Here is a 115,343-nt window from a genome sequence, read left to right as displayed (position 1 = left end):
GTCATCACCGTGCCCACACCCGAAGGCGTGCTGCTGGAAGTGGGCGGCGTGGCTACGCTGCCCGATGGACGCATCGCGTTGAGCACCCGTCGCGGAGATGTGTGGATCATTGAAAATGCCGATGGTTCTGCCCCGCAGTATACTTTGTTTGCCTCCGGTCTTCACGAGCCGCTCGGTCTGCTCTATCACCAGGGCGCCCTCTATGCCGCCCAACGCGGCGAGCTCACAAAGCTGATCGACAAAGACGGCGACGACAAAGCCGACGTCTATGAAACCGTATACGCCTGGCCGCTCTCCGGCCATTACCACGAATATTCCTTCGGTCCCAAGCTGGCTCCCGACGGAAACTTCTTTGTGACCGGCAATGTGGCCTTTGGCGACGAAGAATGGTGGCGTGGCGAAAGCCGTGTACCCTATCGCGGCTGGACCATGAAGATCCATACCGATGGCACGTTGGAACCCTGGGCCACCGGCATGCGCTCGCCCTGCGGCATTGGCATGATCAATGGCGAATTGTTCTATGACGACAACCAGGGCGACTGGCAAGGCACCGGCTCTATCTATCACCTCACCAAAGGAAGCTTCACCGGTCACCCCGCCGGCCTGCGCTGGACCAGCCTGCCCGATTCACCCGTGAAACTGACTACGGCCCAGCTATACGCAAAATTTGATCCACGCCAGGTTAAGCGCGAAGGACAATACGTGAAACCCGAGAACGTGGTAAACGAAACACCCGCGTTTCTTTACCAGGTGAAAAAAGAATTCCCCGAAACCAGACTCCCCGCCATCATGCTGCCGCACGGCGTGCTGGGCATCTCCAATTCGGAGATCATCACCGACGACACCAATGGAAAGTTCGGCCCTTTTGCCGGACAGATCTTTGTCGGCGATCAAGGTCAAAGCAAGATCATGCGCGTGGTCATGGAAAAAGTGAAAGGCGAATATCAAGGCGTGGCGTTTGATTTTAAAAGCAGCTTTCAATCGGGAGTGTTGCGGATGAACTGGGGACACGATGGTTCCCTGTTCGTGGGCGAGACCAACCGCGGTTGGGGATCGGCCGGCACCACCACATCCGGTTTGCAACGCCTGGTCTGGACCGGAAAAGCACCGCTGGAAATGTATACTGTCCACGCCATGCCCGATGGGTTTGAAATCGAGTTCACACAACCGGTGGATAAGAAACTGGCCGAAGACCTGTCGTCTTATAACGGCCGGAGCTTCATCTACAAATACCACGCTGTGTATGGTAGCCCTACCGTTAACGAAGAGAAACTCAACATCAAAGGCGTCAAAGTTTCCGACGACGGCAAGAAAGTCCGGCTAGTGATCGACAACCTGCGGCAATACTATTTGCACGAAATCATAGTGGGCGGGATCCGCACGCAAAACGGACTGGCCGTATTGCACCCCACCGCCTATTATACCCTTAACAATATACCCGAAGGCGCAGCCCTGCCGGCAAGCGAATGGAGCACGAAACGTTCTATTCCATTGGCGAAACCTGTGGTGGCAAAAACAGCTGCCGCTACCAAGCCCGCCGCAGCATCGGTGAAAGCTCCGACGTATGCAGAGATTGAACCGCTGCTCGTTAAAAATACTTGTACAGCCTGCCATCAAGCTAGCAAACGCCAGGTGGGCCCTGCCTTTGCCGATGTGGCCAAGCGCAAGTACAGCAACGAGCGCATTGTGCAATTGATCTATAACCCCGAACCCAAGAACTGGCCCGAGCATGAAACACCCATGGCGCCTATGCCGCAAGTGCCAAAAGCCGAAGCCCTTAAAATTGCAGCCTGGATCAATTCCCTTCGCCCGGATAAGGATTAAATGATCCCTTCCGGTCTAAAAAAAGCCCCGGGCATAAAGCGCCGGGGCTTTTTTTGTATTAATGGCTTGAAAATGTGCAGAAAACAGGGCGTGTGCCCTAGAAGTTTTCTCCACAAATTACGAGATGTCATTTTCTACGTCAAAAAAGAAGCTCACGTTCCTTCTCGCCGAAGACGACCGCATGGTGCGGGAAGGCTTCAAGGCCTTGCTTGAACAGGAACCCATGGTTGCCTCTGTTGTAGAGGCTGGCAGCGGCGATGAAGTACTGGCTATCTTGGCCATTCAATCCATCGACATCATTTTGCTGGATGCAAAAATGCCGGGCATACCCAGCATGAACGTGGTGAAGCAAGTGGTGAGCGAATACACCGACACCAAGATCATTGTCGTGTCGGGCCTGAGCGGCACAGCGCTTCAATTCAATTTGCTGCGCGCCGGCATCCACGGATTTGTGCAGAAGCTGAACGGCTTCGACGAAGTGCGCAAAGCCATCGACGCCGTCATCCATTCGAACCAATATTTTCCACCGGCTATTCTCAAGTTGCTCCAGGAAAATTTCAGAGTTCAATTCGCCGCCACCCATTCAGCTCACCGACAAGGAATTTCGTTTGCTGCGCGCCATCGTTGACGGTCTTCCCACCAAGCGCATTGCCGAAAGGCTCAACATCGCCATGAGCACCTGTGAAACAAACCGCAGCCGGTTACTAAAAAAAACGGGAACACAAAACACGGCCGAACTGATTGCCTTTGCCTACAACAACGGCTTGATCTGAAAAGGATAGATCAGCGTGACGATCGTGCCCTTGGCACCCTGACGAAAATTTATCGAGGCATCGAGCATACTCAGGCGCATGCGCAGGGGAAAGAAGAGCGAACGGGTTTTGTTCAGGGTGTCGCGGAGTTCGTGAAAGGCCTGGCCGTCGTCTTCAATGATGATGTATAATTCATCGATTGTGAATTTAAGATGCACCAGGATGTGCCACGCGATGGTGTGTTTCAGGATGTTGTTCACCAACTCCTCCGTGACGCGCAGCAGGTGTTGCCGGTGTGCGGGGATCAGCTCGCATTCTTTTCCCTCGCTGCTGAACTCAATAAAGGCCACGCCAGGCACTTCGATTCTCCGGCACAGTTCGCGCATCAGGCCTCCAAAGGAATTGATCTCATCGTCGGGCAAAAGGTGGCGCGAGATCTTGCGGATAGAAGCCACGATCTGCTGGAAATCTTTTTTCATTTGTGACGTGATCATGTGTACGGTCATCAGGCTATCGGCCAATTCCAGTTTGTCGACGTAGAGCCGGTAGACCGTCAGCTTTTGGATGAGCTCGTCGTGAAGTTCGGCACCCATTTTTTGAAGCTCATGTTCATATTGGTCGATGAGCTCGTGCACAAATTCTTTTTGATAGTCATTTGACTTTACGGATTCCGCACGAGCCTGAAGCTTTTGTATTTCCGCGTCGCAGTTCAACCGGTGGATCAGCTGGTGAACATGGACCAGCAACGAGGTGGCTATGAGTACGAGCAAGACGTAAATCATCATGATGCATGGGGATGGGAGGCCCACATGCGATTTACATCAGGCCACTGCAACCAGATTGCAGTGGCCAAGAATAATTTAAAAATTGGAGATCGCCCGGTCGTGAGAGAAAGCCATTTTAGTTGATGGCCACCTTATCGGGGATGATGATGGCGGTGGGAAACCGTTTTTTTACTTCCGTGAAATCTTTCTGGGCATCCAGGCGGCTGATATACTTGCCCACCTTCACCCGGAAGTTGGGTTGAGCATACTGCACATCGGCGTCCAGATCGGGCAACGCGGAGGTCAGGGTTTTCTTGGCATTGAGGGCCTCCTCCCGTTTCAATCCGGAATAGATCTGGATGGTGAAGCCGTCAACGGCGTTGCCTTGCAGGTTATAGCGGTCGATGCTGTCGAGCACTACGTCAACTTTTTTGTTGACGGCATATTTGGGCTCCACATAGGCCGTAGGCTTGCGGGTATCCGGGGTTTGAGTGGTCGTTGTGCCGGTGGTGGTCGTGGTGGGGACCTGGTCCGGCTTTGGCCGGTAGATCGACAGATCCTCCGTGTATTTTCCACCCCCGGTCGAAGCCGTGGAAGTTTTCCTCTGGGTGGCGCATCCGAAGACGAAAAGCCCCAAACCCAGGATGTAGACCGAATAACGCAATGATGCCATAAGCTTTAGTCGATTATGATACAGCGATTGTGGAGAATATCGTCCTCAACCTTTTTGTATTTAACGTCGCGCAACACTTTTCCGTCGGGGTACTGAACGCTCACTTTGTCGTTTCGACCGGCAAGTTTCTCCGATTTAACGGGCATCACTTTCTCCTGCGGGGGGCGGTTGGGTTGTTGTTGCTGCTGCGATCCTTCGCCGCCGCCACCACCACCGCTCAGCAATGAGCGTGACTCTTCTTTCTGTTCGTTCAGCTTCACCTTGGTGCGGGGTGCTCTGGCTTCCTGCACGTCGTTGGATTGCTGCACGGGAATGTCGGCTTTCAACAGGAAGGAGATCGTGTCTTCATTCACTTTAGCGATGAAGCGCTTGAACAATTCGAAGCCTTCGAATTTATAGATCAGCAAAGGATCCTTTTGTTCGTAGACGGCATTCTGAACGGATTGCTTCAAGTCGTCCATCTCGCGCAAGTGTTCTTTCCAAAGCTGGTCGATGATGGCCAGGGCGATCATCTTTTCCATGGATTTGATCAGCTCGGCATTTTCTGTTTGCAGGGTCTTTGCCAGGTTGGCCACCACACCGATCTGCTTTTGGCCATCGGAGAAGGGCACCATGATGTTGTCGACCGTTGCGCCGCGGGCCTTGAACAGGTCGCGGAAAATGGGCAATGCTTTTTCGGCTACCATCTTATTCTTGCGATGATAGTGTTCCAGGGCTTTGTGGTAGAGATCGTCGGTCAGTTTCTGCTGATCCATTTTGTCGAATGTCTCCCGTGATATTTCATAGTCCAGGCCCAATGTGCTGAGCGCATTCAGGCGTAGGCTTTCGTAGTCGGTGGCGTTCTTGGCGTTGATCACCATGTCTTCGCAAGTGTCGTACAGCATGGTGAGGATGTCCAACTCCAGGCGTTCGCCAAACAAGGCGTTGCGGCGGCGTTTATAGATCACTTCGCGCTGTGAGTTCATCACGTTGTCGTACTCCAGCAAGCGCTTGCGGATACCAAAGTTGTTTTCCTCCACTTTTTTCTGTGCCCGCTCGATGGAGCTGGTCACCATGGAGTGTTGGATCACTTCGCCTTCTTTCAGACCGAGACGGTCCATGTACTTGGCGATGCGCTCGGGCATGAACATGCGCATGAGGTTGTCTTCCAGCGAAACATAGAACTGCGATGTTCCCGGGTCGCCCTGGCGTCCGGAACGACCGCGCAACTGGCGGTCTACACGGCGTGATTCGTGGCGCTCTGTACCAATGATGGCCAAACCACCGGCGGCACGCGATTCGGGGGTCAGCTTGATGTCCGTTCCCCGGCCGGCCATGTTGGTGGCGATGGTCACGGTGCCCGGCTTACCGGCTTCGGCAACAATTTCTGCTTCGCGCTGGTGTTGTTTGGCGTTCAACACCTGGTGTTTGATCTTTCGCAATTGCAACAGGCGGCTCACCAATTCCGAGATTTCCACCGAAGTGGTACCCACCAACACAGGTCTGCCTTCCTGGGTAAGCTTCACGATCTCTTCGATCACGGCGTTGAATTTCTCGCGCGTGGTCTTGTAGACCAGGTCGTCGTAGTCTTTGCGCACAGCCTGCCGGTTGGTAGGGATGGTTACCACGTCCAGCTTGTAAATGTCCCAGAGTTCACCGGCTTCCGTTTCAGCTGTTCCGGTCATACCGGCCAGCTTGTGATACATGCGGAAATAGTTTTGCAGGGTGATGGTGGCGTAGGTTTGCGTAGCATCCTCCACCTTCACATTTTCTTTCGCTTCAATGGCCTGGTGCAAGCCGTCGGAGTAGCGACGGCCTTCCATGACGCGGCCCGTCTGCTCGTCGACGATCTTCACTTTGCCGTCTACGATGATGTATTCCGTATCTTTTTCGAAAAGCGTGTAGGCCTTCAACAACTGGTTCACGCTGTGGATGCGCTGTGATTTTATCTGGTAGTCGCGGATCACCTCTTCCTTCTTCTGGAAACGGGCGGCCTCGTCGAGCGATGCATCTTTTTCGATGTGGCTCAATTCGGTTCCGATCTCGGGGAGGATAAAGAATTTTGGATCTTCGCCTTCGCCGGTGATCAGGTCGATGCCTTTTTCGGTGAGGTCTACGCTGTTGTCTTTTTCATCGATAATAAAATACAGAGGCTTGTCGGCCTCCGGCATGTTGCGCTTATTATCCTGAAGGTAATAGTTCTCTGTTTTTTGCAGGAGTGTCTTCGTACCCGTTTCGCTCAGGTATTTGATGAGGGGCTTGTGCTTGGGCATGGCGCGGAAGGCGCGGAAGAGCGGGAGGCCGCCTTCTTTTTCGTTGCCTTCGGTGATGAGCTTGCGGGCCGAGTTCAAATATTCGTTCACCAGCTTCTTCTGTGCTTCCACCAGCTTGTAGATGCGGGGCTTCAGATCGGCGAACTCGTGCTCGTCGCCACGCGGAATGGGACCGGAGATGATCAACGGCGTACGCGCTTCGTCAATCAACACAGAGTCTACTTCATCCACCATCGCGAAATGGTGTGAGCGTTGCACGAGGTCTTGTGGCTCGCGGGCCATGTTGTCGCGCAGGTAGTCGAAGCCAAATTCGTTGTTGGTTCCGTAGATGATGTCGGCCTGGTAGGCCTTGCGGCGGGCTTCCGAGTTGGGCTCGTGTTTATCGATACAGTCGATGGTGATACCATGGAATTGGAAGATCGGCGCCATCCACTCGCTGTCGCGCACGGCCAGGTAATTGTTCACCGTTACGAGGTGAACGCCGCGGCGTGAAAGGGCATTGAGAAATGCGGGGAATGTAGCGACCAGCGTCTTACCTTCACCCGTGGCCATCTCGGCGATCTTGCCTTCATGCAACACGATGCCCCCGATGATCTGCACCTCGTAGTGCACCATGTCCCAGGTGATGAGGTTTCCGGCGGCCATCCACTGGTTGGCCCAGATCGCTTTGTCGCCTTCGATCTTGATGTTGGCTTGCGTGGCGGCAAATTGACGGTCGTAGTCAAGAGCGGTCACTTCCAGCGACGTGTTTTCCTTGAAGCGGCGAGCGGTTTCGCGAACAATGGCGAAGGCACGGGGCAACACTTTGAGAAGCACCTTTTCCAGTTCTTTGTTGCGTTCGCCTTCCAGTTTATCGATCTCGGCAAAGACACCTTCCTTGTCGTTGATGTCCATGTCGGGAGTGTCGGCAATTTTTTTATGCAGCCCGGCCAGTTTGTCGTCGATCGACTGCAAATCGGCATTGATCTCGGCTTGTATGAGTTGGGTTTCGTTCCGGAGTTCGTCGTTGCTGAGGGTTGTCAGCCTTTCTCCCGCCTTTTTGGTTTCCTCCACCAGAGGCATGATGCGCTTGATGTCCTTCTCTGATTTCGTCCCAAAGATCTTGGCAATGAATTTTAGCATACTTCAGTCATTAGTCGGTTTAAGGTTAGCCTTGAACGGGTTCATCGGGGAGGTAAAACGATAAGAAATCCGCAAAAAGGTTAACTGCCCAAATGGGGCTTAAAGTTAATTTGTTTTTTGAGATTCAGGATGAACAATTACAGTTCCAAACTGCCTTCGAAGACCATTTTGGCAGGCCCGATCAGGAAAATTTCTTCAAATGTGCCGGAGTGGCTGGATTTGAATTCCACCAGGAGGTTGCCCCCCCGGGTTTGGATGCTCACCGGCGACGGGTAGCCCAGGAAAGAAGCTGCCAGGGCGGCAGCTGTGACACCCGTGCCACACGATAAGGTTTCGTTTTCCACACCCCGCTCATAGGTGCGTACTTTCAGGGCCTGGTTGGGCAGGCGTTCCACGAAATTGACATTGGCGCCACCGGGTTTGAAGGCGTCGCTGTACCGTATTCTGCGGCCCTCTTCAAATACGGGATAGGCATCCACGTCGTCAACAAACCGAATGAGATGGGGCGAGCCGGTATTCAAAAAATAGTCATCACCAATTTTTCGGGTCTCGCCGACGGGACTCATTTTCAGACGGATGATGCCGGAAGGAAGTAATTCGGCCACGTGCTCACCGTCATAGGCGTTGAAGGATGCTTTGCCGTTGACCATTCCGAGCCGGGCGGCAAATTGAACGGCCGCGCGGCTGCCATTGCCACAAAGGCTTTGGGATCCGTCGCTGTTATAGTATTCAAGGTTGAAATGCAGGGTGGGATGTTTTTCGATAAGCATCAAACCATCGGCGCCCACGCCAAATTTGCGGTCGCAGAGGGCCTCGATCTGTTGGCGCGTGAGCGAAAGACCGGCTTCCCGGTTGTCGATCACCACAAAGTCGTTGCCCGTGGCTTGATATTTATAGAAATGAATTTTCACAGGAGTTTCGCTTGTTGCGTGGGAGAAGGTTGCGTGGAGGAGGATTATTTTATTTCCTCGTAGTCGATGTACTCGCCGGCCTTGTTATTGCCCTTCGTTTTCTTGTCTTTTTTCACGTCTTCGTTCGCGTCGAAATGGCGGCGTTGCTGCTGTTGCTGGTTGCGAAATTGTTGAGAAGCCGCTCCCGCCCGGAAGAACAATCCGCCGATCTTATAGATCACATACGATACAAGAAATACGGTGAGGAGGAATTTGAAAACCATAAGCGTTATGCTTTAAACCGGTAAACCGGAAAACAAAGGTATAGGTTCAGTTTTAAACGGACAATTCTTAACTAAAATCTTAGCGGTCAGCGTGTTTGCGATGATTTTGTCACCGCAAACACGCCGCCCTGAAAGTTAGCGGCTCAAATAGAGGTTGCGCTCAGAATAAATCTTCATGAAATAATCGTCCATCAGGTCGTCGATGAAGTAGATCGACTCGCCGGTGGATTTCATTTCGGGGCCCAGTTCCTTGTTCACGTCGGGGAATTTGTGGAAGGAGAACACGGGTTCTTTGATGGCGTAGCCTTTCTTGGTGGGGTTGAAGGTGAAGTCTTTCACTTTCTTTTCGCCCAGCATCACCTTGGTGGCGTAGTTCACATACGGTTCATCATAGGCCTTGCAAATGAACGGCACCGTGCGCGATGCACGCGGGTTGGCCTCGATGATGTATACCTTGTCGTTCTTGATGGCAAACTGGATGTTGATCAGACCTACGGTCTCCAGTGCCAGTGCGATCTTGTGCGTATAATGCTCGATCTGCTTGATCACAAAGTCGCCGAGGTTGTAGGGCGGCAGCACGGCGTATGAATCACCCGAGTGAATACCGGCCGGCTCGATGTGTTGCATGATGCCGATGATGTACACGTCGGTGCCGTCGCAAATGGCGTCGGCCTCGGCTTCGATGGCACCGTCGAGGAAGTGATCCAGCAACACTTTGTTTTCGGGAAGATGTTTCCAGATGTCGAGGATGTGATCTTCCAACTCTTGTTCGTTGATCACGATCTTCATGCTTTGTCCCCCCAACACATACGAAGGGCGCACGAGCAACGGGAAGCCTATGGTTTTCGATACCTCGATGGCTTCGTCTGCATTTTGAGCTACGCCGAATTCGGGATAAGGAATGGCCAGCTCTTTCAAAAGCGTGGAGAACCGTCCGCGGTCCTCGGCAAGGTCAAGGGCATTGTAGGAGGTGCCGATGATCTTGATGCCGTACTTGTGTAGTTTCTCGGCCAGTTTCAAAGCGGTTTGTCCACCCAATTGCACGATCACGCCAACGGGTTTTTCGTGCTGGATGATGTCATAGAGATGTTCCCAGAACACGGGTTCGAAGTACAGCTTGTCGGCAATGTCGAAGTCTGTGGAAACCGTCTCGGGGTTGCAGTTGATCATGATGGTCTCATAGCCACATTCTTTTGCGGCCAACACACCGTGCACGCACGAGTAGTCAAACTCAATGCCTTGTCCGATGCGGTTCGGTCCTGAACCCAACACCACGATCTTTTTCCTGTCGGAAACGATCGACTCGTTTTCGGTATCGAACGTCGAATAATAATACGGCGTCTTCGCTTCAAATTCGGCAGCGCAGGTATCCACCAGTTTGAACACGCGCTTGATGCCCATGTCGATGCGCTTGTTGTGAACGTCGCTTTCGTAGCAATCCAGCAGGTGAGCGATCTGGCGGTCGGCGTAGCCTTTTTCTTTGGCTTTGCGCATCAACTCCGCGGGGATCGTGTGAAGTTCGTATTTGGAGATCTCTTTTTCTACTTCAATGAGTTCTTCAATTTGCTTGAGGAACCAACGGTCGATGCGCGTCAGCTTTTGGACCGTCTTCAACGGTATGCCTAGCTTCAGGGCGTCGTAAATATGGAATATGCGGTTCCAGCTGGGGTGTTCCAGGCTGTAGAGCAGTTCGTCTTGTTTGGTGAGTTCTTTTCCGTCCGCGCCCAACCCATTCCTGCGGATCTCCAGCGATTGACACGCCTTCTGGAGAGCTTCCTGGAAATTGCGGCCGATGCCCATGGCTTCGCCCACGGACTTCATTTGCAGACCCAATTGGCGGTTGGCGCCGTGGAATTTATCAAAGTTCCAACGGGGCACTTTCACGATCACGTAGTCGATGGCCGGCTCGAAGTAGGCCGTTGTAGTACCCGTGATGGCGTTCGAGAGCTCGTCCAGGTTATAGCCGATGGCCAGTTTGGCGGCGATCTTGGCGATGGGATATCCGGTGGCCTTCGAGGCGAGAGCCGAGGAACGCGACACGCGAGGGTTGATCTCGATGCCGACGATCTGGTTGTCGTCGTCGGGATTGAGCGAGAATTGTACGTTACAGCCTCCCGCAAACATGCCGATGCCGTTCATCATCTTGATGGCCAGGTCGCGCATGTGCTGATAGACGGTATCGGGCAGGGTCATGGCCGGAGCCACGGTGATGGAGTCGCCGGTGTGGATGCCCATGGGGTCGAAGTTTTCGATGGAGCAGATAATGATCACGTTGCCGATGTTGTCGCGCAACAGCTCCAATTCGTATTCTTTCCAGCCCATAATGCTTTGTTCTACCAGCACTTCGTGGATGGGAGAAGCGTGGAGGCCGTTGTTGAGGGCGTCGTCAAAGTCTTCGGGGTTGTTCACGAACGCGCCGCCGGTGCCGCCTAAGGTATAGGATGGGCGAATAACGAGGGGAAAGCCGATTTCCTGCGCGATCTCCTTGCCGCCCAGGAACGAGGTGGCGGTGCCGCCTTTGCAGACCATCACGCCCAGCTCGATCATTTTGAGACGGAATTTCTCCCGGTCCTCGGTGGTCTCGATGGCTTTTATGTCTACGCCGATGATGCGCACTCCAAAGTGCTGCCAAATGCCGGCTTTGTCGCAATCAATGCACAGGTTCAACGCCGTTTGCCCACCCATGGTGGGGAGCACCGCATCGATATGATGCTTTTCCAGAATTTCGCGGATGGATTTTTTCGTGAGCGGTTTCAGATACACGTGATCTGCCGTCACTTTGTCAGTCATGATGGTGGCAGGGTTCGAGTTGATCAGCACCACTTCTATACCTTCTTCGCGCAGCGAACGTGACGCCTGCGAGCCGGCGTAATCAAATTCACATGCTTGACCGATAATAATGGGACCGCTACCGATGATGAGTACTGAGCGAATACTTCTGTCTCTTGGCATTGTTTTATGATGGGAATGGGGTGAACAAAATTGCGCAAAAATAAAACACAGATCGGAATGATTTCAAAAATGCGGATATTAATTATTGGCGGGTTTTAAGCGGTCACGCTACCGTTTGAAACTTTCCTTTCCAAAGTATTGGGGATTTTTCCAACTTTTAACGTCATAAGAAAAACGGGATGAATCTGAACGGAAAAACAAAAGCGGCCAATACATACGACGCCATCGTGGTGGGGTCGGGTATTAGCGGTGGATGGGCCGCCAAAGAGCTTTGTGAAAAAGGATTGAAAGTGCTGCTGCTGGAACGCGGCAAACCCCTGGAACATCCCACCTATCCGACCTCCACAAAAGACCCGTGGCAACTGGATCACCGGGGCAAGCTCACCGCCGAGGACCGGAAAAACAGCCACATCCAGGCCCGCCACTACAGCTTCCGCGGCGACAACAAAGCCTTCTATATTAATGATCTTGAAAATCCCTATACCGAAGTAAAGCGATTCGACTGGGTTCGCGGCGACATTGTCGGGGGAAGATCCGTGCTCTGGGGCAGGTTGTGCTACCGCTGGAGCGACCTCGACTTCGAAGCCAACGTCCGCGACGGCCACGGCGTGGATTGGCCCATCCGCTACAAGGACCTGGCGCCCTGGTACGACTATGCCGAGCGCTTTATCGGCGTGAGTGGCAACCGCGAAAACATTCCCCACCTGCCGGACGGCATCTTTCAGCCGGGGATGGAAATGAATTGCGTGGAGAAGGATTTTAAACAACGTATGGCCAAAAAATATCCCGAGGTGGCCATCACCATCTCGCGCGCGGCCAACCTGACGGAGCCCGTGAAGGGAAGAGGCCAATGCCAATACCGCAACCTCTGCCACCGCGGCTGCCCCTATGGCGCCTATTTCAGCACCAACGCCAGCACCTTGCCCGCCGCCTTTGCCACGGGCAACCTGACACTGCGCCCGCATGCATTGGTCAACCGCGTTTTATACGATGCGGAAAAAGGACGGGCTTCCGGGGTGGAGATCATCGACACGGAATCCAACGAGGTAGTTGAATACTATGCCCGCATCGTGTTTTTGAATGCGGCCACACTGGCTACGGCCCATATTCTGTTGAATTCTACATCCGATCGCTTCCCCAATGGTTTAGGGAATGGCAGCGACCAGGTGGGGCGCAACATTATGGATCATCATAAAGGAGCGGGCGCCAGCGCGTCGGTGGAGGGATTTGAAGACGCTTATTATTTCGGGCGAAGACCTACCGGGATCTATATTCCCCGGTTTAGAAACCTGAAAGACAAACACAAAGATTTTATCCGCGGCTATGGCTACCAGGGCGATGCTTCCCGCGGCGGATGGTCGTCGTATACCAACAGCACACACTTAGGGGTCGAATTGAAAGAAGCGGTTCAGCAACCGATGGACTGGTCCATCAGTTTTGGTGCCTATGGCGAATGTTTGCCCTATGCGGAAAATCGCGCTACGCTTAACTCCTCCGTGAGGGACAAATGGGGACGGCCCACGTTGAACATCGACGCCGAATTCAAAGAGAACGAAAAAGCGATGCAGCGCGACATGGCCTCGACCATGGGCGAAATGCTGGAGAGCATCGGCTATAAAAATGTGAAGACGCAAATGAACACGTCGTTTCCCGGCAATGCCAATCACGAAATGGGAACGGCGCGCATGGGGCGCGATCCCAAAACGTCGGTGCTCAATGCGTTCAATCAAATGCACGAAGTAAAAAATGTTTTCATCACCGACGGCTCGGCCATGACGTCGTCGGCGTGTGTGAATCCTTCGCTTACCTACATGGCGTTGACCGCCCGGGCCTGCGACCATGCCGTGAAGGAAATCAATCGTCTGAATCTTTAGTCATCGAAAAATATTTATAAACGCCTAACCTCAAAACCAAGACAGTATGCGTAGTACACGAAGAGAATTCATCAAACGGTCCACCGCCATTTCCATGGGGGCGCTGGCGTTCAGTGCAAAAAGTTATGCCAACATCATCGGCGCCAACGACCGCGTGCGGGTGGGGGTAGTGGGTTTTTCCGACCGGTTCAGGGGAGCGCTGTTGCCCTCGTTCATGAACCACTACAAAGAACTCAACTTCGACATCGTGGCGGTTTCTGACATTTGGAAATATCGCCGTGAGGAAGGACAAGCTTATCTCAAAGAAAAATTTGGCCACGACATCAAGGCCTGTGTGAACAACGATGAATTGTATAAGACCAAAGACATCGACGCCGTGATCATTAGCACGGCGGATTTTCAGCACGCGCTCCACACCATCGAAGCGGTGAAAGCGGGTTGCGACACGTATACGGAGAAACCCTTTGCCGAAACCATGGAGGACAATCGCGCGGCGCTGAAGGCTGTTCGTGAATCCAAAAAGATCGTGCAGATCGGATCGCAACGCCGCAGCGGTAAAAACTATCATGCGGCCAACGACTTTATTAAAAGCGGCAAGTTTGGCAACATCACCATGGTGGAACTGACTTGGAATGTTAACCAGCCCGGCCGTTGGCGCAGACCCGAGATGGTGGCAAAACTCCGCGAGGCAGACACCGACTGGAAACGCTTTTTGATGAACCGCCCCGTGGAAGCATTCGATCCCCGGAAGTACCTGGAGTTCCGTTTGTTCTGGCCCTATTCGTCGGGTATGCCCGGTCAGTGGATGAGTCACCAGATCGACACGGTGCATTGGTTCAGTGGCTTGAAACATCCGCGCAGCGCCGTATCCAATGGCGGCATCTACCAATGGAAAGACGGCCGCAAGAATTGGGACACCACCACCGTGGTCTTCGACTATGGACCGGAAACCGACCCGACCTCGGGCTTCCAGGTGATCTTCACGTCGCGTATGCACAACGGCGATGAAAATCCAGCAGAGATCTATTACGCCAACGGCGGTGAATTGAATCTGAACACCAACAAAGTATCCAACAAAGGAGGCCTTTCCGAAAAAATGGCCAGTGCCATGGGCATGCATGCGAACCTTTTGCCTGACCTCGACCTCACCGCATCCGCCGAAAAAGTCGTAGCCTCCGCCAACACGGGTGGCGACTCACTTACCTCGGCCCACATGCGCAACTGGATGGAATGCGTGCGCAGCCGCCAGGAGCCCAACGCGCCCGTCGAGGCCGGCTATTCACACGCCATTGCCAGCATCATGTCTACCGCCGCCGCCCACACCGGCTCCCGCGCCACCTTCGACGAGAAGACGCAGGAAGTGATAGCCAACGGCAAGCCGTTTAAATATTGATAGATCGATCTTGTTAATACCTGCATTCCTGTCGAAAAAAATCAACGACAGGAATGCGGGAAATTTTGAACCTCCCTATGAAAAAAATATTCCTCTTCTTCTTCCTGTTGATGCAGCTTCCCCTGATCGCGCAAAAGAAAACGGACGACGGTTTTCACCTCGTCGATCAAATGGATAAAAAGCAAATCGACGTACTCTACAACGGCAAGCTGCTCACCTCCTATTATTACGCCGACTCGGCGATGAAGCCCATTCTTTATCCCATCAACTCCCTGGGAGGCATTACCGTGACGCGCGGATGGCCCATGGCGCCACGCCCGGGTGAGCGGGTAGATCACCCGCACCACTTAGGGATGTGGTTGAACTATGAATATGTGAACGGCCTCGACTTTTGGAACAATTCTACCGCCATCCCTTTCAAGGACCGTCCGCACTATGGGAGCATCGTGCATCAGTCGGTGATGCAAAGTTCGCCCGGCAAGGACAAGGCGAAACTAGAGGTCACGGCGAATTGGGTGGATCACTATGGCAAGATCCTGTTGAAGGAAAAGACGCTGTATACATTCCAGGTCGAAGACAACAATTTTATCATCGATCGCGTCACCCAGCTCACGGCAGTGGCGCCCACTGTTCAGTTCAATGATGTGAAGGATGGATTTCTGGGGATACGCGTGGCCAGGCAGCTGGAACATCCTTCCGACGAGGCGCAGATCTTTGTGGACAATCAAGGCAACTATACTTCGGTGCCGGCCATCAGCAACGAAGGCGTTACCGGTGAATACCTGAGCAGCGAAGGGAAGAAAGGCAACGACGTGTGGGGCACCCGTGGCACCTGGGTGAGTTTGCACGGAAAGATCAACCGTCAGCCGGTTTCCATCACCATCATCGATCATCCAAAAAATGCCGGATATCCTACCTACTGGCACGCTCGCGGCTATGGTTTGTTTGCCGCCAACCCGTTGGGTCAAGAAGTGTTTAGCAAGGGTACGGAGAAACTATACCTGGCACTAAAAAAAGATGAATCCACGACATTCCGCTATCGCGTGGTGGTGCGGTCGGGAAGCGAGTTGCCGGTGGAGGAGATCGGCAAACTCGCCAAATCGTTTGCAAAAGTAAAGTAGCCCTAGCGCAGGATCACGATCTTCATCGTTCGGGATGCGCCCGTGGCCGTGGTCACGGTCAGGGTATAGACACCGTTGGCCAGCCGGCTTAGGTTGAGGGGATAGTCATTCAGTTTGCCCGTCGTATAATCGTCCAGCACGTGTTGTCCCTGCGCGTTGAAGAGCGTGAGCGTGGCGTTTTCCCTTCCCGGATAATTTATTTGCACCACGGCCGTGTTCACCGGGTTGGGATGGGCCGTGAGCTGATTTCCAATGCCATGTTCAGCGTTTGTAATGATGTCGATGGGTTGCGTCGAAGTGCTCTGGCAATAGTTAGACGCCGTCACGATAAGAGAAACGGTGTAAGTGCCCAAAGCGTCATACACGTGCATAGGGCTTTCGTCATTGCTTTCCGCGCCATCGCCAAACTCCCAAAACCATTCGGCATCGGGTGTGTGGTCGGGAGTGAATTGAACGGGCGTGCCGGGCGTAAGATCGTCCGACATGGTGAATGCGGCGGAGGGCACAGGTTTCACGGTCACGGTGATGGCGTCGGGGGAAGTACAATTCAGCGCATTGTCACGCACCACCACGTTGTAGGTGCCCGCCGTGCTCACCTCGATGCTTTGCGTTTTCTCGCCTGTGTTCCAGGTATATTCATCGGCAGCATTTACGGAGAGCGTAACCGATTCGCCTTCGCATAAAATGGGGCTGCGCGAAGCGGTGATGGTGGGATTGGACTTCACAAACACATGCGCCGGCGTGCGCAGGCTTTCATAGGACTTGTTGGCGTTTGAAACGTACAGCACCGTGTCGTTAAATAGGCCCGGGGTGGAGAGGTCAGATCCGGTGTGCACGGGCTCGCCTCCGGTAAAATCTTTGTACCAGTTGAACTTGGTTGCTCCCGTGGCGTGCAACAGGGCACTGGACCCATAGCAGACTTCCACATCGGCAACGGTGGGCACAGGCGCTTTCAATGTATAGTTGTAAACCGAGTCGGCATACTTGGCGCTGGTGATCGCATCGGCCGTGTTGCCCGCGGCGTGCAGGGCGAAAGCGATCGTGATCGCCTGGCCGGCATTGATGGTGTAGGGCCCCGAGGCCACGGCGTGGCTCACATCATTGCCCGTGGTGGGATCGCCCGCCTGGGTCTTGGTGAGGCCACTGGAAATGGAGAGAAATTTTTCGGCGTCGGTGTAGCCGTCATAGACACCGAAAGGATTTCCGACAATGCTCTGGTCGTTGTCGATGGCATAATACTGGGGCTTGGTGCTCAGCATCTGGATGCCTACTGTGGGCGAGGTGGAGGGCAGGGCGGGATAGATGTAGCCCAGGCGCGTGCCGGCATCCCACGAGGCGCGGTCGCCCGCGCCGCTGTTCTCTACATCCCAGTCGGCATAAAGACCCATGTAAAAACCATTGAACGCCGTGGCTGCCGTGTTTTTGATCGTGTATTCCAGGATGACAAAATTTTGATACGGCACATTTTTCCAAACCAGGCTGCGATACGAAATGAGCAAGGATGCTGACGCCGCATCCGGAGCGTTTTGAAAGGCGCCACTCACTTCAGAATATGACCGCGTGCCGGGTGTCGACTTCATGATCTTGGTTGCCGGTGTAAAGTCCTGGTCATACTGACCGCTCAGCGCCCGCACATTGTTGAACAGCACCGACGACGATGTTCCCATGATCACCCCCATTTCATACAACAGCGACCGGTCGTTATAAATAAATCCCGAGCCATTGGTTTGAGATTCGGGATTGGAAAACCCAATGCGGCCCGCAGAGCTCAGCGTGGTGGTAATGTTGTTTTCATTGATATCGATAAAAGACGGCACGACAAAGTTTAACAATTGAAAATCCTCATAGGCACCGTCTTTGAACGTGAGCAGGATTTCGATCGGTTGATCGATGGGGGCGGTTGGCGAGAGCGAGAGCTTGAAGGGTGTGTTGGTGTTGTGCACTTTGCCATTCTCCGGAATGCTTCCCAGGTTAAGGACGTCTTGTGTGATGGTGATGAACGTCGACGATGATGAAAGCGTAACGGTCAGGCCACTGGACGAAGCTTTCAGATAGTTGGTAAAATCAAAATACAAATTGGCGTCGTCGCCCCGGTCCGGGGGTGTGCCGTCGTCTTTCACCAGCAGTTGTTTGCTGGCGCGAATGGAAGGACTCTGAAAGGTGAGCGCGTTGGCAATGTCCAGGCGACCCTTGCCCAACTTGTTGAGGTAGCCGGGGTTTTTATCATAGAGGGTGGCATCAGAAGAGATTCTCAACTGCTCCGCTACTTGCAAAGGTGTCAGAGAGGGATTTACGGCCCACAACAGCGCCGCTGCGCCGGAGACGATGGGTGCCGAAAAAGAGGTGCCACCGTCAATGCCATAACTGTTGTCGAAGATGGTGGTGTAGATGTTGGAGCCAGGTGCCGTGATGTCTACCGTGCCACCGAAGTTTGAGAACGTAGAGCGGACATCGTTCTCATCGGAGGCTGCCACGGACAACACGTTGTCGTAGGCGGCCGGGTACAACGGGGTCTCTACGTTGCTGTTGCCGGCGGCGGCGACCACTAAGCACCCCAGGTCAAGGGTCACGTGGTTGATGAGGTCTTGGGCGATGCTGCTGGCGTTGCTTCCACCCCACGAGCAGTTGATGATCTTTGCGCCGTGTGTGGCGACATACAACATGCCGAAATACGTGTTGGAAGAATAGGAGGAGGCGTTGTCGGGCTGATCGTCGGAGTAATGCTTGGTGAACAGCAGTTTACTTTTGAAGCCCACACCGGCAATGCCGATGCTGTTGTTCGTTGCCGCGCCCGCGCAGCCCGCCACCATGGTGCCGTGGCCAAATAGATTTCCCTTCGGTACGGAAGGATCGTTGTCGCCAATAAAACCCGGTGTGCCCACGAGCGAAGCTTTGGCGCCGGAGAAATCCCAGCCGCGGTTGTTGTCGATGTAGCCGTCGCCGTTATTGTCCAGGCCATCGAGAGGCTCGGCTGGGTCAATATAAAGTTGGCTTTGCAGGTCGGGGTGATCCAGGTCGCCGCCGCTGTCGACAATGCCGATCACGATCGATTCGTCACCCTGCGTAACATCCCAGGCTTCGTAGGCACGAATAACTTGCAGATAATATTGCTGACCAATGGAGGCATCGTTCGGGGTCATCAGTGACGACACCGTGTATTCGGGCTCCACAGTCTCAAAATAACCCGTGGCATAAAGCTCCTCGATGTAGTCATCCATCGACCGGCTTTTGTCGAAGGCGAGTTGATAATACAGGGAAATGTCGACGTTCAGTTTTCGGGGTCCGAGACGCCCCTGCGATCTTTGCTGCACGGCCTGCGACACGAAAGGTTGGGCTTGCGCCGACCGGACCGCCGCGGGCATTCGTGCCGTGGCGGATTTGGATTCAAAAATGCCTTTGTATTGAGGCTTAAGTTTTACCCACACCGAACCAGCGACATAGCTGGCGGGGTCCAGGTGCTGTGGCGGCACTTTACCCGTCTGGCCTTGCGCGCAAAGGAACAGGAGAACCCCCAGAAAAGTTGTCGCCAGCCGAGCCTGCATGCCTGCCAAAATTTTTAAGCCAATACTGAATACACCGGACGATATTAAAGGTAAGAAGGGATCGACAAAGAAACGCTCGAAAACCCGAGAATTAATGTTTCCTTAAATCATGCCCCGGGCTTTCAGTTCCAGGTATTTATTGATGGTGTTCACGGTCAGGTGCTCCGGTGCGGTGAGCAGGGCCTGGATGCCGTGTTGGTTCAGCTCTTTGGCGATGAGTTTTTTGTCGTAGCTGAATTTCTCGGCGATGGCTTTGTAGTAGACCTCCTTCAGGCTGTTGGCCGGCGTTTCGAGGAAGCTTTTCATTTCCGTGTTCTCAAAAAAGATCACCACCAATAAATGCTGCTGCGCCAATCGTTTCAAATACGGCAGTTGGCGGTGGAGGCTGTAGATGGATTCGAAGTTGGTGAAAAGCAACAGCAAGCTGCGTTGGGTCACTTTGCGCCGCACGTGCGCAAACAGGGCGGAATAGTCCGTTTCGCGATAGGCCGTTTTCTGGTTGTAGAGCACCTCCAGGATCTGGAACATCTGGTTGTTCTGGCGACTCGCCGGCAGCATCGTGCCGATCCGATCTTGAAAAGTGATGAGCCCGGCTTTGTCCGATTTTTTCAGGGCCACATTGGAGATGACCAGGCTGGCATTGATGGCATAGTCGAGCAAACTCAGCCCATTGAAGGGCATTTGCATGACGCGCCCCTTATCGATGAGACTGTAGACCTGCTGCGAGCGCTCGTCCTGGTAGTGGTTCACCATGAAATGATTTTTCCGTGCCGTGGCCTTCCAGTTGATGGTGCGGAAGTCGTCGCCGTTCACATATTCCTTGATGGACTCGAACTCCATGTTCTGGCCGATGCGACGGATTTTTTTGATACCGTATTCGGTGAGACGGTTGGAGATGGCCAGCAACTCGTACTTGCGCATCTGGATATAGGATGGATAAACCGGCACCAGCGCATCGCCCGAGAAGCGAAACCGTCGCAAGAAAAATCCGATGGGCGAACGCACAAAGACATTCACAGCACCAAACGAATACTCGCCCCGTTTCGTAGGACGCAGAAAATATTTGATGACCTTCTTTTCTCCCGCAGGAATTTCCACCGGGAACGTGAGGTCGCGCCGCTGGAACTGGTGAGGTATCTCATCGACCACTTGCAACACCACCTTGAACAGGTAGGAGTTTTCGAGGTGGATGCGGATCTCGTTGTCGTCGCCGTTGGAGAGTTTTTCCGGTGTGAAGCGATAGCCGTGCAGGCCGCGCCGCGTGCGGAAAAGCAGGAGGATGTCCGTGACCATCATGGCCAGCACCAGGTAGAACAGGCCCTTGGGCACGATGGTCCAGGCATCGGCAATGAAGGTGACGATGAATGCGACCACCACCACGCCGAGGGCGATGAAGAGGCGGTTGTTGAGGTATAGAGCGCGGAGCAGTTTCACCTAGCGGGGCACTTCAATTTTGTCCACGATCTGTTTCACCACGTCATCGGTGGTCACGCCCTCCATTTCTTTGTCGGGGGTGAGGATCACGCGGTGGCGCAACACGGGGAGGGCGATCACTTTCACGTCTTCGGGCGTCACAAAGTCGCGGCCGTGCAAGGCGGCATAGGCTTTGGTGGCGTTCAGGATGGCCACCGAGGCGCGCGGTGAAGCTCCCAGGAACAACGCGGGGCTGTTGCGGGTCTCGTGGATGATCTGGGCGATGTAGCGCAGCACGTTGTCTTCCACATGGATCTGGCGGACCACTTCGCGGTAGCTGCGGATCTCTTCGGCCGAGAGCACGGCCGTGACGCCTGTCAGCGGTTGCGTGTTTTTGCGTTCGTGATGCCCGGCGAGAATAGAAACCTCTTGCTCGAACGAGGGATAGGTCACTTGGATCTTGAACAGGAAACGATCCAATTGCGCCTCGGGCAAACGATAGGTGCCTTCGTGTTCGATGGGGTTTTGCGTGGCCACCACGATGTAGGGCGGCGCCATCGCATAGGTTGTGCCGTCCACGGTGACTTGCCGTTCCTCCATCACCTCGAAAAGGGCGGCCTGTGTCTTGGCGGGAGCGCGGTTGATCTCGTCGATGAGCACGATGTTGGAGAAGATCGGCCCCGCCTTGAATTCAAACGCGGAGTTCTTCACGTTGTAGACGGACGTACCCAGCACATCTGAAGGCATGAGGTCGGGCGTGAATTGGATGCGGCTGAACTTTACGGAGATCACTTTCGACACGAGCTTTGCCGTCAACGTCTTCGCCACGCCGGGAACACCTTCGATGAGCACGTGGCCGTCGGCCAGAATGGCGGTGATGATGAGGTCCACCATTTGCTCCTGTCCCACGAGCACCCTGCCCACTTCTTCTCTTATTTTTTTGATGCTTTCGTTTAGGGCGCGCAGGTCGAGCCGGCTTTCAAATACATTTTCTTCCATGATGTGTTTTTTTTCTTTGAGGTGGTGGCCGTCGTTCGCAACGTCAGCGATTGAATTTTTCCAGTCGTTCGTCAAACTCGATCAATATGTCGGCCAAAATAGTTTTGTTCTTTTGAATATAAGCGATGATGTTCACCAGTGCGCGAACCTCCTCTTCCGGCTTCCCCGATTTTTGTGTCAGCGTCTGGACGAAATTTTCGTCGAACACGATGTGGGTCAACCAATAGCGGGTGCGAAGCTGGTCCGCAAAATAGTGAATTCTTTTCTCGGCAATGTTCTTGTGTTCGGCGCGCTGGTAGTACAGGTTGCCGATCGTGTGCACGAAGTCCAGCGTGGTGTTGGCCAGGGGTTTGATGATGGGGATGATGCGTTGCTTGCGCTTCATCTCAAAGACCATGAACACCAGCAGTGCCACGAGGGTGATGTAATATGCCCATCGCAGCGGTTCGGTGGTGAGGATGAAACGCAGCGGCGTGGAGATCTCCCGGCGGCCCAGCTGGTAATATTCCGTCCACCAGAGCGGAGTGGGGGGCAGATAGGAGAGTGTGTTGGAAAGGAAACGGTGGTTTTGCCGGTCCAGCAGGTGGATGTTGGTGAACGCCATGGGAGTGGTGTTCAAAATAAAACTGCCCTGGCCCCATTTCACGCGGAGGGTGATCGGCTGGTTCAATTCATTGCGGGCGATCACGGTGGTGCGCGTGGTGTCGAACCGGGTGAAATAGTTGTGGATGTCGTTCGTCCGGAACGCGTAGTGTTGCGCGGTATCCATTGCCGGGGCGGCAAACTTCAGGTAGCTGCTGTCCTGGTTGAAGAGGTCGTTGTTGCCTGAAAATAAAAAGTCGGACGTGTTCAGGCTTAAGGTGTCGCCAAAGTGGCCATAGAAATATTGCGTGGAGATAAACACGAAACCACCTTTGTTCACATGATCCAACAAAACGTCGGTATCTTCCTTCGAGCCGGAGAAGTTGGAGGCCACAATCAATACATTGGCGGCCTTTGGCAGGGAGTCTTTGAGTTCGTAAACGGTTTTATAGGTGTGATGAATGCCCTGTGGAAACAGCCCGGGCAACACGGCATTGAAGACGTAAGCGCCATAGGGATTCTGGTCCTCCTGTGCAAAAGTAACCGTCCAGTCATGCTGCTTCGGACTGAGGAGTTTCAGCAACAGGAAGAATCCGAAGGCCGCGCTGATATAGAGTATGTATTTCCAATCTTTCATAAACGGCCTACGCTAGCTTGCTCCTCCAGGTGCTGAACGTCTTCTGTACGGTCGAAAACATGGTGGCATTGATGTTGAAATTGCCATACCAGGCATATTCGAAATAATAGTTCAGTTCGTGAAAGCCGTCGTGGAGCTCGGCATTTTTTAATTCGGCAAGATAATCGTGATTGGTTTTGCCTTGCTCCCAATGCACGAAGCCTTTATCGGAAAGTATTTTCAGGGCATACAGAAAAATGAGCCGTACGCCGGCGCGATGATCGTTCCGGGCGGCGGCTTCACGGATCAGTTTCTCAAAATCCATTTCATGAATGTTCTCGTCCAATGCGCCGTAGCGGATGATGCTGGCACCTTCGCCGGCATAGAAGATGCGGAAGGCATTGATCCGCAAGATGGTAAGGATAATAACAATGACGACTCCAAAGCCCACCAGGAAAGTGATCACGCGGCCCCAATTGGTGCCCACGGCGTTGCGAAACAGCGAAGAGAAGAATTCGGCCAAATAGCTCATGAGACGGTCCCAAAGACTTTCTCCTACCGTGGCCGGTTTCTGGTACTGAAATGCAGGATCGTTTTTTAATTCCTCGATCCGTTCGGCATCAAAACTCCGCGCGGTGACGGCGGTGGAATCCGGTGGCGCGTTAAAAACCTTATCATCGTCTTCATCGTCCTCTTCGTTCGAAAAAATATTTTGATCGTGCTGAAAAACGGAGTCACTGCCGCCCGAGTTAGTGGAGTCTGTGTTCACGTCCACGGAATCTTCCTGGGCGCTGGCAAGGGATGTAAACGACAAAAAAAGAATGACTAGGCCCGCGATCCGTTTCACGTTCTTCCGCTGTTATTAAGGACTGTTGTTAGTATTGTTCTTCGTGTGAAGGAGCTGGTCCCTCGTTGCCCAGGTTGTCGATGTGCTTCATCAGACCGGGAGCCTCTTTACGTTCGACCAGGTTAAAATACTGGAACGCGATGCCGAGGTTCGGTAGTGTACTCAACATGACTTGTATCAGGTAAGACACTGAAAAGAAGGCTATCGACAGGATGTTCATGCTCGACGACGGCGCCTCAAATGCGTCGGTCGAGGTGCTGTGCAGGGCATTCACGAAAGTAAGGGCATAGTAAGGAATAGAGACGATGTAAGAAATGACGGTCCCGATGATGCTCAGCACGAAAAGAAGACCGAAGGTGCTCCACCATTTGCCCCGAATCAGCATGAAGGACCGGCCGATCGCTTCAAAAAACTCCTTTTTTTCATAGGTGCGTATAATGAAGGTGAGGGAGGCCGCGAGTGCCGCATAGATGAAAAAGAAGAATATGGCAAAACCGGCCAACACGACCAGGGCCGTCGAGATCTTGGCCAACACGATCACGAAAATGACAATGACCACATAGACGGCAATGAGCAACAGGAAAAAGAAGAACACCGTGCCGAAATACATCCAGAATGTGCTGCGTACGCGTTCCCAAACGTCGCTGAACTCAATTTTATTGGTCTTCTTTTCATCGTAAAGAACAACGTAATTGTTGATGGTCGACAGGGCCATCACCGAACTCACCACCGAGAAGACGATCATCAAAAAGATCTGAAGCCAAAAGACGGGGCTCATAAAGGAGTCCGAGATCGTGTCGGGCGAGCCGAAACGCGCCATGCTACGGGTGAGGGTTTGCAGATCCGTCATGAACGAGCCCAACATCAGACCGGTTACGACAACAGGCGGTCCCGCGATGAACAGCAGACTTTTGCCGAGACCTTTGAAGTTCTGTCGAATAAACTCGAACGTAACATTCACCTTGTTGCTGAAGTCGCGTGTGCGATGAAATTCAATTGCTTTAAAATTTTCCATGGCGTTTGAGGCGTAGGGGGTAGATGACAAAATAATAAACCATAAGCAGCGCTGAAAGGGATATGATAAAAGTTTTCAGGCTCCAATGCATAAAAGCGTAGCGGGTGATAAAAGACTCGATGAATCCGGCCAGGATAAAGAAGGGAACCAATCCCATCACGATCTTCAGCCCCTTCAAGCCTCCCATTTTGAACGAAGCTAACCGCGAATAGGTGCCGGGAAACAGCAGGCTGTTCCCCATCACAAATCCTGCCGCTCCGGCTATCACGATCGACGTCAATTCGATAGTGCCGTGCAGCATGATCACAGGCAGGGCTTGCCCTAATTGTTGCTCCAGGGAAAAGAACATGACGAAGGCACCCACCATCAAGCCGTTGTTGAATAAATCGTATCCAGTTCCCAGAGATGCAAAAATCCCGAACACGAATACCCGGAAGGAAACGTAGATGTTGTTGATGGTGATCATGAAAAACATCATCACCGGCCCGGAGTCGCCATACACGGCAGTGGGATTGCCGTTCTTGATATTTTCCAGCGTCATGTTCACATAGCCGTCGCCCAGGATGAGCCGCACAAACGTGTCGTCGTAGCGCGCGGAGACCGCGCCGATGAGGGCTGCCACGATAAAGATGATAAAGGAGTACAACAAGGGCTTTTGCGTGTTGTACATCACCTCGGGCAATTCGTATTTCCAGAAGGTGATAAAACGGTTGCGCTCTTCTTTTTTGTTTTTATAGATCTCCAGGTGAACCTTGCTGGCGAGCGCGTTCAGATAATTTGTGGTGCGGCTGTTGGGGTATTGCGTGCGGGCAAACGAAAGATCGTCGGTCACCTGGATGAACAGTTCCGCCAGCCGGTCCGGCGGCGCCTGCTGCTGATTTTTGACAACGTGCTCAAACTCCTCCCAACGGGATTTGTTCTGTTTTATAAAAGCCGCCTCCTTCATTGTTCCACCTCTTGGATAACTTGTTTCATTGCCCGCCTCGCCGGCGAAGCTACTTCATATTTTTTTTTATGGCCTACTTCACAGACGCCGACGCCTGTGAAGCGGCGATCACTTCATTCCACACCCGGAAAACATTTTTGGAGCAGATCTTTTCAATGTCTTCAGGCGAATAGCCGCGTTTCAATAACACATAGAATAAATTCGGATACTCGGACACGTCCTTCAGTCCCAGCGGCAGGCTGTCGCCCACGCCGTCGAAGTCGGAACCGATGCCCACGTGGTCGATGCCGATAAGCTTCACCACATGGTCGATATGATCGGCCACGCGCTCCACATCCGAATACAGTGCCACATGACTTTTTGAATACTGGTCGATGACCGGCTGCGCGGCCGAGTCGCGTGAGCTAAGGCCTTGCGCCTTCAATTTTTTCTCCAAGGTATCCAGCAGGGCGGCGTTCGTACGCGCCAGCGAATCCAGGAAGGAAGCGCCGAAATTGATCTGGATCACACCGCCATTTTTGCCGAGCGCTTTGATCATGTCGTCCGACATGTTGCGCTGAAAACCCGGTGTAAAAAACCGGCACGACGAATGCGAGGCGATGAGCGGTGCTTTGGCGATGCGGATCACGTCAAAGAATGTGCTGTCGGTAACGTGTGAAATGTCTACCATGATGCCGGTGCGCTGCATTTCGGCCACTACTTTTTCGCCAAAAGGGCTGAGTCCGTTCCACAAGGCCGCGCTGTCATAAGACGAGTCGCAGATCTGGTTGTTCTTGGCGTGTGTGAGCGTGATGTAGCGGATCCCGCGGTCATAGAAGTACTTCACGTTTTCAAGTTTGTTCCCCAGGGGCGCACCGTTCTCCATGCCCATGGGCAGGGAAATTTTGCCGGCCTTGGTGTTGGCTTCAATGTCTTGCGGCGTTTTGGCCAGGGCATATTTGTCGGGAAGAGCAGTGGCAATGCCTTCGATCAGGTTGATGAGGGAATCGGCCAGCCCCTTGCCGTTGTCGGCAATTTTTTGATAGCGCGAGGGGATGTAGATGGACATGAAAGGTGCGTCGAGGCCCCCCTTGCGGGCGCGCTCAAAATCGAAGTCGCCTCTCTCATCGTTTACGGGGATGCCCAGATTTTCGGGTGCCAACTGGAAATGAATCTCCTGGAGCCGTTCGGGAAAGTCGACGTGTGTGTCGACGAGAATAAATTTTTGGGCCAACTCCCGGGCCTGGTTGCGGAGCGCCTCATCGGAAGCGGCTTCCGTCTTCTTTTCCTGGCAGGCAATAAGGGCAATAGCGGTTATTCCCAGCAGGACAGAAGTAAATTTCATGGTTAATGCTTTAATTTGAAATTTGCACAAAAATAGAAGGCGATGCAAACCATTCGAGTACGCACCACACAAAATGTTTTTATTGACTATCCGTTGGCCAGCATCGGCGACCGCATCGTGGCCTATCTGATCGACCGGCTCATCCTTTTTCTCTATTTCATGTTGGTTATAGCCCTTATGGTGGGCATGAAAGCATTCGAAAATGAGGCCCTCATGATCAGCCTGGGTCTGATCTTCCTGGTGTTCCCGTTTATGTTCTACGGTCTGTTTTTTGAGATTTTCATGAACGGTCAAACCCCCGGCAAGCACGCCATGAAAATACAGGTGATCCGTCTCGACGGCACACCCGCCTCTGTAGGCGGCTACATTTTCCGGTGGCTGTTCGCCATCGTGGATTTTGGCTTCTTTGGTGGGGCAGTGGCGGTGATCATCATCGCCGTCGGCGGGAAGGGCCAACGGCTCGGCGACATCGTTGCCGGAACAACCGTGGTGAAACTGGCCCAACATAAGGAGATCAACTCCAGCGACGTGTTCATCGTGCCCGAGACAACCTATGTTCCAACATTTGAGCAGGTGGTCCAACTGAGCACGCGCGACATCGAGGTGATCCAGCGCGCCCTCGACGCCAACCGCGACCATGGAACATACCAACCCCTGGAGATCATCACCGAAAAGATCAAAGGCATGCTGGGCATACAATCCGATTTGCCGCCCTCCGAATTTCTGTATACCATCGTGAAGGACTACAACAGCCTAACGGCTGGAAGGTGAAATGGACAATCTCCCTGAGTACACACGCGCTTACCTGGCCCTGCGCAACGGGCAGGACAAGCCCGAAGTGTGGGTCGCCTACAACGGACTGATCTACGATGTCACACGCTCGCGTCTCTGGCTGCGAGGAAAACATTACGAACACTGGGCCGGCCAGGACCTCACCGACGAACTGAAGGACGCTCCACACACCGAAAATGTGTTCGACCGCTTCACGGTCATCGGCAAGTTGAAACACTGATCGAAAAAATCTGTTCGCACACGAACACATTGTCCACTTCTGTTTTTTCTGTTAAATACAAATTTTAGCTTTGCGATGATTTTACGTTAACGATGTAGTATAACTCAGTCCCACGAAATACACTTACCTTTAGCAAATGATTCTTATAGCAGATAGCGGAGGCTCCAAGACCGACTGGAGACTCCTGGAAGCCGATGGCACCATCGATCAGGCCGGCACCCCGGGCTTCAACCCCTATTATCAGCCCATCGAAGACTTGAAGAAAAACGTACACGAGGTGCTGCTGCCCCGCATCAAGCACCCGGTGACAAAAATATTTTTCTATGGCGCCGGCGTATCGTCAATGAAAAATCAACTCACCATCAAGAGCGCATTCCTGGAATTTTTTCCCGAAGCCCACATCGAGATCGGATGGGACCTGTTGGCAGCGGCGCGCGCGTTGTGCGGCCACGAACCCGGCATCGCCTGCATCATGGGTACCGGCTCCAACTCCTGTTTGTATGACGGCCAGAACATCGTCGGCAACGTAGCTAATTTGGGATGGATCCTTGCCGATGAAGGCTCGGGCGCCAATATCGGGCGGAAATTTTTGGTAGACTACCTGCGCGAAATAATGCCCGAAGGACTGCGCAAGCAATTTCACGAGCGCTTCCCGCTCACCCGCGAAGAGTTTTTGGAGAAAGTGTACCAGCAAGAGCGCCCCAGCGCTTTCCTGGCCAGCTTCACCAAATTTATTTTCCAACACCTCAAAGAACCGTATTGCTACGAACTCGTCTATAACAGCTTCTCGGAATTCTACGAGAACAACGTGATGAAGTACGAGAACTATAAAAACCTGAAGGTGCACTTCACCGGCTCCATCTCGTTCTACTTCAGCGACATTCTTCGCCAGGTGGCCAACGACAAAGGCATCACGGTCAAGAATATCCTGGAAGGTCCCATTGCCGGCCTCACCCTGTTCCATAAGAAAGATCTGAACTGAGCCATGGCTACCACCGAGGGCGCATCGCACTACGACCACCTGGAGCACATGAGCGTGCACGACCTGCTGGCCAACATCAACCGCGAAGACAAGAGCGTGCCCCTGGCCATCGAAAAGGCGATCCCCCAGATCGAAGCCCTGGTCAACGCCATCGTCGACCGCATGCAGCACGGCGGCCGGCTGTTCTATATCGGCGCCGGCACCAGCGGCAGGCTTGGGGTGGTCGATGCTTCGGAGATACCGCCGACCTACGGCGTGCCCCACGGCCGGGTGATCGGCATCATCGCCGGCGGCGACGGCGCCATCCGCAAGGCCGTGGAAAATGCAGAAGACAATCCCACGCAAGCGTGGAAAGACCTGGAAGAACATTCCATCAACCGACAAGATGTGCTCATCGGCATCGCCGCGTCCGGCCGCACGCCCTACGTGATCGGCGGTCTGAAAGAAGCTCGTGCCAACGGGGTGGCCACGGGCTGCATCGTGTGCAACAGCAACTCCGCTGTGGCCGCGCAGGCCGACTTCCCCGTGGAGGTGATCACCGGTCCTGAATTTGTTACCGGCAGCACGCGCATGAAAGCCGGCACCGCCCAAAAGCTCGCGCTCAACATGGTGTCCACCACCGTCATGATCAAGTTGGGCCACGTACGGGGCAACAAAATGGTGGACATGCAACTGACCAACGAAAAGCTGGTGGACCGCGGCGTGAAAATGGTGATGGATGAACTGAAAATTCCCTATGCCGAGGCCGAACAATTGTTGCATCAACACGGTTCTGTGAGGAAGGCTGTAGACAGCCGTCGCCATGCATGACATCGAACCTTACTACAACTGGCTGAAATACTACGATCCCGCCGACGACGAACGCTCGCCCTTTCACGGCAAGCAATATAACCACGACGTCTACTCCGAAACGATCTACGGCTACTACATCGACCCCGCCTGGGATTCCATCGGCTCGGAAACGCTCTATGTAAAAATTCTCTACGCCGACTACCTCCAGGGATTTGCCGTCATCGAATTCATTGGCGAATGGAATGACACGCTCCACAACGACATCATGACGCTAAAGCGAAACCTGCTGGAGGTGATGATCAACGAAGGCATCAACAAATTCATCCTCATCGGCGAAAACATCTTCAACTTCCACGGCTCCGACGACAGCTATTATGAAGAGTGGTTCGAGGACGTAGAAGACGGCTGGATTGCCGCCGTTTCGTTTCCCGACTTTATCCTGGAAGAATTCAGAAAATACCACATCGACAGCTACATCAACATGGGAGGCACCCTGCAGATCCCGCAGTGGCGTACGCTGCAACCGTTGAATTTTTTTGACCTGGTGAACAGCCTCGTTCAAAGAAGGCTCAACTGAACGTTGGTGACCAGCGCATCCACCGGCACCAGGTAATCGCGTTTAGACTTCAATTCCTTGCAAAGCACACGGGTGCGCCGCAGCTTGCCCTTGATAAAAAACTTCCCCTGCAATTGAAAAATGCTGCCCTCCGGAATGTCCGACAGCACGGCCATGGACTGGGCATTTTTATCAAATCTGCGGAAGGCTGCCGTTAGTTCGGTGTCGGCAAAAGAGCTGGCCTTGGGGTTAATCATGTGACGGCGGAGTTCATGTAAGATTTCCTCCGGAAAAACACTTTCCCAGAGTAAAGGAACCGTCAAATCGGTGAAAGTGGTCTTCCATTTCTCGCCGTGGGGGTCAACCCTGGCCCCATGGGCGAGGTACACACGGAGGTGGGCTACTTCGTGCACATAGGTCAACAGGAAGAGATAGGGATTGAGATCGTTGTTCAGCGTGATGCGGGGGTGGGCCTTGGTGTGCTTGCTGGTGAAGTCGCCCACTTTGGTCTGGCGGCTCTTGGTGAGCTTGAGCTCGAAGGGGCTTTGCTTCCACAAGTTGAAACAGTATTCAACCGCGGAGGGTGGAACATGCGTTTGCAGGATAGCGAAAACCTTGTCGGCCGTCATAACGGGTGTAAAATAAAAAAGGCTTTAGAAATCTAAAGCCTTTTCGCCTCAATCTTGGAGATTGATTACTGAGCCTTCGTAGTGTCAGCTTTAGTAGTGTCAGCTGCAGCAGCAGCAGAATCTACTGCAGGAGCAGCAGCTTCAACAGCGGCAGAGTCTACGTTGCTTTCAGCAGTTTCAGCTTTCTTGCCACAAGCAGCAAAAGCCAAAGCGAAGCCACATACGGCCACAAATGCGATCAATTTTTTCATAGTTTACAGGTTTTAAAAAATTCACCGCAAATATAACAGTTATCGCCCACACGGGGCCTCGGGGGTAATAAAATTTATTTTTTTCTAAAGATTAACCGTATGGGTACACCCTCAAAATCGAACTGTGCACGCATTTTATTTTCCAGGAAACGCTCGTACGAAGGTTGAATGTACTGGGGCAGGTTACAGAAGAAAACAAACGATGGAAACCGGGCATTTACCTGCGTTATGTACTTTATGTTGATGTGCTTCCCCTTGATGGACGGGGGTGGCTGACGCTCGATTTCGGGCAAAATGGCATCATTTAGCTTCGAGGTGGGTATTTTTTTGGTCTTATTCTCGAAAACTTGCACCGTTTTCTCGATCACCTGGAAAATGCGCTGTTTGGTCAAAACCGACGCAAAAATGATGGGAATGTAGTCGATGGGGGCAATTTTCTCTTCGATCTCCTTCTTGAACTTGTCCGATGTCTTCGAGTCTTTCTCGATCAGGTCCCACTTGTTCACCATGATCACCATACCCTTGCCCTGCCGTTCGGCGAGGCTGATGAGGTTCACATCCTGTGCTTCCAATCCACGCTCGGCGTCGATCACAATAATCACGACATCGCTATCCTCCAACGCACGCAGTGAACGCAGCACCGAATAGAACTCAATATCTTCCTTCACTTTTCCCTTCTTCCGGACACCCGCCGTATCGATCAGGATAAAGTTCTTGCCATACATCTTATAATATGAGTGAATGGCATCACGCGTAGTACCGGCCTCATCGGTAACAATGCTGCGCTCCGTACCCAACAAGGCATTGAGGAACGAAGACTTGCCCACGTTGGGCCTACCCACGATGGTGATCTTGGGAATGCCTTCATCGGGATCTTCCACGCCTTCGGAAACGAAGGTCTTCACCACCTCGTCCAAGAGCTCGCCTGTACCGCTACCGTTCTCCGAGGAGATGGGATAGATCTCGCCAAGGCTCAGCTCGTAGAACTCTGCGGCCAGCATGGCTTTGTCGGGTGTATCGGTTTTGTTGGCCGCCACGAACACGGGTTTCTTGGAGGCGCGCAGGATGTTGGCAAACTCCTTGTCGAACCCGGTGATACCATCTCTCACGTCGACCATGAAAATGACGGCCGTGGCCTCGTCGATGGCCAGCTTCACTTGCTTACGGATCTGTGACTCGAACTTGTCTTCCGAGCCGGTCACGTACCCACCCGTATCGATCACGGTAAAGAACTTGCCGATCCACTCGGCATAGCCGTAGTGACGATCGCGCGTAACACCGGCCATGTTGTCCATGATGGCCTGGCGCTTTTCCACCAACCGGTTAAAGAACGTGGACTTGCCCACGTTAGGCCTACCTACTATTGCTACAATATTTGACATCTTAACTGATAAATTATGATCACTCCAGGTATCCGAACTGCTTCAGCTTAAAAGCCTGCTTCCGCCAGTTGTCGGCCACCTTCACGTGGGTTTCCAGGAATATTTTTTTGCGAAAGAACTGCTCCATCGCTAACCGCGCCTCAATCCCTACCTTTTTGATCAGGCTGGCACCCTTGCCAATCAGAATGCCCTTCTGTGACATCCGCTCCACATAAATGACCGCGCTGATGCGGATGATATCGGGCTCTTCTTTAAAGGACATGATCGACACTTCCGTGCTATAGGGGATCTCCTGCTCGTAGTTGAGAAAGATCTTCTCGCGGATAATTTCCGAAGCAAAGAACCGCTCGCTGCGGTCGGTATACTCATCCTGGGGAAAGAATGCCGGGTGCTCCGGCATGAACGACAGCAACTTGGGCAGCAACTGGTCCACATTCTCCCCCGTGACAGCCGACACCGGCAACACGTCTTGAATATTGGGCAAGGTTTGTTTCCAATACGCGCTCTTATCCAGCACCTGCGAACCCTTGGCGCGGTCAATCTTGTTCATGACAAGCAGGATTGGGGTGGTGATCTTGAGAAACCGTTCGAACAGCTCCGGCTCGAACTTGTCCTCGAGGGATACCACCAATAATATCACGTCGGCGTCTTCCAACGAAACTTTCACGTAGCTCATCATCGCTTCGTGCAAAGAATATTTGGGTTCCAGTATGCCGGGCGTATCCGAATACACCACCTGGTAGCCATCGCCATTGAGAATACCCATGATGCGATGGCGAGTCGTTTGCGCCTTCGCCGTGATAATCGACAGGTTTTCGCCCATCAGCTTATTCATAAGCGACGATTTGCCCACATTGGGTTTCCCCACGATGCTCACAAAACCCGACTTAAAACCTGTTTCCGCCATAATGATTTGCAAAGGTAACTTGTTTTTTAAATGTGCGCGACCTACTTTTGCGAACCATTTAAATAACCGCGTGCGGAAACTTTAAATCGGGTAAAAAAGTTGATATTAGATACCAAGAAGTCGGTTGGACTTCGGAAAGATATATCGCGGGGTGGAGCAGTTGGTAGCTCGTTGGGCTCATATCCGCTAAAGCGGACACAGGTTCGAGAGTTAATTGAGAAACAAAGTACGGAAGGTACGAAAGACATATCGCGGGGTGGAGCAGTTGGTAGCTCGTTGGGCTCATAACCCAAAGGTCACAGGTTCGAGTCCTGTCCCCGCTACTAGAGACAAAGTAAGGCGATCGATAGATCGCCTTTTTTGTTTTAGCGCATTGTAAAGTAGCGTTGGGCTCATATCCGCCTAGGCGGACACAGGTTCGTCCTGTTCGCTACTTAAAAAGTAAGTGATCAATGTAGCCGTTGCCTTTGTGCGCCATTTCAAAATACCCGTCGTATGCGATTTTACGTTTACGTCCTCCATTCGATCAAACTGAACAAAATCTACATTGGTTTTACTTCCGATTTAGAAGCCAGACTAAAATCACACAACGAACTAGCCACAAAAGGCTGGACGATAAAGTTTCGCCCATGGATTCTTGTTCATTGCGAAAACTTTGCGCTCAAAGCAGACGCCATGAAAAGGGAAAAAGAATTGAAGACTGGGAAGGGCAGACTATTCATTAGAAAAGAAATTTTGCGTCAATGAATATCGTAAACAAGTCAGCTCGTTGGGCTCGTATCCGCTGAAGCGGACACAGGTTCGAGTCCTGTCCTCGCTACTAGAAAGTAAAGGCGATCAGGCGATCGCCTTTTTCTTTTATCGCGTATTTGGTTTTGAATGGTGTCAGTTGGTAGCACTCATGGCTTCCGCTCCTTAATATACTTCACCACACTACCCACAGGCACCACCCAAACCCCATGAGCAGGATCTTGCACATATTCCATAAGCCTCCGAAGTGTTTCCAGTTGTGTAGTCTGTTCCCCCGAATCATTCATCTCATGTCCCGCGAAAACAATCCATTGATGATTTTTGCGAGCGGACTCAATGAGCGGCAGGATCGACTCAAACGTCTTCCCGTCGAGCTCGATGCCGGTGATTTGCGCCATGTCGCAAAACGCGGGGTCATTCGGTCCCTCATCACGCCATCCACGTCCCGAGCTGAATAGCTCGGCCACGACCGGCACGTAACTTTTTGTATTCAGTCCGCGACCAACAAATTTCTGCCCGCAGGGATAAGCAAAAACCTGGGGCTTGACACCCAACATCGATTCGATTTGTTTATTTGACTCGGTCAACTCCTTTCGGATATCCGCTAGGGAAAGTTCCTCCAATGCTTTCTGACGCGCCCAAGGGAAATTGCCCGAGCATGGATGATTCAAAGAATGATTCCCGATTTCATGCCCGCTGGCCACAGCCTTCTTCCACCCGGCCAGTTGCTCCTTCACCGGCCCGGGTAAAACATAGAACGTTGCCTTCACGCCGTATTCATCGAGCAGTGCCGTTCCTTTTTCCACCTGGCTTGCCCGCGCGTCGTCGAAGGTTAGACTAATGGCGGCTTCCTTGCCGGAAGGCCATGAGAAAGAAGCCGGTTGTTGGGCCTGCAAAGGAGAGGACAGAGTGGCCATGCACAAGGCGAGGAGATAGAGAGATGTACTCTTCATGTTCCGGATGATTTGATGATCGGATTATTTAATTCAAGTATAAATGAATGAATTATTTATTCCGTTTCAAAGGCCAGCCAATCTGATTAGGCCAGAACGTATAATACTCAAATTTGCCGGACAGGTCGCGTCGCGGCGAAGAATGCTTTCCTTGTAGGTGTCGCCGTTGATTGCTTTCGTTAGCCCACATTCGTAATACTCAAAAGCTTCAGGCCGAAGCATGTTGGAAACGCTTTGCCAAAATTGTCAAAAAACGCGCCAGTGTGCATCGCTTAAACAATTTGTTAACTCACTGCGCCTAGCGTATCGTTGTTTCGTGGTCGTAGCGTTGTGTCATGGTTGCAGACGGGCGATTTTGCTTCATGAAATATGATTTTAGGGTCCTTTAATTTTTATTAAATGTACCCGTATCTTTAACGAACAACGGATTTATCGGACAATAGACAAATGAAACTGTACTTAAATCTAAGCACAGCCGGACGTTACGGTGGGGGACTAAATGGAAATCTTCGGTACCTGACAGACTTGATCCAGGCAGAACTGAGCAAGTCGGGATTCACTTCTTCGTTCAATGAATTTTGGCTGACCCTAGCCTATCCTCCGATGTATGTTTTGCCTGGTGTTGTGGGAATGGAGAAAGATTTCAAGGAGTTCTACGATAAATTTCCTTATTCAAGATTAGACAGGCGCAACAAAAAGGTAGACATTACTTTGCAGGCTCCGGAATTCTCAGAACACTTGGATAAAGAAGAGCAATCTCGATACATGCACAAGTTTGAGATTGAGGATAAGTACAAGAATTTATCGGAGGTAGACCTGGCCAGGGTCCTTCTTGACAAGTGGATTCAAGTTGGACAGATTATCGATTCAAAGACAAAAAAGGATGACGATTTTGATTTTGAAAAATTCCAACAGGTGTTGCTTTTCATAAAGGGAGGGATCTCTAAGCAGTTTTTAGAAGACATCCATGCAAAACAAGCTATTGCGGCAGGCAATGACGCCCTTAGTCGTGCACTAAAAGTCAGGGAGGATCGAAAAAGCGTGGAAAAACCCAAAGACAAAAAAATAAGAGATTTACGCGTATACCACCCTGGTCTTCCAGAAAAAGGACTTTATCCCTACAGCTATCAATACGCCGAAATATTTTTGAATCTGCTTCGGCGAAATGAATTGATATGCCCAGGTTATCACCATCTATACATTCAGGTGGTGAAGACATTTGAAGAGGGATTGCGGAATTCGATTTCGGCTGAGGACTGGTACACCAATGGAATTTCGGTATTTGACTATGAAGCCTATTGCCGGCAAGATGAAAGCGGAAAGGGAAAAATGGTGGTGGAAGCCATAGCTGCCGGGCTAAATGACATCGCGATGCTGGATAAATTGGATACCACTGTAATTAAAAAAGTTACAGAAGAAATCAGGCAAACGGGACTGGAGACAGAACTGGTCTTTAACAAGATAGAAAGCAGCAGGCATACATTGCGAATCACTTACCTCTCCCGAAGCATGGAAGAAGAGTGCCCCATTTTCTTTCAATTGACCGACAAGCAAACCAGTCAATCCAACAAAATTCAAATTGGCAGAGCGGATAATTCTCAGATTTATTTCTGGCTTCAGAAAGTGACCTTGACAAAGGACAAAATAAAGATCAGGTCGAGCAGTTCGGTTACGGCTAACGTTTGGCTGAAAGACAAGCCCCGGGAAATGGAGTTTAGGATCGCGGATATGTTAACATAAGAACCATAACGCAAACGTAAAGCCGCTCCACAAAGCGTTGATTTTTTTGCAGCGACTGACAAATGCCTCTCCGCAAACGAAATCATAACAAAAAGTTAAAACAAGCGATGGAAAGTTCTTCTGAAAGAGACACGGCGGGATGGGAAAAGAACTAAATTACCCTAAACCACATTATATGCAAACCCTAACACAACCCCTTTCCGCAACCTTCGATGTAAGCAACGGACAAAAAGTATTTTATCGTCATTGGAAAACTGCCGACAGCCCCAAAGCTGTGGTGGTGATCGTACATGGATTCAACTCACACAGCGGATACTATCAATGGACGGCCGACCAATTGGTCGACAGTGGCTATGAAGCCTATGCGTTGGATTTGCGTGGCCGGGGCAACTCGGATGGAGAGCGTTTTTACATTGAAGACATGAACGAATTCGTAGGCGATGTAGATCAGCTGGTTTCGATCGTCAAAGCGACACATCCTGGTTTGCCCGTTTTTGTGTTGGGACATAGCGCAGGCGGCGTACTCTCCTGTCTCTATATGTTGGCGCACCAGGACCGCGTGAACGGATTCATTTGTGAAAGTTTTGCCTACCAGGTGCCGGCTCCCGATTTTGCCATCGCCGTATTAAAAGGCCTGAGTCATTTGGCGCCACATGCCCATGTGCTGAAGTTGAAGAATGAAGATTTTTCGCGCGATGCGACCGCAGTAGAATCCATGAACAATGATCCGTTGATTGCACACGAAGTGCAACCGACACGGACGGTGCAGCAGCTGGCGGTGGCGGATGAACGTCTGAAGAAAGAATTTTCCAACATTCAGGTTCCCTTATTTATTATTCACGGCTCTCTGGACAAAGCCACAAAACCCAGTGGGAGTGAGTTCTTCTACAAGCAAGCGAGCTCGACGGATAAAACATTAAAAATCTACGAAGGACATTATCACGACATGCTGAATGACCTGGATAAAGAAGTGGTTATGGGCGACATCCTGGACTGGCTGAATCAAAGAGCCTGATGTGCTATGACACAGAAAACAAAAAGGGCCGTCAAGGCCCTTTTTGTTTTTGTAAATGAAAAATATTTGCATAAACGATGCTGACTTATTCGGGGTCCCGAAAGATTTCTTGGGATTTGTGCAGACATTAATTGCTGGGCAGCCAAGTGTAGCGATTTGATTTCCGGCAGCCCGGTCAGAATCCATCCCGTTGTTTTCGGCAGACGCGCCAGGTTCGATGGAGTATGTCTCCGGGGGCAACAAAATTGTCCCAAAACGAACAGCCAGTTCAGCAAAATAATATTTAATTTGGATTCCGTTTAACGCTTCCCCTATGCTAAAGAATTTTCTCGCCGTAGCCTTCCGCAATTTCATGCGCCAGCGACTCTATTCGTTGATCAATGTTCTCGGGCTTGCCGCTGGATTGGTGTGCACGCTGTTCATCTACCTGTGGGTTCGCGATGAATGGAGTAAGGACAAATTTCATCACGACGGCGAAAAGATCTTCCAGGTTTTGGCCAACCTGGAATTCAACAAGGGTGAAATTCTAACCTGGGTTGCCACACCCGGTCCCCTGGCCGAAAACATCAAGCAGAATGTGCCGGAGGTGCAAACCGTTGTTCGCACCATGGGCACGGGCTCCGTGCTCTTCCAATACGGCGACAAGAGTTTTATGGAGACGGGCTATTATGCCGACGCCGATTTCTTCAATTTCTTCAGCTTTACCATAAAACAGGGGAGACCGAATCAGGACTCCTCTGATATTTCAACGATCTCCATCTCGCAAAAACTGGCGACGAAATTGTTTGGTCATGATAATCCGCTGGGCAAGACCGTGAGTGTCAATCACAAACTTGACCTCGTTGTCGGCGCCGTGTTCGAAGACGCGGGAACAAAATCATCGCTTCAATTTGACTGCATCCTCCCGTTTGAAATTTATAAGAAAGAAAGGGGCGAAGGTTTCAACTGGGGCGACTTTGATCACCCCACCTACGTGAAGCTCAATGATCCTGCCCAGGCAGACGACGCACTGGCAAAGATCAACGCAAGCGCAAAAAAGGCTAGCGAGGAGGCGGGCGTGTCATATTATATGCAGCCTTTCTCGGACTATTATCTCAACAGCCAATATCAGGACGGGAAGCCGGTGGGTGGCAGGATAAAATACGTGAAGATCTTTTCCATCGTAGCCATCTTCATCCTGGTCATTGCCTGTATCAATTTCATGAACATGGCTACGGCCAAGGCGGCTACGCGCGCAAAGGAAGTAGGGGTTCGCAAAGTGGTGGGGGCGCCTCGCTCGTCGCTTGTTTTTCAATTCATCGCAGAGTCAACCATCATCAGCCTGATCGCTACGGTGCTGGCCTTGGTTTTTGTGACCCTCATGTTGCCACTGTTCAATGTGCTGGTGAACAAACAGATCGAGATCAATTTTGCGGATCCGGTTTTCCTGGTGAGCCTGTTGACCATCGTCATCGTCACCGGGTTGTTGGCGGGAAGTTACCCGGCATTTTTCCTGTCGTCGCACCAACCCGCCAATGTATTGAAGAATTCCTCGCACCTGCAGGTCACGGGATCGGCGTTGAGGAGGGGGCTCGTGGTCTTTCAGTTTGCGTTGACTGTGATATTGATTGCCAGCTCGCTGGTCATCTACTCGCAGATCGACTTCATACGCAACAAAGATCTGGGCTACAACCGTCAGGCGGTGCTGACCTTCAGCATGCGGGGCGACATGACAAAGCGCTTTGATGCTTTCAAAACGGAAGCGCTGGGATATCCCGGGATCAAACTGGTTTCGCGTGCCGACAACAGTCTCGTGCAGGTCAACAATCAAAACGGATCGGTGGAATGGCCAGGCAAACCGGCAAACAGCAATGTGTTTTTCAGGACCGTGGTGGTCGACTATGATTTTCTGGAGACCATGGATTTGAAATTGCTCGACGGCAGGTTCTTTAACAAAGCGCACAATGACACCAGCACGTTTGTGATCAGTGAACGCGCCGCGCAGATCATGAATTTGAAGGAGCCCGTGGGCACCCGGATCGTGCAATGGGGAATACCGGGCACCATCATTGGAGTGGTGAAGGATTTTCACAGCCAGTCCTTACATCAGGATATTGATCCTATTGTTTTTATGTGCAATGGCTCCTGGGGACATCAGGTCTTCGTTCGATTCGAACCCAATCAACTCCAACCGGTCGTGAAAAACCTGGAGAGTATTTACAAGAAGTACGATGCACAGTTTCCCTTCACCTACTCCTTTCTGGACGATGATTTTGAAAAACTTTACAACAATGAAAAAGTGACCGGTTCACTGGCGCTGGGATTCACTGTGATGGCCATCATCATTTCAGGTCTTGGCCTGCTGGGTTTGGCGGCCTTTACCGCCGAGCGGAAGAAGAAAGAAATCAGCATCCGCAAAGTGCTGGGAGCCTCTGTCGCCGGCATCGTGTCGATGATGACGGTCGACTTTGTTAAACTCAGTGTGGTGGCATCGGCGATCGGTTGCCCGGTGGCTTACTTCCTGATGGAGCAATTGCTGGAAGGATACGCCTATCACACCGAGCTGAAGTGGACCCTCTTTGTTGCCACCGCCGTCTGCGTGCTGTGCATGGCGTTGTTAACAGTGGTCTTTCAGGTGGCAAAAGCGGCGATTGCCAACCCGGTGGATGCCCTTCGAAATGAATAGCGCGATGACCCGCGCCATTGTTAATTGAGATTTTGTTTTTATGAATTGATATTCGACGGTCAGGACACACTTGATCTCAAATTCATAATCCTCATACATAACGGAATTAATCCCACGGAAACGGCGATGAAAATGCCGACGCGGAGATAGTTCAATGTCCGCCAAAGCGTGGTTCGGCTTAGTAGATCGGTTTCCTGGTTTGCGTGGTTGGCTATTTTTTGAAATTCAATGATGTTGGGTGCAAAGTAGACGAGCGTCCACACTCTTACGGCAAAGTGGATCGCGAAAAGAATTAAAAGCCAGTTCCGTATCGGATCTAATTTCCAACAAAAGATGATGGCAAGAATGAAGGTGATCTCATGAAGGGAATGCGTGACAATCCAGAACGCTTTGAAGTCGAGCCCATGTTTGCCTTTGAATATTTGAAACGATTCGGGGGGAGCGGCCGTCCATTTGGGGACGATCACGGCGGTCTCAAAAATTTGGGCACCGTTCATTAGAAAATAAGCGAGGGTGGTTATGAACAGCCAGACTTCGGCCCGGGACAAATAGTTTGCGGTAATGTTATTCATGATTTAAATGGTTCGTGACGTCGCTCATGACTTGTATGGCGGACAGAAAATATTTTTCAACGATCTGAATTTCACTTTTCGAGAATGACGAAATAAGGTTTGTCGTCTTTTCCTGGAGCTCGGCAAAAAGGGGTTCCAAGAGTTTCATGGTGTTTTGAGTATTTGGAACAATGATCACTTTTCGCCGGTCGTCCTTGTCGAATTGTCTTTTGACCAATTTTTTCTTTTCCAGTCGATCGATCAACCCGGTAACCGCTCCTGTCGTTAGCCCCGTTAACCGGGAAAGTTCTCCGGCGGTGGTTTCGCCCTTCTCCATGAGTAGCCCTAAATATTTGTGGTCCGTGCCCGAAAGGCCCGCTTTTCGGGCGATGGCTTCGTGCATTAATATAGAGGTGTCGGAATACTGCCTGCTGATGGCCCGGAAATGTTGAAGGTCTTGGGGGTCCAGAGATTTAGTCATGGGCTAAGTATCTTAGTAAATAAATATCTTAGTAACAAAAATAAATAAAATGTGGGGATTCGCAAAAACCAGGGGATCCATTGAATTTAACGGCCTTTTGGACGAACTGAGGGAGTTTTGGAAGGATCAGGGCATTGAAACGGTTCCTGTTTCCTGGAAAGAAACAGCCCTAGGTCCGGAGGGTTTACGTCTCCCGGCCGATTTTCGAGTGTTCTATTCTAAGCTGAACGGTATGTCAAACCTTTACCCGAACGAAATGGATTCCGAAGGTTTTTTATTTTATCCGATAGACGTTCTGGTAACCGTGCGTGAAGAGTTTGATGAACCCGGCCTTCCTAAAAACATAATTGTTTTTGCCGAATACATGCACAAGAGCTGGTGGTACGGAATAGAGTTGCGAGCGGACGGGACGTATGTCATTGGCATCATACCCGATCGTGGAAGGTTTAAGGTGATCACGAATTCGCTTGAGGTCTTTATGCGTTTATATCTAATGGACGCTTCAGAACTTTACGATTACGGATGAGAAGGTAGGCACCCAGGTTTGGCAAGGAACGAGAACGCCGATTTTGAACGGAGCTTTTGTAAAGAAGACTTTACTTTCTGAATTTCAGAAAAAATTATCGAAAGCAAGATGATGCTGCGAAGGATCTTAGAGCCGGTTTTCCTGGGCTGTACAGCCAATGTGGCCATTAATTTCCTGTTCAATCCCAATGCTTTTGAGATTATTCCCAGCGAATTTGTCGCGGCATGCATTTTATCCATTCCCATCACCGAATGCAACGGGTACATCGACCGCAGGCTCGAAAGAAAGATCACCTGGCTGGAAAATCCGCGAAAGCGTTTGATCACCCACTTTTTATTCATCTCCCTTTTGCTTTTAATCCTGCTGAACATGCTCGGGAGTGGCTATATGTGGATTGCGCAAAAGGGATTTTTTTCCTGGAAAGAATTGCTCGTCATCAATCTCGTCACGCTCTGTCTGGCCATGACGCTGACGTTGGTAAAATGGGGAACTCATTTCTATACGCGCTGGGTCCGCGCCGAAAGCAAGGCGTCGGCGTCCGCGAAAATGGCCGAAGACCTGAGGAAGAGCATGACCGGATTCCCGCAGAGCATCGAAATACAAAAAGGCGTCAGCAAGATCAACATGGAAATTCAAGCCATACGGATGGCAAGAATAGCCTTCGGTACCGTACGGCTGTATTCTAGCGCCGGCGAATGCGGTGTATTCCCCGGCACGCTAAGTCAACTTGCCGCACAGCTGCCGGGCTATTTGTTTTTCCAGGTAACCCGCGACGCGATTCTCCATCGCGAAATGATCAGCAGCATATCGACATCCACGTTCGGGAAGATCCAGCTCACCATCAAGCAGCCCCTTGACGTTGGCTTCACTGTGAGCCGGCCCAAAGCGGCTGCTTTTCGAAAATGGTACAATAGCAATTCGGGCTGAAAAGAATAGCAACTCACTTCCTTTTCTGTTTTTCTCCATGCATGGTGCATCAGAAAGCCGTTTTTTCACCAAACCATAAAAGCGGTCATGAAGAAAAGGTTAATCACTTTAGGGCTCATCGGATTACTGTCGCTCGCCATTACGCCACAGGGACTTTCGGAAAACGGGCCTCCTGGAAAGTATAAGAAGATCCAGAAATATCTGGATCAAGCCACCCGCGACCAACTCGCCGGCGTAGTAGTCTATATCCAAAGTCCGAAACATGACGAATGGATAATCACTTCCGGATATGCAAACCTGGAAACGAAGACACGTCTCCAAAGGGATAACATTTTTTCATTGGCGAGCATCGGAAAGATGTACAATGCGGTGGCCGTGCTAAAATTGGTGGAAGAGGGGAGGCTGAAATTGGACGACAAAATAGCGGGCTACCTGCCTGGGGAGATCATAGAGCACCTGCCCAACGCCACCGAGGTAACGCTCCGGCATTTGCTGCGACACGCATCCGGATTTGTCAACTATGAAAACGATCCTGAATTGGTGCGGCAATATATTTCGGGGCAACTAAAACTGGATACCCTGAGTCATTTGGATGCCTTGCGAAGGTATGTCTTTGGCAAACCCGCGCTTTTTAAGCCGGGCGAGAAGTATGACTACAGCAGCACAAACTATTTGCTGCTGGCCATGATTGTCGATAGAGTGACTCCTGAAGGTCATTCAGATTATCTGCGCGAACTGATCCATCAACATGGTTTTTCAAACACATACTATCGCCAAACCCCACCCCAAAAAAATGTGAACTACTATGGCGATTTAAATCAGGATGGCGTGATGGAAGATCTCACCGCACAGACCATCGAAACAACCAACTGGTTTGCCGGCGACGACGGCGTATATGCTCCGATAGAGGAGGCCGCACAATTCCTGCAAGCGCTGATGAAAGGCAAAATTTTGAATGAGAAATTGCTAAAAGAAATGCAGACCTGGAACAATGCCCGCAAGCCCGATTACGGCCTGGGGCTAATGGCAGACAAATCGTTTCCCTATGGCTTGTTGATGGGACATTCAGGACGAGGCATTGGTGTCACCACCGACCTATACTACTTCCTCAAACAAGATATGACCGTCGCCATTTTTTGCAACACGGGTTTGAGAGGTTCGGCGCCGGAGTTTCGCAGGGCATACCTTAAGATGAGGGCCAGGATAGTGAAAAAGCTATTTTTGTTTTAACAGGGGAATCTTGTTAACGATGTCGATAATTACACCATTTTTTTCAATGGACGATTTCCTGTCCACCCTTGGGATTTCTTAGCAAGCTATTCAGACCAGCTTTATTATTTTTCGAGTAGCTGCGACGATCAACATAACAAACAGAAATAGCAACGCCAGGCACCACGTGAAACGAGTGGATAAAATCCTTTTGAAATTGAACAGCTTGTCTTCCGGCCTAAGGTAGGGTTCGTAATCGTAAAACAACCTATGACGGCCAGGCCGCGGATGAACATTATAGATCCGAAACTTGCCATTACGGAAAAAAACGGATTGCACATCCTCGGCCTTGCAAAGGCTGGCCAATTGCACGAAGGTCCCATACTTTACGTGATCTCCAAATGTAAGTTCGAAACCTGTCGTAGTGTCATTTTCTTGCAAGCGTTGGTGGATCGTCTGTTTGACAAAGCGCAGTTTGTCTGCGTCATCAACGGCGCCCGTCAATCTGATCTTCATAAATTTATCTTCCATAGCAGGGTCGGGAGTGATTTCGTCCCCGCGAGGATTCCAAGTCACGAGTTCCAGTGCCCGAAGCCAGTTTTTACGCACCAACTGTTGATGAATAAATTCGATACACAAAAATGACAATAGCGACAAGCTTACAATACCCGCAGGCAGGAGCAATTTTCTTTTCGGTTTATGTCGTAACATGATGATAGATACTGGATAAGTAATGCGCAGGCATCATTAAAGTCACCTGGGAATGGATAAATGTCCAAAAAAAATAAATCTGCGCAAAAAGACTGCGTACTTGCTTTTGATATTTGTCCTTCTAAAGGTTAAGCGATATGACCATCCCACAGGAAATGAAGGAAAAGATCTTTCTGACCATCGAAAGACAGCTGTCGTTGAAAGACTTTGAGTCCTGGCTTTATGCTAACGATGCATTGTCGGACCAGATGAATGAAAGTGTAGTACTGGAGGCCTATGCGTTCAACTACAATCAAGATCACGCGCTGGCTCAATTCAGCAGCGCGTTACTTCCCTACTTTGACCGGGACGAATTTTTGCTGTGGAAGATAACGTTGAACTTAAGGGAGATCATTGAAGGAAAAGACTCAACCCGCAGGATCTTAAGCGAATTCTGCAGGCTGGGGGATGAGGAGTTCCCTTTTCTTTTGCACTTGGGATACTATAAATATTACCTGGATGATGACTGGTTCGATCGTGAAATAGACGCCATCATGGCGGAGATAAAGAGCGAGGCAAACGAACTTCTCTTGGAAATTCTGGCCGAAAGTAAAGACCCACAATTCAAGATTTCTTCATTTGTAAGAAAAGCTTTGGCTGAGGCTCCTTCGCCAATGAATGTCGCTGCCGAGAAAATGAAAAGTAAGTCGATTGGGCAGAAGAAATGGTGGAAATTTTGGCGCTAACGAAAGCATTTGAATCTATTCAATGCGATGGAGTCAGCGATCGGATTCGAACCGATGAATATCTCTTTTGCAGAGAGACCCCTTAGACCACTTGGGTACGCCGACATTTTTCTAACAAAGACCATCCACTCCTTCTCAATAAAGAAGTGTTAACAAACAAAAAGCCCCGGACAAATTGCCCGGGGCTTGTATTATATTCGTTGTACGATCTATATCATAATACACTCATCCGGACAAAACGCATCGAAGCCATACAACATTCATGCTGCAGGTTGGGATTTATCGATGTGATGCGACCAGATTTCATTTTTTTTGTTTCGGTAATCAAAGATAAGATAACTTTTTTCGATAAATCAAAAAGATAGTTTAAAAACTTAGACTACTTTTGTTCTACGATGTCATTACAACGCAGTATCAACGGACTTAGTTTCAACGAACATGCCCATTGGGGAATGATCTATACCCGGCGTTGCACATACTATATGGTTTAAATACGTATAACAATACAACAAAGCCCGGGTCGTCTAAAACGCCCGGGCTTTTTTATTTAATGCATTTGAATATGGAAATGATCATGTTGATAGGAATCCCTGGCAGTGGTAAGAGCAGCTTCTATAAGAAAAATTTGTTCGATACACACGTACGCATAAGCCTTGACCTGCTCAACACCCGGAATAAGGAACGGCGGTTCATGGAGCTAGCTTTTTCTCTTCAACAAAGAATGGTGCTGGACAACACCAACGTGACCAAAGTGGAACGAGCCACCTACATCGCCGAAGCAAAGCGAAACAAATTTGCATTGACCGGTTACTATTTTGAGTCACGACTGGAGGTGTGCCTGCAGCGAAATGAGGCCCGGTCGGGTAAGGGAAAAATTAACAAGGTTGGCGTAATCGCCAAACACAAAGCTTTGGAGCTGCCGTCGTATGACGAGGGCTTTGATAAATTGTTTTATGTAAGGCTAGAAAATGACCAATTTCAAATAAACCCTTGGAATGATGAAGTTTGAAATGTTAGACAAAAAGATGCGTGTTTTCGAGCAAAACATGGATCAACTCGTATTGCCCGGACTCTATATTATTGCGCGACTGGATGGCCGCGGATTTACGAAGCTCACCAAAGAGAGGCTAGACCTTGAACGGCCCTTTGATTTGCGTTTTAGAGACGCCATGATCGAAACCACGAAACACCTGATGGATGCGGGTTTTAAAATAACGTATGGCTATACGGGGAGCGATGAGATTTCCTTGCTCTTTGACAAAAACGAAAACAGTTTCGGCCGGAAAGCCAGGAAGCTCGTCTCCATTTTGGCCGGCGAGGCCAGCGCACGATTTACGCAGGCCCTGGGGACCCTGGGTGTATTCGATTGCCGCATCATTCCGCTCCCCAACGACGACCTGGTTGTCGATTACTTTCGGTGGCGGTGCGAGGATGCCAGTCGCAATGCGCTCAATGCCTGGTGCTATTGGAAACTTAGAGAGAAAGGATTGTCCGCATCCGAGGCGACAAAACAATTAGAAGGCCGATCGGTCGCCGAAAAAAATGAAATGCTTTTTCAAGTCGGCATTAACTACAATGATTTGCCCGCATGGCAAAAGCGCGGGGTCGGCTTGTTTTACACCGACATGGAAACAACATCAGTGAACCCGATGGACAACAGGGAAATAACCGTTTCGCGGAAACAACTCACCGTCGAGATGGAACTCCCCAGGAGTACAGAATACGATATATTAATTAAGAAGCGGCTTACCGAGCAAACACCATGAAAGCGACTGAACTAAAAAAGAACATCTTCCTCATCGAAGACTTCTGGAGCGCAGACCAATGCGACGATTACATTCAAAAAACCGAAGCCCTAGGCTACGAACCGGCGACGATTCAAACCGACAATGGCCCGCGCCTGGTAGATTTTGTAAGAAACAATAACCGCGTCGTGTATAAAGACTTTGAACTCGCCCAACGCCTGTGGGAAGACGTGAAATCTTATGCTCCGCGCGAAATCGGGGAATCCGTTGCCGTTGGTCTTAATGAACAATTTCGGTTCTATAGGTATCAACCCGGGCAGCAATTCAAAAAGCATCGCGATCAAAGCTATATCCGGAATAGTAACGAAGCGAGTTATTTCACGTTCATGATATATTTGAACGATGAGTTTAAGGGCGGTGCAACAACTTTCAATGATGTCGTTGTCGAGCCTCAAAAGGGCTCTGCGCTTATATTTTATCACTACCTGGAACACGAAGGAACCGAAGTGTTGGAGGGTACAAAATATGTGCTTCGGACGGATATCATGTTTAGGTTAAAGCGGTGAAGAATTGCGTAATGGTAAGAAAGGGTGTGGCGCGGTGGCCAGTCCAGCAACCCATGCACCTATTTTATTCTCAACATTCTTGCATTAATTGCCACCACTACCGTGCTCACGCTCATCAACACCGCGCCCACTGCCGGGCTCAGCATGACGCCGGCACTGTATAAAACGCCGGCGGCCAATGGTAGCGCAATGACATTGTATCCGGTAGCCCACGCCAGGTTCTGAATCATTTTGCGATAGGTGGCTTTGCCAAACAGAATCAGGTTGGCAACGTCTTTTGGGTTGCTGTTCACCAGCACGATGTCGGAGGTCTCTGCGGCAATGTCGGATCCCGAACCCACGGCGATGCCGACGTCGGCCTGGGCCAGGGCAGGCGCGTCGTTTACGCCATCGCCGGTCATGGCGACAAACTCTCCTTTGCTTTGCAGGTCCTTTATTTTTTCAAGTTTTTGATGCGGGAGAACTTCGGCCATAAAGCCATCCATGCCTAACGTGTCGCTCACCGTTTTTGCTACGGCCTGGTTGTCGCCCGTGAGCAGGAGGGTCTTGATGTTCTGGCTGCGCAACACGCGAATGGCCTCGGCCGACTCGGGGCGGATCTCATCGGCCAACGCCACAAACCCCACAACGGTATTGTCGACGATCACGTAGACGACGGTTTCGGCTTGCGTGGATGGGACAGGTTCTGCTACATTATTTTCTCTTAAAAAGAGTGGGCTCACCACCTTCACTGCTTTGCCATCGATGCTGGCCTCGATGCCCTTGCCTGTGAGGGCTTTGAAATCTTTTAAAGCAGGAAGTTTTTGGTTGAGTTCCTTTGATTTTTTCACGATCCCCGTTGCAATGGGATGTTCTGAATTTCCTTCGAGCGATGCGGCAAGGGCCAGAACCTGGTCTTTCCCATAGGCTTGGTTCAGCGATTCATAGCGCACCACATTAAATTCTCCCCGTGTCAACGTTCCTGTTTTGTCGAAGACCAGGGTTGATATCTTGCGCGAATTTTCAAAGGCCGTCCGGTCCTTGATGAGCAAACCGCTTTGCGCGGAGATGGCCGTCGACCGGGCTACAACCAAGGGCACAGCCAGGCCCAGAGCGTGTGGACAACAAATCACAATGACCGTCACCATTCTTTCCATGGCGAACGCGAGATCTTTTCCCAGCACCAGCCAAACTATGAAGGTGGCAGCGCCGGAAAACAGGGCGATCAGCGTTAGCCATTTCGCGGCGCGGTCGGCAAGCAATTGCGTTTTGGATTTGGCGTCTTGTGCATCGGTTACCAGTTTGATCACTTGCGCCAGGTAGGAGTCTTTGCTACCGTGCGTCACCTTTACCTTTAATGCTCCTTCTCCATTGATGGATCCCGCGATGACCTTGTCGCCAGCATTCTTCTCCACCGGCCTTGACTCGCCGGTTAGCATCGACTCATTCAAGAAACTATTCCCTTCCACAATTTCTCCGTCGGCGGCGATCTTTTCGCCCGGCTTCACCAGGATCACGTCGTCCGCCTTCAGGGTTTCGGTTTTAACATCCATCACATGGTCGCCGTGCACCAGGTGCGCATCCGAAGGCATCAACTGAACGAGCAGTTCCAATTCCCGCGAAGCACTCATGATGGATTTCATCTCAATCCAATGACCCAGCAACATGATCAGGATCAGGGTTGCCAATTCCCAAAAGAAGTCCATTCCTTCCAATCCCAACACAATGGCCACACTATACGCATAAGCCACCGTGATCGCCACGGCCACCAACGTCATCATCCCCAGCGATCTCGATTTAATTTCATCCACCAACCCCGTCAGGAAGGGCCATCCCCCATAAAAGAACACAAAGGTCGATAGCAGGAGCAACACATAGTCCGAACCCGGAAACCCCCACTCAATGCCCAGCCAAAGCCGTATCATCGGCGACAACGCCATGATCGGCACCGTCAACCCGAGCACTACATAAAACCTCTTCTTAAAATCGTCAATCATGCCAGCATGATGGCTGTGCCCTGAGTGATTTGAATGACCGGGTGCAACCGGACCTGGCATGGAATCGTGATGACTATGCTTCGGAACGGGATGAGTATGCGCCTCCTGGGTCATGCCCGGAGAATGATCGTGACGGTGTTCCATAAAATTGGCTTTCGTGTTTACTATTATAAAGTAAACAAAACACAGCCGCCGAGGTGTTGTATTTAACCTTAAAAGATTTACAGAATTAAGGGAAAGCGAGCAAACGAATTGGTGCTAACGACCCAATTTTCCAAGCGGCGTCAGGAGTCTGATATATATAATAGAGAAGGGCGTCTGGTGTAGAGGTGTGCTATGGCTTGAGGGTTTTATCGATTTCTGTAGCGTCCGGATTTTCGGCACTAAAAAAACAATGCAATGCGCAGCCGTGAGATTTCTCCTTATATCCCGCCTCGACCTTGGCAACTTCTTTTCCCGCCACCTTCACCACGCCGTCCGGATCCGTTGTGACCACATGGCCTTTCATAGACTTGAAGCTCCCATCTTTCTGGATCTTCCCAATACCCTTGCCGTTCGCTGCCATAACATCACCATGGTCAGCAATAACACCAATCACCTGGCCCGTCGCGTCACAAACCTTCCCATTCTTAATGGAGCCCAGCGTTTTTCCAGCCTCGTCCACTACCGTCCCATCAGCTTTCAGTGTGGGATGCATCCCCCTGTGCTTGGGAGGAAGTTCCTGGGCAAAGCCCGATGCGATGGCAACCACCATCAGCAACATTGTTACAATCATCTTGTTTTTCATAATTAAACTTGTTTTGATTTACAATCCCCAAATATGTCCAACCCACCCCAAGCCTACCATGACTTTATCCCACCTAAAAAAATGACTTACATCATCTCACACTTCAATTCCTGCCGTCACCAAAAAAGGAATCCGCCTTTCCCATACCCGCACACGCACTTCCCACACCTCACACCCGCACCGCATTCCAGCATGTTCCATCAGGGCCTAAGCCTATCTTTGGCCTGGCATGGGCATGCGCGGATAGGGTTAAGTCCTGATGGAACATGCGGGGCCCCCGCGGCCCTGGAGCGGAGCTATGAAATGCGCCAAGGAAGAATAGCCCAAAAGAAACTATCCCACCAAACGCTCAGCCCAATAGAAGAAACGTCCCCCTCAAAATAAAAGGCATAATTGAAAACTGACCAAAAGAAACTCACATGCAAGTCTGTAAGACTTGCACCATCCCTTCCGTTATTTAGACTCTCTCCATCTTTCCAAAAAAAAACTCATCATCCAAAAAAAAATCAAACCACATCCTTAACTTTGCTAAAGCATTTCACTCTACTGTATAACCCAAAATAGAGTAAAATATGTTAGTCCTAAGTTTACATATCCCCAAATAGCAGCCGCGGCAAGCACTCTTGCCGTATCAAGATCGCTGTATCTAATCACTAGTTAGATCTCAGAACATCAAGTGCCAGCAAACGGCTTTGAGAAGAATGCTTTGTGCCATTCAAAATGTCATAAAAGCATTTCTCCGCTAGCCTGTGGGCACATGATGCATGCTAAAATAAATCATAGGACCTATCCATGCCGGAGGCATGGATAAAGCAATTCATTATACCCAAATGGAAACAACTGTTTTACATAAAGACCTGATCGACAAACGGCAAAAACTCCAAACGATCGCCAACACGCTGAAGGAACGTTTCATCGGCCTGGACAACGTCATTGACGAAATGATTGCCACGGTGATGCCCTGGTATCTTTTCCCTGAGGCGCAGCTGCGTCCCACCGTGATCAACCTGTGGGGGCTTACGGGCTCCGGGAAAACCGCTTTGGTGCAAGCGCTTGTCGAACTACTGAATCATCAGAAATTATATAGCCACATCGACATGGGCGAATTCGAGTCGGACAGTGCCAAGTGGATGAAAAAGATCCTCACCGATGACCTGGCTTTTTTTCATGACAAGCCCGCGATCATCTGCCTTGACGAATTCCAATTTGCCAGAACCCTCGACGCCGACGACAAGGAGTTGGGCAAAGACAAACTGCGCGTGGTCTGGGACTTGCTGGACACCGGCAAAATCGAATACACTCCAAACTACGGCTCGTTCTATCTTTTCCGCGCCGAAAGTGGACTGCGACGCCTGGAGCGCGCGTTAAAAAGTGACGTGCAATTGGAGCAGGGCAAGGTGGTCTCCGGAAAAGACACCTTCCTGAAAATCTTCGAAGGATTTTACTTCGACGACGGCGACGCGCCCATGACGGCCGACTATTTTACGTCCGAAGACTTCATCGACGGCATGTACTACCTGTTCGACAACGATGAGTATTCCAAAGAGTACATCCGCCAACGCATCAAGGCCGGCTCGCTCGCCGAGCTCTTGGCGTTTGTGTTTGAAGGCATGGAGTCGAGATCCGCCACAAAGACATTGGACCTTTCGCGGGCTTTCATCTTTGTGTTGGGCAACCTCGACGAGGCCTACGCCATGAGCCGCAACATGAACCCCGACATCAACGCCGACGAGTTTCATGAGCAAACCGGCAAGATCACGATCGCGCACATCAAACGCGCACTGCGCAAGCGATTCAGGGCCGAGCAGATTGCGCGGCTGGGCAACAACCACGTCATCTACAAATCGTTCAACAGTGCCCAGTTCCGCCAGCTCATCCAGCAGGAGTTGAGCCGCGTAGGCGACTTCATCCAGCAAAAATTCGGATGGAAGATCACCTTCGACGACTCGGTCGTGAACGTGGTCTATGCCGAAGGCGTTTTCCCCGCCCAGGGGACACGCCCCGTGCTGACCACGGTGAAAAACCTGATCGAATCCCGCATCAGCAACCTCGCCGTTTCCATTCTCGAATACCAATGGTCCGTTCATGAAATTGTATGGGCTTTCCATGACACACACTTTGTGTACACGCTGAAAGACCACCAAGGCGAAACGGTATCCAGTCTTTCGGACAAAGCCCGCCTGAAACTGGAGAACCTCCGCAAGAGTGTCGACCCCGAATTGCAAGCCCACACCGCTGTGCACGAAGCGGGTCACGCCGTGTTGGCCGCGCTCACGTTGCGCATCGTTCCATCCGTGGTCGTGTCGCGAACGGCTTCTGAGGCGGAGGGATTTTGTTTGGTCAATTTTCCCAAAGGTCCTGTGACAAGGGAGACGTTGAAGAAAGACATTGTCATCACGTTGGGAGGGTATGTGGCGGAGCGAATTGTTTTTGGAGAAGAGATGACGTGCTCGGGTGTGTCTGCGGATATCGAAGAAGCGTCGTCGCTGGCGAACAAGGCTGTTCGGCAGTATGCGATGGGCTCTGACCCGATCTTCCTGGCGGTGGAGAATACGTTAAATGAGGATGCTTTCTTTTTGTCCGAGCGCTATGCAACGGAGGCGATTAAGATCATCAGAGATGGAGAAAACGAAGCGGAAAAAATCCTGCTCCGTAACAAATTGCTGTTGTTGAAAATGGCGGAGTATCTCACCAAACACTCGAAGATGGAAGAGGCTTTGATCGCGGAGTATGTCATGAAATATGGCAAGGAATCGTGGTTGGAGTCGGAGGGACTGATAAAGAAGGATCAGTACTATCGGTTCAATACGGTGATGGAGGAGCAGTTGAGAGCGTTGGAAAGCAATGAAGCGGAGACGGTGATGGAAGAGCTTATTGCTGAAGTGACGCGGGGATAAAAGAATTAATAACAATAAATAAAAATGAAAAATGTTAAAACGAAGTAGTATTAAAGTGGATTACGCCCCACGCTCGCTCCATTGGTATAATGGTGCGCTGATGGATTGGGTGTCTGGTATTCTGCATAAATTGGATGGTGAGAAGCAACGCATCGGGTATAAAATGGGCTACCGCTTTGATGCAGTCAGGTATTCCCCTGATGGCGTTTATGCCGTTATTTACGAAAGGCTCGGAACGAAGGCTGTAATATTAAAACAAGGAGAAATTCTAAGAGAAATTAGTCGTTCGTATTACTGTGCCGAAGCCTATGAGTATCCAGTCGAAATAATAAAGCTGCCCGAGGGCTACGCCTTGATTCACTGTCCGGACAAATACAACCAGATTGAAATTGAACTTATCGAGTCCGGGAGGAGAATAACTAAAATGGAAGGCCGGCATCCCGGTGATTGTTTTCATGCCAGGTTCCAGACCAACCCGTCAAACACACATCTGCTAAATGCAGGCTGGGTGTGGCATCCCTATGGATTTCTGGAGCTACATGATGTGCGTAAAGCAATTGAAGACAACAACGAATTCGACAACTCGTCGTTTAGCCTTCCGATTCATGACGAAGTAGGTTCGGCGGCGTTTCTGGATGACGATCTTTTTGTTGTGGGAACAACCGGCGAAGGGTTCATGGACCCTAATGAACCGGAGGAGCCTGGTTTGGGAGCCAATCAAATCGGATTGTTCTCCATAGCCAAAAATCGATTCATAAAGACGTGTTCTGTTGATAGAGAATTTGGGGTTTTAATACCGATGACTGTGGATTATGTTTTGGATCTGTATGAACATCCCAAGGTTATTGACATAAATACGGGTAGCGTTTTAGAAACCTTTCCCGATATCGAATCCGGTAAACAGCGCACGGCCATCGTGCATCATCCCGAGTTAATGCCGCCTGTGGCCCTAGCCCTTTCTGAGCGAAAAATTGCAGTTGGAACGAGCACCACAATCGAAATTCTGGAATGGCCTGAGTGAGGCAACATAAATAAACACCATAAATCATCTGTTATGTATGCGAACGCTATAACTTACCTTTGAAAGTCACGGCCAAAGAAATGAACTACAAACTCTTCCTCGACGACCTCCGCCACGTCCAGACCATCTACCCCCACGCCGCCGAATCCGACTTCGTCATCGTCCGCTCCTGTGCCGATTTCATCAAGACCATTCAACAAAACGGCCTACCCGAATTCATAAGCTTCGACAACGACCTGGGCTGTGATGAGAATGAAGTTCCCTTGCTCGAAGGATATGATGCGGCAAAATGGTTGGTCTATGAAAGTGGCCTTGATCTCTCCCAACTAAAATTCAACGTCCATTCTTCAAACCCGGTGGCTAAGGTGAACATCGCTTCGCTGCTGGATAACTATATAAAATTCTTGAAGTCGTCTGGCGTGCTTTAATGCAATGCTCTTTCGAACTTATTTTATATCATTATTGACGATAGATGAGGCGCGGCATTTCCCGATTCAAACATTGATCACCACACTTTCACCAGCGAAATCATGTATGGCTCTGTGCTCGACATTTGAATGAATGGTGAAGAACGAGATGGTTCCGAGAAAGAATTTCACCACAATCCGGGCATAGGCCCTCCAGAGGGGGATGCGCTGTGATGGGTCGTGATAGGCGCGCACGCGGATCTTCATGAGGCGCTGGCCGAGGGTAGCAGAATAGGTTGTGAGCAGGGGATCGTAGCCCAAGAGCAACGTGGCGGCCAAGGTGATCATAATGGTGGAGCGGCTTTCGTGGTCATCGAGGATCACCATGGTGATGATCATTAAGAACCATCCCAGCCAGGCATCCAATGCGACGGCAGCGAACCGGCGGAGGAGCGTGGGATAGGTGTATTCGATTCCTTGTGCAATGAAAGTGCCGGGTGGCAAGGGCTCATTCTTTTCTGCGGCGACAGCTTCTTCCGATGTGAGCGACGTGACGGCTGGTTTCATGCGATAGGCCTGGGCCGCACATATGCCGTAGCAAATGGTGATGATCACGAAGCTCCAATCGCTATTCGCATAGCCTGCGAGCAGGCATGCCAGTGCAAGGAGGCTGAGAAGAACGATCACGATCCACCGAATCCAGTTCATGCCGCGGTAGGCAAAAAAGAACAGCGCCACGATCAGGACACTTTTGAATATGACGCCGGATACATCGCCATTGCCCACTTGCATCACTTTGAAAAAGAAGAACATCTCGGCAAGGAGGAGAAGAGACAAGACAAGGTAAAAGGTGTTAGGTTTTGTGGTGGTGGTTCGCATAGTGAATGGCAACTTTATTTTCGGGTTGGCAGAAAAACAGGTTTAAATGAAATGACTAAATAGAAAAATTTACTTTCTATTTAGTCATTGGAAACTTCTGAGCGGGTCGGCCGATGACGAAAGCAACACTCATGCAAACGCCGCCATCATCAGCAACCGTGAACATCACCGATTATCTTCCTTTATCAGGAAGTAGTTGGTCACCCATTGAAACGCGACAAACCCGAAAAGGAATATCGGGGTCATGATGTTGAAGAGTTGACCGGTCGAAAATGTTAGGCCGATGGCGGAGAGGCCGAGGCCTGTCAGGAGCAGCGTGCCAATCAACAAAGCGTATTTATGTTTCGACGGCGAGAACATCACGCTCAGGGGAACCATCATGGCGAGACCAAAGGCGGCGATGGCCAGGAACTTTTCGTCGGACAGCACCCCGTAGAGCAGGAGGCCGGCGATGCAAAGGGCAAGGCTGGTGGCTACAAAGTTGGCGCTGGTTTTTTCGTTGTCTTCGAGCAAGAGTTGTCCGTAGCGATTGAAGCGGAGAAACAAGTTGCTGATCGGGGTGATGACCCAGGTGGAGAAGGCCATCAGCGAGAGCACGATGATGATCGGCACCAGGTAAGGTTGCAAGCCTTCGTTTGATCGCGCGATGTTTCTAAGCGCCCGTACCCCGATGGAAAAGCCAATGAGAACACCCCATTGATATTTGGAGGTGAGGTTGCCCATGAAGAAGGCGTATTTCAAAAATAATTTGTAGACGGGATTGCTTGCCTTCAAGGCTTCCGCCATGCCGGCCCGGGCGTAGCCAAACGTGGGGTCGTGTTTCAGGGCTTCTGCGAAATGTTCCAGTGCCTTTTTGTGATTGCCCTTCTCCAACAGACTCCAGCCGTAGTTGGCGTGTGTATACGGATTGTTGGGTTGTTCGCGCAGCGCGCCTTCGATGGTGGCAAAGGCCTCATCGGGCTTGTTCAATTTCAGCAGGGCTGTACTCCGGGTGTTGAGCGCCAGCAAATTTTCCGCATCCAGCTCGAGGGCCTTGTTGGCCAGCTCCAGCGCTTCTTGATAGCGTTTTCGTGCCAGCTTGATGTTGGCCAACAGCGCGTGATAGTCGGCGTCGCCAGGGTCGAGTGCGACGGCTTGTTTGCCGTTCTCTTCGGCGGCGGGGTAGTTTTGTTGTTGTATGGAGATCCTCGATTTGATATAGAACAAGTGCGGCGTGTCCGGCGACAGTCCGATCGCTTGATTGATGATCGTCGTGGCGGCATCCAGGTTGTCCTGCTGGAGGTTACATTCGGCGAGCAACGACAACAGGTGGATGTTGTTGGCATCCTGGGCGAGCGAATCTTTCAGGATTTTTTCGGCTTCGGCGAATTTCTTTTGTTGTATGAGGATATTGACCTTCGATAGTCTGACGTCGTCGAACATATTATTTCTTTATTTTAAGATAATGGAGGATATCGTCATACAACCCTGCGTCGTTGGCGAACATGGCAAAATTCTTGGCGGTCATAAACCATTCCTGTGTGCTGGGTTTATGTTTTTTTACGGCCGCGAGAATGTCTTTGGTGTCGATGGGTTTTGGGATGCCATCGGTGAAGGAGGCTTCCAGTTTCAGTTCGATGGCAATGTCGATGATGGCATCGATGTCGGCCCCCGAGTAGTTCTCCGTTTTTTTTGTGATCTGGTTGTAGTCGATGGTTTCGGTGGGCTTGTCTTTTAGTTTGAGGCGCAAGATGGATTCCCGCGTCACTTCGTCGGGAGGTGGAACAAAGATGATGCGGTCAAATCTTCCGGGGCGCCGGAAGGCGGGGTCCAGGTTCCAGGGAGTGTTCGTGGCGCCAAGGATCAGCACGCCTTCGTTGTTGTTGTTTATGCCATCGAGTTCTTGTAAAAATTGATTGATGAGGTGTCGTCCGGCAGATTGTTTCATGTCGGTGCGGCTCGCTCCCAAGGCATCGATCTCATCGATGAACAGAACGCAAGGTGCGTTGGTGCGGGCCAGGTCAAAAATTTCATGGAGGTTCTTTTCGCTGTTGCCGATCCACATGTCGAGGATGTCGTTCAGGCTCACGTTGATGAACCGGGCGTTCACTTGCCCGGCCGTGGCTTTGGCGAGATAGGTTTTGCCACAGCCTGGGGGCCCATACAACAGAATGCCACCGCCGATCTTTTTGCCGTAGGCTTTGTAGAGTTCCGGGTGCATCAGCGGCTTGATGATCTTGAGCTCGATCTCTTTTTTTACGGCCTCCATTCCTCCCACATCACCAAAATTAATGGTTGGTTTTTGTAAAAAGCGATTGTCAACTTCTTCATCCAATTCGGGGGCTTCCAGGGTGCCCTTCAAACGAAGCTGACTGTCGAGTTCTTCATCGTACGCCTTGGGGTCGAGGGCCAATACCTTTTTGTAGGTTTCGATGGCTTTGCTGACGTAGTTTTCTTTTAACAAGCCTTTCGCGTAGAGCGTGAGTACTTCGGTGTCCTGGCTGCCTTCTTCGATCAATTCTTCGAGGATGACGTTGCAGGCGGAGTAGCTTCCTTTGGTATAGAAGACGCGGGCCAGGCCCGACTTGGCTTTGGGGTCGTTGTTTGTGGTGAGGATGAAGGTGTATTCGCGTTCTGCTTCTTCGAGTTTGTTTAGTGACAAAAGGGTTTGTGCCAAGAGGAGCCGCAACGCAACATTGTCGGGGGAGTATTTTAAGGCTTCCCTTAAACTCTCAATCGTTTTTTCGCTCATTGTAATTTTTGTTAATGTTTTTTTATCAAGGGACTGCTTTGATTTTCAAAGGGTGTGGTGTTGGCATGTTGCCTGTGTGTTGGTTGAGATTATAATAGTATTGGGCCAATTCAACGTCATAGCACACAATTGATCGCTTCGGATTCTCGCAAAATAAAGTTATTTCTTGGGATTCGCCATGGAATGATGGCGAACATTTTGGGTGGTTGTTGGCACCGCAATACTGGGGAATTTTCCAGGATTTGGGTGTTGTTTTTTGTTTGGGTGTGCCTGGCCGTTCGGGTCGAACGTTCGGTGCGATAGGTTGGTTTGGTGCGGGAATCTTTCGCGCATTTCATAGCTCCGCTCGAGGGCCGCGGGGGCCCAGCATGTTCCCATCAGGGCTTAACCCTATCCGCGCATGCCACTGCCAGGCCGAAGATAGGCTTAGGCCCTGATGGGAACATGCTGGAGATTGTGCGGGGGTGGGTGTGAGGTGTGTGCTGGCGCAGTGTGGGTTTGAGTGTGAGTGTGAGTGTGAGTGTGAGTGTGGGTGTGGGCGCTGGGGCGTGGTGTGAGTTAGTCCTGGGGAGTGTGAAACGAACGAACTTAGTGAGTAGCGCGAAATTTATCCTTGCTGGGTGGGGTATACAAAAGCTGTTTCTTCTTCTTTGGTTTTGATGGGGCGGATTTCGATGGTGGCGAAGGGGACGTAGGCGAATTCTGGGTTGTCTTTGGCGATGGTGACGGCCTCTTGTATGTCCTTTGCCAGGATATGATAGTATCCCACTTGCACTTCTTTGTCGGTGGCAATGCTGCGTTCTTTCCAGGACGTGCCTGTTTTTGATAGTACGATTCCTTCTCTCACCAGGGGTTGTGCTGCGATCAGGGTGTTTTTGCTTTTCAGTACGCCGATATAGGTTTCGCAGGCTTTGATGAATGCGAGCTGTTTGTCGCCGGTCAGGGATTTCTTTGCGTCCTTTTCGTTGCGGATGTAGAACATAAATTCTTTCATGCGGATGGTTGTTTTTGGTCGGTACTAAAATCTCACGTTGAAGTGTTTCGTCTTTTCGATGGCGATCATCTTGCCAGTTGATAGACGGTGATGAGGGGCAAATGAATGTAACGCTTAAATCACGCTTGCGCAAATTGCAGGATCCGTATGAAAAAAATTGAGCTGTGGAATGAAGAAATGTGAATCGGGCGAAGGATTTTACAATTGCTATCAAGACCTCTTGATTGGATAAAACTTGTGCGTCATTATTTTGGCCGGATAAAATCACATTGAAACCACCGGGACAATAAAATTTGAAGGCACACATACTTTAATTTCAATCTTCGGATCTTCCTGTTCGGATTTATACCAAGAAGGCTCCATCCTTTCAAGCAAACATTGCCTCAATTCGCATAACCAACCCACACCCTACACACCCACACCAATTCCAGCATGTTCCCATCAGGGCCTAAGCCTATCTTTGGCCTGGCAATGGCATGCGCGGATAGGGTTAAGCCCTGATGGGAACATGCGGGGCCCCCGCGGCCCAGGAGCGGGGCTATGAAATGCACAAGAAAAATGAACGTAGAGAGAAGCTATCTCACCAGTGCGATGTAGATGGGAACCTATAGCTACGTTAGTGAACCCATAATAAAAAAGAGGATGCCTTTACAGACACCCTCTTTTTTGAAAACGTTAGAGGCAACTTAGTTGGTGACAGGCACTTTAAAAATACCCTCCGTAAATTGAAGAACCGTTCCATCAGTTTCTCCTTTCGCGCTAAATTTAAACGTCCCTTCAGCAACCTTAGTCGTTGCGTTGTAGCTGGTAATTTTAAATTCGCCTTCCGCGGCTTGACCAAGCCAGGACTGTCCCATGCCACCTGAGCTAAAGAAGGTGGGAGAATAATAAACACTTACGTTATCGCCGCTTGTAGCGCCACCCGGGATGATCGCATAAGTTTTAGGCCCTGAAGGCGTGTCCCTAAAGATAAAAGAGAGCTGTGAATTGCCTTCCGTGCCGTAACCTGCAAAAGTATTCCCGATCATTTCGGCACCGAAGAAGCCGCCGATGATGGAGGTCCATTGTGTTCCGCCGATCTTTACTTTCATGTAATATGTGGCTGTTTGTCCGACAACATTCGTTATCGTACCCACACCTTCACTATCGCTGATCTGGGCATTCTTCGCATTGGAAAGAATGATTTTAAACTTTTCATCCGTTTCTGTCGCCGCATCGGTTTTAGCGCTGATCAGTATTTTAACGGATGTCTGGCCGGGCATGATCTTTCCGGTGGCCGCAATAACGGCATTTAAATCGGCGGAAGTGGTGGTGATGTCTTCCGTTTTGTAACTGAACGTTACGGTGTCTTCACTCACGGTGTTGATCGACACAGTAAAAAGCAACTGGCTCCCTTCGGAGGCCGTGACATCGTCAATGCTGATGACGGGTAATACAACGTCGGGGGCACTGTCTGAACAACTTGCCAGGGCTACGATGATAGCGAAGGCACAGAATAATTTTTGCACAATTTTCATATAGAGTTTTAAAATTTGCGCAAAGCTAACCACGGCTTAATTGTTTATTTTGCGTTTTTGATGCATTTCTTACATCACGCTAGTCAATTAAAGATAACGGGTGCGATAGTGGTCATTTGAAAAAGTCTGTAGACAAATTTTTATAATTTCCAAACTTTTTGATGACGACTATGTCTGAAGACATTCAATGTCGGGAATGAACAAATCCGGAAAAGCTTTTTGGGGCCCACAGTAAAAAGACCGCCTTTTTTTAAAAGTAACGGCCTTCCGAACTAAAGAATAACATTATTTTTTGGCTCCAGGGGAGGAGGCAAAACGGTTTCTCCCAGCATTTCCAGGAGATCGATCTCAATCATTCTGCACAACTGCGAAATGGGAACATCATTGGCGTTTCCTTCAAAGGGATTTTCCGTGCTCTCGCCAACCTGCTCCAGGGAAGTATACACCCACGAGATCAGCACACTAAAAGGAATGACCAACCAGATCATGTTCCCCTTCATAAGCCCCTCGACGCTTTCGTTGAGCTTCTCGAACTCGCGCAGCATGCCGAAGGGAAGAAGAAAGGTGAACAGTTTGATAAACATGGAATTGATGGTGGCGAATTGCCGGGGATAAGGAAAGTTCTTTATCCGTTCGCTTCTGCCTTGTTGCGTATAAAATTCTTTGAGCGTCCGTTGCATCTCTACCAGTTGAAGCACGACGATCTCCTGGTTGGCATACAGTTCTTTTAAGGTTTTGCTTTGCAGCGCCATGATCTGTGTTGCTTTGCTTTTTGTGGATAAGATATACGTCAACTCTTCCGGAGAAAGATATTTGGAAAGTTCGGCTTCCAATGAAGTCTCGTTTTCGGGAATGCGATAATATTTTTGATACTCTACATTATATCGCTTGCGAACATTTTCCCACGCCCTTTTTTCACGCATGTGAAAACGCATCACAGTGAGCCAAGCCAGGTGCCGGTAGATAAGCAGCTTTGATTTCTCTGGATGGCTCAGAAAATCGCGGGCGATGATTCCCCACGATCTGCTGTTGTTCACGATCTCTCCCCAGATCTGCCGCGCCTCCCAGGTCCGGTTGTAGGTCTGTGTATTTTTAAATCCCACAATAAACGCGGTAGCCGTACCCAAAAGCGCCACCACTGTCCACGGTACAGCCAACCATGTCCATCCCACCACTTGGTAAAGCACAACGGCTCCAACGCCAATCACCACCAGGCGATAGATGTCTCTCCGTGTCCAGAACAGGAACTCAAAAAGTTTATAGGATTTACCGGTATGCATGTGGTGTCGCTGTAAGCAGTGAGGATGTGGGCAATCGACAATTAGAAGTTTAAACAAAAAGGAACATCAATATACATCACCTGGAAATGATGCCAAATAAAAAATCTGTTTTATGGCATATCCATTTCGGATTGATTATATTAGATGTGAGAGCCCGTCCTTCTTGGTCCCCCGGATCAGGTAGATGGGCGTTTTATTTTTACGCGCGCCAGGTGTGTAATAATTGAACGATGTGATGTGAGTTAGCAAGACAGGAAGAACGGCAAGCCGGAGTAGCTACAGAAAACAAGGTATTTTTTTTTCTCTATACCGAACATACTTTATGAATCAGTTTGAACGTATCGCTTTTCAGGCGAGCGATGGTCATGCATGTGATCTGCTGCGTCTTCGTCGCGACACACCGGCCACCAAGACGCCGGTGTTGCTGGTGCACGGTGCCGGGGTGCGAGCGAATATTTTCAATCCACCGACCAAGAAAAATATCGTCACCATGCTGGCGGAAAATGGTTATGATGTTTGGCTCGAGAACTGGCGGGCCAGCATCGATCTGCCGCCCAACGAGTGGGACCTCGACCAGGTGGCGTTGAATGATCACCCGGCGGCCGTTAAAAAAATCGTGGGCGTCACGGGCGCTAAAAATATAAAGGCCATCATCCACTGCCAGGGCAGCACAAGCTTTATGATCTCTGCCTCCCTGGGCCTGCTGCCGGAAGTGGACCTCATCATCAGCAACGCCGTGTCGTTACATCCGGTGGTGCCGCGCTATTCGAGGGTGAAGTTGAAGGTGTTTGTTCCGGTGGTGAAACTGCTCTTTAAATATCTCAATCCGCAGTGGGGACTGTCGGCGCCGACGTGGCGCGAAAAGATGTTGCGATGGATTGTGAAGGGCACGCACTTTGAAGACGACACCTTGGTCGGAAAGTTTGTGAGCTTCACCTATGGCGCGGGCTTTCCCGCCCTCTGGCAGATGGAGAATATCGATGCGGCCACAAGGGACTGGATCCAACAAGAGTTTGCTGCCGTGCCGCTCACGTTTTTTGATCACATGAAAAAGTGTGTGGCAAACGGAGCGCTGGTTCCCTTCCATGCCGACAACCGGTTGCCCTCTGATTATGTGTCGGGATTTAAATCGACTGCCAGGATTGTGTTGTTTGCTGGCGAACTGAATCACTGCTTTAAGGCGGAGAGTCAACAACGCACCTTCGAACACTTCGACCGACTGAAGCCGAAGTATCATGGGCTCTATATTTTAAAAGGCTATAGTCACCTCGATGTCTTCCTCGGCAAGAATGCCCATGAGGACGTTTTTCCCCTGATGCTAAAAGAATTAAACAACCCTTAACCATTATGGCCATACCCAAACGAATCAAGAACTATAAAGGACGCTATGCCCTGGTGGACAATATTCCTTATGAGATGCCGGTCTTTGCCAAAGACTCCCCGGCGCTGATGGCGGGATTTTCGTGTGACTATGAAAAAGCAAATGCGTTGTTGCCGGGCAACGAGATCCACGCCCTCAAGCTCCCCAACGGCAGGGCTGCACTGATGGTGACGGTGATCAACTATGTGAACACCAGCATCGGAAAATATATCGAATACAGCATCGCCCTCGCCTGCACCCACGGCTCCAAACCGGGACCCCGGTTATGGCCTGCCATCTTTATGAAGACTTACGGTACCGGCCAATACATACTCGATCTGCCCGTGAGTTCTGAGGTGTCGGTCAAGGGAGGGAAAGGCATCTGGGGGATGCCGAAACACAAAGCGAACCTGGACTTTATCATCACCGATAAGATGGTCTCCGCGCAATATGAAAAGGGCGGACAGTTCGCGTTCCGCATCGAGATTGACAGGCCAACCTCTCCCACCATTCACATCAAAGTTGGGTCAACGAACTACTGTCGTTTCAGAAACATGCTGATGGCGTCCTACATCTACTTCGACTCGAGGGCCGGCATAAACCTATTCAAGAAAGCGACGGGCCGGCTATTCATCGGCGATCATCCCAATGTTTCTTATTTGAGAAACATCGATATCAATCCAGATCCTTTCTTCACCATGTTCATGCCAAAAGCAAACGGTGTTCTCGATGACTACTTCGAGTGCTGGTTCATGACCTACGACACCAAGCCCACTTCTATGCCGGAAGGACTGGAGAGCATTTATAACCTGGGGCTAAGCGAAGAGTGGCTGGCGCCGCCGTCGGTAAAGGATTATGAAAAATACAGGATAAAATAAGGCGTCCATGAAAGAAAAGCTCCTCGTCTTGAACAAAGCGCTGTTGTTTGCCTTCGCGTCCATGTATTTTGGCACAGGCTGGTCGCTCATTCTCTTCACGTTTCCGATTGCGCCAAAGCTTACGCCGGATAACTACTACGATCAGTTTGTTCCACAAGTGCACGCCGCCACCGAGTTCTTTACTTACATGACGATGGTGATGATGGCCTGCTGTGTGATTTTTATTATCGAAGAATGGCGGACGAACGTGAAATGGTATCCCATTGGCGTACTGCTGCTGGTCATCGCCGCCACCTTGCTCACCACCAAATACATTTTTACCTACAATGAGCAGATGGCCGCCGGCATAAAGGATCCGGTCCAGTTGAAAGAGGTGTTGGGAAAATGGATGCGCCTCAATGTGATTCGCGTCTTGTTGTGGACGGGCCAGTGGTTGTTGATGATGATCTTCTTCTCGGTGAGCTACTACCGTTACAAAACCCTCAAACGATCATGAACAAACGTCTTACCCTCATTGTCGTGGCCATCTCTTTGGCAACCGTGGTTTCCGGATTCACCCAAATGGTCGCGCCCTCTTTTGTGTTGCGATTTGTGGGCGCCGACATCACATCCACCAGTGCGCATTTCTTTGCGATCGTTGGCATGTTCATGGTCTTGTTCGGTGGCCTGATGCTTCACACGGTCTACAGTGTGGAGACAAGCCGGGTGGCCATTCTGTGGGCGGCTTTTCAGAAGTTTGGCGCCTCCGTCGCCGTCGGCATCGGGATTGTGAATGGAATCTTTGCGGTTGTTGCTGGTGCCGTGGCAGGCTTCGATCTTCTTTCGGGGATCCTTTTTTTGATGTATTGGCAAGCGGTTAAAAACAAAAAGACGGCATGAGCATTTTTTGGAATTGGATTTTGAAACGTATGCAGCCGCTGTAAAAAAAATGTAACATGGCGCGTCCCCTAATAACCAGTGAAACAAAAGACGGCGTGAAGCGATCGCTCATTCTCGCCGGGGGCGGAGTGAGGCTCGCCTACCAGGCGGGCGTGTTGCAAGCCCTGGAAGAACACGGCCTGCAGTTCAATCACGTCGATGGAACCTCTGGCGGGATCTTCTGTTCCGCCATGCTGGCTTCGGGGCTTGATCCAAACGAGATCGCTATGCGCTGGCGGAACGTGAAGATCAAGCACTTCATGTCGGGCGTGCCGGTGAATAGCTATTTTAAGCCGGCGCGGTTAGCAGCCTTTGGCGATGCGGATGGCATTCGCAAACAGATCTTCCCATCGTTGGGGATCGACCTGGAGAAGATCCGGGCAAACACCCAGGTTAACGCGACGTTTAACGTCTGCAATTTTTCGGATAAGTCGATCGAGTCTATTCCTTCTCGCCTGGTCACGGAAGATCATCTCATCGCGGGCATGTCGCTGCCCATCTTTATGCCGGCCATCCGCATCCAGAACAACTGGTACTCCGACGCCGTGTGGATCAAAGACGCAAACCTCATGGAGGCCGTGAGAAGGGGAGCCGAAGAGATCTGGCTGGTGTGGGCCATTGGCAACTGCCGGGAATATTTAGATGGGTCGTTCAATCAGTATGTGCACATGATCGAGATGAGCGCCAACGGTGGTCTGCTGGAGGAATACGAACAGATCAAAAGCCTCAATGAACGGATTGCCCGCGGCGATTCTCCTTTCCACCAGAAGAAGCCTATCGTGCTGCATGTTATAAAACCCGAATTCCCCCTGCCGCTGGATCCTGATCTCTTTTTTAAAAAGATAGATACCAACACGCTCATCAACATCGGCTACGCCAACGCAAGGAAATACCTGGATCGTATTCCTGAAGGAGGCGTGGCATTCGACAAGCAGTCGACAAAAATGAGCGACCCCGGTGTCGCCTTGAGTTTCCGGCACCATTTCGCGGGGGTTGCCAAGACCAGTAGCGGAACATCTCCCATACGGTTTTCGCCGTCATTCTGCTTCCGAAAAATAAATGGTGTCTTGTCGCTCGAGGCTCATGCCAGCATTGACCTGGGTGATTTTAAAAGAGAGGTGTCGGTCGGCGATGGCAAGGCCCTGTTCATTTCGGATAAGAACAAAAAGAAGATCACCCTCACAGGAGGTCTCATTTGTAACGGAACACGCTATGACCTGCAGGCGGACATTCCGTTGAACTCGTGGCTCCATTGGTGGCTTGGACTTGAGTTCAAGAACATGACGTTGGAGATCCGGCAGAGCGGGAGCCGTGAATCTTTTGCCAAAGCCGTGTTGTCGCAAACTGCGTGGGACCGTTTCAGGATGCTGGCCAACGCCAGCCTCAGGAATTTTTACGGACCAGGGTCAAAACTAAAAGAGCACTTTAGAATGGTAACTAACCTGTATACGTAAATGAAGTTCGAACAAAAACGCATGGTGCAATGGTACGATGCCCGACAGTTGGCCTCTACTGGCATCAAAACCGTGATCTCCACCATCTTTGGAAACTTTGCCGACAAACGCGAGATGCAGGCCGTGCTCAGCGAAGAGGCTCCCTTCGATTATTCCAACCACGATCAGATCTGGATCGACTACATCGCCGACCTCGGCGATGGCTTCAATTCCACCTACACCATGGCCCACCTCATGGCCAGGGAGCAACTGGAGGTGAACGGCGAGAAAATGAAAATAAAAATAAATCGCGGCGACATCCTCATCATGGGCGGTGACCAGGTGTATCCAACGCCGGAAAAACAAGAATACGAAAACAGACTCCAGGGACCCTACAATGCAGCCTATCCCTGGGACAACAACACCGACCTTCCTCATCTTTTTGCGTTACCCGGCAATCACGATTGGTATGATGGACTGACCAACTTCATAAAACTATTCTGCCAGGGTCGTGCGCTTGGCAACTGGCACACACAACAAAAGCGAAGTTATTTTGCGTTGAAACTCCCGTACCGGATATGGATTTGGGGCATCGATGTACAGCTCAGCTCTGACATCGATCAGCCACAGCGCGACTATTTCCAAACGATTGCCGACAGTATGCTGCCAGGCGACCGGGTAATATTATGCACAGCCGAACCGGCCTGGGTATATCGTTCGCTCACCAAAAAGGATTTGGCTTATGAAAGGCTCGAATTCTTCAAGACAAATTATGTCTGCAAGCACGGTTTTGCATTGCTCGCCATGCTCACCGGCGATCTGCATCACTACTCCCATTACAAGATTACTGATGGCGATGGACATCAGAGCCATTATATTACAGCCGGTGGTGGTGGTGCATTCATGCATCCCACTCATTTTTTGAAAGACAAACTTGAGGTAGACGGAATCCCAATAGAGGGTGTCAAGGACAGTGAACTCCTGGCAACTTTTCCGTCGCCGGCAACTTCCCGGGCAATGGCGTTCCGGAATCTATTGTTCCCGTTTCTCAACATCCGGCTGGCAGTTTTGCTGGGAGCATTTTTCCTGATCATGTGTTGGTTTTTGCAGAGCAATACAAAATTCCATGGTGAGATTTCCTTTATGGAAAGCATCGCGTCCTGTCGGCCTGGCGATATCTGCCAGGTGGGCGACCTCGTCCGGAAATCGTTGGCGCACAATCCTTCGGTAGTTGTGCTCAACATGATTTTGTTCTTTGGCATCGTGGGTTTCACCGACACCAAGCTAGGCAGAGGGAGATTGAATCTTGTCGCTGGCTTCGCACATGCCTTGACACAGTTGGGGGTATTTTACCTGCTCGTTTGGGCTTTGTCAGTCGTCAACCTTGACGGGCCCTATTTAAACTTAGACGTTGAGGATTGGCGGCAGGTAGGTCTTTTTATTGTTGAAATGATCTTTGTTGGTGGGATCGTCAGCAGCTTTGTATTCGGCGTCTACCTGCTCATCAGCACCCTCGTCTTCAAATGCCACCCCACCGAAGCCTATTCATCGCTGCGGTGGACGGGCTATAAAAATTTCTTGCGCATACACGTCACCAAAGACAAGGTCACGGTCTATCCGATCGGTGTTAAAAAAGTCGTAACGAACTGGAAAAAAGAGGGCCCCGAAGACAAGCCTCGTTTCACTGGTGGCCCGGCGGTATGCGATTTTATTGAAAAACCTTTTGACATTTAAAAATAAGATCCCCATGAGAAGATTATCAAAACCCATCACAGAGCTTCAACACGATTATGAGATCGTCGTGGTTGGTTCGGGCTATGGTGCCAGCATCGCGGCATCGCGAATGGCGCGTTGCGGCAAGAAGGTTTGTCTTCTGGAAAAAGGCAAAGAGTTCCTGCCGGGCGAATTTCCTTCCACACTACCGGAGGCCATGAGCGAAATGCAGTTCACCAAAGGCAAGACGCACTTCGGATCGCACAATGGATTGTATGAGTTCATCGCGGGCGACGATATCAATGTCTTTAAAGGATGTGGTCTGGGAGGAACTTCCCTCGTGAATGCCAACGTCTCCATTGAGCCCGAGGACCGTGTGTTCCAGGATGAACATTGGCCCGCGGAAGTGCGAAATACGCTCCCGGCCCTAAAGGAAGGCATGGCCCATGCGCGCGAGATGCTGAGACCCAATCCTTACCCCGAAGGAAAAAGAGGATACCCCACACTGGAAAAAACAACCGGTATGAAAAAATCGGCCGCCAAAATGGGTGAGACGTTTCGGTTGCTCGACATCAACGTGACGTTCGAAGACCAAAAAAATCCGTCAGGCGTTTTTCAAAAGGCTTGCAACAACTGCGGGGACTGCGTGACGGGTTGCAATCATACGTCGAAGAACACCACACAGATGACCTATCTGCCGGATGCCTATAATCACGGTGCAGAGATCTATACAGAAGTGGGCGTGCGCTACATCGAACGCGCCGGAAACAAATGGGTGATCTGGTTTGAGGTCTATGGCGTTGGCCGCGAAAAATTCAACGCACCCGATCTTTTCATCACGGCAGACATGGTCTTCCTGGGTGCCGGCGCCATCGGCAGCACAGAAATATTGCTTCGCTCTGCACAGCAGGGGTTGTCGCTTTCGGGCATGCTGGGCAAGCGGTTCACCGGCAATGGCGATGTGCTCGGTTTTGGTTATAACAACGATAACCCTGTACACGGCGTGGGACTTGGCGACAGGGTCAAGGGCGTCGCCAATGTTGGCCCTTGCATCACTAGTGTGATCGACATGCGCAACAGGCCGGTGTTGGACGATGGCATGACGCTCGAGGAAGGGAGCGTGCCCGGCCCGATCGGGTCGATATTGGTTTCCTCCCTGGTTCCGCTATCGCGGCTGCTCAGCAAAAACGCTGATACGGGATTTGCCGACTTTCTGAAAGGGAAATGGCGCGAGTTGAAAAGCATGTTCGGTGGTCCGTATCGCGGTGCGATAGACAACACGCAAATCTACCTGGTGATGACCCACGACGATGGCAACGGCAGCATGTCTCTTGAACACGACAACCCCTCCATCTCCTGGCCGGACGTGGGCAAGCAAAAGATATTCAACAAAGTATCCGGCAAACTGAAAGATGCAACGACCGCGCTGGGCGGCACCTTCGTGGTGAATCCAACGTGGACGCCCCTCCTGAACTATGACCTTGTCACGGTCCATCCCCTCGGCGGTTGCGTGATGGGCGACGATGCTACACGTGGCGTGGTGGACCACAAAGGCCAGGTGTTTGCAAATGCCTCTGGCAAGGAGTTGCACCCCGACCTGTTCGTCATGGACGGTTCAATTATTCCCCGCCCGCTAGGCACCAACCCGTTGCTCACCATTTCAGGTCTTGCCGAAAGAAATGCAAAGATCATTGCCACCGCGAACGGGTGGCCACTGCACTATGATTTTTCTCCCGTGTCCGGGGAAGAAACACCAAGCACCGTCGGCATCGAATTCACCGAGACCATGAAAGGATTTTTCTCCACCGCCGAGAAACAGGACTACGCCAAAGCTTTCGAACAAGGCAAGGCCCAATCATCGCCTTTCGAATTCACCCTCACCATCCAGTCGCAGGACGTAGATCGTTTCGTGAAAGACCCCGACCACGAAGCCGGCATGGCCGGCACCGTCAAAGCGCCCAGCCTCTCGGCGTCACCCCTCACGATAAGTGCAGGCCGCTTCAACCTTTTTGTCCCCGAGCCCTCTGCGTCCTACAAAAAGAAAATGAAGTACGAAATGAAGCTGCACAGCAAAGAAGGCAAAACATTTTTCTTCAAAGGCTACAAAGACGTACAGGACAACAAAGGCATCGACCTCTGGAAAGACACAACGGTCCTCTACATCACCGTCTACGAAGGCGACAATGACCAAAGCCCCATAAAAGGCATGGGCATCCTCAAAATCGAACCCGAAGACCTCGCCATCCAAGTCACCACCATGAAAGCCGTCCACGCCACCAAAAACACCGACAAGCTCCACGCCATCTCCGCCTTCGGCAAGCTCTTCGCCGGCGCCCTCTGGGACACCTACTTCGTCTCCAAACTAAAAGAAATCTTCCACCGAAACTGACCAACTCGCACTCACACTCACACTCACACTCACACTCACACTCACGCCCACACTCACACCCTAACCCACCCCCACACCAATTCCAGCATGTTCCCATCAGGGCCTAAGCCTATCTTTGGCCTGGCAGTGGCATGTGCGGATAGGGTTAAGCCCTGATGGGAAAATGCGGGCCCCCAGCGGCCCCGGAGCGGAGCTATGAGATGCGCGAAAACATTTCGCCACTAACCCGAACTATCGCATCGAACGGTTCGGTAAGAAAATAGAGTAAGCGATTTCAGCAGAGAACGCCTTCAACTATTCCCTCCATCCCTCAACGAACAAATCCACAGACTCCTTAACCCTCAAATCACTATTATATTTCTCCATCCATTCCATTGGAATCTCATTATACCCAAGCAGCGTCCCAATAATTTGCCCCGTCATCGAACATGTCGTGTCAGTGTCGCCTCCCATCTTGACCAACTCCTGGAATATCTGATCCGCTCCAAGTTTGCCAATCTGTTGTGCCGCAAACACAGAAACAGGAACTGAATCAACCACATAGCCCGTTGGCTTAAAGCGCTGCCCTATTTCGACAAGCGAAAGCTGTTTCAATTCTTGCAACTCCATTAATCTATCTCTGACATTCGTATCGGGTAATTCGTCAACGATTTTCTCAATTAAATCCTGACCGCCTTTCCATCCACCATCAAGCGCATTTCGTATGGAGTAATAGATTGCTAGTCCACCCGTATACGCTTCATCATTTTTATGTGTAATCGAACAGACATCTTTAATGGTCGTCCGGCTCATGTTTCGTTTGAATGCAAGCGGTGCAATCCTCATCGCGGCACCATTTCCTGCAGCACGTTCGCCCGTATTTCCAACCAACGCCCAATGACCCCCAACTTGCAATTCTCTCAGCGCCTTTAAAGTGCTGGACCCTAACCCCGTTAACTTCCGCCGATTAAACCACTCCAGAAATTTCATGGCGACCAACTCGGGCATTACCTTTTCGGAAGCATAGATTGCCTCACACGTAGCCAACGTCAATTGCGTGTCGTCGGAGACCGACCAATGAAAATCATAGCTTACTTTTTCAACAGGCCCATTTCCCTCAAACCGGCTCCCGATGGAATCACCAATAGCCCCCAACACCAAACAACCCTTTAATTTTTCCCTTAAACTCATGAAGACTTCAATTATTATATACATCGGCCGTCTCAGTCACGCAGACGGCTCCCCAAAGCAAGGTCTCACTTTTTTCCTGCTTCCAAAGAATTTACTTCCCTAATCCCTCTCTACTAAATCAAACGCCATTTACAAACCCACCCCCGCACCCAAACGCACCCACCCTAACCCACCCCCACACCAATTCCAGCATGTTCCCATCAGGGCCTAAGCCTATCTTTGGCCTGGCAGTGGCATGCACGGATAGGGTTAAGCCCTGATGGGAACATGCGGGGCCCCCGCGGCCCCGGAGCGGAGCTATGAAATGCGCGAAAAGCTTTTCGCTCCAAACAAACTATCCCACCGAACGTTCAGCACAATTGCATTCTCTTCTCTTCCTCGACGACACATCAAAATGACGTTCATCACAACAAAAAAAATCAACTAATCCTTTCCCAAACCAAAGTCCGAACAACCCCCTCACCCTCCGGCGTCGACGTCTCCAACTGAATCGTCAACCGATTATTCTCAACCTTCAAATCCCGATAAACCGTCATCCCAATATTGGCAGCCGTGATAGACCCGACAAGAGTATGTGCAACAGTCCCGGTCCTCTTATCCACAACATACGTCCCAAAATAAGCATCATAACCCCCCACAGCGCTGGTATTATTTTGCCCCGCACCAAACACCGGTTGACCGGACGCTTCTGTGCGGTCGCGTTTCATAAACTGAGCGGAAAAACGATCCTTTGCATACGAAAGAATCCCGATCGGATCCGAACCCAACACAGGATCGGTCCTCCGCTGTCCATCTTTTGTATAATCCTCACGCGAAACCAACCACCAGATACCCTGCATGGCGGTCGATAGACTCTCGGGAGATGTCGAAGAAACTGGAGTGCTCATAGGGCTTGTTTTTCTCTTCTAAGGTATCAACGCTTTCAGAATTTTCCAGCTTTTTCTGAAAGGCCGTCGGTTTTGTCTGGTAAACTTTTTCAGGTTTATCGATCACCCGAAAGGGTTATTGCTTGCTCGCGATTTAAATGAGTACATTTAAATGTCGTTCTCCTTATAAATATCGTTCTCTTTATAAATCGTCTTGCTATGAAACGCCACCAACCCTCTGCCCAAACACGATCGAGTTTTCATAAGGTGTTTTTACAAACAAACAAAGCCTTGTTGATAACACTAATGTTTGGATGCATGGCAACCACGTCGTTCGTTTCCTGCAAAGATGATGAGGAAGATAAGGGCACCGTCGGCGACACCGAATTCAAGCAGAAAATGCGAGACTTCGTGATCAGCATAAGCCAATATGCCAAAGCAGCAAATCCAACCTTCAACATCATTCCACAAAACGGGATCGAATTGGTCAGCACCAACGGCGACAATTCCGGCGCACCCCACACGGCCTATTTAAATGCGATCGACGCCAACGGCCAGGAAGATCTGTGGTACGGCTATGACAACGACGACCAGGCTACACCCAGCGACGTGCGCACTTATTTGAAAGAGCTATTGGATATTTCAAAGAACGCCGGCAACACCATATTGGTAACCGACTATTGCTCCACAACTTCAAACATCGAGGACTCCTATCTTCAAAACAGCAACGCCGGCTATGTCTCCTTTGCCGCCACACAAAGAGAACTGAACGTCATCCCAACAGTTCCGAACCCGATCCACGGAGAAAACAATGCGGTGGTGACTTCGTTGTCGCAGGTGAAGAATTTTTTGTATCTCATCAACCCGGCTGATTTTCCCACCAAAACAGATTTCATAAACGCGGTGAAGGCCACAAACTATGATCTCCTGATCATGGACTTGTTCTTTACGGATGGCACAGCCTTCACAGAAGCGGAAGTGGCGCAATTGAAGAGCAAGGCCAATGGCGGAAAGCGGCTGGTCATTTCGTATATGTCCATCGGCGAAGCGGAAAATTATCGCTACTATTGGCAAGCCGCCTGGAACACCACCAAGCCCCCCTGGATGGATGCCGAAAATCCGGATTGGCCGGGGAACTTCAAAGTGAAATACTGGGACCCGGAATGGCAGCACATTATTTTCGGCAACGATCAATCGTATCTGAAGAAAATATTAACTGCGGGTTTTGACGGGGTTTACCTGGACATTATCGATGCCTTTGAGGTTTATGAGTGACGGTCGCGGAGAATGGCTGTGTAGGCATTGGCGAAATGTTCTTGACGAATCCCGGACATGCTTCAAATCTTACAGGGCAACACTGCCCAAGCATGATGAGAAGCCAACAACCAAGACGATGCCTGCGCTCAAAAAAAATGCCCGACCTAGGGCCTTGTCGTGTCTGAACACAAAATAAATTCCAAGCCCGAAGTTTAGAAAAACATGAATCGTGATGCAGAACGCGGCCAAGATCAAAATGCCAAGCTCGGCTTCACCCGTGCCTTTGTTGCTGATATAGATGAATATCATGTAGCAAAATAAGATCAATAGATTTATGCCTGCTACTTTACCTAGTTTATTCATAGTGGACCCTGTTATGGCTCGTTGTTAAACAATTCTTCAATGACGATGGCAAGGCTGATGGTGTGATCATGATATACATTTTTTTCAATCCGCCTGCACAATAAGTTTCGATGGCCTTAAGGCAAGGAAATATACCGTTTTATAATAGTAGAATAACCCGGCGAGACACGCCAGTTGAATGGTGGTGATGCCGATGGAGAAAAAATGCGCAGGTTTTATCCACTCGATGAATAACCTGAAAACGAGATAGCCGATCATAAACATTTTGAATCTCACCCCATTGGCCAGGGTAACTGGCTTTTCGATTTGAACAAGACTGATCCAGAGGGCAACAAGAAACACAATTTCATACAGGGCTATGGGGTGGCGAGGCACGCCATCACCCAAATCTATGGCCCAGGGCAGGGATGAGGCAACGCCATAGGTAGGCTCCGTAACACCCGCCAAAAAACATCCAACTCTCCCGATGATCATGGCAAGGATGAGGGGATAGGTGAACAGGTCGCCCGAAGAAGATTTTTCATGCAGTATTTTTTTTGTGAGTTCAACCGTGATCAATGCACCCAATAAGCCGCCAACGATGGTTTTATTGGCGTAGAAATAAATCAACGGCGCGGGGGAGTTGATGAATTGGATCGGATCTTCCAGGGAGCCCAACAGTCTCGAAAAGAAGAACGCTCCAAATGCGGCTGCAATGATGATCCAGATGCGTTTGGTTTCCGGTATGGGGTCTGACTTTGTTTTTCTCAGGTAAACGAAATATCGATAGCCTGCAAAAAAGGCAAGGGTTTCAAAAAAGAGGTGCGCCTTCATGCTGAAACCGGGAGAACTGAAGGGCAAGGGATAAGGCATGTTGCAGACTTGTCAAATTCTAGCGCTGATATGATTTTCACGGCGCGGGGAATTGATCCGTCCAGGCCACCCGTGAAATCACGCGATCAGGAAATCTTGTGAAAAATGGTGAGATAAAGAAATTAATGTGAATTTTTTTCCGGAATTTCCCCGGACAGCTTTTGTGGCGAGGATCGTTCAAGCGCTGTTTCTCTTGTTATCTTCTTGTCTTAATTACCGTCGCATGGAATTTCAACCCGAGTTATACGATTATGATTTTCGCGCCATCTACGATACCATAAAAGAGTACTATCCTATTGAAGGGGGATATAAACAATATACACGGGAGACCCTTAAGACGTTTGATGGTTATAAAAAGATAAACCAGCTTGTCGATGAGAATTTCTTTAACAAGAGGAACTACAAAGAACGGTGGACCGCGTTTCAAAAGTTTTTGCAGGGATCAATAGACAAGAAAATGGACGATGCACACACCTTGGTCGATACTTGTTTTGGCGGAGGCGTTACGATCGATAAACTGGTGACCCCGGAGTATGCCAAGACAAAAATGTTGCATTATTTTATTAGTGTCTTTGGTCCCTACTACACGGTTTATGCCATGGATCGTTCGGAAGTGAAGCTGCCAACAAAAATGGGTCCGTCTAAAAATGAGGAAACCCGCATCCTGTCCTATCACGCCAATCACGTCGCGACGGTCTCGCCCGTGTTTGAATATGAATTGGCGTTCCTTCAATTACAGACCAAGATCAAAGAATGGTTCCCCACGTATAAATTTATTCCCTACGACATCGGTATTTCCACCATCGATGGCATCTCAGCCTACGTCCAGACCTATGGTGGCAACATCGATGCGTACAGCGACTCAATTTACACGGGATTGTTTGGGCCATCCGTGCCGCCGAGATGCCCGCTGCGCGGAGATCAGCGATTTGGGTTTTCGGAATGGATCAAGCCGTTTTCAAAGACAGAGACCGAACTGCTTGAGGTATTGAAGCAACACATCGCGCAAACGGCCAGCCCGCCGGTGCGAGAGCAAACCTCCCTTCACAAAGTATGGAAGCTAAAGCACTGGAAACTCGCGCCGACGGCACAGAAACCACAGGGCATGTTTGGAATGGAGATGATAGACGTCATGGATTTAACCGATAGCGGGAAAGTTATATGTGCCACTGGAAAGAGAAAGGTTCCTGAAATAATCGGCTGCAAAATGGAGGGTGACAATTTGATCTTCAATGCACTTGTATTCTATAAAATTCTCCGGATTTCCCCTAACGAATTGGAGGTTGTTATGCATGTCGATATAGCGGCTGGATCCATCGCCATCAAAGGGGCGCTTTGTGAAATGACCTATGAAACAATGATCGAATGGAGCGATTTGTAGTTGGTCGATAATTTTCTGCATTCGCTCGTGAGAATTCCAATTTCATTGTGTTGAGAATCACTCCACCTTTGGTAGCCTGATCGTCTGGCCATCGTCAAGCACATAGATCAAATGCGTCACCTTGCCTTTCGGGTCTTTGCCAAACCGGGTGCGGATCAAATCATCCTTTACCATGTATGTAGAATCATCCACAGCAAACATGGGAATACCCTCCGTGTCGGGGTTCTTGAAAAAAAGCGTATCGCCCCTGGTATAAATTGAGTTGATGACCGTGGGCATTCCATTGGTGGGAGACCATCGGTAATCTCCGGTATAGCCGGCTACGATCTTGGGTTGTTTGGCGAGCGGTTTAAAATAGTTTTTGTGCTGCGGACTAATATTGATGGCCGCCATCTTCCATTGACCATCGCGAAGGGCAAAAGTTTTTGTGATGCGAATAGTATGAATGATCGTATCATTATTGATGTGTTCCGTCGGGGTTTCCAGGTAACTTAAAATGGCCGTTGTTCCGTAGAGATGAAATCTGACATCCCGGCGAGGTGTTGTGACGCCATTCAATAGATCGCGAGCCAACGCATCGGCCGACTCCACATACCATTCGTTGTAGGTCGCCACGACGGAGTCTTCGCACAAATTTTTGTATTGCTCAAGGTTCTGCTTGCCCAAACGCGCCGCCCGCATAACGGAGTCGATGTCTAATATGGCGCGCTTGGCAGTGGCATAATCAACCGTGTCGTCGCGACGTGAAGGCGCACACGCGCTGATCGCGAAAAGTATGATGGCTAGTTGACGGGAGTGTTTCATAAGCTAAAATAGGTTAGGCCGTCGTTGAAGGTCTAAAAATACGTTGCTGATCTAATTTAGGCTTTCGAAAGCTTCCCTCCTAAGGGCTATGGGAATTCGGGGTGCTCCTGCTGCGCGGCACACGGACAACTCTATGGGTAACGACTACCGCGCAAGGCATGTGTTCCCTTCAACACGTCCGGGAATAAATTATGACGTTTCATTTTTTCGGCGCCGCCAAAGTTTCTAAATTAGGATGGGCACTAGGGGGTGGGGAGGCCGTTTCGTGCGATCATACTAAACCGTTTTTTATCATGGAAAGGACTATCCGCACACTCATTGTCGACGATCACGGCCTGATGCGGCAAGGCATGATCTCCATGCTTGGAAGCGTACCCGGCATCGAAATTGTCGGCACCCTCGAAAGTGGCGAAGGCGCTGTGAACTTTGCCAACGACCAGGCGCCCGACCTGATCCTCATGGACATTGTCATGAAAGGCATGACGGGCATCGAAGCCACCCGCTGGATCAAAGAGCAGAACCCCAGGATCAAGATCATCCTCGTCTCGGGCGAAGTGACCAAAGACTTCATCACGGCCGGCATAAAGTCGGGCATCGACGGCTACCTTCCCAAAGATTCTGACAAAGAGACCTTGCTCCAGGCCATACAAACCGTGATGAAAGGCGAGCGGCATTTCAGTCCCGAGATCACCGCCCTGGTGTTCCAGGATTTTTATTTAAAAGAGAAAGACGGCACGGGGCTTCCGACGCGCAAGACGAGTGAGCTCACAAAGCGTGAAGAAGAAGTGCTGGTGCTCATCGCCGACGGCAAAACGCTGAAAGAAGCAGCCGAGATTCTTTTTATCAGTGTAAAGACCGTCGAAACTCACAAGATGCACATCCAGGATAAACTCGGTCTCACCAACACTGCGCAATTGGTGAAATATGCCATCGAACACGACCTCATTTCTGTGAACCGCAAGAAGTGAGTTGGTCTGGGAGCCTCAGTTATTTCCTGATGTCCCGTACAAATTCCTGATTTTTCAGAATCCGCCGCTCCCCGATGCAGGGGGTCTGGCCAAAATGCAATTTTGTCTCATCAAATCAACACGACGATGAGGGACACAAAGATTGAAGGCGGGACCGTTGCCCAGGAAAATGTTACTTCGCTTGCCGGGCTGGAGCTGGTGAAGGCGAAAGGAGAGATCGAACAATTTATTTATAGCTGCTCGCATACCCTGCGGGCGCCGTTGAAATCCATCGCCGGCCTGGTCCACCTGCTGAAGAGCAACACCAACAACCCGGAGATCGATCCGAAATTCTTTCTGGAGTCGATCGAAAAAACATGCAGCAAAATGGAATTGCTACTCGACGATTTCGAGCAATTCCTTTCGAATTCGCGTCAGCGCGTAGTCGCCCACCCGGTGGAGGTGAGAGCGGTTGTGGATGAAGTATTGCAGGATTTCCAGGACGTGGTGCACGCCGAGCGCATTCAGGTTTCCGTGACCTGCGATCAGCCAGTGCCCCTCTACACCGACAACAACCGCTTCCGCGTGATCTTGACGCACCTCATCTCAAATGCAATTCATTTTCGGAACAATGAAAGAGAACAGATGGAAGTGCGCATCCAGGTGAAAGTGTTCCCGTCGTTTTGCACCGTGCAGGTGCGCGACAACGGCATGGGCATCGAGGACCAGGTCCGCCCGCATATTTTTGACCTGTTCTATCGTGGCTCGATGCAGTCCACCGGTTCGGGAGTGGGGCTCTACATCGTGAAGGAGGTTCTCCATAAGATGAAAGGGTCGATCACCGTGCGGTCGTTGGAAGGGAAGGGGTCTACCTTTCTGATCTCCATACCCAATTTAATGCCCTGAAAAGCTTGCCTGGTTTAGGATGGTCACCCGGATGGGTCGTTTGGGCGGTTTAGGCCGGACTGTCATATCAGGGATTTCCTGATGCCACCGCCAACTTCCTGATTTTTGAAAATCCGTGCTCCACTGATGTTCGCCACCCTCTGGGGTTGCAATTTTGATCAACAAATAACCGATTACTCTGTATACCATGAAAACAAAATCTAACGAGGTTGTCTCGACCATCACCGAAACTGCTCCCGATGGAAGTCCACTTTTCATCGTATTGGATGAAAAAAGATTTCTCTCCTTCACAGGCTCCAACGACGGCGTGATGCGTGCCACGGCCTCGGCGTTTATCAAGCATATGCCAACGATGACACAGGATCTTGCCGACGCCGCCTGGACCGACGACCGCGAGCGCGTGCGTGCGCAGCTTCATAAGATCAAGTCGGCTATGGGCTTGTTTGCTTCTCCTGTCTTTGTGAAGACGATGACCGTTCTGGAAAGCAACATCGGTGCCCTCACCCGCATGGAGATGGTTCAAAGTACAAGCCGCATCGCGGACACCATAAGCTTGTTAAGAGAAGAGGTCCGCTATTTTTTGGAAAACCTGAAGTCATTCGTCGCTAAATAAGATCAACGAACATGTTAGCCATCCATCGAACCAACCAACCCGACGATGCCGAGCGCAGAAGGCTTGAAGCCCTCTACCGCTCGGGCATCCTCGACACGGAGCCCGAGCAAGCCTTCAACGACATTGTCGATCTGGCGGCAACGCTTTGCGAGGTGCCCACGGCGTCGATCAGCTTTGTCGATGCCGACCGGCATTGGTTCAAGGCGACGTGTGGCGCCTACACACCAACCTCCGATCGGACCACAGCGTTTTGCACCCATGCCATTCAGCAACCCAGCATACTGCTGATTCCCGACGCGAAGCGCGATGTCAGGTTTGCCAATCACCCGACCGTGGTGGGCGTATCGGGCATCCGGTTTTATGCAGGCGTACCGTTGGTTACACCCGAGGGCTATGCCTTGGGTACGTTGTGTGTTTGGGATATCTACCCCCGCATCTTGTCGCAAAAACAGATCGACAATCTTTACGGTTTGGGACGACAGGTCATGAAGCTGTTGGCCCTGCGGCAACACGTTCAGGAGTTGGAAGACCAAAAATCATTTTTACAGGGTCATAACCACAGCCTGCACCAACTCAATCAGGAGTTTCAGGCATCCGAAGAAGAAATTCGCAGCAACCTGGAACAGATCAGCGAGCTGCAACAAAACCTCGAGGCACAGGAGCGGCAATACCGCGAACTGGTGGAAAACGCGAGCGACCTCATCTATGAACTGGATAGCGATGGTAAGTTCACGTTTGTCAACAGTCTCATGCAAACCGTGGTGGGGTTCACCAGGGAAGAGCTGAGCAAGATGCATTATTGGGAGTTGGTTCACCCGTATTACCTCGAAGGCGTCATAGAATTTTATCGCCGCCAGCGCAAAAGCCTCACAGAGAATTCTTACCTCGAGTTTGTGCTCAACGCGCGCAACGGTGAGGAGGTTTGGGTGGGGCAAAACGTGCGCATGTTCTTTGAAGAGAACGGGCGGGTCTATAAAGTGAGCGCGATCACCCGCAACATCACCGAATTGAAATGGGCGGAACGAAAACTGGAGGGCAGTGAAAAAAGATTCCGGCTTTTATCGGAACACGCGCCCGTAGGAATTTTTCAAACCGACGCCTCCGGTCAGTGCACCTACGTGAACCTTCGCTGGTGCGAGATCGCGGGCCTCACGGAAGAAGAAGCCCTTGGCGATGGCTGGATCACGTCCATCCATCCCGACGACCGTCACCGGATGGTGCACGCGTGGCGTAGCGCCATTGCTGCCCACGAGGAGTTTGTGTTGGAATTCCGGTTTATCGATCAGTTCAAGAACATTCGCTGGGTCACCGGCCGTGCCCTGCAAATAACCGACGACCAAGGCCTGCCCGCAGGCTACATCGGAACCCTCAACGACATCACCGAGCTGAAAGAAGTTCATCGCAAGCTGGAAGAGCGCGAAGAAATGTATCGCCTGTTGTCGACAAACTCGGGCGACATCGTTTCCCTCTTCAAGGCCGACGCCGGCGCCACGCGCGTTTTTGTTTCGCCGAGCGTGCGCTACATTTTGGGCTACGAGCCCGATGAATTGATCGGCAAATCTCCCTACGCGCTCATCCACACCGAAGACGCGGATCGCGTGCGGAGCATTGTCGGCGACATTGTCCGTCGTGGCACGATCGCTACCCTGGAATATCGCATCCGCAAAAAGAACGGCGACTTCGTCTGGCTCGAATCGAACGCCCGGCCCTTCCTCGATCGCAACGGAAACATGTTGGGCTTCCAGTCGTCGGCCCGCGACATCACCAAGCGCAAGCAGTTTGAGGCGTCGCTGCAGGAGGCAAAAGAGAAAGCAGAAGAGGCCACGCTGGCCAAGAGCCAATTCCTTTCGCGCATGAGCCACGAGATCCGCACGCCCATGAACGCCATCATCGGTCTCACCAACCTGTTGTTGCTGGACCGGCCGCGCGATGATCAACGCGAACAATTGGGGCTCCTGAAATTTTCGGGCGAGAACCTGCTCACCATCATCAACGATATTCTCGACTTCAGCAAAATCGAAGCCGGCAAGATCGCTCTGGAGCATGTTGACTTCAACCTGGCACAGCTGATCACAAAAACAAAAGACATGCTGGAGCACAATGCCCAACAGAAGGGCATTCCACTTCAACTGAAATATGATGCCACCCTGCCGTCGATCGTCAAGGGCGACTCCGTGCGGTTGGCGCAGGTGATCACGAACCTGGTGGGCAATGCGATCAAGTTCACCGAATCCGGTTGTGTGACCCTCGCCGTGCAAGACGAGGGCACACGCACCGGCAAACGCATCGCCCGTTTTTCTGTTGTCGACACGGGCATCGGCATCGAGCCCGGCAAGCTCGACACTATCTTTCATAGCTTCGTTCAGGCCGACACCGACACCACCCGCAAATATGGTGGTACTGGGTTGGGGCTCTCCATCGCCCGCAACCTGGTGAACCTCATGGACAGCGACATCACCGTGGAGAGTGTTCCCGGAGTGGGCTCGACATTCAGCTTTGTCTTGTCGCTCGAAGAGGGCGCAGACACCGACAACGTTCAACAAGAAGAGACCGCCACCGGCGTGCTTCGGAAAATCGACATCCCCGTGCTGCTGGTCGAAGACAACGAGATCAACCAGATCATTGCGTGCAGCTTCCTCGAGGCGTGGGGCGTGCAGGTGGATGTGGCCAACAACGGGAAGGAAGCGGTGGAGAAAGTTGTGCTGAAGAATTACGCACTCGTGTTGATGGATATACAAATGCCGGTGATGGATGGCTACGAAGCCACCCGTCTCATCCGCGCCCTGCCCGAGGCGCACTACCGCAACATGCCCATCCTGGCCTTAACGGCCTCGGCGATGTTGGGCATGCGCGACAAAGTGATCGAGGCGGGGATGAACGATTTTATCAGCAAGCCTTTCGTTCCGGAAGATTTGCATCGAAAGATCAACCTGCACGTTCGCGGCTAGCGATGGTGCAGCAAAGTCTGAATATGCTCGAGTAACCTATCCGTGTTACAGGGCTTCTTCAAAAAACCTGCGGCGCCGAGGTGTAGACTTTTGTCTTCATTTTCAGGTGTGGCGTTGGCGGAGAACACCAGAACAGGAATGGTGTTGTGGACGGGGTTTGACTTCACGTTCCTCAGGAACGTGAAGCCGTCCATCTCCGGCATGCGCAGGTCGGTGATGATCAGGTGGGGCGTGAAAGTTTGTAATTTCTCAAGCGCGTCCTTGCCATTCGTGGCGCCCGCCATTTCATAACCCTCCATCTCCAACAGTTCGAGTAGGCCTTCCAGCACATCGGGTGTGTCTTCGATCAACAAGATTTTTAACTTTTTCATACGCGCAAGGGTAGGGTAACGGTAAATGACGTGCCATCGCCTGCCTGGCTGCTCAGGTGAATTTGTCCGGCCAACAGATCCACCGCTTTTTTTACGATCGACAAACCGAGACCCGTGCCTTGAATAGTGCCCACGTTGGCGCCCCGGTGAAATGCCGAAAAGATGTTTTGCTGATCTTCGGGCGTGATGCCGATGCCTTTGTCTTTTACTTCTACCTTGAGAAAATCCGGTGAATTGGTGACGCGCAGCATGACCGATTTTTGATCGGGAGAAAATTTGATGGCGTTGGTGATGAGGTTGATCAGAATGTTGCGCAGCAATTTTTCGTCGGCAGCAAACGACTTCACCGAGCACTGAATAAAGATTTGCACCTGGTGGGTTCGCATGCTTTCTTCCACTTCGCGGGCGGTTTGCTGAAAAAATGTTTCGATGTCAACCGGCGTGTATTTAGTTTTGATCTTGCCGGCATCGCTTTTGCCGATCATCAGGATGTCGTCCAGCAGGTAGGTCATGTGGTCCACCTGCTTTTCGATGGTGGCCAGCTTTTTTACAAAATCATCGGACGATATTTTTTCGCGATGCTTCCGCAGGAAACCGGTGGCGAGCGCAATGGTCGACAGCGGTGTGCGGAACTCGTGCGAGGCGATGGAGACAAACCGGCTTTTCATTTCCACCAGTTCTTTCTCTTTGCGCAGCGCCTCATTCAGTTCCCGCGTGCGTTCCTGTACTTTCGCTTCCAGGTTGACGCGGTATTCGATGAGCTCGGTGATGTTCTGACCCACCATCAACACGCCCATGATCTGTTGCTCCGAGTTTCGCCGGGGCGTGGTGTTGAGCAGGAAGATGAGGTCGCGTTGGTCTTTCGACATCATCGGCAACTGCAGGTTGTCGAGCGGGCTGCCTTTGAAGACGCGCTCGAGCAAAAGCATAAATTCCTGACGGTGATCGTCGCGGATACAAAGCCCGATGTTCTTCCCCAGCATTTCGTTTTTGCTGTACCCCGTAAGCTCCTCGGTCACGCGATTCCATTCGTTGATATAACCGTTTCGATCCGACCCGAAGATGGGAGCATTGGCATGCTGGATCAGCTCCGAAAGTTCGCGGGCGATGGCCGTAATGCTGCGCTCAAATTCTTTTTGACCCGTGATGTCCTGCATCGAGCCGATCATCCGAACGGGCCGTTCGTCCTGGTAGATGATGTAGGCGCGATTCAACACATATTTATACGTGCCATCCGCGCAGCGATACCGGTATTGGGAGATCCAGTTGGTGCGCAGCTGCGCAAAGGCTTGCCCGATCTCCAGGGTCACACGCTCAAAATCTTCCGGGTGAATTTTTTCTTTCCACCATTCCGTGGCGGTGCTGATCTGCCGGTCGGCATAGCCAAAGATGGTCTCGATGCCGTGGTTCCAAACTTCGGCGTCGTGTTCGATGTCCCTGTCCCAGATGGCATCGTTGGTGGCACGCGACAGGATCTCGTAGCGTTGGTTGTATTCCAGCAGCACTTCTTCGAAGGTCTTGCGGTCCGATACGTCTTGGATCACCCCCAGCATCAGGCGTGCGTCATTTTCATTTTGAACAAAATCCGCGCGCACGTGCACCCAGCGAAGCGAGCCATCGTCTTTGCGAATGATGCGGTGCTCCACGTTGAACAGCTCGCCTTTGGTTATCGCCCGGAGGGCATCGTCTTTCACGCGCTGCTGGTCATCAGGATAAACCAGCGCCAGGTAGCTCTGCAGGGCGGGTTGGTATGCGGGCGACACCCCGAAGATCTTTCGGGTCTGGTCATTCCATTCGGCGCGATCCGCTTCGGTGTCGTAGGTCCAGTAACCGATCTTGGCGATCTCGTAAGCTTTGACCAGGAGGTGCTGGCTCTTTTGCATCTCCATCTCATGCAACCTGCGTTCCGTCACAAGAATGGTTTCCGCTTGTCGATGGATCACCAGCGTGGCGTCGACCAGCTTGTCGTTGGTCGTCGACAATTCTTCGTTGATCGCTTGCAACTCTTCATTGGAAGCCATCAGCTCCTCGTTGGAGCGTTGAAGTTCCCGGGTTCTTTCCTGAACCGTATGCTCCAGGTTGCGACGCGTCTCTTCCAGGGCAATGTTGCGCTGTTCGAGCTTGTTCACCAGGTCGGAGCTATACTGGTGCATAACTTCCATGGAGATAGACGGGTTCTTCGTCACTTCCCGCGGACGCGAGGGCTCAAGTAACAACTTTCGCACAGCCTCAACCAGGACGTGAATCGGCGCAGGCTTCCGGATGAACAGATCGGCGCCCATGTCTTCGGCGATCTTCTCTTCGCTAAGTGAAGTATACGTGGCGGTGTAGATGATGATGGGAATGCCGCGCAGTTTTTCGTGGTGCCGAACTTTGTAGCACAGATAATAGCCGTCGACGTTGGGCATGAGAATGTCGGTAACGATGAGATCGACGGCTTCGGTGAGCAGGATGTCCATCGCTTCCTGGCCATCGCGTGCGGCAAGGGTGACATAACCTTCGGTCTCAAAGGCAGCTTCGAGCAATTTGCGCGACAGGGCCGAATCATCAACGACCAATAGCTTGTATGCGTTCATGCAGGATTACAGGTAAGGGGTAATTTGATCTTTGAACCGGCGTGTGTCGATGGGTTTGGTGATGAAACCGTCGCACCCGGCGGCGAGTGCTTTTTCATGGTCTTGCTTCATGGCAAAGGCGGTCAGCGCGATGATCTTGATTTGACGGGTGGTGTCATTGGCTTTCAACATGCGCGTAAGCTCCAAGCCGTCGATGCCCGGTAGGGCAATGTCTGTGAGGATCAGGTCAGGATGTTTTTCGCCGATGGCAGCGAGCGCGCCCTCGGCGTCGGAACAACGCACGACGCGAAACCCCTCGAGTTCAAGGACATCGGAAGCCAACGTTAGATTGGTGGCATTGTCGTCTATGATCATAATGATTTTTTCTGTCGTCATATCACAAATCGCTGGGTTAGGTGATGCGCAGGGGCATGATGATCCAGAAGGTGGAGCCGGCGCCCGGCTCGCTGTCGACGCCGATCTGACCCCGATGAAGCTCGACGATGTTTTTGGTAAGCGTCAGTCCCAATCCCGAACCTTCATGTTGCCGGGCTGTGCCGGAATCGAGTTGCACAAAGGGCATGAATAATTTTTTTAGATCCTCTTTTGGGATGCCCAAGCCTGTGTCGCTCACACGCACCATGAACGTGTCGGCTTGGTGCGGCAGGGTGCTGATTTGCACTTCGCCACCTTCCCGATTAAACTTGATGGCATTGGACAAAAGGTTATACAGGACCTGCCGGAATTTATTTTTATCAAGGCAAACAAACGACAACGCCTTGGAAAGCTCCAGGCGGATGGTCACGTCTTTTTCGGTGGCAATTGACTCCAACGTGGTGATGACGCCGGCGATGACCTCGTTGAGCGAGAAGATCTCAACGGAAAGCTCTGTCTTACCGGATTCGATCTTTGCCAGATCGAGTACGTTGTTGATGAGTTGAAGCAAGTGTGAACCGCTCTCATGAATATCCTGAAGGTATTGCCGCTGCCGTGTATTGAGCGGCCCGATCTTCTGGTCGATAAGCAACTCCGAGAACCCGAGGATGGCATTGAGGGGGGTGCGCAGTTCGTGTGACATGTTGGCGAGGAAATCGCGATTGCCTTCGCGATGCCGCGAGATCTGGATGAAGCCGGTGAGGCCGTTGTCGTCATCGCGCGAGGCCGTAATCACCTCGCTGGTCCAGAACATCCTGCCATTTTTGCCCACATGCCATCCGTTGTGCTCCACTTTCCCTTTGTTGGCGGCTTGTCGCAACAGGTTTTCGGGGATCCCGGCAACTTGATCTTCGACCGTGTAAAACATGCTGAAAGATTTCTGTAACACCTCTTCGGCCCGGTAGCCCTTCAGTTTTTCGGCACCTTTGTTCCACTTCTTCACGAGGCCTTCTTTATCGAGCATCAAAATGGCATACTCATCCACTTCGTCAAGCGCTTTCCAATGAAGTTCATTCGTGCTATTCATGTAACGTCGCGTGTTAGTCTAATGCATATACCGGTCCGGGCGGTGCTTACTCGACAGGCAAGCTCCCGGATAAAAATCCATCGCCATCAAAAAAGACAAACCCATCACATGCTTCGGAGGCGAAGCCATGGATGGGCTAGATCAAGGTACGGAATTGCCTATACGCTCACAAACATTGCTGAAGAAAATTGGCCGGTTCGTTTGTCGTCTTGAAGATGAATGCGTTGTGGCGATGTTGTGGACGGCAGATATTTTCACGGAAATACGTTTTACTTTGCAGGATTGAATAATCAAATCGTCAAAATGCGACTTGTTCTACCCGTCATCGTACTTTCTCAATTTTTTTGTACGTCGCTTTGGTTTGCCGGCAATGCCATCGCTCCCGACATCGCCAGGGATCTTCACCTCGATCAACACTTTCTGGCGCACCTGACAAGCGCCATACAATTTGGTTTTATTACCGGGACCTTGCTTTTCGCGATCCTTTCCATTTCGGATCGTTTCTCTCCTTCTTGGGTATTCTTTTGTAGTTCCATCTTCGCGGGACTTTTTAATCTCGGGATGAGCCTCCCAGACATGCATACCACCGGGTTGCTTCTTTTCAGATTTTTAACCGGATTTTTTCTGGCGGGCATATACCCCGTGGGTATGAAGATAGCATCCGATCATTATAAGGAGGGCCTTGGCAAGTCCCTTGGTTTTTTAGTGGGAGCTTTGGTGCTGGGGACAGCGTTTCCGCATTTGTTAAAGAATAGTATAGGCGGCTTCCCCTGGAAATATATTGTGTATGCCACCACAGCCCTCTCGCTATTGGGCGGACTTTCTATTTTGTTATTTGTGCCCAACGGTCCCTATCGCAAGTCAGGTCAACGATTAAACTTTACGGCATTCATGAAGGGATTCAGGCTGCCGGATTTTCGCTCAGTATCCTTTGGCTATTTTGGACACATGTGGGAATTGTACACGTTCTGGGCCTTCCTGCCGGTGATGCTGATAAACTATAACAACCGCTATCCGGAAACAAACCTGAACGTCTCGCTGTGGTCCTTCCTGATCATCGCATCGGGTGGACTGGCTTGTGTTTTTAGTGGAATCTTGTCGCAGTATTTTGGGGCGAAGCGAGTGGCCACGATCGCATTGTCCTTGTCTTGTTTATGCTGTATTACTTCGCCGCTTTTCCTGGTATCGGATTCAATTATTTTATTGATCGTCTTCCTGGTCGTTTGGGGGCTGGTCGTGATCGCCGACTCTCCGCTGTTCTCAACACTGGTCGCGCGAAATGCACCAGAAGAATCGCGGGGCACGTCACTGACGATCGTGAATTGTATCGGGTTCTCGATCACCATTGTGAGTATTCAATTTATAAATGCGCTTTCGTATAGAATAGATACGCAATACGTCTATACATTATTGGCCATCGGACCGGTGTTGGGACTTGTCGCTTTGCTGAGAAAAGAAAAATCGAGTGTTCTTGTGAGTGGTCAGGGCTAAAGCCTGGGAGGAGAAGGTACTTTTGCCCTGGCCTAAAGGCTAGTACTAATGTAATCCCTGCACTGATGTAACCCTTACAGGGTTGCAATGCATGGACTCGCTTCGCCCGGTTGCACCGGGCGTTATGATAGGGAAGCCCTACGGGCTTGGGTGCAATTTTTTTTGCCAGTTCATGTGGAGCTAAGCCCAATGGTAACCCTCCTTGGCGGGTTGTGGTGTATGGTCTCTGTTATTCAGCTCCGGCCGCTCTCTGAAGTTTGTGGCGACGTGCGTTGGCAAGACGTCCGCTCTGAATAACCCTGGCCTTTAGGCCAGGGTAAAAACGCCCCACCCATCCGGGCTTTAGCCCTGACTACGCCTTTGCCTCGCGACACACAATCATTGCTGGTCTTTGCTAATAGCCATCCTTTACTAAATCCGCTTAGACTTGTGTTATTAAAATAAGCCAACGTCTTCATTCGGCCTTTTTTCAAAGAAAAGTTAAACCCAATAAATGTGTGATTTGAAAAAAGCGTATTTTAGACACTTATAAGCTCAATTATAAAAGACTCAATCTTTTTCCACGCATGAAGACTCTAAAAACCGCAGGGATCTTTTTGATTGCCAGTGCTTCACTCTCATTGCTGAACTGCGCCAAACACGAGGAGCCGAAAGGGCAAATGCGCTACCCTATCTCCTCCATCGATATCAAGAATGTAATTCTAACCGATAGCTTCTGGCTCCCCAAAGTCAAATTGATTCAAGACACCACCATCAAACACGCCTTTGAAAAGTGCGCCGAAGAAGGACGCATGGACAACTTTTTGATCGCGGGCAAAACCAAGCCGGGGAAAGCCCGGGGGAAAATGCCGTTTGATGATACCGATCTATACAAGACCATTGAAGGCGCTTCGTATTCGTTGATCAGTATGCCCAACCCAACATTGGATGCCTATCTCGACTCGATCATCTCCATCATCAAAATTGGCCAGGAACCCGATGGATACATCACCACATGGTTCACCATCGACCGCGCCCATCCGCCCGCCGACTGGGTGAAGCCTTCCAAGGAAAGATGGGAGAATGAAATCACGAGCCACGAACTCTACAACAGTGGCCACTTGTTCGAAGCGGCAGCCGCTCACTATTGGGCCACGGGAAAGAGAAGTCTGCTGGACATCGCACTAAAAAATGCCGACCTGCTCGTGGCCAACTTTAAGCCCGACCATTTACATCGCCCTCCCGGTCACCAGATCGTGGAGACGGGACTCATCAAACTTTACGACATCACCCACAGGGAAGATTATCTGAAGCTTTCCAAATATTTTATCGACCTCCGCGGCGACAGCACCACGCATCCGTTGTACGGTGCTTACTATCAAGATCACATACCCGTGATCGATCAATCGGAGGCCGTGGGCCATGCGGTGAGAGCGGAATATTTATACGCGGGCATGACCGATATCGCCGCCATCTACCATGACACCTCCTATTTGAAAGCACTCGACAGGTTATGGGATAATACGGTAGATAAAAAGACGTACCTCACCGGTGGCGTGGGAGCAAGACATGATGGTGAGGCCTTTGGCGATAATTTTGAGCTTCCGAACCTTTCGGCCTACGGTGAAACTTGCGCGGCCATTGGAAGTGTTTGGTGGAATCAAAAAATGTTCATGCTTTCAGGAGATGTCAAATACTACGACGTCCTCGAAAGAACGCTTTATAATGGCTTGATCTCCGGCATGTCGACGGATGGAAAAAAGTTCTTCTATACCAATCCCCTGGAATCGGACGGAAAATTTCAATTTAATAAAGGAGCCTGCACGCGCCAATCCTGGTTTGATTGCTCGTGTTGTCCCACCAACATGATCCGGTTTATTCCGTCGCTGGCGGGAATGATCTATGCTTCCAAAGAAGATACCGTGTATGCCAACTTGTTCATATCAAGCCAGGCGCAATTGCAAAGCAAAAACGGGAAGATCAAATTAAGTCAACAGACAGGCTATCCCTGGAGAGGCGATGTCGCTTTTACGATCGAGCCCGAAAAGAAAACAAAATTCACGTTGCAAATCCGCGTTCCGGGCTGGCTTAGAAATGAAGCGGTGCCAGGAAATCTTTATGCCTACGTGAATGCCCAACCTGCTACGCCGTCATTGACCATCAACGGAAAAGCGGAAAAGCCCGAGATCTCAAACGGCTACATGACCATTACAAGAGAATGGGAAAAAGGTGACGTTGTTGAAGTGTCATTGCCGATGAACATCCACAAGGTAGTGACCAACGGGCCGGTTGCGGACAACGTGCACAAGGTAGCGTTCGAGCGAGGCCCTATTGTTTATTGTGCCGAGGGAATAGACAATCCCAATCTTTCAACCCTTGCCCTACCCAACGATGTGAGCTTGCAGTCTAAAAGGCAGGAGCTTTTGGGTCAATCCGTGAATGTGCTCACGGGCAAAATTCAAAACGAAAATCTGACATTGATCCCGTATTACTTGTGGTCGAACCGCGGGGCTGGTAAAATGAAAGTGTGGCTGCCGCAAACAGGAGGGGGGCAGTAAATGCGTCAGCATGAGTGACTACCGGCCGTTATTTTGCCGGCTATCCATCATCAGCTCCTGGTGGTCGGAAACGTACGTCACCAACTCGCTTGTTGCTGCGTTGAGCTCTTGCGAGCAGGTGATCAATTTCTCGGCAATCAGCTCGAACTCGGTTTGATCAACAACATTTCTTCTCACCAGGTAGGAGAGCCCGTTTATTCGCGCCAGTGGTCCGCGAATACCGTGCGACGCCCGGAAGGCAATGGACTCCAGTAAGGTGATCGTATCCTCTTGAAGTTTGTCATGCATTTTCCGTTCGGTGATGGACAATCCAAGCGTGAGAAAACTCTTTATGATCCCATCGCTGTCGCGGATCGGGATCACGATGCAGTCGAACCAAATGAGCGTGCCCTGTTTGGTTTGGTGCTCCACTTCGCCGCGCCAGGTTTTTCCCTCCATAAGGATTTGTCTTCGTTCATCGAAAAACGCATCGGAATATTGGCTGGATGTCAACAGGCGGTAGTGCTTGCCGATGAGCTCTTCCCTGGTGTAGCCGGAGATGGCGATTACCTGGTCATTAACTTTCATAAAGTTGCCGTCCAGGTCGCTCACGACCGAGTAGATGCTCACGTCAATGGCGTCGATGTAGGCCTGGAGCTGGGCGCTCTTTTGACGCACCATCAGGTCGAGGTTTTCAGAAAATGCCGTCAACTCTTCATTGGTTGCCTGGAGTTCTTCGTTCATGGCCTGCGTTTCGCGATTGGCCATGGTCAGTTTTTCGGCGTAGTCCCGGATCAGCCACCGGAACACTAACGATTGGGCGAGCACAATAAACCCGGAAAGAAACATGATCGAGTTTTGTGCCAGCGCATAGGGAACGGTTGGGTTGGGAACAAAGGGCACATGGCTATCATACCATTTATAGAAAACATAACACAGGAACGCGAACAGGAAGGAAGCAATCACGTTCGTCAATTTATTAAAGACGACAACGGAGCAACACCCCAACGCAATGAGAAGATATTCCGTGCCCGATCGCCTTTCCAGCAGTGCCAGTGTTAAAACCATGCCCATAAATCCGTAGGAAACGAGGACGCGGGCCGTCCGGAAAGCGAATTTGGAGTGCAGGTAAAGCACCAGCAGGAGCATGGGCACATAACCCAATGCCTGTAAAACACTCAGGGAGCCTAAACTGAGAAATACAAGAACAAATAAAACGGTGAGCACCAGCGACAACACCAGGAAGGCATTGATGGACACGAGTCGTGCCCGCTCCGACTGATCCATCCCCGCATGCCAGCCGAGATGGATAAGCTTTTTCAGGTGTTCTCTCATTTTGACACAGCGTCTGAGGGTTATTGCCAACCATGGTTTCCCGGTATAGTCATCCGGGAGGCTTGCTTCATAACTTAAAGATAGCAATTATTCCAAGGTTAGATTGACCGGGTGGGCTGCCGTTGGTTTGATGCTGGCGCTTATCTTTTGGCCCCGGCCATGCTCATTCGTCACACCTGTTTTTAATGACTTCCAAAAGTCTTTCCTGAAAGTCCGTTAAAAGTGTTTGTCCCCAGAACGCGCTATAGCCATTGATATGGGTGTCGAGCCGGTAAGCGGAAGAGAGCGTCAATTTTGTTTGGCGTTCTCCCAGCGGTTCCAGGTTGTAGGACGCATTCAGAAAGATGAAATGATTTCCTTTCAGGATATGTTGGTCAAAAACAGTCTGTCTTATTGACGAGGGAATGACGGCGATCGTAAACGCTACCCGTTTATTTCTTTCCCAGGTGGTCACCGTTTCCTTAAACGTCAACCCACCCTCGAAGTGCCCGATTCTCGTGGCTCCAATCGTGTCCCTGTCAAGTTCTGCATAGCGTGGCCTGGGGATACCTGCATAGTTAAAAAAACCTTTCTTGTATTCTTTCTGGCCGATCTCTTTTACCCTCACAATATTTTCCCAGACGGTCTCGGGTTTGGCGTTGATGATGACAATGGTCTCCACTTCGTAGGTCTGGGATGGTGTCGGGAATTTCACTTCTGCAAACCCGGCTACCAGCGGGAGAATAAAAAGTGAATAGAGCACGCCATTCTTATTTCTTCTCCTTTCGATAAACTTTCCAAAAACATACCCCCCGAATCCGGCGACAATAAGAAATGGGATTGAAATGATAACAATACAGATCATATCTTCTTTGCCCGTCCAGAAGGCGATCACAAAGAAAAGAAACACGGCGAGGATCGGGCGGCTTATGCAGTAGCGGCTTGACGCGAGTTGCTCTTTCGTTGCAAAAAACAGGGGCGTAATCCCGACAACGAACGGCACGATCCAAACGAAGGTGACGGAAAACAGATCAACAAATTCGACGTTGTCCTGTATCCCAAAAAATTCCCTCATGATCAGTCCGTAAACCGAACCGAGGATGATGCCTCCATATTTTGCAAAGATGTTTCTCATTTTCAATTCGCTTGATGAAACGCCACGCCAAAATAACGACGAAAAGCGTCATGGTAAAATTTTCACCGCTTGTGTCGAGCCGTTGAAATGGCTCGTTATCTTAACAAGCCATCTCTTGTCAAACAATCTTTTAATCGGTTGTCGAATCTGGGATCTTCCCCGTAGGTGTTATCGTTGGGTAATCCAAATCCTATTTTGAACCCCAGCATAGGATAGGTATAGACCCTGTCACAACCGAATGAGGAATACAGGTTCCAAAGCCAAAAGCCATAGATTGGCTTCCCGTCCACGACGACGGCGACGGGTAATCCCTCTAATGGAATTTTTAACCTTTTTATTTTCGCTCGCCCCGCCTCATTCAGTTGAATTCGCTGACTCTGCCAGTCAAAATATTCGACGTCTGATCGCTCAATTAAGGGCTCATCAAATAGGACATCTTTTGTTGGGTCAAGGCAGTAGTGACAGTTCGATGCCGTAGCGTTTTGGTCCGGGTGAATCTCCTTAACCCTATAGACCTCAAATCCTCGCTCGTATTGGCAAGACGAGCAAAAAAGCAGTGCAAATAAAAGGAATAAGACATTTCGTCGGTGTGCGCTGTTTTTCATTTCTCTGTATATTTAATCATAAAGTCAATGATGTCCCACAGTTCAGCGCGGGAAGTGTATTTGTGGCGCTTTACCAATGGATTGTCAATCATCAGCTTTATCAGGTCTCAGCTAAGGAGCCGAATCAAGTTTTAACTACCCTAAAAAGAAAAGGAACCCTCGATCCGTCACGAATGGCGAGCCTCGCTCGCCGAAGCCTTGGCGAAGGCGAGCCGCCCAAATACCACAGACACCTTTTATAACCTATTCTCCACGATCGAGGCGTATTTAAAGAGCGAACAGGTGAAAAAGACAAAAGAATGATTAGAAAAATGCCAACAACGACTCTTCTTTAATTGTAGGCACAGCTGTACCAAAGGAAGCGCTATCATTTTTTCGATTGAGAAACTTGTATAAACATGAAAAATAAGCGAAGAGATTTCCTGAAGCTTACGGGGATGACCGGTCTGGGTTTAGCCACAGGTGGTCTCTCTAATGTTTTTGGCGCAACCCTAAATTATTCAAATGCCATGGAGAAAGAATCCGCACTAAAAACTGCAATGGTGGACGATAAAACTTCCAGCGTGATCGGGGCTTATGGTAAATGGGCCGCGGGTTTGACCGGAGACAAATTGCCCGCCTTGTCATTCCGGAAAAAGGAGTTTACCAACATAGACGCATGGAGAAAAGATGCGCGCAAGCGCTTGGCGGAGCGACTGGCCATACCGGACATCGGAGGGATGCCTAACGTAATTGTAAAAAAACAATATGCATACGATGGCCTGCACATCGAAGAACTGAGCTGGCAATTGCCTTACGGCGCGGCTACCGAAGCCATTCTCTTGAAGCCCATGAACGCAAAGGGTAAGTTGCCCGGTATCCTCGCCTTCCATGATCACGGGGGCGTGAAATATTTCGGGACGCGAAAGATAACCCGCACATCGGATGTCCTTCATCCGCTCATGGCCCAACATCAAAAGGACTACTATGAAGATCTGGCTTGGGCTAACGAAGTGGCTAAACGCGGTTACGTCGTGCTGGTTTCCGATGCCTTTCCTTTTGCAAGCCGTAGGGTACTGATGAATGATGTTGCCCCCGAAACGTTACGCCACGGACTGAATGACGATGACCCTGAAAACTCAGAGCACATAGAAGCCTGCAACAAATGGGCTTCCGACCACGAGCACATCATGTCTAAATCCTTGCTCAGCGCAGGCACAACGTGGCCCGGTGTCTTCTTTGCCGAAGACAAAAAGGCCCTGGACATACTCTGCAGCCGCCCCGATGTGGATGTAAAAAACGTCGGCTGCTGCGGACTCTCCGGCGGGGGCATGCGCACCGTATTCATGGGGGGTCAGGACGACCGCATCAAATGCGCCGTCTGTGTTGGATTCATGACCACCTGGAAGGATTTTGTGTTGAACAAATCCGTCAATCACACCTGGATGACCTATGTCCCGTTGCTGCCAAACGAATTGGATTTCCCGGAGATCCTTGGCCTGCGCGCACCCTTGCCCACGATGGTGCTGAACGATACCGAAGACGAGCTGTATACACTGGATGAAATGAAAAGCGCCGATAGAATACTGACTGAAGTATACTCGAAAGCGGGAGCGACCGATCACTACAAATGTAATTATTACCCCGGTCCACATAAATTCGACAAAAAGATGCAAGCCGATGCGTTTAATTGGTTTGACAAATGGCTCAAAGGATAAGCAGATCTCAAAACATTATTAACTATAAAAAAATGAGTACAAGTCGTAGAGAATTTTTAAAAATTTCAAGCCTCACGGGCATGGGATTGGCCAGCACTTCTGTTCTGAAAGGTTATGATCCTCTCCAGGAAGATAAAACAAAGAAACCCGCACCACCCCATTTCAATATGTGTGGCTATGCAGCGCCAAGGATTGAAACCGTTCGCATCGGCTTCATCGGGTTGGGAAACAGGGGCCCAGGTGCCGTTCAGCGAATGATGCACATCGAAGGAACCGATATAAAGGCCTTGTGCGACTTGCGCCCGGAGAAAGCCAACGCGGTGAAACAAAAACTGGAAGGCTCCATCCATCACCCGGATGTCTATACAGGGAAAGAAGAAGAATGGAAAAAGATCTGCGAGCGTGCCGATATTGACCTGGTGTACATCGCTACCCCTTGGGCGCTGCATACGCCGATGGCCGTGTATGCGATGAACCACGGTAAACACGTCTGCGTGGAAGTGCCTTCCGCCAAAACGCTGGAAGAGTGCTGGCAGTTGGTGGAGACATCGGAGCGCACAAAGAAACACTGCATCATCCTGGAAAATTGCTGCTACGACTTTTTCGAGTTGCTGACGTTGAACATGTCCCGCCAGGGTTTATTCGGAGAGCTTGTACACGGTGAAGGTGCGTACATCCACACATTGCTCACCGATAATTTTTCGAAAGAAAAATATTACGACATGTGGCGCCTGAAAGAAAATTTGCGGAACGGCAACTTATACCCGACCCATGGATTGGGACCTGTCGCACAAGCCCTGAACATTAATCGCGGCGATAAAATGGATTACCTCGTGGCCATGTCCGGCAATGATTTTCAAATGGCTGCCATGGCAAATGAACTGGCGGCGAAGGACGATTTCTATAAAGCCTACGCCAACAAGAAGTTTCGCGGGAACATGAACACCACCACCATCCGCACCAACAAAGGCCGCACGATCATGTTGCAGCACGATGTTACATCGCCCAATGTGTATTCGCGCATTCACAAGATCAGTGGCACAAAAGGCTCTTGTTTGAAATACCCGGAGCCCGGTAAGATCGCATTCGGTCATGAAGGCTGGGTGAGCGATGAAGAATATAAAAACCTGGAGAGCAAATACACGGCGCCGATCGTCAGCAAAGTGGGAGAGATGGCCAAACAGGTGGGCGGTCATGGCGGCATGGATTTCCTGATGGACTGGCGCACGATCGATTGCCTGCGCAACGGCCTGCCCATGGACATGGATGTTTATGACGCGGCCCTCTGGAGTGCCATTGCTCCGCTGAGCGAGAAGTCGGTTGCCAACCGCTCCAATTCCGTAGACATTCCCGACTTTACTTCGGGCTCCTGGAAAACAAATCAACCGGTTGACATTTCTCTAGTGAACGGCGGCACCACAAAAGTGATCATGTAATGGTAGAGCAAGCCCAAAAAACACTTCCTTTAACAACGGTCCAGGCTTCACAACGACTGCTCTCGCTCGATTTTATGCGGGGATTTATCATGGTGCTGCTGGCCTTGGAAGCCAGCCGACTCTTTGACACACTTTTTGAAGCATCAGAAGGAAGTTTTATGCAAGGCGTGTGGCTCCAGTTCTTTCACCACCCCTGGCACGGCCTGCGGTTCTGGGATTTAATACAGCCCGGTTTTATGTACATGGCCGGGGTAGCCCTGGCGTTGTCGTTGGTCAAGCAGGAAGCGGCAGGAGTGGCCTGGAAGGAGTCGTTCAAGAAGATGCTGAAGCGTTCTGCAGGGCTGCTGGCGTTTGGCGTGCTTAACTATGCGGTACATGCCGATGGCTTGCACCTTAGATTGACCAACGTGCTCACACAGCTGTCGTTTACGTTGCTCGTGGCGTTCCTGATCTTTCGCTGGTCGGCGGTGGCACAGATTGCTGTGTGTATCGGTTTATTATTGCTTCGGGATGCGTTGTATCACTTTACAAACATTCCCGGTTTTGATCAGCCCGACATCAATCAGCATAATTTCGGTAACTATGTGGAGCTGATCTATTCGGGACGCATCATCGAGGAGGGATGGGTCTCGATCAATTGTATTCCCACCGCGGTGCACACCATTGCCGGAGCGTTGACAGGCAAGTTGCTGGTGTCGGGAAAAGAGAAAATAAAAACCATGCTCATCTGGGCAGTGATCTGCCTGATCGTTGGACTGGGGTTGGATGTCGCCGGCATCAGTCCGGTGATCAAACACATTGCTACATCCTCGTTTACGATCGTTTCCCTGGGCATTTGTTTGGCCGCCTATGCGGGTTGTTATTGGTGGATCGATGTTTTGAAACACCAGAAATACCTCCAGTTCTTTGCTATTATTGGCATGAATTCGATCTTCATCTACCTGTTTTTCGCCATTGTAGGGTCACGCTGGTTCAATGACTATATCTTTGCCTTGGTCGGCGGGTTGTTGACGCTCATCCATACACCGGTCGTAGTCGGTGCGATCATTTCATCCCTCTGCATATTTGCACTCGAATGGGGCTTGTGTTACTTTTTGTATAAAAAGAAAATATTCTTCAGGATCTAAGAGGGCATTTGATAAGTAATTCATAAAATTAGTTCTACAATATAAAAACCCAGAAAATGGACATTAAAATAGCTGACGATGCTTCTGCGTTGGGCAAGCGTGCAGGAGCTGCTGCGGCACAAGCCATACGTGAAACCATTGCATCAAAGGGCACGGCCAATATTATTCTGGCTACCGGAACAAGCCAGTTCGAAACATTGAAGCAACTGATTTCAGAAGACATCGACTGGAGTAAAGTGACGATGTTTCATTTGGATGAATACATCCATTTGCCGGTCACACATCCCGCCAGTTTCAGAAAATATCTGCAGGAAAAATTCATCTCGAAAGTGCCTCCTTTGAAGGCGGCCTATTTGGTGAACGGAGAAACGGATCCAACGGCCGAATGTGATCGCCTCGGGAAAGCCATAACGAGCCACCCGATCGATGTGGCACTGGTGGGGATTGGAGAAAATGGTCACCTGGCCTTTAATGATCCGCCGGCTGACTTTGCTACGGAGAAACCGTACATCATCGTTGAGCTTGATCAAGCTTGCCGTCAGCAGCAGTTGGGTGAGGGATGGTTTAAATCTTTGGAAGAGGTTCCGCCCCGGGCGATCAGTATGTCGGTGAAACAGATCCTGAAATCGAAAATAATCATTTGTTCGGTGCCCGACAGCCGCAAGGCCGTCGCCGTCAGGAACACCGTCGAGCAGAGGGTCAGCAATCTTTACCCGGCCAGCATTTTGCAACAGCATGCCGATTGCCGGCTTTATTTGGATAAGAGTTCAGTGGGCTTGCTTTCGAAGAATACTTCGCCTATAGCCTAGTTTTCACCAGGAGATCAAACCCGGACAAATGACGAATAAAATAGAGGTCAGTTCGCTTACGAAAAGGCAAACGATCATTTCTGTTCTTATCATTGGCTTGTTGTTTTTTATTTTTGGTTTTGTGTCCTGGGTGAATGCCATCCTGATCCCCTACTTCAAGATCGCCTGCGCCCTCACCAGCAATTTTCAATCCTACCTGGTCGCCTTTGCGTTTTACATTTCGTATTTCGTGATGTCGGTGCCCTCGTCCTACCTGTTGAAGAAAGTTGGATTTAAAAAGGGCATGATGATCGGGTTCCTGGCCATGTCTCTTGGTGCATTTATTTTTGTGCCCGCCGCGTATACCCGTACCTATGAAATTTTTCTGTTGGGTCTTTTTACAATAGGAATAGGATTGTCGATCCTCCAGACCGCCGCCAATCCTTACATCACCGTGTTGGGCCCGAAAGAAAGGGCCGCACAACGCATCAGCGTGATGGGCATCTGCAACAAGGGCGCGGGAATCCTCGCGCCGCTGGTGTTTGCCGCGGTGATCTTCAAGGCAACCGACACCGATTTGTTCAAGGCGTTGAGCACCATGGATGAAGCGACAAGGAATGTTGCATTGGATGAACTGATACGAAGAGTCGTTGTTCCCTATAGCATCGTGGGAAGCGTGTTGCTGGGCCTCGGGCTCATGGTGCTTTACTCGCCCTTGCCTGAGATTAACACGGAACAGGAGAGCACGGAGCTCGCGGCGTCGAACTCGGGTAAGAGAAGTATTTTTCAATTTCCACACCTCATCCTGGGCGCGGTCGGCATCTTTCTGCATGTGGGCACACAGGTGATTGCCATTGATTCCATTATCGGCTACGCTAACTCCATGCACATCGGCCTGATGGAAGCGAAAGTGTTTCCCTCCTATACCCTCGCGGCCACGATGTGTGGGTACATTCTCGGGATCATCTGCATTCCGAAATTCATCCACCAGGTAAACGCCCTGCGGATCTGCACGCTGCTGGGAACGGTGCTGACCCTGCTGATTGTTTTTGCAAACGGACAGGTCACTCTCTTTGGTCACGTCACCGACATCTCGATCTGGTTCGTGGTGTTGTTGGGCCTGGCCAACTCGTTGGTGTGGGCCGGCCTATGGCCGTTGGCCTTGGATGGGCTCGGACGTTTCACAAAACTCGGTGCATCGGTCATGATCATGGGGCTCTGCGGCAACGCGATCTTGCCACCTTTATATGGATATTTTGCCGATCAATTTACCGCGCGGGCGGCCTATTGGGTATTGTTCCCCTGTTATCTTTATCTTGTGTTTTATGCTTTTTCGGGACACAAGATCAGGAATTGGGGCTTTTACAAACCATCTCTAAACGATGCCGCAGCGACAAAAAATATATAACGGAAAACTCATCACCCCCTCGGGGATCATTCCGCAGGGAACCATCGTCATCACCGACGGCGTCATCACGGATGTAGGCCAAAAGAATATCGAAGTCAACGACGCGATCGAGATCGATGCCCAGGGGAAATACATATCGCCGGGTTTCATTGACATACACGTTCACGGAGGCGGCGGATATGATTTTATGGACGCGCAGGAGACGGCTTTCCTGAAAATCGCGGAGACCCATGCGCAATATGGAACCACCGCGATGTTGCCCACAACCCTCACCAGCACAAAAGAGGGAATGCTGCAGACCCTCGCGGTCTATGAAGAAGCGAATCGGAAGAACACAAACGGCTCTCAATTTCTGGGCATGCACTTGGAAGGACCATACTTCGCCTTGAGCCAACGCGGTGCACAGGACCCCAAATATATCCGCAATCCAGATCCTGAGGAGTACAGAGATATTTTAGCAAAAACTTCCTGTATCCGGCGCTGGAGCGCAGCACCGGAACTCGAAGGAGCAATCGAATTTGGCAAGTATGTAAAATCGAAAGGAATATTACCGGCCGTAGCGCATACCGATGCTATTTATGAAGATGTGATTAAAGCATTTGATGTTGGCTACACGCTCGCCACGCATTTATACTCCGCCATGTCGGGCGTCACGCGAAGAAATGCGTTTCGCTATGCGGGGGTTATCGAAAGTGCGTTTCTCATCGACGACATGGATGTGGAAATTATCACTGACGGTGCACACCTGCCCGCGCCGTTACTGAAATTGGTCTATAAAATAAAAGGCCCCGACCGCACAGCCCTGATCACCGATGCGATGCGCGCCGCGGGTACGAATGTGACCGAAAGTGTTTTGGGGAATAAAGACGTTGGGTTAAAAGTAATTGTCGAAGATGGCGTGGCAAAATTGCCCGATCGCACATCCTTCGCCGGAAGTGTTGCCACCGCCGATCGCCTGATCAGGACCATGATATCAATGGCAGAAGTTTCTCTAACCGACACCATAAAAATGGCCGCGGCCACACCTGCCCGCATTTTGGGGGTACAGGATCGCAAAGGTGAATTGGTGGTCGGGAAAGATGCGGATATTGTTCTTTTTGATGATGCGATAAATATTTCGATGACGATGATCGGCGGCAGGATAGTGCGCCAAAGCAAAAGGAAATGAATACAAACACCCTCTATCTCGGACTTGCGCTGATCACCGGCGCATTGATCCCCATTCAGGCAGCGACGAATGCCGTTTTCAGTAAAAGCACCGGCAGCCCGCTCATCGCCTCCGTCGCGGTATTTGTTATCGGATTGGTGGCCATGCTGGTTATGGCAGTTCTCATGAGGGCACCTGCGCCTTCGTTTCAGCAGCTGCGATCGGTTCCCTGGTACGGCTACGCCGGTGGAATAATCGTGGCGACCTACGTGGTCATGATCACCATCTTAGTGCCTCGCATTGGCGTCGGTGCCGCGATCGCCCTGATCGTTACCGGCCAAATCATCGCCGCGGTGATCATCGATCACTTTGGTTTGTTCAATGTGACGGTGCGCTCATTGGACATCAGCAGGATCTCGGGAATTGTCCTGATGATTGCGGGAATTTATTTTGTGATGAAGAAGTAGGGAGATGGGCTCCCGGCGCTGAGCCATTTTTCTCAATACTATGACATAAGTAGTGAAGCGCAAATGCCGCCCCCAACAATAAGCCACACGGCCCCAAGAATAAAAAAGACCTTGGCCGAATCCTGGTTGCGACTTCGCTTCACTAGTCCCACGATGAGGAATAACACCGGCGGGCCGAACATGACGAGCAGGATAAGTAATATTAGTGCTTCCATAGGGATGCTGCTTAGTTGATAAGTTCTTGTAAATATTCCCGTTTGTGATCGCGGTAAAACAGGTTCATGGTTTCGAATGGAATGATTTTGTAATCCTTGTTCACAATGTGCACGCACGATTTCTTCACCGAGCGTACATCAAAGTTGTAGGCATCGATAAACTGCATGATGATCACCCGGAACAGGTTGTCATACGAGAGTGCAGGCGCATGGATTTGAGGCAGGCAGCAAAGCAACGAATGCAGTTGTTCCGTGGTGGATTCTACTGAATTTCCTGTGCTAAACAATTTGATCATGCGCGAATGGAGTTGCGGGTCTTGTTCATACACAATGGTATTGCGGCTGTTATCCAGTAAATCTGCGGGATTGATATAGCGTGTGAGCGGAAATACAGCATCACCCAGTTTCAGCGCATAACCCATCACCAGCGCATCGGGATTGCAAGGTACGGGGATCAGGTCGTCGGGGTTAAAAATATCGGTCTGTTCCAGAATTTTTCTGCGCACTTCCGTAAGCGTGATCCGATCGGTTAGTGTATTGAAGTTTTCAAGCCGCCCAGCAATTTGTGTGGGCTGCAAGGTGACACCGCGGACGCAACGTTGCTTCAATGCAAATTCAATGATCTTCCCGATCTCATTGTCGTTGAGATTTTTCTGGACCGTGACGACCAGGGTAGTCGACAAGTTGAGCGCATTCAAATGTTCAAGCGCCTCTTCGCGAATGGTGGAAAGGCTTGCTCCCCGCATCACTTGCAGGACTTCATTTTTGAAGGAATCAAATTGCAGATAGATCTCAAAGTTTGGTGCGTAGGACGCCAGCCGCTTGGCGAATTCAAAATTCTTGGCGATCTCGATGCCATTGGTATTGAGCATGAGGTGTTTTATGGGCAGCGACTTGGCGTAGTCGAGGATCTCGAACAATTGAGGGTGCAGCGTAGGTTCGCCTCCGCTGATCTGGACAACATCCGGCTCGTGCTCATTGGTGACCACGGCATCCAACATTTTTTTCACTTCCTCCAGGGTACGGTGTCTGCCATAGGCCGGCGATGAACCGGCGTAGCAAGTAGGGCAAGTCAGGTTGCAACGGTCGGTAATTTCCACTACGGTAAGACAGGAGTGTTGCTCGTGGTCCGGGCACAGCCCACAATCGTAAGGACAGCCATAGTGTGTTTTGGTGTTGAATGTATACGGTGTCTCCGAGGGCTTGTTATAGTTCCGGATGTTCTTGTAGTAAGCAACATCGTCGGCAATGATCACTTTTGACGCGCCGTGTTCCGGGCAGCGCTTCAGCATGTATACCTTCTCGTCTTCAAACACAATTTTTGCGTCGATACGCCTCAGGCACTCCGGGCAGAGACTTAAAGTGAAATCATAATAGGTATACTTTCGCGTAGGCACGGGGAAGATGGATTAAGGTTTTTCTATAATAAACAAAACATACGATGCAAAGCCACTGAATGCTGCTCAGTCCCAACACGAAAAACGCATTGGGTTTGATGAACTCGATCAGAAAACGGAACCCGAAATAACTTACCATAAAGAGCTTGAAGAGGAGCCCGTTTTCGAATTTGTTTTGGAGGTACAACTTCCTCAAGAAAACGAATAATAGAACGAGAAACAAGATTTCGTACAAAGCAATCGGATGGCGCTTCAACCCATCCCCTAAATCCATTCCGGTAGCAAAGGAAGTCGTGGTCCCATACGTAAACTCATTCACGCCCGACAGGAAACAACCGATCCTGCCGATGAAGATACCCAGTATGATCGGCAACGTAAAGAGATCGCCGGAAGAATTTTTTTCATGGATGATCCGCTTGGCCAGTTCCACACCGAGCAGCCCTCCAAACAATCCACCCATGATGGTTTTGAGATTGTATAGCTGCATGAAGCTCACAGCGCTGATATCCAGAACCGGGTTTTCGAGAAACCCCATAAGACGCGAACCCAGAAAGGCGCCTAACGCTGCCCCTAACATAATAGAGAGCCTGTTCGAATGGTTTATGGGATCAAGACGGTTTTTCCGTAAGTAGACGTAATATCGATAGGCGGAAAAGAAGGCTAAATATTCCAGGATCAAATGAATATTTAACGGAATCCCAGCAATCGTAATTTCAAAAGGAATGGACAACACAGCGTCGGGTTTAAACAAAAATAGCGAGAAATATTTAGTGGATGCGCGTATATTGGCCCGTCATCTTAAACAAGATAGCGGTAAGCGTGAAAACTAATTTCATATGACAAAAAAGCAAACCCTGAAACTCATCATCTTCTTATTTATTCTTGCGGGGTGCCACAGACTTTATGCTCAGGAATCGTTAACCAAGGAAGCCCTCTATGGTGAATGGCTTTGCCGGGAGGTGACCAACCTGGCCGACGATCCGGAAACCAAGGCCGTCATGGAAACGATGAAGAAGGGCTTTTTGAATTCGCGATTTATCTTTAAAACCGATGGGACTTTTAATTTGATATTTCCCAAAGAAAGCCCGGCAGTCGTGAAGGAAATGAGTTTTCTAAACAACCGGAAATGGTTCTTTTATCCGGACAAGTCCATGATCTCGATCGGAACGCTGAAAGAAAATCTTATGCAGATATTCGTAAAGGAGCAGAATGGCAAGTTGATTTTTCTTATCTACGAAACTCCGCTGGCCCTGGAAATGGAAAAGATGCCAAAGCCATAGCCATCACTTGACTTGCTATTCGGAAAGTCGACTGAGCGTTGGCTTCAGGATTTTGCAGCCAGGGGTCCCGCTTCCACCAACTCGAGATCTGGTTTCGATTCGTCCGTCAGCTTCACCTTGCCTCGTTCCTGTCGCACCGTGCGCGAGAACAATGAGATATTCTTGTCGAACAAGAAGCGGAAAAAGAGCCGTGTCCAAGAGGCATGCGACAACAGGGTATCGTAGAATGCCGGCGCCTGCTTCTTCAGTCGCGGCAACCGGTTCCAGGGCACGGAAGGAAAGTCGTGGTGTTCGTTGTGAAAGCCCACGTTGAAGGCGACAACATTCAAAGGACCATAGTAGCTGTATGTCTCCTGGTTCTCGTCCAGCGTGAGGTAGTGTTCCTGGATCCATCGTGCACCAAGGGGATGGAGTCCCACCGAGAAAAAGAAACTCAACAACATGAACAGTAGCGCGCCAGGGCCGAAGTAGATCCAGATAGCAACATTGAAGGCAATCTGTACTATCCAGTTGATCACGATCCAGCCGTCGATGGGTTTGATCTCCTTTAGCCGGAAGGTTCTCGTCACCTGGAAGAATGGGAACAGCAACAGCCAGAGGGCTTTGCCGGCAGTGGAATTGCGGATCAGCCGCGCTTCCCAAAAGTCCGGAAGGTCGGCATCCAGCTCATGGACGCCCTGAAAGGAATGATGCTTGATATGATAACGCTTGAACGAGATGGCCGACGGCACCACATGCGGCAGGTTGGCCATGATGGCAAAGATATTGTTCAGCGCCTTGCTGCGGAACAGCAGATAATGCGAGCACTCGTGGATCATCACGAAGAGTGAATGGTTCAGAAAAGCGCCGACTCCATAGGCCAGCAGCAGGATGATCCACCACGCACTGTCTTTCACCCAATAGGAGAGACCGATCATAGCCCCCACCATGCCGACGATCGCCAGGCTTGTGAACGGATTTTTCCCCATCAGCGCCTTCACCTCCGGATGTTGCTTCAGGATCTGGAGGGTGCGAATACGATGAGGTTCGGGTGCTCCCGAAAAATGGAACTGGTCGTCAGACATCACGAGGCTTGGGTTAGGGAAAATGAAAGATTGGAAAAAAATCCTCATGATGCAAGAGAACACCTGCCGCCGCACACAGGTCCCCGAATATATTCGCCATTCCAGTCCGGAGGCATGTTGCGATATTCTAAAATCATGCCCATGGGGGCAATTTTAGGCCATTTTATTTTTTAACGTTGATTGATGGGCGCGTACATCATCCTGGCCTATTCTCTCAAATTCTCCGCAGGATTTTCCACAGAAGCGCGATAGGTTTGCGGGATGATCAACACCATCCCCAACAACAGCAGGGTGCCAAAACACAACAACAGACTTCCGATTCCCACCGTTACCCGGTTGGCAAAATTCATCAGAAAAAATTCACTTAAGAGGTACCCTAAGGGCAAGGCAATGGCTCCCGCAAGCGCCAGCAACTTCACATAGCCTTTTGAGAGCAAGGAAATAATAGAGCCGATGCGGGCGCCGATTATCCTGCGGATGCTGATTTCTTTCCGACGCGTTTCTACCGTGTACACGACAAGTCCCAACAGACCCAGCGCGGCGATGCACAACGTTGTAAAGGCCAGGAACCCCAACAAAGAGACCGTGGCGCGTTGTGAATGAAGTTCTTCCAGCGTGCTATCCAGCCAGTGGTAAACAAAGGGATGTTGCGGGTAAATGTTTTTCCATGTTTTTTCGAGGTCCCGCAAAGCCGCCGTTTTTTTTGAAGGGAGCACCGCCATGGTCAACAGGGCATAGCCATCAGGCTTGCACCGTATGGCCATCGGCCGGATAGCATTCCCAAGACCTTCGTGGTAAAAGTCCTGCAAGACACCGGCAACCTGCAAGCTGACGCTATCGTCTGCGCGAAGAAATTTTCCGACGGCCTCGCCGCTTGTTTTAAACCCCAGGACTTTTATGGCCGCCTCATTGATCAACACCTGGTCTCCGCTTTGTTCAGCGGTCTCGCTAAAGTTTGATCCGGCCACCAAGGTGAGCCCGAACACGGGTATCACGCCGGCGTCACCAAAGTAGTTGGTGAGCGTCACTTTTTGCGGGCTCTGGCCCTCCACCGCTATCTCAGAAAGAGCACGATAGCCAAAGCCTTGAGAAGTTGCGGCAATTTTTTCCACAGTGCTTTGCGCATCCAGCGATGTTTTGAAGATGGATTGATCTTTTGGATTGATGGGGATGCTGAGGCGATTATCTTTTTGAAAGCCATTGTCGCCGCTGGCTAGAAATGAAAACTGCCGGTAGAATGCATTCAGAAAAATCATCACCAGCAGCGACAATGAAAATTGAAATACCAGCAACGTCTTTCGAAACGTAAGACCGCCCATGATCCGTTGCGACCCCACATTTTGAAGCATCTTTATCGGGCGAAACGACGACAAGATCCACGCGGGCAATGATCCCGCCAGAATTCCCACCACAAAAGCAAACACCAAAAAGCATGCGGCGATCTGCCAATCCAACGCGATGCTGGGCACAAACTCGTATCCATCATTGAACGGCTTAAACTCCAGGATGAAACCGAGCATGACCTGCGCAAAACAAAATGCGCCCAGGGCAATAAGGATCGCCTCCAGGATGTATTGGAAAAAGATCTGCCCACGGCGCGCACCCGCCAACTTGCGTATGCCCACTTCCCGGGTTCGCGACAGCGAACGGGCGATCGATAAATTGGTATAGTTAAAGGTTGCCGACACCAGAATGATCAGGGCGATGCCTACTTCGGTAATGATCTTTCCCCATGAACCGCCGCGGGCGATGTCATTGTTTAGGCGATCCCAGCTTGGCGTGATCGAAGCCACGGACTGAAACATAAACGCAAAGCGTTCCTTTTCATTGGCGTTCTGAGCGACGCTGTTGCCAATTTCTTCTAGAACACGGCGCAACGATGACGCCGTGGCCTGGGGTTGTAACACAGCGTAAGTATAACCCAGTTCAAAGGAATCCCAGGTGTCTGATTTCTTTGGTAAATGCCCAAGCTTTTCCAGTGAAGAGACCGTGGAGGATGAAAGGTAGGCATCAAATTCAAAATGCGACTTGCCGGGAGGTTCATTCAAAACGCCCGTGATCATAAACTCACCCAGATTTTTTAGCGTGATCGTTTTTCCCAGCGGATTGACGTCTCCGAAAATCTTGACCGCCACTTTTTGAGATAGAACGATGCTGTAAGGATAACTCAGCGTGCTATTCGTATTTCCATACAGCAATGAAAATCCGAATACGTCGAAGAAGGAGGGTTGTGTAAAGGCTCCCTGCAAGGGTATTTCCTCTACGCCACCACTCAGGGTCGCGCTTACCGGATACAAACTTGTTGCCGCGGCAATCGTCTGATCGTATGACGTCAGCTCTTCCGCCAGGGGCAGCGGTGTGCTGGCAAGCGTCCAGGAGTCGCCGGGAGTGCTATTGATTTTGGAGAGGATACGGTAGGTCTGCTGAATGTGGGGATGAAAGGTGTCGTAGCGGAAAAAATCGATCGTCCTCACCATGATCATCATGCAAACGGCCATGCTAAGGGACAAGCCAGCGATATTGATAAAGGAAAAGAGCCGGTGCTTCAGGAGATTTCTCCAGGCCATGGTGAGATAATTTCTAAACATAGACGAAGGTTTTGCCAGCAAGGTCAAGAATTAAGCCAATTCTAAATTACGAGATTTCCCTGGCTTGTTGACATAACCTGTATTAGAGAGCGGGCGAATGCGGACAATCCTGGTCATTTGCGATCGCAGGCTCACCGTTTATTTTTTTCTTAATTCAGATTTTAACCTGACTTTTCCGGATCAGTGTATAGGTGAATTTATTTCCCCACTCGGCCAGGTAGATCTTGCAGAGTTTTATGAACTCAGCAAACTCCGTGGGGTTCGCAAAGACCTGGCAGCCGGCAGAATATTTGTCAACCTGTTTGGACTCGTGTGTTTCCGAGGCCCGGTGAATATTTATACCAAACAAACCGGTCTGCGTTTTTTTCGAATCGTAGTCGATCTTGGCGTCTTTGTTCGTGTCGCGGATCACGGTCAACGGAGTGGCCTGCACCAGCGCTTCATACTTTCCCTTGTGTTTGCCAAACAAATGTGAGTCGATGTATTGTCCTTCTTTAAGGATGGCTGTTCCCCTTTGACCCATGGGATTGTTCAGCCAGAACAATCCGGGGTTGGTGGTGATCTTGTACTTGTTCAGCTTCCACAGGTTTTCATACTTCCAGAAGACCCACAGTTCGTCATTGAATTTATTGACCTTCACCTCTTCGTTCCGGAGACCGACGATGTTCAAATTGTAGTTTCTCGTATCATCCTTCCTGACTTTATACTTCAAAGTTTCCATCGCATTGATGATGGCCTTCACGTCGGTGGGCAGTCGCTCAGGTTCTCCGGCGGTTTTTAGAACCTGGGGTTGTGACTTGTCTTTTTCATTGAACGTTTTGTTCAGGTTCTTCACTTCGCCGATGTCGACAATGCCCGCCCGTTGACTGGCTTCGATCAGCGATTCGCCGGGTCGTGTCACGATCTTGTCCTCCAGTCCTTCCAATCCATCGGGCAGACCCTCCGGATAAAGGTATCGCATCATCGCATTTTGAAGCATGGATCGAATCATTTGCGCGGGGTTTTAAGTAGTTCGGCGGTCACCGCATCGGCCGGCCCATAGGTGGCTTTGACGGTTCCATTTTTATTGCGGGTCACATTTATTTTTACCTGCATGGCCAGTTCGTCGGACGGGGAGCAGATCACGTAAGCGTTCGGATGATTGACAAATCCGGGAACCCGTCCCCGCAAAACCTTCCACCCCAGTCGAAGTCGTGGCCAAAAATCCAAGGCCACGGGCTTTACATAAAACGTCAGTGAAAGATCGCTCATGGCGAGATACATGTTCCGCGGCAAGCCATCGCGCAGGTCGTCGTTGATATATTCTCCTTTGGGCAAATGGGTTGAGAACCATTGCCAGGCCTCTATTTGCGCCTGGTGCATGCTCATATCTGCCCGAATAACCTCCTTAAGGATTTGGGAAGCCATTCCCTGAAAGTGAGGCTGTATTTCACTTGTTTTTCCAGCTGTCCCCATGACGCTCTTATTTTTTCTTTGAAGTTCAGCCAGTGATGGAAGATCGGAATTCTTGACGCGAACAACCTGAATCCATCATCTGGCATTATGGGTTTGGGCCCTCTACGGGGGCAGGGGCTGCTTCTTGCTCCGGCGTGTTGATATTGTCAACCAATGCGTTGATAACTTTTAATAGTCCTGGAGGCATGGCCGATTCGCTCACGTGAATCTTAATGTCCAGGCTACCGCCGCGATTGGCCGTGTTTTCGGTTGACCGGGAATGATCGATCGATCCCGACAGGGATGCATTCACGAATTTGCTTAGGATCCCGGTGGTTCCGATCTGCAGCTTAGCGCTTTGTGCGGCCGCGTTTTTATCGGTCACCACCTGGCTGATGTTGTAATTGAAACTGACGCTCAGCGAATCAAAATTCAAACTGGGCACCTTCACCAGGGTGATCAGCGGCACGGTGATCTTCCGGTCCACCAGGACCTCTTTACCGTCCCTGGTCTCTTTGACCTGCATCGTAAACTCGACGGTCGGCATCACGCCGTCTTTGTTCAGCAGACCTTTCACAAACTCCAGGGTGGTTTGCGCGGCCACCTGGTGCGCTTTGATGGTGGTTAACAAGGGTGTGGCAATGACAAATTCCAGGGGAATTTTCTCAAACTCGGCGGGACTGACGTTCAGCGCACTCTCCGCTACTGCATCTTTTTTAGCCATGATGTAAAGGGGTTAAGGGTGAGGGTCTATATTTTTTGTTTTGTGAAGGTCTATGCTTTTGTTTTTTCAGAGTCGCCGGCCAAACCGGTCAGCGAACTGATCAGCTTGTGAAGACCATAGGGCGTTTCCACAGCCCCAACCGTCACATCGATCTTGATGGTTTTCTCCGTTGAATTTCCCGATTCCTGCTGCGGAACGAATTCGCCTTCGATGGTCTTAGGGTCTTCGATCAGGAACCAGGGTCTTTTCGGACTGGCGCCGGTGGCTGACCGGATCGTGGAACTGACCGAATGGATGTCGTCCTTTACTTTCAATTCGAACTTGAAGTTTGCATTGTTGATGGCCAGGGGCTTGATGGGGAGCAACGATAGGTTGGGAATGAAAATGGTACGCTCGTTTCCATCTTGATCAAAATACTCTATCGGCTGCTGATACAACACACCCCACCTGATCTTTAGCTCTTTGAGGCGTTTTGAAATCCTTACGCTCTCTTCTCTGTCCGCGTCAGTTAATTCTGTCTTCGCTTCAAGCGCCAACTTTCTTGCCGACAATTCCTCTATTTCCTTATTGCCTTTTTTTTCATCATCAATCTGCTGGAGGATCTCTTTGTTTTTCTCGCGGTCCTCGTTTAACAACGCGAGATCCTCGTCCGTATATTTATGCCGGAACCCCATTTGAAGGAAGAAGTTTAGAAACGCGCGGGACGCATGGATCTGAGCTTCGAAAATGGAACTCAAGGGAGCCAATAATGCCTCCGACAATGAAATCGAGCTGGAGCCTTTAGGTTCGGTCGGTTCATCGGGTTCTTTTGATTTAGCCATAATATTAGCGACTTATATTCGTCCGGAGAGAAGAGTGCTGATTTGGCCCGATCATCTTTCACAATACGCCCAACCCATTTCATTTTACGCCTCACGCGTTTCAGGGACCAAATCAAAAAGGAAAGCGAAAGCCCACCTGCTCACCACGATACTTTTTTAACAAGTAGGTCGATGAGTAGATGGGCTCTCTCTTGAATGAATGTAGAAAACAGTATGCACTTTTGCAATACCGAGGAGGGTAAATTTCGCGGTAGATAAGTGGTCAGACGGAAATCCGGGATGCGGATGCTTTACTTTGAGGGTTCAAACGCACAAGTCAAAACGTTGTTATACGCTCTGCCGGTCTACACCTTGTCGAGGTGATCCACCGCTTCAAACCGATGGTCATGCGCAAGCAGGTCACTAATTTTTTTTACACACTGCTGATTTTCATCCGCCCAAGCGAAAGCAAAACCCCAGATATCTTTTGAAAGTGAAAAATTCCCAAGATCCGAATTGACGTTAACTTGTATCTCATCATTCATCCAAAGGTCGAGTGTGCTTTCAAGTTTTGGATTAAAACTTTTGAGCGCATCCAAAAAGTCGGGCAGAAATTCTTCTCGTTCTGCGCCGGTAATAAATTCGATCAGCATTTTATCTGAGCCGTATGCCGGCCGAAAGGAAAACTTATACCGGGTGCTGCTCAGCAAAGACATAGTGTCATTTAGTATAGAATGTCTATCTCCACCTTTACGGTGCCTGTGATTGCTCCGTGGGCTGCGCCTGTTGCTGCACCGAACTGAACCGCCGCACACACTCAAAGATCAAACCCCGTTTTGGCAAAACCAAAAGTAGATTTGGATAAATCGCTTTGCCGGGCGTGAGCGAATTTTGTTTCATCAAAAAACATGAAACATATGAAAGTATTTGTTACAGGAGCCACCGGCTTCATTGGCACGGCGCTCGTTCAGGAATTGACAAAAGCAGGTCACCGCGTTTTAGGGCTTGCCCGTTCTGCGGCTTCGATTGAAAAACTTAAAGCCGCCGGCGCCGAAGTTCAACAGGGCGACCTGGAAGACCTGGATAGTTTGCGCGCCGGAGCGGCAGCAGCCGACGGGGTGATCCATGCCGGGTTTGTACATGATTTCACGCGCTTTGCAGAAGTATGTCAGATTGATAAGGTGGCGATAGAGACCATGGGCTCAGTACTGGCCGGTTCCAATCGCCCGTTTATCGTCACGTCGGGCACGGCCATGGTCAACCAGGGTATTATGGCGACCGAAGATATGGCCAACGAGCATGATGCCACCCTGTCTCCGCGTGTCTCAGAATCTTCGTTGGATCCATTTACATCGCAGGGCGTGCGCACAGCCGTTGTACGATTGGCGCCATCCGTTCATGGCGAAGGTGACCACCGCGGTTTCATACCGACAATGATCAACATTGCCCGGCAAAAAGGCGTTGTCGCTTATGTTGGCGAGGGCCTCAATCGCTGGAACGCGGTACACCGCCTGGATGCTGTGCATTTGTATCGACTGGCTTTAGAGAAGGGCGAAACCGGAATGAAATATCATGCCGTGGGCGATGAGGGCATCACACTAAAAGCCATCTCTGAAGTGATCGGCCGGCAGTTGAACCTCCCGGTGAGATCCATCACTCCGGAAGAAGCGCCAGCACACTTTGGCTGGTTTGGCATGATGGCCTCCCTGGATTGTCCGGCTTCTAGTAAGCTCACCCAAAAACGTTTGAATTGGAAAACGGTGCACCCCACTTTATCGGACGACCTTGCCAACGGTATCTACTTTTAAATGATTACACTTACCTTGTAGTGCCATGACAAAACAACTCATCCGTTTCAAAACCATCAGCGAATTTCACCGGCTCGCGAATCTGCCCAAGCCGCAGCATCCGCTCATCACGCTGGTCGATCTGAAGATGATGGGGCAACCGCGGGAAGGGACGTATAGCAGGGTTTATGATTTTTATTCCATCTCCCTAAAAAAAACTTCCACCTCCCGATGCTCTATGGACAGCAACCCCACGACTTTGATGATGGCGTCCTCCACTTCATGGCCCCAGGACAGGTGATCACCGTGACGATCAACAAAGACTTGGTACACGATCCTTCCGGATGGATGATCTTATTCCATCCGGATCTATTGTGGAACACGCCGCTCGCAAAAACGATCAAACAATATGAATATTTCGACTATGCCGCCAACGAAGCCCTGCACCTTTCCGACAGAGAGGAGGCGATGATCAGTGGCATTGCAAAAAATATAGAACACGAATACCAGGCCAACATCGACAAGTTTAGCCTGCCGGTGATCATTGCCCAACTGGAGCTGCTCTTGACCTATGCCGACCGGTTCTATCAACGCCAGTTCATCACCCGCAAGGTGGCCAACCATGAAATACTCACTAGAATGGAAACCTTGCTCGACGACTATTTTGCGAGCGGTTCTTTGATCAAAGAAGGTCTACCTACAGTTGCTTACATAGCCGATGCCCTGCACGTATCTCCCAACTACTTAAGTGGCCTGCTCAAAAACCTCACCGGCCAGAGCACCCAGCAGCACCTGCATGACAAACTGATCGGGCTGGCGAAAGAGAAGTTATCGACTACGACACTGTCGGTTAGTGAGATTGCCTATGAATTGGGGTTCGAGCATCTGGCGTCGTTTAGTAAATTGTTTAAGACCAAGACAAATCTGTCGCCTTTGGAGTTTAGGCAGTCATTCAATTGATCGGCGCTGCTTCCGGCCGGAGTCTTTT

General features: G+C 50.6%; 101 protein-coding genes, 2 tRNA genes and 1 pseudogene (1 of these 104 only partly in view). 51 read left to right on the top strand and 53 right to left on the bottom strand.

The window, feature by feature from the left end; translation table 11 throughout:
- The 3 genes from BUB30_RS13720 to BUB30_RS35170 form a co-directional block, all read left to right on the top strand.
- On the top strand, window positions 1-1,824 hold the 3' portion of the coding sequence (locus BUB30_RS13720) for a DUF7133 domain-containing protein (RefSeq protein ID WP_394333996.1). Its footprint begins 114 nt before the window's first position; only the last 1,824 of its 1,938 coding nucleotides appear in the window; its start codon lies off the left edge, out of view; it ends in the stop codon at window positions 1,822-1,824.
- A 124-nt stretch (window positions 1,825-1,948) separates the two neighbouring features.
- Complete coding sequence (locus BUB30_RS13715; protein WP_073134471.1) at window positions 1,949-2,452, top strand: response regulator; 504 nt, start codon at window positions 1,949-1,951, stop codon at window positions 2,450-2,452.
- Window positions 2,433-2,597, top strand: coding sequence for a response regulator transcription factor (locus BUB30_RS35170; RefSeq protein WP_178377100.1), 165 nt, complete (start codon window positions 2,433-2,435; stop codon window positions 2,595-2,597). The genes BUB30_RS13715 and BUB30_RS35170 overlap by 20 nt, the downstream gene beginning before the upstream one ends.
- Here BUB30_RS35170 and BUB30_RS13705 read toward each other — a convergent pair.
- From BUB30_RS13705 to carB, 6 genes are all read right to left on the bottom strand, one after another.
- Window positions 2,576-3,361, bottom strand: a complete 786-nt coding sequence (locus tag BUB30_RS13705) for a sensor histidine kinase (protein WP_143164896.1) — start codon at window positions 3,359-3,361, stop codon at window positions 2,576-2,578. The two genes, BUB30_RS35170 and BUB30_RS13705, sit on opposite strands and share 22 nt — an antisense overlap.
- Window positions 3,362-3,476: 115 nt before the next feature.
- Window positions 3,477-4,013 (bottom strand): SPOR domain-containing protein, encoded by a 537-nt coding sequence (locus BUB30_RS13700; RefSeq protein WP_073134468.1) that lies wholly within the window; start codon window positions 4,011-4,013, stop codon window positions 3,477-3,479.
- Window positions 4,014-4,018: 5 nt separating this feature from the next.
- Entirely contained in the window at window positions 4,019-7,387 is a 3,369-nt protein-coding gene (gene secA, locus BUB30_RS13695; RefSeq protein WP_073134466.1) for a preprotein translocase subunit SecA, read from the bottom strand.
- Between the two features lie 137 nt (window positions 7,388-7,524).
- Complete coding sequence (gene dapF / locus BUB30_RS13690) at window positions 7,525-8,298, bottom strand: diaminopimelate epimerase (protein ID WP_073134465.1); 774 nt, start codon at window positions 8,296-8,298, stop codon at window positions 7,525-7,527.
- Between the two features lie 44 nt (window positions 8,299-8,342).
- Window positions 8,343-8,561 (bottom strand): hypothetical protein, encoded by a 219-nt coding sequence (locus BUB30_RS13685; protein WP_073134463.1) that lies wholly within the window; start codon window positions 8,559-8,561, stop codon window positions 8,343-8,345.
- Between the two features lie 135 nt (window positions 8,562-8,696).
- Window positions 8,697-11,513: a carbamoyl-phosphate synthase large subunit gene (gene carB / locus BUB30_RS13680; RefSeq protein WP_073134462.1), complete on the bottom strand. Its 2,817-nt coding sequence runs from the start codon at window positions 11,511-11,513 to the stop codon at window positions 8,697-8,699.
- Window positions 11,514-11,692: 179 nt separating this feature from the next.
- Between carB and BUB30_RS13675 the strand changes: the two genes are divergently transcribed.
- From BUB30_RS13675 to BUB30_RS13665, 3 genes are all read left to right on the top strand, one after another.
- Complete coding sequence (locus tag BUB30_RS13675; protein WP_073134460.1) at window positions 11,693-13,387, top strand: GMC oxidoreductase; 1,695 nt, start codon at window positions 11,693-11,695, stop codon at window positions 13,385-13,387.
- A 46-nt stretch (window positions 13,388-13,433) separates the two neighbouring features.
- Window positions 13,434-14,780, top strand: a complete 1,347-nt coding sequence (locus tag BUB30_RS13670) for a Gfo/Idh/MocA family protein (protein ID WP_073134458.1) — start codon at window positions 13,434-13,436, stop codon at window positions 14,778-14,780.
- 77 nt (window positions 14,781-14,857) lie between these two features.
- Window positions 14,858-15,901 (top strand): DUF6807 domain-containing protein, encoded by a 1,044-nt coding sequence (locus BUB30_RS13665; RefSeq protein ID WP_073134456.1) that lies wholly within the window; start codon window positions 14,858-14,860, stop codon window positions 15,899-15,901.
- Window positions 15,902-15,903: 2 nt separating this feature from the next.
- Here BUB30_RS13665 and BUB30_RS13660 read toward each other — a convergent pair whose 3' ends face one another.
- The 8 genes from BUB30_RS13660 to BUB30_RS13625 form a co-directional block, all read right to left on the bottom strand.
- Window positions 15,904-19,443, bottom strand: a complete 3,540-nt coding sequence (locus tag BUB30_RS13660; RefSeq protein ID WP_073134454.1) for a S8 family serine peptidase — start codon at window positions 19,441-19,443, stop codon at window positions 15,904-15,906.
- A gap of 102 nt (window positions 19,444-19,545) precedes the next feature.
- On the bottom strand, window positions 19,546-20,877 hold the full coding sequence (locus tag BUB30_RS13655) for a DUF58 domain-containing protein (protein WP_073134452.1): 1,332 nt from the start codon (window positions 20,875-20,877) through the stop codon (window positions 19,546-19,548).
- Window positions 20,878-21,855 carry an AAA family ATPase gene (locus tag BUB30_RS13650; RefSeq protein WP_073135175.1) on the bottom strand — a complete coding sequence of 326 codons (978 nt, stop codon included), beginning with the start codon at window positions 21,853-21,855 and terminating at the stop codon, window positions 20,878-20,880.
- Window positions 21,856-21,898: 43 nt separating this feature from the next.
- Window positions 21,899-23,074 carry a DUF4350 domain-containing protein gene (locus tag BUB30_RS13645; protein ID WP_073134451.1) on the bottom strand — a complete coding sequence of 392 codons (1,176 nt, stop codon included), beginning with the start codon at window positions 23,072-23,074 and terminating at the stop codon, window positions 21,899-21,901.
- A gap of 7 nt (window positions 23,075-23,081) precedes the next feature.
- Window positions 23,082-23,900 carry a hypothetical protein gene (locus tag BUB30_RS13640; protein WP_143164895.1) on the bottom strand — a complete coding sequence of 273 codons (819 nt, stop codon included), beginning with the start codon at window positions 23,898-23,900 and terminating at the stop codon, window positions 23,082-23,084.
- Window positions 23,901-23,928: 28 nt separating this feature from the next.
- Window positions 23,929-24,915, bottom strand: a complete 987-nt coding sequence (locus tag BUB30_RS13635) for a hypothetical protein (protein WP_073134448.1) — start codon at window positions 24,913-24,915, stop codon at window positions 23,929-23,931.
- Window positions 24,902-25,861: a stage II sporulation protein M gene (locus tag BUB30_RS13630; RefSeq protein WP_073134446.1), complete on the bottom strand. Its 960-nt coding sequence runs from the start codon at window positions 25,859-25,861 to the stop codon at window positions 24,902-24,904. Before BUB30_RS13630 ends, BUB30_RS13635 begins: the two co-directional genes overlap by 14 nt.
- Before the next feature lie 73 nt (window positions 25,862-25,934).
- On the bottom strand, window positions 25,935-27,185 hold the full coding sequence (locus BUB30_RS13625) for a dipeptidase (protein ID WP_073134444.1): 1,251 nt from the start codon (window positions 27,183-27,185) through the stop codon (window positions 25,935-25,937).
- A 42-nt stretch (window positions 27,186-27,227) separates the two neighbouring features.
- Here BUB30_RS13625 and BUB30_RS13620 point away from each other — a divergent pair, with 42 nt between their 5' ends.
- From BUB30_RS13620 to BUB30_RS13600, 5 genes are all read left to right on the top strand, one after another.
- On the top strand, window positions 27,228-27,956 hold the full coding sequence (locus BUB30_RS13620) for an RDD family protein (RefSeq protein ID WP_073134442.1): 729 nt from the start codon (window positions 27,228-27,230) through the stop codon (window positions 27,954-27,956).
- A gap of 1 nt (window position 27,957) precedes the next feature.
- Window positions 27,958-28,197: a cytochrome b5 domain-containing protein gene (locus BUB30_RS13615; protein WP_073134440.1), complete on the top strand. Its 240-nt coding sequence runs from the start codon at window positions 27,958-27,960 to the stop codon at window positions 28,195-28,197.
- A 136-nt stretch (window positions 28,198-28,333) separates the two neighbouring features.
- Window positions 28,334-29,179 carry an N-acetylglucosamine kinase gene (locus tag BUB30_RS13610; protein WP_073134439.1) on the top strand — a complete coding sequence of 282 codons (846 nt, stop codon included), beginning with the start codon at window positions 28,334-28,336 and terminating at the stop codon, window positions 29,177-29,179.
- Between the two features lie 3 nt (window positions 29,180-29,182).
- Window positions 29,183-29,989, top strand: coding sequence for an N-acetylmuramic acid 6-phosphate etherase (gene murQ, locus BUB30_RS13605; protein WP_073134437.1), 807 nt, complete (start codon window positions 29,183-29,185; stop codon window positions 29,987-29,989).
- Entirely contained in the window at window positions 29,982-30,548 is a 567-nt protein-coding gene (locus tag BUB30_RS13600) for a hypothetical protein (RefSeq protein WP_073134436.1), read from the top strand. Before murQ ends, BUB30_RS13600 begins: the two co-directional genes overlap by 8 nt.
- Here BUB30_RS13600 and BUB30_RS13595 read toward each other — a convergent pair.
- The 4 genes from BUB30_RS13595 to era form a co-directional block, all read right to left on the bottom strand.
- Complete coding sequence (locus tag BUB30_RS13595; RefSeq protein WP_073134434.1) at window positions 30,530-31,156, bottom strand: SprT-like domain-containing protein; 627 nt, start codon at window positions 31,154-31,156, stop codon at window positions 30,530-30,532. The two genes, BUB30_RS13600 and BUB30_RS13595, sit on opposite strands and share 19 nt — an antisense overlap.
- Window positions 31,157-31,221: 65 nt before the next feature.
- Window positions 31,222-31,407 (bottom strand): hypothetical protein, encoded by a 186-nt coding sequence (locus BUB30_RS13590; protein WP_073134433.1) that lies wholly within the window; start codon window positions 31,405-31,407, stop codon window positions 31,222-31,224.
- 74 nt (window positions 31,408-31,481) lie between these two features.
- Window positions 31,482-32,789, bottom strand: a complete 1,308-nt coding sequence (gene der / locus BUB30_RS13585; RefSeq protein ID WP_073134431.1) for a ribosome biogenesis GTPase Der — start codon at window positions 32,787-32,789, stop codon at window positions 31,482-31,484.
- A 19-nt stretch (window positions 32,790-32,808) separates the two neighbouring features.
- On the bottom strand, window positions 32,809-33,696 hold the full coding sequence (gene era / locus BUB30_RS13580) for a GTPase Era (protein WP_073134429.1): 888 nt from the start codon (window positions 33,694-33,696) through the stop codon (window positions 32,809-32,811).
- Between the two features lie 250 nt (window positions 33,697-33,946).
- On the opposite strand from era, the gene BUB30_RS13575 reads away from it, so the two are divergent.
- Together BUB30_RS13575 and BUB30_RS13570 are read left to right on the top strand one after the other, a co-directional pair.
- Window positions 33,947-34,019 (top strand) — tRNA-Met (locus BUB30_RS13575).
- 172 nt (window positions 34,020-34,191) lie between these two features.
- The gene (locus BUB30_RS13570) at window positions 34,192-34,443 is read left to right on the top strand and encodes a GIY-YIG nuclease family protein (protein ID WP_073134428.1); all 252 of its coding nucleotides are present in this window, start codon (window positions 34,192-34,194) and stop codon (window positions 34,441-34,443) included.
- Between the two features lie 152 nt (window positions 34,444-34,595).
- On the opposite strand, the gene BUB30_RS13565 is transcribed toward BUB30_RS13570, so the two are convergent.
- On the bottom strand, window positions 34,596-35,399 hold the full coding sequence (locus BUB30_RS13565) for a polysaccharide deacetylase family protein (protein WP_073134426.1): 804 nt from the start codon (window positions 35,397-35,399) through the stop codon (window positions 34,596-34,598).
- Between the two features lie 447 nt (window positions 35,400-35,846).
- Between BUB30_RS13565 and BUB30_RS13560 the strand changes: the two genes are divergently transcribed.
- The 3 genes from BUB30_RS13560 to BUB30_RS13550 all read left to right on the top strand — a co-directional run bounded on the left by BUB30_RS13560 (window position 35,847) and on the right by BUB30_RS13550 (window position 40,819).
- Window positions 35,847-37,139: a hypothetical protein gene (locus BUB30_RS13560; RefSeq protein WP_073134425.1), complete on the top strand. Its 1,293-nt coding sequence runs from the start codon at window positions 35,847-35,849 to the stop codon at window positions 37,137-37,139.
- 175 nt (window positions 37,140-37,314) lie between these two features.
- Entirely contained in the window at window positions 37,315-38,154 is an 840-nt protein-coding gene (locus tag BUB30_RS13555; protein ID WP_073134423.1) for an alpha/beta hydrolase, read from the top strand.
- Window positions 38,155-38,467: 313 nt separating this feature from the next.
- Window positions 38,468-40,819: an ABC transporter permease gene (locus BUB30_RS13550; RefSeq protein WP_073134421.1), complete on the top strand. Its 2,352-nt coding sequence runs from the start codon at window positions 38,468-38,470 to the stop codon at window positions 40,817-40,819.
- A gap of 59 nt (window positions 40,820-40,878) precedes the next feature.
- Here the strand turns inward: BUB30_RS13550 and BUB30_RS13545 are convergent, their stop codons facing one another.
- Both BUB30_RS13545 and BUB30_RS13540 read right to left on the bottom strand, forming a co-directional pair.
- Window positions 40,879-41,391 carry a transposase gene (locus BUB30_RS13545; RefSeq protein ID WP_073134419.1) on the bottom strand — a complete coding sequence of 171 codons (513 nt, stop codon included), beginning with the start codon at window positions 41,389-41,391 and terminating at the stop codon, window positions 40,879-40,881.
- Window positions 41,384-41,851: a MarR family winged helix-turn-helix transcriptional regulator gene (locus BUB30_RS13540; RefSeq protein WP_073134417.1), complete on the bottom strand. Its 468-nt coding sequence runs from the start codon at window positions 41,849-41,851 to the stop codon at window positions 41,384-41,386. The genes BUB30_RS13545 and BUB30_RS13540 overlap by 8 nt, the downstream gene beginning before the upstream one ends.
- A gap of 49 nt (window positions 41,852-41,900) precedes the next feature.
- Here BUB30_RS13540 and BUB30_RS13535 point away from each other — a divergent pair, with 49 nt between their 5' ends.
- From BUB30_RS13535 to BUB30_RS13525, 3 genes are all read left to right on the top strand, one after another.
- Complete coding sequence (locus BUB30_RS13535) at window positions 41,901-42,377, top strand: SMI1/KNR4 family protein (RefSeq protein WP_073134415.1); 477 nt, start codon at window positions 41,901-41,903, stop codon at window positions 42,375-42,377.
- 108 nt (window positions 42,378-42,485) lie between these two features.
- Window positions 42,486-43,304, top strand: a complete 819-nt coding sequence (locus BUB30_RS13530; protein WP_073134414.1) for a LytTR family DNA-binding domain-containing protein — start codon at window positions 42,486-42,488, stop codon at window positions 43,302-43,304.
- 87 nt (window positions 43,305-43,391) lie between these two features.
- Entirely contained in the window at window positions 43,392-44,534 is a 1,143-nt protein-coding gene (locus BUB30_RS13525) for a serine hydrolase domain-containing protein (protein WP_073134412.1), read from the top strand.
- A gap of 90 nt (window positions 44,535-44,624) precedes the next feature.
- Here BUB30_RS13525 and BUB30_RS13520 read toward each other — a convergent pair whose 3' ends face one another.
- On the bottom strand, window positions 44,625-45,224 hold the full coding sequence (locus BUB30_RS13520) for a hypothetical protein (protein ID WP_073134411.1): 600 nt from the start codon (window positions 45,222-45,224) through the stop codon (window positions 44,625-44,627).
- A gap of 155 nt (window positions 45,225-45,379) precedes the next feature.
- Here BUB30_RS13520 and BUB30_RS13515 point away from each other — a divergent pair, with 155 nt between their 5' ends.
- Entirely contained in the window at window positions 45,380-45,949 is a 570-nt protein-coding gene (locus BUB30_RS13515) for a hypothetical protein (RefSeq protein ID WP_143164894.1), read from the top strand.
- Window positions 45,950-45,977: 28 nt separating this feature from the next.
- Here the strand turns inward: BUB30_RS13515 and BUB30_RS13510 are convergent.
- Window positions 45,978-46,054: transfer RNA gene (locus BUB30_RS13510), tRNA-Cys, on the bottom strand.
- A 469-nt stretch (window positions 46,055-46,523) separates the two neighbouring features.
- Between BUB30_RS13510 and BUB30_RS13505 the strand changes: the two genes are divergently transcribed.
- From BUB30_RS13505 to BUB30_RS13495, 3 genes are read left to right on the top strand one after another with little or no spacing between them, the layout of a single operon-like run.
- The gene (locus tag BUB30_RS13505) at window positions 46,524-46,958 is read left to right on the top strand and encodes an AAA family ATPase (RefSeq protein ID WP_221408698.1); all 435 of its coding nucleotides are present in this window, start codon (window positions 46,524-46,526) and stop codon (window positions 46,956-46,958) included.
- A complete protein-coding gene (locus BUB30_RS13500; protein ID WP_245804084.1) occupies window positions 46,945-47,715 on the top strand; it encodes a tRNA(His) guanylyltransferase Thg1 family protein in 771 nt (256 codons plus the stop codon). The genes BUB30_RS13505 and BUB30_RS13500 overlap by 14 nt, the downstream gene beginning before the upstream one ends.
- On the top strand, window positions 47,712-48,260 hold the full coding sequence (locus BUB30_RS13495) for a prolyl hydroxylase family protein (RefSeq protein ID WP_073134406.1): 549 nt from the start codon (window positions 47,712-47,714) through the stop codon (window positions 48,258-48,260). The genes BUB30_RS13500 and BUB30_RS13495 overlap by 4 nt, the downstream gene beginning before the upstream one ends.
- A gap of 59 nt (window positions 48,261-48,319) precedes the next feature.
- Here BUB30_RS13495 and BUB30_RS13490 read toward each other — a convergent pair whose 3' ends face one another.
- Window positions 48,320-50,380: a copper-translocating P-type ATPase gene (locus BUB30_RS13490; RefSeq protein WP_394333995.1), complete on the bottom strand. Its 2,061-nt coding sequence runs from the start codon at window positions 50,378-50,380 to the stop codon at window positions 48,320-48,322.
- Window positions 50,381-50,570: 190 nt separating this feature from the next.
- On the bottom strand, window positions 50,571-51,023 hold the full coding sequence (locus tag BUB30_RS13485) for a 5-fold beta-flower protein (RefSeq protein WP_073134403.1): 453 nt from the start codon (window positions 51,021-51,023) through the stop codon (window positions 50,571-50,573).
- An 830-nt stretch (window positions 51,024-51,853) separates the two neighbouring features.
- Here BUB30_RS13485 and BUB30_RS13480 point away from each other — a divergent pair.
- The 3 genes from BUB30_RS13480 to BUB30_RS13470 all read left to right on the top strand — a co-directional run bounded on the left by BUB30_RS13480 (window position 51,854) and on the right by BUB30_RS13470 (window position 55,369).
- Complete coding sequence (locus BUB30_RS13480; RefSeq protein ID WP_073134401.1) at window positions 51,854-53,920, top strand: ATP-dependent metallopeptidase FtsH/Yme1/Tma family protein; 2,067 nt, start codon at window positions 51,854-51,856, stop codon at window positions 53,918-53,920.
- A gap of 31 nt (window positions 53,921-53,951) precedes the next feature.
- Entirely contained in the window at window positions 53,952-54,941 is a 990-nt protein-coding gene (locus tag BUB30_RS13475) for a hypothetical protein (protein WP_073134400.1), read from the top strand.
- An 80-nt stretch (window positions 54,942-55,021) separates the two neighbouring features.
- Window positions 55,022-55,369 carry a cyclic-phosphate processing receiver domain-containing protein gene (locus tag BUB30_RS13470; RefSeq protein ID WP_073134398.1) on the top strand — a complete coding sequence of 116 codons (348 nt, stop codon included), beginning with the start codon at window positions 55,022-55,024 and terminating at the stop codon, window positions 55,367-55,369.
- A 66-nt stretch (window positions 55,370-55,435) separates the two neighbouring features.
- On the opposite strand, the gene BUB30_RS13465 is transcribed toward BUB30_RS13470, so the two are convergent.
- The 6 genes from BUB30_RS13465 to BUB30_RS13440 all read right to left on the bottom strand — a co-directional run bounded on the left by BUB30_RS13465 (window position 55,436) and on the right by BUB30_RS13440 (window position 62,749).
- Window positions 55,436-56,185, bottom strand: a complete 750-nt coding sequence (locus BUB30_RS13465; protein WP_221408697.1) for an RDD family protein — start codon at window positions 56,183-56,185, stop codon at window positions 55,436-55,438.
- 207 nt (window positions 56,186-56,392) lie between these two features.
- Window positions 56,393-57,649 (bottom strand): tetratricopeptide repeat protein, encoded by a 1,257-nt coding sequence (locus BUB30_RS13460; protein ID WP_073134395.1) that lies wholly within the window; start codon window positions 57,647-57,649, stop codon window positions 56,393-56,395.
- Window position 57,650: 1 nt separating this feature from the next.
- Window positions 57,651-58,958, bottom strand: a complete 1,308-nt coding sequence (locus BUB30_RS13455; RefSeq protein ID WP_073134393.1) for an ATP-binding protein — start codon at window positions 58,956-58,958, stop codon at window positions 57,651-57,653.
- A gap of 607 nt (window positions 58,959-59,565) precedes the next feature.
- Window positions 59,566-59,952 carry a YciI family protein gene (locus BUB30_RS13450; RefSeq protein WP_073134391.1) on the bottom strand — a complete coding sequence of 129 codons (387 nt, stop codon included), beginning with the start codon at window positions 59,950-59,952 and terminating at the stop codon, window positions 59,566-59,568.
- Window positions 59,953-60,638: 686 nt separating this feature from the next.
- The gene (locus tag BUB30_RS13445; RefSeq protein ID WP_073134389.1) at window positions 60,639-61,469 is read right to left on the bottom strand and encodes a hypothetical protein; all 831 of its coding nucleotides are present in this window, start codon (window positions 61,467-61,469) and stop codon (window positions 60,639-60,641) included.
- Window positions 61,470-61,741: 272 nt separating this feature from the next.
- A complete protein-coding gene (locus tag BUB30_RS13440) occupies window positions 61,742-62,749 on the bottom strand; it encodes a bestrophin family protein (protein ID WP_073134388.1) in 1,008 nt (335 codons plus the stop codon).
- A gap of 322 nt (window positions 62,750-63,071) precedes the next feature.
- Between BUB30_RS13440 and BUB30_RS13435 the strand changes: the two genes are divergently transcribed.
- The 7 genes from BUB30_RS13435 to BUB30_RS13405 are packed head-to-tail and all read left to right on the top strand — an operon-like array spanning window position 63,072 to window position 71,440.
- Window positions 63,072-64,091 (top strand): esterase/lipase family protein, encoded by a 1,020-nt coding sequence (locus tag BUB30_RS13435; RefSeq protein ID WP_073134386.1) that lies wholly within the window; start codon window positions 63,072-63,074, stop codon window positions 64,089-64,091.
- A 5-nt stretch (window positions 64,092-64,096) separates the two neighbouring features.
- Window positions 64,097-64,987 carry an acetoacetate decarboxylase family protein gene (locus BUB30_RS13430; RefSeq protein WP_073134384.1) on the top strand — a complete coding sequence of 297 codons (891 nt, stop codon included), beginning with the start codon at window positions 64,097-64,099 and terminating at the stop codon, window positions 64,985-64,987.
- A 7-nt stretch (window positions 64,988-64,994) separates the two neighbouring features.
- Entirely contained in the window at window positions 64,995-65,483 is a 489-nt protein-coding gene (locus BUB30_RS13425; RefSeq protein ID WP_073134382.1) for a hypothetical protein, read from the top strand.
- Window positions 65,480-65,866 carry a patatin gene (locus BUB30_RS13420; protein WP_073134380.1) on the top strand — a complete coding sequence of 129 codons (387 nt, stop codon included), beginning with the start codon at window positions 65,480-65,482 and terminating at the stop codon, window positions 65,864-65,866. Before BUB30_RS13425 ends, BUB30_RS13420 begins: the two co-directional genes overlap by 4 nt.
- A 56-nt stretch (window positions 65,867-65,922) precedes the next feature.
- Entirely contained in the window at window positions 65,923-67,359 is a 1,437-nt protein-coding gene (locus tag BUB30_RS13415) for a patatin-like phospholipase family protein (protein ID WP_073134379.1), read from the top strand.
- Window positions 67,360-69,072 carry a metallophosphoesterase gene (locus BUB30_RS13410; RefSeq protein ID WP_073134378.1) on the top strand — a complete coding sequence of 571 codons (1,713 nt, stop codon included), beginning with the start codon at window positions 67,360-67,362 and terminating at the stop codon, window positions 69,070-69,072.
- Window positions 69,073-69,085: 13 nt separating this feature from the next.
- Window positions 69,086-71,440, top strand: a complete 2,355-nt coding sequence (locus BUB30_RS13405) for a GMC family oxidoreductase N-terminal domain-containing protein (protein WP_073135171.1) — start codon at window positions 69,086-69,088, stop codon at window positions 71,438-71,440.
- A 294-nt stretch (window positions 71,441-71,734) separates the two neighbouring features.
- Here the strand turns inward: BUB30_RS13405 and BUB30_RS13400 are convergent, their stop codons facing one another.
- The 3 genes from BUB30_RS13400 to BUB30_RS35165 form a co-directional block, all read right to left on the bottom strand.
- Window positions 71,735-72,610: an ADP-ribosylglycohydrolase family protein gene (locus BUB30_RS13400; protein WP_178377099.1), complete on the bottom strand. Its 876-nt coding sequence runs from the start codon at window positions 72,608-72,610 to the stop codon at window positions 71,735-71,737.
- A gap of 419 nt (window positions 72,611-73,029) precedes the next feature.
- Entirely contained in the window at window positions 73,030-73,449 is a 420-nt protein-coding gene (locus BUB30_RS35970; protein ID WP_073134375.1) for a lipocalin-like domain-containing protein, read from the bottom strand.
- On the bottom strand, window positions 73,418-73,603 hold the full coding sequence (locus BUB30_RS35165; RefSeq protein WP_073134374.1) for a hypothetical protein: 186 nt from the start codon (window positions 73,601-73,603) through the stop codon (window positions 73,418-73,420). The genes BUB30_RS35970 and BUB30_RS35165 overlap by 32 nt, the downstream gene beginning before the upstream one ends.
- A gap of 191 nt (window positions 73,604-73,794) precedes the next feature.
- Between BUB30_RS35165 and BUB30_RS13385 the strand changes: the two genes are divergently transcribed.
- Window positions 73,795-74,751, top strand: a complete 957-nt coding sequence (locus BUB30_RS13385; RefSeq protein WP_073135169.1) for an endo alpha-1,4 polygalactosaminidase — start codon at window positions 73,795-73,797, stop codon at window positions 74,749-74,751.
- A 69-nt stretch (window positions 74,752-74,820) separates the two neighbouring features.
- Here the strand turns inward: BUB30_RS13385 and BUB30_RS13380 are convergent, their stop codons facing one another.
- A complete protein-coding gene (locus BUB30_RS13380; protein ID WP_143164892.1) occupies window positions 74,821-75,096 on the bottom strand; it encodes a hypothetical protein in 276 nt (91 codons plus the stop codon).
- A gap of 84 nt (window positions 75,097-75,180) precedes the next feature.
- Window positions 75,181-75,948 carry a prolipoprotein diacylglyceryl transferase gene (locus tag BUB30_RS13375; RefSeq protein ID WP_073134371.1) on the bottom strand — a complete coding sequence of 256 codons (768 nt, stop codon included), beginning with the start codon at window positions 75,946-75,948 and terminating at the stop codon, window positions 75,181-75,183.
- 223 nt (window positions 75,949-76,171) lie between these two features.
- On the opposite strand from BUB30_RS13375, the gene BUB30_RS13370 reads away from it, so the two are divergent.
- Complete coding sequence (locus BUB30_RS13370) at window positions 76,172-77,329, top strand: hypothetical protein (protein WP_073134370.1); 1,158 nt, start codon at window positions 76,172-76,174, stop codon at window positions 77,327-77,329.
- A gap of 57 nt (window positions 77,330-77,386) precedes the next feature.
- Here the strand turns inward: BUB30_RS13370 and BUB30_RS13365 are convergent, their stop codons facing one another.
- On the bottom strand, window positions 77,387-78,133 hold the full coding sequence (locus BUB30_RS13365; protein WP_073134368.1) for a hypothetical protein: 747 nt from the start codon (window positions 78,131-78,133) through the stop codon (window positions 77,387-77,389).
- Window positions 78,134-78,426: 293 nt separating this feature from the next.
- Between BUB30_RS13365 and BUB30_RS13360 the strand changes: the two genes are divergently transcribed.
- The 4 genes from BUB30_RS13360 to BUB30_RS13345 all read left to right on the top strand — a co-directional run bounded on the left by BUB30_RS13360 (window position 78,427) and on the right by BUB30_RS13345 (window position 83,547).
- On the top strand, window positions 78,427-79,101 hold the full coding sequence (locus tag BUB30_RS13360) for a response regulator transcription factor (RefSeq protein WP_073135167.1): 675 nt from the start codon (window positions 78,427-78,429) through the stop codon (window positions 79,099-79,101).
- Between the two features lie 126 nt (window positions 79,102-79,227).
- Window positions 79,228-79,986 (top strand): sensor histidine kinase, encoded by a 759-nt coding sequence (locus BUB30_RS13355; protein WP_073134367.1) that lies wholly within the window; start codon window positions 79,228-79,230, stop codon window positions 79,984-79,986.
- 187 nt (window positions 79,987-80,173) lie between these two features.
- Window positions 80,174-80,599 carry a hypothetical protein gene (locus tag BUB30_RS13350; protein ID WP_073134366.1) on the top strand — a complete coding sequence of 142 codons (426 nt, stop codon included), beginning with the start codon at window positions 80,174-80,176 and terminating at the stop codon, window positions 80,597-80,599.
- A gap of 11 nt (window positions 80,600-80,610) precedes the next feature.
- Window positions 80,611-83,547 (top strand): PAS domain S-box protein, encoded by a 2,937-nt coding sequence (locus tag BUB30_RS13345; RefSeq protein ID WP_073134364.1) that lies wholly within the window; start codon window positions 80,611-80,613, stop codon window positions 83,545-83,547.
- Here the strand turns inward: BUB30_RS13345 and BUB30_RS13340 are convergent.
- Genes BUB30_RS13340 through BUB30_RS13325 form a run of 4 tightly spaced genes read right to left on the bottom strand, consistent with a single transcriptional unit; the run spans window position 83,544 to window position 87,935 of the window.
- Window positions 83,544-83,918 (bottom strand): response regulator, encoded by a 375-nt coding sequence (locus BUB30_RS13340; RefSeq protein WP_073134362.1) that lies wholly within the window; start codon window positions 83,916-83,918, stop codon window positions 83,544-83,546. The genes BUB30_RS13345 and BUB30_RS13340 overlap by 4 nt on opposite strands.
- A complete protein-coding gene (locus tag BUB30_RS13335) occupies window positions 83,915-86,494 on the bottom strand; it encodes a PAS domain-containing protein (RefSeq protein ID WP_073134360.1) in 2,580 nt (859 codons plus the stop codon). The genes BUB30_RS13340 and BUB30_RS13335 overlap by 4 nt, the downstream gene beginning before the upstream one ends.
- A 6-nt stretch (window positions 86,495-86,500) precedes the next feature.
- On the bottom strand, window positions 86,501-86,869 hold the full coding sequence (locus BUB30_RS13330; protein WP_073134359.1) for a response regulator: 369 nt from the start codon (window positions 86,867-86,869) through the stop codon (window positions 86,501-86,503).
- Window positions 86,870-86,885: 16 nt separating this feature from the next.
- Window positions 86,886-87,935, bottom strand: a complete 1,050-nt coding sequence (locus tag BUB30_RS13325; protein WP_073134357.1) for a PAS domain-containing sensor histidine kinase — start codon at window positions 87,933-87,935, stop codon at window positions 86,886-86,888.
- Window positions 87,936-88,238: 303 nt separating this feature from the next.
- On the opposite strand from BUB30_RS13325, the gene BUB30_RS13320 reads away from it, so the two are divergent.
- Both BUB30_RS13320 and BUB30_RS13315 read left to right on the top strand, forming a co-directional pair.
- Window positions 88,239-89,426, top strand: coding sequence for an MFS transporter (locus tag BUB30_RS13320; protein WP_073135165.1), 1,188 nt, complete (start codon window positions 88,239-88,241; stop codon window positions 89,424-89,426).
- Window positions 89,427-89,992: 566 nt separating this feature from the next.
- A complete protein-coding gene (locus tag BUB30_RS13315; RefSeq protein WP_073134355.1) occupies window positions 89,993-91,963 on the top strand; it encodes a glycoside hydrolase family 127 protein in 1,971 nt (656 codons plus the stop codon).
- Window positions 91,964-91,981: 18 nt separating this feature from the next.
- On the opposite strand, the gene BUB30_RS13310 is transcribed toward BUB30_RS13315, so the two are convergent.
- Both BUB30_RS13310 and BUB30_RS13305 read right to left on the bottom strand, forming a co-directional pair.
- Window positions 91,982-93,277, bottom strand: a complete 1,296-nt coding sequence (locus BUB30_RS13310; protein WP_073134353.1) for a PAS domain-containing protein — start codon at window positions 93,275-93,277, stop codon at window positions 91,982-91,984.
- A gap of 163 nt (window positions 93,278-93,440) precedes the next feature.
- Window positions 93,441-94,391, bottom strand: coding sequence for a hypothetical protein (locus BUB30_RS13305; RefSeq protein WP_073134351.1), 951 nt, complete (start codon window positions 94,389-94,391; stop codon window positions 93,441-93,443).
- A 1,003-nt stretch (window positions 94,392-95,394) separates the two neighbouring features.
- On the opposite strand from BUB30_RS13305, the gene BUB30_RS13295 reads away from it, so the two are divergent.
- The 7 genes from BUB30_RS13295 to BUB30_RS13265 are packed head-to-tail and all read left to right on the top strand — an operon-like array spanning window position 95,395 to window position 103,066.
- A complete protein-coding gene (locus BUB30_RS13295) occupies window positions 95,395-96,693 on the top strand; it encodes a dienelactone hydrolase family protein (protein ID WP_143164891.1) in 1,299 nt (432 codons plus the stop codon).
- A gap of 32 nt (window positions 96,694-96,725) precedes the next feature.
- On the top strand, window positions 96,726-98,129 hold the full coding sequence (locus BUB30_RS13290; RefSeq protein WP_073134348.1) for a Gfo/Idh/MocA family protein: 1,404 nt from the start codon (window positions 96,726-96,728) through the stop codon (window positions 98,127-98,129).
- A complete protein-coding gene (locus BUB30_RS13285) occupies window positions 98,129-99,256 on the top strand; it encodes an acyltransferase family protein (protein WP_073134347.1) in 1,128 nt (375 codons plus the stop codon). The genes BUB30_RS13290 and BUB30_RS13285 overlap by 1 nt, the downstream gene beginning before the upstream one ends.
- Window positions 99,257-99,312: 56 nt before the next feature.
- Window positions 99,313-100,065, top strand: a complete 753-nt coding sequence (locus tag BUB30_RS13280; protein ID WP_073134345.1) for a glucosamine-6-phosphate deaminase — start codon at window positions 99,313-99,315, stop codon at window positions 100,063-100,065.
- A 28-nt stretch (window positions 100,066-100,093) separates the two neighbouring features.
- Window positions 100,094-101,452, top strand: a complete 1,359-nt coding sequence (locus tag BUB30_RS13275) for a sugar MFS transporter (protein WP_073134343.1) — start codon at window positions 100,094-100,096, stop codon at window positions 101,450-101,452.
- Window positions 101,427-102,620: an N-acetylglucosamine-6-phosphate deacetylase gene (gene nagA, locus BUB30_RS13270; protein ID WP_073134342.1), complete on the top strand. Its 1,194-nt coding sequence runs from the start codon at window positions 101,427-101,429 to the stop codon at window positions 102,618-102,620. Before BUB30_RS13275 ends, nagA begins: the two co-directional genes overlap by 26 nt.
- Window positions 102,617-103,066, top strand: a complete 450-nt coding sequence (locus BUB30_RS13265) for a DMT family transporter (RefSeq protein WP_073134340.1) — start codon at window positions 102,617-102,619, stop codon at window positions 103,064-103,066. The genes nagA and BUB30_RS13265 overlap by 4 nt, the downstream gene beginning before the upstream one ends.
- A 38-nt stretch (window positions 103,067-103,104) precedes the next feature.
- Here the strand turns inward: BUB30_RS13265 and BUB30_RS35160 are convergent, their stop codons facing one another.
- From BUB30_RS35160 to BUB30_RS13255, 3 genes are read right to left on the bottom strand one after another with little or no spacing between them, the layout of a single operon-like run.
- Window positions 103,105-103,281, bottom strand: coding sequence for a hypothetical protein (locus BUB30_RS35160; RefSeq protein ID WP_178377098.1), 177 nt, complete (start codon window positions 103,279-103,281; stop codon window positions 103,105-103,107).
- Window positions 103,282-103,292: 11 nt separating this feature from the next.
- Window positions 103,293-104,678, bottom strand: a complete 1,386-nt coding sequence (locus tag BUB30_RS13260) for a radical SAM protein (protein ID WP_073134338.1) — start codon at window positions 104,676-104,678, stop codon at window positions 103,293-103,295.
- Window positions 104,650-105,411, bottom strand: coding sequence for a prolipoprotein diacylglyceryl transferase (locus tag BUB30_RS13255; RefSeq protein WP_245804094.1), 762 nt, complete (start codon window positions 105,409-105,411; stop codon window positions 104,650-104,652). The genes BUB30_RS13260 and BUB30_RS13255 overlap by 29 nt, the downstream gene beginning before the upstream one ends.
- 103 nt (window positions 105,412-105,514) lie before the next feature.
- Here BUB30_RS13255 and BUB30_RS13250 point away from each other — a divergent pair, with 103 nt between their 5' ends.
- Entirely contained in the window at window positions 105,515-105,958 is a 444-nt protein-coding gene (locus BUB30_RS13250) for a hypothetical protein (RefSeq protein ID WP_073134336.1), read from the top strand.
- A gap of 44 nt (window positions 105,959-106,002) precedes the next feature.
- On the opposite strand, the gene BUB30_RS13245 is transcribed toward BUB30_RS13250, so the two are convergent.
- From BUB30_RS13245 to BUB30_RS13215, 7 genes are all read right to left on the bottom strand, one after another.
- Window positions 106,003-107,022: a fatty acid desaturase gene (locus tag BUB30_RS13245; RefSeq protein ID WP_073134335.1), complete on the bottom strand. Its 1,020-nt coding sequence runs from the start codon at window positions 107,020-107,022 to the stop codon at window positions 106,003-106,005.
- 206 nt (window positions 107,023-107,228) lie between these two features.
- On the bottom strand, window positions 107,229-109,610 hold the full coding sequence (locus tag BUB30_RS13240; RefSeq protein ID WP_073134334.1) for an ABC transporter permease: 2,382 nt from the start codon (window positions 109,608-109,610) through the stop codon (window positions 107,229-107,231).
- 154 nt (window positions 109,611-109,764) lie between these two features.
- Complete coding sequence (locus BUB30_RS13235; protein ID WP_143164890.1) at window positions 109,765-110,601, bottom strand: hypothetical protein; 837 nt, start codon at window positions 110,599-110,601, stop codon at window positions 109,765-109,767.
- A complete protein-coding gene (locus tag BUB30_RS13230) occupies window positions 110,598-110,978 on the bottom strand; it encodes a hypothetical protein (protein ID WP_073134332.1) in 381 nt (126 codons plus the stop codon). Before BUB30_RS13230 ends, BUB30_RS13235 begins: the two co-directional genes overlap by 4 nt.
- Before the next feature lie 172 nt (window positions 110,979-111,150).
- Window positions 111,151-111,768 carry a DUF2589 domain-containing protein gene (locus BUB30_RS13225; RefSeq protein ID WP_073134330.1) on the bottom strand — a complete coding sequence of 206 codons (618 nt, stop codon included), beginning with the start codon at window positions 111,766-111,768 and terminating at the stop codon, window positions 111,151-111,153.
- Window positions 111,769-111,818: 50 nt separating this feature from the next.
- Window positions 111,819-112,589, bottom strand: coding sequence for a DUF2589 domain-containing protein (locus BUB30_RS13220; RefSeq protein ID WP_073134329.1), 771 nt, complete (start codon window positions 112,587-112,589; stop codon window positions 111,819-111,821).
- A gap of 344 nt (window positions 112,590-112,933) precedes the next feature.
- Complete coding sequence (locus tag BUB30_RS13215; protein WP_073134327.1) at window positions 112,934-113,284, bottom strand: hypothetical protein; 351 nt, start codon at window positions 113,282-113,284, stop codon at window positions 112,934-112,936.
- A 201-nt stretch (window positions 113,285-113,485) separates the two neighbouring features.
- On the opposite strand from BUB30_RS13215, the gene BUB30_RS13210 reads away from it, so the two are divergent.
- Both BUB30_RS13210 and BUB30_RS13205 read left to right on the top strand, forming a co-directional pair.
- On the top strand, window positions 113,486-114,376 hold the full coding sequence (locus tag BUB30_RS13210) for an SDR family oxidoreductase (RefSeq protein ID WP_073134325.1): 891 nt from the start codon (window positions 113,486-113,488) through the stop codon (window positions 114,374-114,376).
- Between the two features lie 25 nt (window positions 114,377-114,401).
- A pseudogene (locus BUB30_RS13205) lies at window positions 114,402-115,315 on the top strand (helix-turn-helix domain-containing protein).
- Window positions 115,316-115,343: the final 28 nt, after the last annotated feature.

The sequence above is a fragment of the Chryseolinea serpens genome, from assembly GCF_900129725.1.
Lineage (GTDB): Bacteria > Bacteroidota > Bacteroidia > Cytophagales > Cyclobacteriaceae > Chryseolinea > Chryseolinea serpens.
This window is presented reverse-complemented; position numbering and strand designations above follow the sequence as displayed.

Coding starts and splice junctions, on each gene's coding strand:
- BUB30_RS13230 (WP_073134332.1), bottom strand. CDS start 110,978: ATGAGCATGCACCAGGCGCAAATAGAGGCCTGGCAATGGTTCTCAACC.
- carB (WP_073134462.1), bottom strand. CDS start 11,513: ATGCCAAGAGACAGAAGTATTCGCTCAGTACTCATCATCGGTAGCGGT.
- BUB30_RS13675 (WP_073134460.1), top strand. CDS start 11,693: ATGAATCTGAACGGAAAAACAAAAGCGGCCAATACATACGACGCCATC.
- BUB30_RS13700 (WP_073134468.1), bottom strand. CDS start 4,013: ATGGCATCATTGCGTTATTCGGTCTACATCCTGGGTTTGGGGCTTTTC.
- BUB30_RS13420 (WP_073134380.1), top strand. CDS start 65,480: ATGAACAAACGTCTTACCCTCATTGTCGTGGCCATCTCTTTGGCAACC.
- BUB30_RS13295 (WP_143164891.1), top strand. CDS start 95,395: ATGAAAAATAAGCGAAGAGATTTCCTGAAGCTTACGGGGATGACCGGT.
- nagA (WP_073134342.1), top strand. CDS start 101,427: ATGCCGCAGCGACAAAAAATATATAACGGAAAACTCATCACCCCCTCG.
- BUB30_RS13705 (WP_143164896.1), bottom strand. CDS start 3,361: ATGATGATTTACGTCTTGCTCGTACTCATAGCCACCTCGTTGCTGGTC.
- BUB30_RS13470 (WP_073134398.1), top strand. CDS start 55,022: ATGAACTACAAACTCTTCCTCGACGACCTCCGCCACGTCCAGACCATC.
- BUB30_RS13635 (WP_073134448.1), bottom strand. CDS start 24,915: ATGGAAAATTTTAAAGCAATTGAATTTCATCGCACACGCGACTTCAGC.
- BUB30_RS13360 (WP_073135167.1), top strand. CDS start 78,427: ATGGAAAGGACTATCCGCACACTCATTGTCGACGATCACGGCCTGATG.
- BUB30_RS13685 (WP_073134463.1), bottom strand. CDS start 8,561: ATGGTTTTCAAATTCCTCCTCACCGTATTTCTTGTATCGTATGTGATC.
- BUB30_RS13410 (WP_073134378.1), top strand. CDS start 67,360: ATGAAGTTCGAACAAAAACGCATGGTGCAATGGTACGATGCCCGACAG.
- BUB30_RS13240 (WP_073134334.1), bottom strand. CDS start 109,610: ATGTTTAGAAATTATCTCACCATGGCCTGGAGAAATCTCCTGAAGCAC.
- BUB30_RS13515 (WP_143164894.1), top strand. CDS start 45,380: ATGAAGGAAAAGATCTTTCTGACCATCGAAAGACAGCTGTCGTTGAAA.
- BUB30_RS13545 (WP_073134419.1), bottom strand. CDS start 41,391: ATGAATAACATTACCGCAAACTATTTGTCCCGGGCCGAAGTCTGGCTG.
- secA (WP_073134466.1), bottom strand. CDS start 7,387: ATGCTAAAATTCATTGCCAAGATCTTTGGGACGAAATCAGAGAAGGAC.
- BUB30_RS13665 (WP_073134456.1), top strand. CDS start 14,858: ATGAAAAAAATATTCCTCTTCTTCTTCCTGTTGATGCAGCTTCCCCTG.
- BUB30_RS13405 (WP_073135171.1), top strand. CDS start 69,086: ATGAGAAGATTATCAAAACCCATCACAGAGCTTCAACACGATTATGAG.
- BUB30_RS13430 (WP_073134384.1), top strand. CDS start 64,097: ATGGCCATACCCAAACGAATCAAGAACTATAAAGGACGCTATGCCCTG.
- BUB30_RS13210 (WP_073134325.1), top strand. CDS start 113,486: ATGAAAGTATTTGTTACAGGAGCCACCGGCTTCATTGGCACGGCGCTC.
- BUB30_RS13445 (WP_073134389.1), bottom strand. CDS start 61,469: ATGAAAATTGTGCAAAAATTATTCTGTGCCTTCGCTATCATCGTAGCC.
- der (WP_073134431.1), bottom strand. CDS start 32,789: ATGTCAAATATTGTAGCAATAGTAGGTAGGCCTAACGTGGGCAAGTCC.
- BUB30_RS13540 (WP_073134417.1), bottom strand. CDS start 41,851: ATGACTAAATCTCTGGACCCCCAAGACCTTCAACATTTCCGGGCCATC.
- BUB30_RS13550 (WP_073134421.1), top strand. CDS start 38,468: ATGCTAAAGAATTTTCTCGCCGTAGCCTTCCGCAATTTCATGCGCCAG.
- BUB30_RS13495 (WP_073134406.1), top strand. CDS start 47,712: ATGAAAGCGACTGAACTAAAAAAGAACATCTTCCTCATCGAAGACTTC.
- BUB30_RS13520 (WP_073134411.1), bottom strand. CDS start 45,224: ATGTTACGACATAAACCGAAAAGAAAATTGCTCCTGCCTGCGGGTATT.
- BUB30_RS13310 (WP_073134353.1), bottom strand. CDS start 93,277: ATGAGAGAACACCTGAAAAAGCTTATCCATCTCGGCTGGCATGCGGGG.
- BUB30_RS13320 (WP_073135165.1), top strand. CDS start 88,239: ATGCGACTTGTTCTACCCGTCATCGTACTTTCTCAATTTTTTTGTACG.
- BUB30_RS13285 (WP_073134347.1), top strand. CDS start 98,129: ATGGTAGAGCAAGCCCAAAAAACACTTCCTTTAACAACGGTCCAGGCT.
- BUB30_RS13460 (WP_073134395.1), bottom strand. CDS start 57,649: ATGTTCGACGACGTCAGACTATCGAAGGTCAATATCCTCATACAACAA.
- BUB30_RS13290 (WP_073134348.1), top strand. CDS start 96,726: ATGAGTACAAGTCGTAGAGAATTTTTAAAAATTTCAAGCCTCACGGGC.
- BUB30_RS13595 (WP_073134434.1), bottom strand. CDS start 31,156: ATGACGGCCGACAAGGTTTTCGCTATCCTGCAAACGCATGTTCCACCC.
- BUB30_RS13535 (WP_073134415.1), top strand. CDS start 41,901: ATGTGGGGATTCGCAAAAACCAGGGGATCCATTGAATTTAACGGCCTT.
- BUB30_RS13375 (WP_073134371.1), bottom strand. CDS start 75,948: ATGCCTTATCCCTTGCCCTTCAGTTCTCCCGGTTTCAGCATGAAGGCG.
- BUB30_RS13350 (WP_073134366.1), top strand. CDS start 80,174: ATGAAAACAAAATCTAACGAGGTTGTCTCGACCATCACCGAAACTGCT.
- BUB30_RS13265 (WP_073134340.1), top strand. CDS start 102,617: ATGAATACAAACACCCTCTATCTCGGACTTGCGCTGATCACCGGCGCA.
- BUB30_RS13215 (WP_073134327.1), bottom strand. CDS start 113,284: ATGTCTTTGCTGAGCAGCACCCGGTATAAGTTTTCCTTTCGGCCGGCA.
- BUB30_RS13220 (WP_073134329.1), bottom strand. CDS start 112,589: ATGGCTAAATCAAAAGAACCCGATGAACCGACCGAACCTAAAGGCTCC.
- BUB30_RS13455 (WP_073134393.1), bottom strand. CDS start 58,958: ATGAGCGAAAAAACGATTGAGAGTTTAAGGGAAGCCTTAAAATACTCC.
- BUB30_RS13305 (WP_073134351.1), bottom strand. CDS start 94,391: ATGAGAAACATCTTTGCAAAATATGGAGGCATCATCCTCGGTTCGGTT.
- BUB30_RS13365 (WP_073134368.1), bottom strand. CDS start 78,133: ATGAAACACTCCCGTCAACTAGCCATCATACTTTTCGCGATCAGCGCG.
- BUB30_RS13480 (WP_073134401.1), top strand. CDS start 51,854: ATGGAAACAACTGTTTTACATAAAGACCTGATCGACAAACGGCAAAAA.
- BUB30_RS13505 (WP_221408698.1), top strand. CDS start 46,524: ATGTTGATAGGAATCCCTGGCAGTGGTAAGAGCAGCTTCTATAAGAAA.
- BUB30_RS13345 (WP_073134364.1), top strand. CDS start 80,611: ATGTTAGCCATCCATCGAACCAACCAACCCGACGATGCCGAGCGCAGA.
- BUB30_RS13435 (WP_073134386.1), top strand. CDS start 63,072: ATGAATCAGTTTGAACGTATCGCTTTTCAGGCGAGCGATGGTCATGCA.
- BUB30_RS35970 (WP_073134375.1), bottom strand. CDS start 73,449: ATGCAGGGTATCTGGTGGTTGGTTTCGCGTGAGGATTATACAAAAGAT.
- BUB30_RS13670 (WP_073134458.1), top strand. CDS start 13,434: ATGCGTAGTACACGAAGAGAATTCATCAAACGGTCCACCGCCATTTCC.
- BUB30_RS13490 (WP_394333995.1), bottom strand. CDS start 50,380: ATGGAACACCGTCACGATCATTCTCCGGGCATGACCCAGGAGGCGCAT.
- BUB30_RS13370 (WP_073134370.1), top strand. CDS start 76,172: ATGGAATTTCAACCCGAGTTATACGATTATGATTTTCGCGCCATCTAC.
- BUB30_RS13500 (WP_245804084.1), top strand. CDS start 46,945: ATGATGAAGTTTGAAATGTTAGACAAAAAGATGCGTGTTTTCGAGCAA.
- BUB30_RS35160 (WP_178377098.1), bottom strand. CDS start 103,281: ATGGAAGCACTAATATTACTTATCCTGCTCGTCATGTTCGGCCCGCCG.
- BUB30_RS13530 (WP_073134414.1), top strand. CDS start 42,486: ATGATGCTGCGAAGGATCTTAGAGCCGGTTTTCCTGGGCTGTACAGCC.
- BUB30_RS13590 (WP_073134433.1), bottom strand. CDS start 31,407: ATGAAAAAATTGATCGCATTTGTGGCCGTATGTGGCTTCGCTTTGGCT.
- BUB30_RS13380 (WP_143164892.1), bottom strand. CDS start 75,096: ATGAATAAACTAGGTAAAGTAGCAGGCATAAATCTATTGATCTTATTT.
- BUB30_RS13385 (WP_073135169.1), top strand. CDS start 73,795: ATGGCAACCACGTCGTTCGTTTCCTGCAAAGATGATGAGGAAGATAAG.
- BUB30_RS13400 (WP_178377099.1), bottom strand. CDS start 72,610: ATGAGTTTAAGGGAAAAATTAAAGGGTTGTTTGGTGTTGGGGGCTATT.
- BUB30_RS13315 (WP_073134355.1), top strand. CDS start 89,993: ATGAAGACTCTAAAAACCGCAGGGATCTTTTTGATTGCCAGTGCTTCA.
- BUB30_RS13650 (WP_073135175.1), bottom strand. CDS start 21,855: ATGGAAGAAAATGTATTTGAAAGCCGGCTCGACCTGCGCGCCCTAAAC.
- BUB30_RS13425 (WP_073134382.1), top strand. CDS start 64,995: ATGAAAGAAAAGCTCCTCGTCTTGAACAAAGCGCTGTTGTTTGCCTTC.
- BUB30_RS13355 (WP_073134367.1), top strand. CDS start 79,228: ATGAGGGACACAAAGATTGAAGGCGGGACCGTTGCCCAGGAAAATGTT.
- BUB30_RS13565 (WP_073134426.1), bottom strand. CDS start 35,399: ATGAAGAGTACATCTCTCTATCTCCTCGCCTTGTGCATGGCCACTCTG.
- BUB30_RS13660 (WP_073134454.1), bottom strand. CDS start 19,443: ATGCAGGCTCGGCTGGCGACAACTTTTCTGGGGGTTCTCCTGTTCCTT.
- BUB30_RS13645 (WP_073134451.1), bottom strand. CDS start 23,074: ATGAAAGATTGGAAATACATACTCTATATCAGCGCGGCCTTCGGATTC.
- BUB30_RS13450 (WP_073134391.1), bottom strand. CDS start 59,952: ATGAAAGAATTTATGTTCTACATCCGCAACGAAAAGGACGCAAAGAAA.
- BUB30_RS13275 (WP_073134343.1), top strand. CDS start 100,094: ATGACGAATAAAATAGAGGTCAGTTCGCTTACGAAAAGGCAAACGATC.
- BUB30_RS13245 (WP_073134335.1), bottom strand. CDS start 107,022: ATGTCTGACGACCAGTTCCATTTTTCGGGAGCACCCGAACCTCATCGT.
- BUB30_RS13615 (WP_073134440.1), top strand. CDS start 27,958: ATGGACAATCTCCCTGAGTACACACGCGCTTACCTGGCCCTGCGCAAC.
- BUB30_RS13280 (WP_073134345.1), top strand. CDS start 99,313: ATGGACATTAAAATAGCTGACGATGCTTCTGCGTTGGGCAAGCGTGCA.
- era (WP_073134429.1), bottom strand. CDS start 33,696: ATGGCGGAAACAGGTTTTAAGTCGGGTTTTGTGAGCATCGTGGGGAAA.
- BUB30_RS13415 (WP_073134379.1), top strand. CDS start 65,923: ATGGCGCGTCCCCTAATAACCAGTGAAACAAAAGACGGCGTGAAGCGA.
- BUB30_RS13440 (WP_073134388.1), bottom strand. CDS start 62,749: ATGCATACCGGTAAATCCTATAAACTTTTTGAGTTCCTGTTCTGGACA.
- BUB30_RS13600 (WP_073134436.1), top strand. CDS start 29,982: ATGCATGACATCGAACCTTACTACAACTGGCTGAAATACTACGATCCC.
- BUB30_RS13325 (WP_073134357.1), bottom strand. CDS start 87,935: ATGAATAGCACGAATGAACTTCATTGGAAAGCGCTTGACGAAGTGGAT.
- BUB30_RS13235 (WP_143164890.1), bottom strand. CDS start 110,601: ATGATTCGATCCATGCTTCAAAATGCGATGATGCGATACCTTTATCCG.
- BUB30_RS13340 (WP_073134362.1), bottom strand. CDS start 83,918: ATGAAAAAGTTAAAAATCTTGTTGATCGAAGACACACCCGATGTGCTG.
- BUB30_RS13485 (WP_073134403.1), bottom strand. CDS start 51,023: ATGAAAAACAAGATGATTGTAACAATGTTGCTGATGGTGGTTGCCATC.
- BUB30_RS13625 (WP_073134444.1), bottom strand. CDS start 27,185: ATGAAATTTACTTCTGTCCTGCTGGGAATAACCGCTATTGCCCTTATT.
- BUB30_RS13335 (WP_073134360.1), bottom strand. CDS start 86,494: ATGAACGCATACAAGCTATTGGTCGTTGATGATTCGGCCCTGTCGCGC.
- BUB30_RS13610 (WP_073134439.1), top strand. CDS start 28,334: ATGATTCTTATAGCAGATAGCGGAGGCTCCAAGACCGACTGGAGACTC.
- BUB30_RS13250 (WP_073134336.1), top strand. CDS start 105,515: ATGACAAAAAAGCAAACCCTGAAACTCATCATCTTCTTATTTATTCTT.
- BUB30_RS13225 (WP_073134330.1), bottom strand. CDS start 111,768: ATGGCTAAAAAAGATGCAGTAGCGGAGAGTGCGCTGAACGTCAGTCCC.
- BUB30_RS13330 (WP_073134359.1), bottom strand. CDS start 86,869: ATGACGACAGAAAAAATCATTATGATCATAGACGACAATGCCACCAAT.
- BUB30_RS13555 (WP_073134423.1), top strand. CDS start 37,315: ATGCAAACCCTAACACAACCCCTTTCCGCAACCTTCGATGTAAGCAAC.
- BUB30_RS13620 (WP_073134442.1), top strand. CDS start 27,228: ATGCAAACCATTCGAGTACGCACCACACAAAATGTTTTTATTGACTAT.
- BUB30_RS13630 (WP_073134446.1), bottom strand. CDS start 25,861: ATGAAGGAGGCGGCTTTTATAAAACAGAACAAATCCCGTTGGGAGGAG.
- BUB30_RS13715 (WP_073134471.1), top strand. CDS start 1,949: ATGTCATTTTCTACGTCAAAAAAGAAGCTCACGTTCCTTCTCGCCGAA.
- BUB30_RS13475 (WP_073134400.1), top strand. CDS start 53,952: ATGTTAAAACGAAGTAGTATTAAAGTGGATTACGCCCCACGCTCGCTC.
- BUB30_RS13570 (WP_073134428.1), top strand. CDS start 34,192: ATGCGATTTTACGTTTACGTCCTCCATTCGATCAAACTGAACAAAATC.
- murQ (WP_073134437.1), top strand. CDS start 29,183: ATGGCTACCACCGAGGGCGCATCGCACTACGACCACCTGGAGCACATG.
- BUB30_RS13560 (WP_073134425.1), top strand. CDS start 35,847: ATGAAACTGTACTTAAATCTAAGCACAGCCGGACGTTACGGTGGGGGA.
- BUB30_RS13525 (WP_073134412.1), top strand. CDS start 43,392: ATGAAGAAAAGGTTAATCACTTTAGGGCTCATCGGATTACTGTCGCTC.